Source organism: Gracilibacillus salinarum (assembly GCF_022919575.1).
GTDB classification, from domain to species: Bacteria; Bacillota; Bacilli; order Bacillales; family Amphibacillaceae; genus Gracilibacillus; species Gracilibacillus salinarum.
In genome coordinates this window covers 4382413-4497755 of sequence record NZ_CP095071.1, presented here as the reverse complement: position 1 = coordinate 4497755, position 115343 = coordinate 4382413, and the positions used below count along the sequence as shown (strand labels likewise).

Sequence of the window (115343 nt, the reverse complement as noted above, 5' to 3'; positions counted from 1 at the left end):
AGACAACACCTGTTTTATAAGAAAAAGTAGGTGATTGGAAAATATGTCGCGATAATGGTACCGTTTTTTCCAATAACTGATCATACTTTTGCATGTCTCCAGCATCTAATGCATGCATTGCTGCCGCAGCAGCTGGTGCGATCGCATCAAAGATACCCAACAAAGCATGACTGTAGCCCTTCTCATCACCTTTAATTAATTCTGGATAATTAAAGTCGTCTCCCGTATACATGCGAACACTATCAGGTAGTAATCTGCGCATTTGGATTTCTTTCTGATCATCTAATAATGAAATCTTAATACCATCCACTTTTGATTCATTATCGCGGATTATCTGTAAGCATACTTCCATCGCCTTGTCTACATCTTCATATCCCCAATAACCTTTCAGTGCGGGATCAAACATATCACCTAACCAATGCAAAATAACAGGCTCGGATACGTTTTGCAAGATTTTATTGTAGACACGCTGGTAATCCTCTGGTCCTTTTGCGCAAGCTGCAAGCGCACGGCTTGCCATTAAAATAATTTTTCCACCTTCACCTTCGACAAAAGATACCTGCTCTTCATACGCTCTCTCGACATCTTCTAAAGTGACAGATGGGGAAGGTTCTAAATGATCGGTCCCTACCCCACTCGCGATATTGCCTCCTACCGCTTTTGCTTCTTTTGTGGAGCGGGAAATTAATTCTTTCGCACCTTCCCAGCTTAGCCCCATGCCACGCTGTGCCGTATCCATTGCCTCTGCAACAGATAATCCAAGCGACCATAAATAGTGACGGTATTCCATTGTTTTGTCCCAATCGATTTGAGCATTTAAGGTAGGATCCGCATCCGCCAATGGATCAGCTACCACATGGGCAGCTGAAAATGCGGTTCTCTTCTCAAATGGTTTATCCTTTGGAATGTCAAAAGGTGTATAAGCACTTGCTTCATACGTATATATGCTTCGATCTTTATTTGGCAAAATTAACTTCGTCATTGTTGTACCTCCTTACAATTTAATATCCGGTACGTCTACCCAACGTCTTTCTTCCCATGATTTCAAACCAAGGTCAGACAGCTGTGTTCCTTTTGCCCCTTCTAATAGATCCCAAGGGAATGCTTCGCCTGTGAACACATGCTTTAAGAACAGTTCCCATTGCACTTTAAAGCCGTTATCAAATACATCATTTGCTGGTACTTCCTGCCATTGATCCTGGAAGTCAAATGGATTATCAATATCCGGATTCCAAGTTGGCTTCGGAGTATTGACACGGTGCTGTACTTTACAATCACGCAGACCTGCCACTGCACTACCTTCTGTACCATCAACCTGGATGGTTAATAAGTCATCGCGATTAACACGAACAGCCCATGAAGAGTTGGCTTGCACGATTACGCCATTATCCAGTTCAAATGTTCCATATGCAGCATCATCTGCGGTAGCCTTATAGGCTTCACCATTTTCATCGATACGCTCCGGAATGTGTGTGGCACCCAGACAGGAAACTGATTTTACATTACCGAACAGATTATCAATCACATAGCGCCAATGTGCAAACATATCAACGATAATTCCGCCGCCATCTTCTTTACGATAATTCCAGGATGGACGCTGTGCTTCTTGCCAATCCCCTTCAAATACCCAATAACCAAATTCCATTCTGACGGAAAGCATTTCTCCAAAGAAACCAGAATCAATCAGGCGCTTTAATTTCAGAAGACCTGGTAAGAACAATTTATCCTGGACAACACCATTTTTTACACCAGCTTCTCTTGCTAATCTGGCTAATTCTACAGAACCTTCTAAATTAGTTGCGGTTGGCTTCTCACAATAAATATGTTTACCAGCAGCAATTGCCTGTTTAATAGATTCTGCTCTTCTGACAGTAGTTTGTGAGTCAAAATAGATTTCGTTGTAATCGTCAGCTAATGCTGATTCAAGATCAGTAGAGTAACGTTCGATACCATGTTCTTCTGCCAACGCTTTCAATTTCTTCTCATTACGACCGACAAGAATCGGATCAGGCATTAATGTATCTTCATTTTTAAGCAGGACACCGCCTTGCTCTCTAATCGCTTTAATGGAACGAATCAAGTGCTGGTTCGTTCCCATTCTTCCCGTAACCCCATTCATAATAATTCCAATTTTATGTTGTGCCATTCCTTATTGCCCCTTTCAATTGCTAAGTTACCCCTATCTTAGCGTAATAAAAAAAATTCGTCTTATTAATCTAAGAACGAATTTCTTAATTTCGGAAATGAATTATGTCGAAAAACAAAAATTAGTCATGTGTCTCTGGTAACTGTTCCATATGGCGTTGTTTCGTCCGATATTTATGTGGCGATATATCGGTACTGTTTTTGAACGTCCGGTAAAAGGTAGAGATCGATTCAAAGCCTACCTCGAAACAGATCGAAGCGATATCTTTCTCGGTCTCTGCGAGCATTTTCTTTGCCAATCCGATCCGTACTTCCGTTAAATATTGTATAGGAGTAATTTGATAGGTTTCTTTGAAAATGGTATTCATGTGTCTCGTACTCATTCCCAGTCTCGCTGCCAAATCTTCAGCATGAATCCAATCAAAGTAATGACTGTCAATGTATTCTTTTAACCTTTCAGAACGTAAAGTATTAGCATCAACCGTCTCGGAGTGCTGCTCTCCACGTGCGATTAAAAGCAGCAGATGGGAGAGAAAGGTTTGCAACGCCGTTTCTTGATGTAAGCTTGGATTCGCCTGTTCATATAACATCGTCCTTAATAGCTGGCGGATTTCACTACTGTTAAATGGATTTAATCCGATGAATTTCGACTCGTATAACGTTTTATCGAACAAGGCTCGATTACTGCTATTGATGATACGTCCATCAAATGCTAATACCAGAACCGTTAATTTATGATTAGACACGATCGCATGAGAGGTTAACGGCGTAATAAAACTCAAATGATCTTGTTCGAATTGAAACTCTTTTCCGTCCAGTATGATCTTACCCGTTCCTTCGAGTGCATAAATCAGCTGGTACACCTGATGATGATGCTCTTCAATTCTGTCTCCGCCTGTATGTTTACTCTCGTATAATTGAATTCCGTATGGTTCCATTCTGACATCTTTTAACATGTAACCGCTCCACTTTTTTATAGAATTTAATTTGCTTTTACTGCGAAAAAAAAGAAGTTGTGATATATTGCTATTATATTATAAAGTGTTGAATAGAAAAAGTGAGGAGAATCCAATGATGAATCAAAAAATTTCTGTTGTATTAGTTGGTATAGGGGGATATGGAAACGTATATTTACGCAATTTATTTAGTGGTGAATTTGAAAGCGCATTCGTTGCAGGGGTTGTCGATGTTAGTCCCGAACGGTCTGATTACCATCAGGAAATTATCGATAAAAAGATACCAATCTATGATTCTTTGGAGCAATTCTATCAAGAGCATCAAGCAGATCTGGCTATCATTTCTACACCGATCCATTTACATAAACAGCAAGCTTGTTTAGCCATGGAAAAGGGCAGTCATGTTCTGTGTGAAAAACCAGCAACAGCTAATCCAGCACATTTGCAAGAAATGATTGATACAAGAGATCGAACAGGAAAGCGGTTGGCTATCGGTTTTAACTGGTGCTTTATTGAATCCATACAAAAGTTAAAACAAGCCATTTTGGACGGTGATTTCGGAAAACCGCTACGCATGAAAAGTGTAGTGCTGTGGCCTAGAAATGCTGATTATTTCAACCGTTCAAGCTGGGCTGGCAAAAAATATAGTCCAGATGGAGAAATGATTTTTGACAGTGTGGCTAATAATGCCACCGCTCATTTCCTTCTTCACCTCCTCTACTTAGCAGGAGATACTATCGAGACAAGCGCAGAAATCGAGCAATTATCAGCAGAGTTATATCGTGCTAACCCGATCGAAACATTTGATACATGTGCGGTTCATCTTTATACGAAAAACAATGTAGAAATGATTTACTTAGCCACCCATGCTGTGGAAGATGAACATGAGCCAAAATATCAGATGGAGTTTGAAAATGCGACGATTACGTATCACCCTGAAGAGAGCGAAAATGAAATAATTGTAAAATGGAAAGACGGCAGAGAAAAAATTTATCATGATGATCCCGAGAAGAAACATAATGCCAAACTGGGGGTTATGTTAGAAGCGATACAAAACGAGCAGCAAAGTATTTTATGTGGCCCAGAAGCAGCCCGTGCTCATGTGAACGCGATTTATGGCATGCATCAATCCGTAAAGGACATTCCTCATTTCCCTAAGGATGTGATTGAGTATCATGAAGATCGCAAATTAACAACCGTCGAAAATCTAGACAGCATTTTCACACAATGCTATGACCAATTCTGCCTGCCGAACGACCTTGGCGTGGAGTGGAGTCAAACGGGTGAAATTATCAAATTTTAATTGTATTAATGCGATCCGGAAAAGACTATTTTTCCGGATCCACTCATTTTGATACTTTGTCAATGAGCATTACTCCATTAATTCTCCCTATCACTTTACGAAATATAAAGAAAAAGTGAGCATAAACCATATTATAAGGTAAGCGCCCAATACTCAAGTATATAGAAAAATACCCAACACTGAGCTAAACTTAGACTTGAGATAGGTTAGCGAATGTGTTGGGTATGCTCCTGTTCATTTCGTTTCAGTTTCCTATTTTTTTGGCAGCGAGCTTGTACTGTCGGATGCCATGGCAAATAAGCTTCCAATTTCCCAGAATCGGCAAGGATCTCTAGGTTTGGTAGTTCTTCAAGTAAATATGTAATATAGGTTTCCGGAATCAGGTTGTTTTGTTTCGCTGTTTCGATGAGACTCATGATAACGGCTGCTGCCTTTGCTCCTTCAAAGGTAGCGCTGAACAACCAATTTTTCCGACCTGTCACGAAAGCTTTCATCGCACGTTCTGCTCGATTGTTATCAAGCACTAATCGATTATCTTTTAATACAGTGCGGAAAGTAGCTTCATATTTCAGTGCATACTCAATGGCCGTTCCTAATTTACTGCCAGAGAGGACGGGTTGTGCACGCAACCAACCGAAGAAGTTATCCATTTCTGGTTGAAGGACTTCTTCTCGCTTTTTCAGCCGATCGTTCGGTGATAGCGATTCCCACGATCGTTCATATCGAAAGAACCGATCACAAGCTTCTACCCCTTGTCGACTTACCGCATCGGCCGGACAATCTTTCGGCATCGCTTCCCAGAATTTACGGCGTACATGCGCCCAACAGCCAGCTAATTCTGCCTCCTCTAAGGCTTGATAAGCGGACCACATATCACAATGAACATATCCCTTATAATGGGAGAGGAAGTCTTTGGCGACATGCGATCCCCGACTTGCATCATGATGATAAAGGGTGATGGGGTGCTCGCTATGTTTACCACTTAAAAAGGTCCAGTAGTACGTCTTTTTTGTATCACTTTCCAATACGTGATAAGAGGTTTCATCCGCATGTAAGATATCTTGTTCCACCAGCTTTTCTTTCAATACCTGATAAAACGGTTCTAAATAATATTGAGAGACTTTGATATGCCAGTTGGTAATATGTTGTCGCGTAATCGGTAATCCCATCCGATGCCAATCCTCTTCCTGGCGGTACGCGGGTACTTTTAACGAAAATTTCTGATGAATCGTTTGAGCAATAATAGAGGCAGAACCCAAGCTATTATCCATCGGTGCTTTCGGAACAGGCGCTTTGACAATCTTATCTGTCATTCCTTTTTGAGAACAACCCTCACATTTATAGGCGTGTTGGTAGTGGACATGCCGGTTGAGCTGAGCTGGGATATAAACCAGTTCTTCTCGCACGGGATAACTTCCTATCTCTTTCATGGTTGTCTCACAAGTTGGGCATGCACAAGCATCCCCAACCAGTTCATGATGAACAGGATGTTCCGAAAATTGATGTAAAATAGCTTGTTTTCTGCCTTTAGACTTTTTTCGATGATATGTAATGGTTTCCTTTTCTTCTTCCAAGGGTACCGGTGCTTCCGGTGCGTCAAATAACGAAAGCTGGTTATCATCTGTGGGAATGGATTCTTTTGACTTTCCAAATAGCTTTTGCGTTAAGTACTCTGCTTGTTCACGCAACAATTTCAACTCATTCGCTTGATGAGCGAGTTGAGCCGTTAATTGGTCTATTTGTTTCGCTTGCGCTTGGATGACTTGCGTTAAAGCATCGACGGAACTCATACACGTTTCTCCCTCTTTCGATTAATACGTATAGTATATCAAAGGAAAGGGAACAAGGCGACCCAAACGTTAATAAAAGACACGGTGAGACGCCTCTTTTATCGGCGGATCTATAGCGAAACCACGCAGTAACCAATCCACTTGTTGGGCCGTCAATGATCTCGCTTCTCTTATGGTTCGAGGCCATTTTAATTGGCCGTTCTCAAACCGCTTATACAGTAACCAAAAACCCTCCCCATCCCAATAGAGTGCTTTAAAGCGATCTTGTTTGTTCCCACAAAAGAAAAACAAAGCATCCTGGAATGGATCTAAGTCAAACTGTGATTGGACGGTATAAGCTAATGAATCAATGCCATAGCGCATATCCGTTTTACCACATACGATATAACATCTTTTCGCATCCTCTACATTTACAATCAATCCAAAACCTCCTATACAATTGTCTTAAGATAAGTGTATAGGAGAATGATTGGTTCTTATAGATACTTCGTTATTGGGCGCTTACATTATAAGAACCTTTACTTTCATTTTCTAAACTAAAATATTGTAATTCCGCTTTCATGAGGTAATTATGCAGAGCAAAAGCCGGACTCGACACGTATGGTAGCTATCATAAATTCGTGTCATGTCCGGCTTTTATCACGGCGCTAACCGTCCGTAATACCCCCACTGATTGAAGTCTTACTTAGTTGTATTACATATCTTCTAACTCAAGCTTCGTTAGGCTCTTCATAATTTTCTCTAAAGAATAGCCCATATTAGCCTCGACTGCGGCAATGTATGCTCCTTCTACTAAAGGAACGTGATTTGCAAGTTTGATTTGGTCACGTTCGGAAAATTCGATGGCCATTTCCGCATTCATTTTTGCACTGCCCAAATCATAGAGAAGAATGACACCTTTCCCTTGATCCACATCCTCAATTGCCTTACCGATTAACTCCATACTTGTTCCAATTTCTCCATCGTCTGTTCCTGCAGCAATAGCAATGGGAACATCTGAGATGACTTGACTGATCAAGTCGCAGACACCCTCTCCTATCTTCTTACTGTGAGAAATGATAACAAGTCCTACTTTGTCCGCCATTTTTAGTCCTCCATTTCGATAACCGTTGCCAGTGCTTCAAAAATATAAAAAGATGACATAGAACCGGGATCTACGTGCCCACGGGAGCGCTCATTTAAATAAGAAGCCCTGCCTTTAGTCGCCTTCAGCTCACGTGTATCTTCAATCGTTGCCTGACATACCTCGAGCATTTCCTGCCAATCTTCTACTTTTTCGCTACCTAGGAATTCAGCCACCTGATACCATACATCATATAACGTTTTTTCTCCAAATTCGGCATTGCCACGCATTTTTATCCCCTCCAATGCCTGATCTGTTGCAGCTTTAAGATTTTGTTGATTTACTTCTTGCCCTTGCAATGCTGTTGCCATTTTCAAAAAAGCTGTGCCATAAAGTGGACCGGAGGCACCTCCAACTTTAGCTGTTAATGTCATCGCTGCAGATTTTAATACATCTGCGACTGAATCATATTCTGTACCATCAATTTTTGCCACTACTTCACCGAAGCCCCGTGCCATGTTAATTCCATGATCTCCATCACCGATTGCCTGATCTAAGGCGGTTAATTGTTCTTTGTTCGTTTCCATTCTTTTATGAATTTCTTTCATCCATTGTTTTGTCTTTTCCACCGTCAATATCATCATTACATTCTCCTTCTTGAAACATCATTTTAATCAAAAAGCTGGTGCATCTGTTTTTGCTGACAATGCGGATTTAATCTGATCGTCCACTTTTAAAACAGTAATAGAGAATCCAGCCATCTCTAGAGATGTCATGTATTCACCAACCCAGTTTGCATAAATCGTAATTCCTCTTTCCTTTAGTAATCCAGCAACTTGCCGATACACGATATAGAGCTCCATCTCAGGTGTAGCGCCCATTCCGTTGATCATAACAGCAACTTCACTATTATCATAATCATGATCTGCCAGAATTTTTTCCAAAAGCGTATGTGCAATACGATCTGCTGACTGGAGTGGTACACGTTCTATTCCTGGTTCTCCATGGATACCAGTACCTATTTCCATTTCATCTTCTTCCAGTGTAAAGCTTGGTTTTCCTGAAGCTGGGACGGTACATGGTGATAACGCAACACCCATGGAACGCACATTATTCTTTACATTTTCTGCAGCTGCTTTCACTTCCGATAATGGGGCATTTGTATCTGCAACTGCCCCAGCTACTTTATGAACAAAGACTGTTCCGGCAATTCCTCTTCTGCCAGAGGTAAACGTACTGTCCTCCACGGCTACATCATCATTTACGATTACTTTCTCAACTGTAATTCCTTCTGCCTCCGCCAATTCTGCCGCCATATCAAAGTTCATCACATCACCTGTATAGTTCTTAATAATGAGCAAGACGCCTTCTCCACTATCAACAGCCTTGATGGCTTCTAATACTTGATCTGGTGTCGGAGATGTAAAAACTTCTCCTGCAACAGCGGCATCGAGCATACCCTTACCTACATAACCAGCATGGGCTGGCTCATGCCCGCTTCCGCCACCACTGACAATGCCTACTTTTCCGGATACCGGAGCATCTTTCCTCACCACTACAGTTGTATCCGGTAATCGTTTCAAGGTGTTACTATGAGCTTTCACAAATCCATCAAGCATTTCTTCCACTACTGCATCCGTATGATTTATCACTTTCTTCAAAACAGATCACCTCTTCACATCGTATAGTTCTATCGTAAACAAAAATGAGCAAATATTCCAAATATATCATGTGCAATTCGATACAAAAGGAGAAAAAAGCCGCGAGACTAATGCCTCACGACGTTTTTGGATGTACGGCTTCATAGAGCAGTTGATCTAATTCCTTTGTATACTCTGTCGTTTGTAATGCTGTCCATCCTAATTGCTGTTCCATTTCTTTTATCACAGCATCCTTTTCTTGTTGTACCCAATTAATATCAAAGAACAACGCACCTGTTCTGCGAATGAAAAAGTCAACCGGTTTACATGCCGCTTCGTGTTCTAAACTGTAGGTAAGCATAGCACTTGTTAAGGCTCCCAGTTCACCAGGATTTTTCACTGCTTGCTGATAATAATCAAATACTGTCTCAACATTTGAACCATAGCGTTGGACGAGCATTTCCGCTTCTTCCGTCGTCAGGCCAAGTTCTACACCTTTTGGAATTTGTTCTTCCTTAAATTGTTTGAATCCTGCAGAGCCTCCAACATCACCGCCAGAGATCGGCAATTTTTTCGTATCACTTGGATAAAACACTTTACGTTCAGCTTCTACCATTTTATCATGAATAACATTCACAACATGTTCAGCCATTTTTCGGTACCCGGTTAACTTACCACCTGCAATAGAAATAAGGCCTGAATCTGATTCAAAAATCTCATCTTTACGTGAAATCTCAGACGGGTCTTTGCCCTCTTCATGAATCAATGGACGTAAACCAGACCAGCTTGATTCGACATCATCCGCCGTTATCTTCAAATCAGGGAACATGAAATCAATTGCATTTAAGACATAATCACGGTCTGCCTCCGTCATTGTTGGATGTGCAATATTACCTTCATACACCGTATCTGTCGTACCAACATAGGCTTTTCCATCACGTGGAATAGCAAACACCATCCGGCCATCAGGTGTATCGAAGTAGATCGCTTGTTCTAATGGAAAGCGTGAATGATCGAATACAAGGTGAATCCCTTTTGTTAATTGTAACGTTTTGCCCTTCTTAGACTGATCTTTCTCACGGATTGTATCTACCCATGGACCAGCGGCGTTCACGATATATTTTGCATCAAGTTCATGTGTCTCATCAGTCAATTGATCTGTTACTTCTACACCAGTAACCTTGCCGTGCTCATAAAGTAATTCCGTCACCTTGGTATAATTGATCGATAGAGCACCTTTCTCCACCGCTTTTTTCATGACTTCCATCGTTAAACGAGCATCATCTGTACGATACTCTACATAATAACCGGCACCTTTTAAGCCATTTTCTTTCAAGAGTGGTTCGCGTTTGATTGCTTCCTGACTGTTTAACATTTTGCGGCGCTCTGATTTCTTGACACCTGCGAGAAAATCATAAACCCGTAATCCGATATTAGTGGAAAACGGACCAAATGTTCCTTGATCATAAAATGGCAACATCATCCATTCAGGAACCGTAACATGTGGACCATTTTCGTATACAATTTCACGCTCTTTTCCAACTTCAGCTACCATCTTCACTTCAAATTGTTTTAAATAACGCAACCCACCATGTACTAGCTTAGTGGAGCGGCTCGAGGTACCTGCCGCAAAATCCTGCATTTCTACGACAGCTACTTTCAGCCCGCGCATGACTGCGTCCAATGCAATTCCTGCACCAGTGATACCTCCACCAATAACGACCATGTCCAATTGTTCTTTTTTCATCTCTTGGTACATTTCTGTTCGTTGTTTACTTGAAAAAGTCATAGATTTCGCCCCCAAAAAATTGAATTGATTAAGATTATTTGAATACTCTTGTTGCTTCTACTGCTTTTTTCCAGCCTGTATATAATTTTTCTCTTTCTTCGTTCTTCATATTCGGTTCGAACCGTTTATTTACATCCCATTGTGTTTTGATTGCTTCTCTGTCATCCCAGTAACCGACAGCTAGCCCTGCTAAGTAGGCTGCACCTAATGCAGTCGTTTCAATCACTTCTGGTCTTTCCACAGGTACGTCTAATATGTCACTTTGAAATTGCATAAGAAAATCATTGGCTACTGCACCACCATCTACACGTAATGATGTCACGTCTAGATCAGAATCTTCTATCATTGCTTTAAGAACGTCCTTTGTCTGATAAGCAATTGATTCTAATGTCGCACGAATAAAATGTTCTTTCTTCGTTCCACGTGTTAAGCCAAATGCCGCTCCACGCGCATCACTGTCCCAGTACGGAGTTCCAAGCCCTACGAAAGCTGGCACCATATATACCCCTTCTGCTGATTCCACTCGTGACGCATATTTTTCCGAGTCTTTGGATGAATGAAACATTCTTAAGCCATCACGTAACCATTGAACAGCTGAACCGGCAACAAAAATACTACCTTCAAGTGCATATTCTACTTTTCCATCTACTCCACATGCTAATGTGGTTAATAAACCATTGTTAGAGCGAACGGGCTCTTCACCGGTATGCATCAGCATAAAACACCCGGTTCCATAAGTATTTTTTACCATTCCTTTTTCAAAGATGGCCTGACCAAACAATGCTGCCTGCTGATCACCAGCTGCCCCAGCGATTGGTACGTTCTGACCAAAGAAATGATAATCCACTGTTTCCCCATACACCTCAGAAGAAGATTTCACCTCAGGAAGCATGCTCTTAGGTACACCGAGAATATCCAACAATTCATCATCCCATTTAAGGTCGTATATGTTATACATAAGCGTACGTGAAGCATTGGAATAATCCGTTACATGCTCGTTACCACCTGTTAATTTATAAATTAACCACGTGTCAATTGTTCCGAATAACAACTCTCCATTGTCTGCTTTTTCTCTGGCTCCATCCACGTTGTCTAAAATCCATTTCACTTTCGTACCGGAAAAATAAGCGTCTATTAGTAATCCGGTCTTTTGACGAAAAGTATCCTGGTGACCAGCTTCTCTTAATTCGCGGCAAATACCTTCCGTTTGTCGCGACTGCCATACAACTGCTTTATAGATAGGCTTCCCCGTTTTCTTATCCCAAACCACTGTTGTTTCGCGTTGATTGGTAATGCCAATACCTGCAATTTGTGATGCCTCAATATCAGCTTTTCTTAATGCTTCAGAAATACACGCCAATACAGAAGTCCAGATTTCATTTGCATCGTGCTCTACCCAGCCTGATTTCTGAAAAAATTGTTCAAACTCACGCTGTCCTACCTCTACAATTTCTCCTTCTTGATTAAAAATAATCGCTCTTGAACTAGTTGTTCCCTGATCAATTGATAAAATATATTTCTCCATCTTTATCCTCCTCTAAATTAATGATTTGTATAGCTTGTTTCTTGAGAAGACTGCTTAGATACTGCCAATTGCGTATGTTGTTTTTTTTGTTCGTCGGCTAATGCTACTCCTAGTAGTATTAGTACCACTAAAGACATTATCCAAAACAATGGTGTAAAATCGCCTTCAAAAAATGCTTTATAAAAAACAGCTCCATAGACACCACCAATGATTGGCCCTAGTACCGGTATTGCGGCATATTTCCAATTGGAATCTCCTTTTCCGATAATCGGTAAAAAAGCATGTGCAATTCTTGGTCCTAAATCACGAGCCGGATTAATGGCATAACCCGTCGGTCCACCTAGGGATAAACCGATTGCAACAATCAGCAGCCCGACAATTGCTGGATTTAGCCCTTCCGTAAAATCGTTTGCACCAATGAACAGCAAACCCATTACTAAGACAAATGTCCCGATCATTTCACTAACTAGGTTCGCAGGCGCACTTTTTATCGCAGGATCCGTTGCAAAAACGGATAATTTTGCTGCTGGATCATCCGTTTCTTTCCAATGTGGCAGGTATTGAAAGAAGACAATAACACCACCAATAATGGCACCAATCATTTGGGCTAAAATATACATCGGCACTTTTTCCCAAGGAAATTCTCCGATACTGGCAAATCCTAAAGTTACCGCCGGGTTAATGTGAGCATCGGATACGCTTCCAACTGCATACACCCCCATTGCTACACCAAGTCCCCATCCTAGTGTAACGACAATCCATCCGCCTCCTTCTGCTTTCGATTTCTTTAGCGACACACCGCCGACTACGCCACCACCTAGTATAATTAAGATCATGGTTCCGATTAATTCTGCTAGAAACTCAGACATTCTAACACTCCTTCACAGTATGTTAGTAATCTATACCCATATTTTGACGCATAGATGCACTTTTTGCCGAAAAATAAGAAAAGCGCAAGCGACCGTTTAGAAACGTAGCGACTGGACGGCATCAACTGAGATAAAGGAATCACGGTGAGCAAGTGATGCTGATGATGACTTTCGCCCAAGGGCATAAGGGCGATGCAGGAAGTCGCCTAGTTTCTTGGCGCTGCAGCTGGACATGGCTGTTCAGGTTAGAAAGCGATACGACAACTTATCATTTTATGCTTTCTTACCTAACAAAAAAATCCACACAGCGACTGACGTATCACGAGTAAACTCTTGATACGAATAAGTGCTGTGTGGACTCCAATTCTCCGACACGTTTTTTAACTTGTGTGTATAAGCATATCGAATCTTTTGACATACGTCAAACATTTTATGGAATGTACCTCACCATAAAGACCGGCGAGATGTCGTAACAGCGACCGCTCCACTTTGCATAGCGCTGGCAATCTCCTCTTCCGTTTTGATTAATCCTCCTGCTATAACTGGGATTTTTGTTTCCTCTGCTATTTCACTGATTACCGATGGGATTATACCTGGTAACACTTCGATATAATCAGGTTTCGACTTTGTTATTAACGCAATATTTTTAGTAACTGCAGAACTATCAATAGCAAACAATCTTTGAATGGCTACAATACCATTTTTCTTAGCCAAAGCAATCACGCTAGCTCTGGTGGAAACGATACCATCTACTTTGATCTGGCGCACAAGAAATTCCATGCCATATTGATCAACCTTCAATCCATTAATAAGATCAGCGTGGACCAAAACACGCTTTCCTCTCTTTTTAGCATAATGAACCAGTTGTGGTAATTGTGCTATTCTTGTTTCCAATAAGATAATTAAAGACTGCTCGTCATTTTTTAACAAAACTTCAAAATCTTTCATTTTTCGCACTGCTGGCAAAACCCCTTGCAGCTCCATGCCTTCCACCCCTGTCTACTGAACATTTGCGAATATCTATTATTTAGCATAAACTTAATAGAGAATGGTACACAACTATTCTACTTTTTTTAGTTTGATTTTCAGATAATTAAGATAATAAAGAAAAATTATTACTCATTTTCTGAAAAACATGTTATGATAATAGATGTGTCTATTTTATGTCGTATTTTCATTTATTTTGTAGTGCAATTATATGAATCGTGCATTTCATATGCTCAAATCAAGTCCTCTAACCAATTCCAGCCAATTTATCTACTGAAGACAATTCAGATGCACAACATTATGAACTTAATACTTAAAACGTAACATCATTGTTGAATGAAAACTTGAAAGGAAGTGGGATACAATGGCAACAAGCTTTGAGGAGAAATCTAATATTTCATTAATGAAAGACGCTGACTACTTATCGAAAATCCTGGACGATGTATTATTACACGAAGGTGGAGAGGCACTACTAAACACAGTAAAAGAGATACGTGTACTATCTACCGAATCTAGAGACAAACAAGATACGACAACACAAAACAAAATTAAAGAAAAAATCAGTGAATTAGAGCCTGAGTTACGAAAAATGGTTATTCGCGCATTTTCCATTCACTTACACTTACTTAATATCGCTGAGCAAAATTACAGATCAAGAAGACGTCGTGAATATCAGGCACAGGACACGAATATTATTCAACCTGGCTCGCTTGAAGCAGGGGTAAAGACTTTAATTGATAACAATGTAACTCCTGAACAAATTACCGACTTATTAGAGAAATTATCGCTAGAACTTATTATGACTGCCCACCCAACAGAGGCTACGAGACGAACTATTCTGCAAATTCACAAACGAATTGCTCGCCTGTTAACACAGTGGGACTATTCTTATACACGTTACGAAAAGAAAATGCTTCAGGAACGAATTGCAAATGAAATTACGTTCTTATGGCAAACGCAAGAAATCAGACAAAAGAAACCATCTGTCATGAAAGAAGTTTCGAATGGCCTCTACTATTTTGATAGGGTTCTTTTTGATGTTTTACCAAAAATTCATGACGATTTAGAGGATTTACTGTACGAACGCTATAAACATCGCTGGAAAATACCTTCTTTCCTTCGATTTGGTTCATGGATCGGCGGGGATCGTGATGGTAACCCGAATGTAAAAGCTACGACAACTTTTGAAACATTAAAAAACCATCGTGCATTAGTACTTAAAAAATATAAAGAGTCATTAGAAACATTAAAAGACAGACTCAGTCATTCTGTTTCTAAGATTGAAATCAGCGAAGATCTAAGAGAATCGATTTTAAAGGATCAGCAAGCTTTACAGTATAATGGCTGGCACAAAGAAGACGAAGTGTACCGGGTAAAATTATCATTAATGCTTAAGAAATTAGACTATACGGAACAAGATCATGACCTAGGTTATGCAAAATCAGAAGAGTTACTGGCAGATTTATACCTGATCCGTGAAAGCATGAAGGTTCACCATCCGACACATAACCCTGTTAAATTATTACGTAAAGTGATTCGTCAAGTTGATTTATTCGGTTTCCACCTTGCCTCACTTGATATACGTAATCACAGTGGCGAACATGAATCTGCGTTGACTGAAATTTTTGAAAAAGTAGACATTGTCAAAGAGTATAATTCTCTGGATGAAGAGGAAAAAGTAAATATATTAACATCAACTCTAGAGAATCCTCGTCCGATGATCTCTATTTATGATGAATTCACACCAGAAACGCTCGAAGTCATCGATACATTCCGTATGATTAACAGAGCACAGGAGACGTTCGGACTTCGTGCTATTGAAGTGTATTTAATTAGTATGACAGATAATGTGAGTGACTTATTAGAAGTATTAGTACTTGCTAAAGAAGCAGGACTATATCGTGTTCATCCTGATGGAAGAGTTGTCAGCAGAATTCATGTTGCTCCCCTTCTTGAAACAATCGATGATCTCAAGAACGGTCCGGAAATGATTAAAAAATTATTTAACATTCCGCTGTATCGCAAACACTTAGAAGCTCGTGGTGACTTGCAAGAGATCATGCTTGGTTATTCTGACAGCAGTAAAGACGGCGGAAATATTACGGCTAACTGGGAATTGTATCAAGCACAACAAGAAATTCATGATATTGCCTCAAGCTATGGGGTTAAATTAAAATACTTCCATGGACGTGGCGGATCACTCGGCCGTGGTGGTGGACCTCTTTACTCAAGTCTACTCTCACAACCAGCGGTTACGTTAGGTGATGGTGTAAAAATTACCGAGCAAGGTGAAGTATTGTCTTCCCGCTATTTATTAGAAGATATTGCTTACCGCAGTCTTGAGCAGGCTACATCTACTTTACTAACAGGTATTATGGGACTTAACGATGACCATGAAAATATGGTTCCGGTCCAAGAAGAAGTGGAAGCTATGAGTACTATCTCAGAATACGCACTGAAAAAGTATCAGTCCCTTGTATTTGAAGATCCAGGATTTATTCAGTACTTTAACGAAGCGACACCTTTACATGAACTTGGCGACTTAAATATCGGTTCTCGTCCAATGAAACGTAAAGGCAGCAATCGATTTGAAGACTTACGCGCCATTCCATGGGTATTCGCATGGACACAGAGCCGTCAATTATTGCCAGCTTGGTATGCAGCCGGTACAGGCTTCAAACAATATATTGATCAGACAGGAAACCTGGAATTACTGCAGAAGATGTATCAGCAATGGCCATTCTTCCATGCAACTATTAATAATCTGCAAATGGCACTAACTAAAGCAGATATTAATACAGCTCAGGGCTATGCGGATATGATGGAAGATAAAGAAATCAGCTCCCGCATTTTCGGTGCAATTAAAGAAGAATATCAAGTTACAAAAGACATTGTTCTTAAAATTACCGGACAAGATGAATTGTTGGATAATCGCTCTAACATTAAGGACTCGGTAAGACTACGTAATCCACTAGTAGATCCGTTAAACTTATTACAAGTGCAGCTTGTCTCACAATTACGTGCAGAAGGTGAAGAAAGTGAACATTATGACGAATTATTAATGGAAGCACTGCTTACCATAAACGGTGTAGCAGCAGGCCTTCGCAACACAGGCTGATCCATCCTGTATATTAAACAGCCAGTACTTTTTAACGTACTGGCTGTTTTTTTCTATGCAAAAAAAATGTTAGTACCCCATAAACATCCTTCTGGCTTGAATGCTTTCTCCATTTTCTAAAATTTTTTCGTGAATTCACTTTTATTTTTATTCAAATAAGGGAAACAATAACTATATCGTGAATTTTTTTTAACAAATTTGTGTCTAAATTTTGAATTAAATGTTACAACTTTATGAACAACTATGATATACTATTATTGTAAACACTTACAGATTTAAATTTTATTCATTGAGGTGATGATGATGGATATATTGTTAATCTTTTTATTAGTATTTAGTTGTACACCATTTATATTATGGGGAGATAATTGGAAAAAAACAGCCATCGGGCAAATTCCATTGGTCGTTGGTGCATGGTACACCTTCTATCAGCATATGACTGCAGGAATCGGGACTGGCGAAATGCTGCTGTGGGGTATCTTCTTTGCTAATATCGTATACGGCCATATCGCATTTACCATCGTATTGCTTGAAATGCGCAAAACAATTAAACAAAAACAAATCATAAAAAAATCAGTAGAGTTTTCCAAGTGATGTCAATGTACATCACTTTTTTTATTTATAAATTGTACTTCGACTTCGATTGTGTGAAAGCGATATCTTCGGTATAATTTAAACAAATCGTTTTAAATTATGGAGGGACAACTATGCAAATTGTTGTAGCACCAGATTCATACAAAGGGAGCCTGTCCGCAACAGATGTAGCCGAAACCATCAAACAGGCAATTGAAGCATTAGGTGATCACAACGTTATTACTAAACCTATGGCAGACGGTGGCGAAGGAACGATAGAAGCCATCTTATCCGCCTCATCAGGTGAAGAAATCCAACTGTCCACGTCAGGTCCGTTAGGTGAAACCATTCAGACAAGCTACGCTATTATCGATCAAAAAAACGCGATTATTGAAACAGCTATGCATGCAGGACTGTATCAAGTGACAGAAGATAAAAGAAACCCTGATTTAACTACTACATACGGAATGGGTCAAGCGATACTCGATGCACTTGATAAGGGCTGCAAGAAAATTATAGTTGGATTAGGCGGAAGTGCTACCAATGATGGCGGTCTCGGCTTATTACAGGCGCTTGGCCTAGAGGCCTATGACGAGGATGGAAATACAGTAGATATATTTGGAAAGGACTTATTGCGTATCACGTCTGTTAATCTGGAAAAACTAGATCCAAGATTAGCTAAGATCGATTTACGGATCGCTTGTGATGTAGACAACCCGTTGTGTGGTGAGCTTGGAGCAAGCAATGTATATGGTCCGCAAAAAGGTGCCACAACTGATCAAATACGTCAATATGATCAGGCATTAGATCAATTCGCAAAACTGATAGAGAACCAGATGGGTACTACTTTTAAAGACATTGCTGGTGCTGGAGCAGCCGGTGGTCTAGGCTTTGCATTCCTTACTCTTGGCGGCAGCTTGCAATCAGGGGCGAAGCTGATAGGAGAAGCAATTGCATTACCTGAGGCTATTAAACAGGCTGACTTGGTCATCACTGGTGAAGGACAGAGTGATGAACAAACGCTATACGGAAAAGCACCAGGATATGTAGCAGAACTTGCCAATAATTATCATGTTCCAGCTGTCCTGCTTTCTGGTAGCATTGGTGGAGATACAACAAAATTACGCAAACATTTTGCCGGCTGTTTCTCGATCGTAAATCGCCCTTTATCACTCGCAGAATGCATGTCGAACACATCTGCCCTCTTATCAGAGCAAGTCAAACAAATTATCTCACTTATACAAGCATATAAATAAGTCGTGATATTACGGACTAAGATGGATAACTTGTGACACAGTTGGCTTTTTGCGATAATATGGAATGGAAACAACAACAATGAGGAGGTCTTTTGCTTGAATGATACATACCATAATAGCAAATTAAAAGTATTTGCATTGAGTTCAAACCTTCCACTTGCTGAAGAAATTGTCGAACATATCGGAATTGATTTAGGAAAATCATCTGTTAAAACGTTCAGTGATGGGGAAATACAAATTAATATTGAAGAAAGTATCAGAGGCTGTGATGTATTTGTCATTCAGTCTACTTACGATCCAGTTGAGGATCATATTATGGAATTACTAATAATGATAGATGCATTGAAGCGAGCTTCTGCCCGATCCATTAATGTCGTCATGCCTTATTACGGCTATGCCCGCCAGGATCGCAAATCACGTGCAAGAGAGCCGATCACTGCCAAACTAATTGCAGATCTTATTCAAAAAGCTGGTGCACACCGGATGATATCGATTGACTTGCATGCCCCACAGGCACAAGGATTCTTTGATATTCCGGTCGACCCGATTACCGCTGTTCCAATTATCGGAAGTTATCTGGATGCAAAACAATTAGAAGATATCGTTGTGGTAGCACCAGATCATAGCAGTGTGTCACGTGCTAGACATTTAGCGGATCAGTTAAAAGCTCCAATCGCCATCGTCGATCGACGTGGCCCACGGGACAATGCATCTACTATTAGCATTGTCGGTGAGGTTGAAAATAAAACAGCGATCATCATTGACGATATTATAGATACCGGCCATCGAATCTCAACAACTGCAGAATCGTTACAAAATCATGGTACAAAACAAGTTTATGCTTGTACAACTCACCCTGTTCTTTCAGGATCTGCTGTAAATAAAATCCTGGATTCCGGTATTAAAGAATTGATCGTTACCAATACAATTCCGCTAAATGAAGAAAAACAGGTAAACAAAGTAACCCAGTTGACTGTTGCACCAGTAGTGGCAGAAGCCATTATCCGTTTATATGAACAACAATCCGTCAGTTCTTTATATAAGTAAAGATGAAAAGCAGTACGATGAAACATCGTACTGCTTTTTCTATCGATCAATAAAGTATATAAGTGCAGTCACAGCAGTAATGATATGGAGCATGAAGTTAAGTTCCTATAATATGGATTATGTAAACTAAGGCTGTATGGCAAAACGGTCATTTTGAAATATTTTATCTGCGTTGCAAAGCTCCGGAAATAGGCTCCGATTCCTGTGGGCACGGCTTCAGCTAGGCTACTACTTGAATAACATCTGTGCTGCCTTGTGCCGAGGAAGCTCACTTCGAAGCGTTACTTGCAGACACAGGCACAAATAAATGGATCTTCAGCTCGTGCTGAGGCATGAGGAGTCTCCGCCTATTTCCTACGCTTTAGGGAAGTGCTACAACGTATGGAACAGCTAAAAGCAGTGGTTCTATGCATTATGTTATTATTCATTCAATTCCTGTTATATATAGTGATGAGTGATCAATATGCTAACTCTTACAAACGTTGTGGAGTACCACTCCTAGCGTAGGCCAACCACGGAGACTCCCGCGGGTTTATGCAGGCGCTGAAGATCCACTTTGTGAAGCGATCTTCTTCACAAAGTTAGCTTCAGCCGTGCCCCACAGGATGCGGAGTGGTTGGCCGAAGCGGTATCCCAGCACATTAAATATCTCAATATGGATGCTTGGCAGCGATGGCTAGTTTACATAATCCATATTATAGGTAGTTATAAATCACTATCTCCCCCCCCTTCTTTGTAAGGTTTTTCAACATATTTTTTGGCACACCTTATGGGCGAATACATATGATAGGCATATAAAGAGAGGAAGAGGGATCATGCGTATAAAAATTTCTTTAGCACAGTTGATCACCATCTCCTCCCCATTGTGTTTACTAGTAATATGGGAATTTTGTTCCCAATTTTCCATACTGGATCCACGATTCTTTCCACCACCAACATTAATACTGAAAACACTTATACAAATGGGAGAGTCTGGTGAACTATTTCATCACATTTCGATCAGTTTAAGACGTATTGTACTAGGTTTCTTGCTTGGTGTGATACCAGCGATTTGCATAGGATTATTGATGGGAATGTACCGTTATTTCCGACAGTTCTTTTCACCAATTATTATGATTTTTATGCCAATCCCAACTATTGCAATGCTGCCAATTATTTTAATTCTTTTTGGTATCGGAGAATTTTCAAAAATGATCACTATTGCGATTAGTGTCTTTTTCCCGGTCGCGATTAACACTGCAGCTGGTGTCGCCAATATAGATAAGATCTATTTAGATGTTGCAAAAAATTATCAAGCTAGCGCAAAGGACTTCTTTTTCAAAATTGCTCTGCCGGGTTCACTTCCAGTAATGTTAGAAGGAATTCAGATGGGTCAGGCAATTGCTTTACTAACCATCGTTGCAGCAGAAATGATTGGGGCAACATCCGGGATTGGTTATTTGATCTGGATGAATTACAGAGCATTTTTATTACCAGAAATGTATGTCGGTTTAATTCTTATTTCGTTTTTTGGTTACTTTTTCTCCTTATTACTTAGAGGGCTCGAGCGGAAATTATTACCGTGGAAATAAAGCAGAAAAGAGGGATAAAGTATGTCAAAAATAGTGATCGATGATTTATCAAAGCAATTTATTAAACGGGATAAGTACATTCAGGCAGTTGAACAGATTACCTTAACGATTAATCAAGGGGAGTTCGTTTGTTTACTCGGACCGAGCGGCTGTGGAAAAACAACTTTACTGAGAATATTAGCTGATTTAGAAAAGCCAACTAACGGATCTGTCCACATTCAACAAAATGATAAAAAGAAGCCACTACAGTCCATGGTATTCCAAGAGAACGGTATTATTCCATGGCTCAGCGTTGAAGACAATGTAGCGTTTGGATTAAAAATGAGGCATTTACCGAAAAACTACATTCGAGAACGTACTGATTATTATTTAGAGAAGGTTGGCTTAACGCAATTTAAGCACCTTTATCCTAAAGAATTATCTGGCGGTATGAAGCAGCGAGTCAGCATTGCTCGCGCTTTTGCGAACGACCCTGAAATTCTGTTAATGGATGAACCTTTTGCTGCTTTAGATGAACAAAACAAATTTATACTTCAGGAAGAACTATTGTCCATTTGGCAAGAAACGAAAAAAACAGTTCTGTTTATCACCCACAGTATTGATGAAGCATTATTGCTCAGTGACAGAATTTTGTTAATGAGTGCGCAACCCGGCAGAATCATTCAAGATATTCACATTAATACAGAAAGGCCGAGATCTATCGAGCAAGTGCGATCCGATTCCACGATGACACAAACATTTTTAGATGTATGGGAGCATCTTCAAAATGAAGTCAAAAAAGCCAGGCTAAAGTGATTTAGTGAGACTAACGGGGGTCTTACGGACGGTTAGCTCCGTGATAAATTAGATGGAGGAATAAAAATGAAAAAATGGATTTTTCCAATGATGGCTATTGTTATGTTTGTATTGCTTAGTGCGTGTCAATCGTCAGAAACAACGGAAAAGGAAAAAACGGACAATGAAGATCCGTTAGCACCGTTAGAAGAGACGGCCAAAGTGGTAATTGCAGAAGACGGGTCTGCTTCAGGGGCTGGTTTTTATATCGCCAAGGATAAAGGTTATTTTGAAGAATACAATATTGAAGTGGAATTCGCTACATTCGGTAACAGTGACGAAATGTTACCTGCTGTCGCTTCAGGTGAAGTAGATGTCGCCGGTGGTATTTCCACGGCTTCTTTCTTCAACTCGATTGCACAAGGTATTGACGTTCGATTTATTGCGGATAAAGGGCATAATAATGAAGGTAGCTCATATTTCACATTCGTCGTGCGAGAAGATTTAAAGGATGAGATTACCGAATATGCCGATGTGAAAGGTAAGAAAATCGCGGTATCTTCAGAGAATTCAGTTGACGACTACATCTATCATGAAATGTTAAAGCATGCTGGCATTTCACCTGATGATGTGGAATTTGTATTAATGAGTGATTTTGGTAACATGATGGCAGCAATGGGAAATAAGCAGGTTGACCTTGCTTTACAAATTGAACCTTTAATCACACAGGGTTCAAATCAAGCCATTCATCAACGCTTTTTAGATGCCACTGATTATGCTCCTGAAGCTCAAATTGCGATGGTTCTCGGTTCTCCAAAGTTTTTAACGGAAAGACGCGATGTAGCACTTCGCTTTATGGCTGCTTATTTACGAGGAGTTCGTGATTATAACGACGTATTTGTTAAAGGGGAAGATGATGGTGGTGAAGTGATCTCGATCATGGCCAACCACACCGCCTTAAAAGATGAGGAACTTTGGAAAGAAGTTGGTGTAACTGGATTAAATCCAAATGGTTACATTTTTGAGGACAACGTCATCGACCAATACGAATTGTATAAAGAGAACGGTGCTATCCAAGGAGAATTAGATTTTGATAAAGTGATTGATATGTCACTCGTTGAAGAAGCCCTTGATCTTATCGGAAAATACGAAGAATAAAACTACAGCCTCCTTTCTTCACGCTTTAGTGTGAAGAGTAAGGAGGCTTTTATGTTGCTCCAATAAGACAAAACAAACATAACCCCGATCAGTTCAAATGATGTAATAATTTTATACTACTACCTATAATAGGGATTATGAAAAGTGGAACTGTATTGCAATGTGTCATTTTGATAATTATTATATGCTTAGCAAAGCTCCGGAAATAGGCTCCGCGTCCTGTAGGCACGGCTTCAGTTAGGCTACTACTTGAATTACTTCATCGCTGCCTTATGCCGACTTCGAAGCAATGCTAGCAGACACAGGCACAAATAAAGTGGATTTTTAACTCGCGCTGAGGTATGAGGAGTCTCCGCCTATTTTCTACGCTTAGAGGAAGTGCTGCAACGTATGGAACAGCTAAAAGCAGTGTTTCTAGGCATTATGTCATTCATTTAATTGCTGTTATATATGCAGTGATCAATATGCTAGCTCTTACAGAAGTTGTAGAGTCCCTAACCTAGCGCAGGCCAACCACGTAGACTCCCGCGGGACAGGCAGGCGCTGGAGATCCACAACGTCTGCACCTGCGTCTACTAGTAAAGCTTCGAAGTAGGCTTCCTCGGTGCAAGGCAGCAGAGAAGTATTTCGGGTAGTAGCCTAGCTTCAGCCGTGCCCCGCAGGACGTGGACCTCCCCCTGTCAAGTAAACAACTAAAATAATAAAAGACTAAGCTACTGTATTTTCAAAACATTCCATCGGGGTATAACCATTTAATGTTAGTTGTAAACGTTCATAATTGTAAAAGTGAATATACTCCGTAATGGCTTGTACTAATTGAGAAAAGGTTTGATATTCTTGTTGATGTAGATAATATTTTTCGCATTTTAATGAACTCCAAAAGCCCTCCATCGGTCCATTATCAATACATTTCCCTGGACGCGACATACTATGTTGTAGTCCTGCATTCTCCACGATTCGTTTAAATCCATACGAGGTATATTGTACGCCTCGATCCGTGTGAATGAGAGGGTGCTCGCCGTCTGATAACTCGTTTAAAGCCTCAATCAACGTATCAAATACCAATTCATTGTTATTCGCTCTTCTTATCTTAAATGCCACAATTCGGTTTTCGTTTAAATCTAATATGGCGCTTAAATAAGCTTTGTTCCCTTTTCCGTACTTAAATTCTGTCACATCTGTTAACCATTTCTCATTCGGCTTATCTGCGTGAAACTCGCGATTTAAGATATTCGCTGCTGTGTGCTCAGGTCTTGATGGTATATAGGATCTGGTTTTTCGTCGTATAACTGCTTTTATCCCTTCAATATCCATTAATCGATAGATACGCTTGTGATTGATCGGATGCTCAAATTTTCTTTTTAACTCGCTAGTCATTCGCAGATAACCAATTGCTTGATCCCATTCATCGTACAACTTACGTATCTCTTGTAACAATTCTCGATTAAACTGATCTTCCTCTGTATCTTCTCGGATTAGCCACCTGTGATAGGCACCACGATTAACCCCTGCCACCTCACACAATAGACAAATTGAAAAGGCCGTTTCTTTTTGTAGTTGTTGAATCACCTGATAGAGATGCTCATGACGTACTCTAGTTATCGTCGTGACCACCTCCTCTCCTAGCTCGTCCCACTTTTTTAAGAAAGCCACCTCTGCACGCAATCTTTCATTTTCCTTATCTTTTTCTCGATTTTCACGCTTTAGTTTCTCCTCTTTCGTTAAATCAGCCCATGGTTTTGGTTTTCCACGTCGATCCTGAAGTCCATCCCAGCCTTTAGCTTCATATTTCCGTATCCATTGATATACCTGTTGATAAGAAACACCATACATGTCAGCGGTGTATTGGTAATCCTTATCATGATATAACGCAAATTTCACGATTTCAATGCGTTCTGTCATCGCTGTTGGTCGTCTTTTAACCGTCATAGAGAATCCCCTTTCTTCAGCACGTGCTTGTCTCTTCCTATACCGATTATACTTTTTCAACCAATTCCTTAAAACCGATGCATCTGATATATCATGCATTTCTGTCACTTCTCGAACTGAATAGTTCCCAGATAAATAATCTCGGATGGCTTTACGTTTCCGTTCCTTCGAATAATATTGAATCTCACCTTGTTTATTTAAACCTTGTTTCCCTTCTTTTTCTACGATTTTGGCCCATTTCTTAACGGTAGAATGATGCACACCGTATTTTTTCGTCATCTTCTCCAACACACGGCCTTCATTTTTATATTCTTGAACCACTTTCCATTTGAATTCTGTTGAATAATATGGACGTCCCACAATTTGTTTCCTCCCTTTAACAGTTTATTTTTTTTATTTAAGCTGTCTACCCTAAAGGGAGGTTATCAACGCGGAGTGGTTGGCCGAAGCGGTATCCTAGCACATTAAATATCTCAATACGAATGCTCGGCTAGCAATGGCTGACATAACCCATATTATCAGAACCTACACTATTATTTCCTCAATCTTAAGCAAAAAGAATGAAATAATTGCTTTCTTAATCTTATAGAAAAAATCCTAAGATCATTCCCAGCAGGAAAAGGGCAAAAAACCCACCAAATAAGAGATAACCAATTATTTTAATCGGTTTCGGTAATCGCCCTCCTCTATTAACAGGAGCTCCTTCTGTTTGCTGCATATGATCTATTACATCATTAAACGGCTTATTCTGCTGATGATCATCATGATTTCGCATAAAAGCCTCCTTTGGTTAAAATAGTTGATTGATTTACTTTTATCAGTGCTATTCCAGCTTCAATATTTCAACCTGTCACCTCTTGCTTCTACCTTAACATAGCCTGCAGGAATACATCTTCCTGCAGGCAGCTTTTATTATTTCCCAACTAAATCCGCTAATGCTATTGTTTGTTGACCGATAGATACTATATTATTTTCCAGCGATGGTGGTGAAGACTGCTCTTCAGAAGCAGGAGAACCATAGAAGGCATGAACGAATAAATGGTTCCCTGCTTCTATCGACGCTTCAATCGTTGGAAGCACGGTTCGTTTCTCCATTATATTTGTATTGGCATTAGGAAAATAACATTTCGCTATTCCTTGTTTATCTAATGAAAGTGCAGATACTTTTCCATTGCCAGTTTCTGCGGATCCATACTCACATTTATTCTCCACATCTTGATCAGATAACCCTAACGAGAATCCACCATCCGCGATATCTAAAGGTCTTGCTGTTTCAATTTGATGAATCCTCACATGCCATGGTAATCCGGGTATCAGCCATGTTTTGATCGTAACATCATGCCAAGGATTCCATTTGATAAATATATGATCCTGCTCGATTCGTTTCTCCACGATTTTTTGCTTCACACGATACTGGTTATCCTGCTCACTTACTGCAAGCATGCTGTCAAAAGCACCTTGATCGAGTCCGAAATTGGCTCGTGGTACACTAAAACCGAAGTAATTAGAATAAACAAACTTCTCGTATTTGGCTGATGTGTGCGTGTGTCCATTCGTATGCTGATATCCTGTTGTAAATGCGGCAACATGATCTGCAGCTCCATCACGGACAAGCACCATACTGGCATTGGCCTGGATAACCTGTTCATCAGATAAAGATAATGCTTTTTCTTCCGCTTCCCAAAATGGGTGATCATCTGCTAACGCCAAAATCAAAAAAATTTTAAACCCCCAATACGGTGAACCTGGCGCATTATAATTTTCAGCCATATGTACATTAGGATATTGGTATCCAATGGACAACGTTCCATCTGGCAGAAAGATATCCTGTTTGCTCCAATAGCGCAAATGATTAAAAATAATCCCTTTAACAACACCAGATGGTACATTGGATAATCCTGCGAAAGCATATGCACTCCAAAAGGATGCTTGTGCAAAACGGTAAGTTAAACTTCGCCCATAAGGCAGTGCACGCCCATCAGCAGAGAACCAGTGAATGAAATCTTCTGCAAATCGTTCCGCTCGTTGTTTATATTTCTGTGAACGTTCAGGGTCATCCTTTTCCATGATTTTGGCATAGAACAATCCATAATAGTGAATCGCGAATGGTGTATAGTAATCGACGTGAGCGACTTCTCCATCCTGATACCAGCCATCGCCAATATAAAAATCATCAATTCTGTCCAAATGTTGATCGATCGTTTCCTGGCTATATGCTGCTCCCACTTTTTTTAAACCGATATTCACGATAACGGCAAAAAACAGCCAATTACAATCATGCGCTTTGTGCTGATTCACTTGACGCAACCATTGAACAAGATTTTCTTGCTGTGAACTTGTAAGCGGCTCCCAGACATATGCCGGTGCCAGACATAGCGCATATCCGAATGCTGCCATTTCCACAATTCGTTGATCATAATCGGCAATATCCCCCCAATAGCCATCACAACTAGGATCAGTGCCATTAATTATTCCTTCTAAATGTTTCGGCCATAAAGCTGCTTCTCCTTTTGCCTTTAATAGTGGAGCCGCTCCCCACAACACACGAGAAAAACATTCTAAACCAGCGACATGCTCTGGATATGCTGCTGCCGTCTGCCCTACTCGAATCCTTGAGTGATATGGATCATAATAAGGATCTAACGGCTGCCACATTGATTCTGCTAACTTGGCAATATCCTCTTTTGTATGTAATGAATGATGATGCAATACATCCATGTTCTCCCTCCTTAAATAAGTTTGAATCTGAATTCAGCCTCTATTACTGGCTGTATTGATTTACAAGTTAATAACATATGAATAAACCATTCTTTCTCTCCACTATGATTGATAAAATATTTCCGTTCCATTGCAGGCTGCCAAAAATCTGAATCATAATGGATTTCCATGCTTACCTCATCACCTACTAATATACATTTATCCTCATACCATTTGTAAGGTAAATCAGCCAGAATGAAAGATTCTACCAACGATTCAGGTGAATCAGTAAACTGATAAGTATCGATGAACTGAAGTTCGGACTGCTCCGTATGCATCCAGTTCAATTCTCGTAACAGTCGCATATCATTAGGATACGCTTGACTTAATTCGATAAGCACACGATCAGTTGCATCGGCTTGTTCCACCTTTAAGAATTCCCCTCGATACTCCTCTCCTTCCTGCTGATAAATCCCGTCGATCACAGGAACCGAATGCCCCTCTGCACTATTACAAATAAATTGATAACGATTGTGATTAAAATAATCTTTGTTATATTGGCCAGCACCTAAATCTCGTAGAAATAATTGATTTTTACCATAAAGAATCAATTGGCCGACATCATTATGATTATGAGGTTCCTGATTATGTCCTGCTTTTACAGCGAAACAGCTCTTCTTATTACGAGATAGAAAGATTGCGGACTCCTTTAAGTAATAGTTTTGTTCTGGCCAATCACTCCCTTTAAGGCTGGCATCGTACCATTGCAATTCCCGAATTGCCGGTGCCCATCTGCCACAATGATCCACAATATTAGTCTGAGCCAAATCCTCGTCAGGCAGATGAACCTCAAGAAATTGCTGATGGAGATAATGAGTAAAGCCAATCTGTGGTGCTGCTTGAGCAGGAGCATCAGAGAAATTAACGATATGATTCCCTGATAAAAAGATTTTCTCTTGAAATAACGCTATCTGTTTAACCTTCGGATCAAGAAACAAGTTGATCTGTTCAGCCTTTTTTAACAAATCGGCATAATAGCAAAAAAATCCAAAGCCGTACTGCCAGTATAAATAACCTTCTGTACATCCCCCATCCTGATAAAATCCGGACAGATAACTATTCATTGTTTGGTTGACACGAGTAAGGATGGTACGCCTTTCTTCTTTATTTTCTATTAAATAAATAGCTGCGGCACCAATTGATCCTCCACATACACTAGCCCAATTGTGGGTAGCCCTTTCCCAATGAAACGTTTCTTGCTTGAATGGAGTGAATACTCTTCTATCCACCTCAATCGCCACTTTCTCTTCAATAAAAGGATCAAGCTTTCCTTTGAACATGGTTATCATTTCTGCTAGCATAAAGGCTGTTTCAGCTGCAAAAAGGTCAACGGTGTATGCTAGATGCTTCATTTGCTGATACTTTTGATAGTTTTGTTCTTCCCTGTTTTGATCCATATGAGCTGGCAAACACCAGGTAAATTCATTGCAAATTTGCCAAATTTCATTTTCCAATAACGATGCGACATGCTTGTCATCCGGAAATTCATACAGCATTAAACCAAACGTTGTAGCCCGTTTTCTTCGGTAGAAATATTGCTTTTCATATGCTTCACGTTCTCCAGTCGTCATAAACTCCCGGTATGTTCGAAAATCAATCTCCGTTACTTTTTCCTGTTCGAACCTTACAGCGTCTGCTCGCAGCTTTTTGAGTACTTGCTTTCGCCAGCTCATTTAGCATTTACCCCATTCCATTTATTTCCTCTGAATTCCAGTGGCGTACAGCCTACCAGCTTCTTAAAGACTTTTATAAAATAGCTCTGATTGTCATAACCCAACTGATCACAAATATTACCGACGGAATCATCCGTTACTTCTAACAACTCTTTTGCCCGCTCTACCTTGCGCTGTTTGACATATTCAACAAAAGTTACTTGCATTTCTTTCTTGAATAACCTGCTGAAATAGCTTGAATTTAAATAAAGATGTTCTGCCACTTCATCCAATGAAAGCTTTTTGTGCAAATGATGAGACACATAATAGCAAGCTTCCAGCACATCTTTATGATAATTATTCTTCAATTGCTGCGCGGTTTCATCCAGGCATTTCTTGGCATAGTCTTGCAGCCACTCTTGTAATTCATAGATGGAATGAAGGACAAACACCTCCTCCTGTAAGGTTTCCACATGATAATTGGAAGGTAAATAAGGCATCGTTCGTAATCGCATATTGACATCCAGCACCATGCGTAAGAACCATTCCTTTACTACTTTAGGATGAAATTGCTTCTCCATACAAAACTGGATCCATTTCTCCAAATAGCGAGAAAAATCAGTCAGGCTTCTTTCAAACAAAGCTTGCTTCAATTGAGAAGTAACCTCTTGATAATAAGAGAACATTTCCTGGTTGAAAGCCTTCCTTTCCATCTGCTCATCAATGGTTAAAATGGCGCTTGATGTGGCATAGAACAATTGTGTTTCATTGCGCAATAAGGATAATATTTCTGGTCTCAGCGTCTCCGCTCCTGCTTCACGACCTATTAAAAAGGTAAGATCTATTTCCAAGAATTGTTTTAACGCTTCTTGTAATGATTTCAACAAATTCCGTAGTTCACCATAACTGTCGTGCTTAATGGTGACTTGATAGGGATAAAAAACAAAACCTTTGTTACCCTCATAATGGACACAAACCATCTCCTGACTTTGCTGCTGTTCTGTCATTTCCTGTAACACATTTAAAATCGCGAATTGCAAAGTATCTTCTGATATATAATTTTCTTTTACTTTGTAGAAATTCATGATCGAAAATTGAACTGGGATATAAGCGGTCTGTTTGTGTAAAACTTCTAAAAACCGTTTAGAAGATCCCTGAATTAATTGTCGTAGCAGCTTTTGATTTTCGATGTCCGAATTCATTTTCACTTTATGCTGTAACTGTTTTACTTCTACTAACTTCGTAATATCACGATCTAATTGTTGTTTACATTGTAATAAAATGTCTACCAAATCATCGGGGTTAAGCGATTCTTTTAATATATAATCTTGTACATCTAATTTTAATGCTTGCTGAGCATACGAAAATTCGTTATGACAGGAAATGATAGCAACTTGTAAGTTATCTTTCATTTGTTTCAACTTTTTCGTCAATTCGATGCCGTCCATCTTTGGCATTCCAATATCAGTAACTAATATATCTGGCATCTCTTCTTTGGCAGATTCATAGGCTTGAAGACCATTCTCATGTGTGCTTAGTAATTCCATTCCGAGTGCTTCCCAATCAATTGTTTCGGATAAAAATTCAATCGTTGGGTAATCATCATCAACTAACATTACCTTGTACATCCTCTTCACCACCTAACGGAATAATGATTTCAATGGTAGTTCCTACATATTCTTTGCTTTTCACTAGCATTTCAGGCTTTTTGCGATACGAAAGCTGCAATCGCTCATATACATTTGTCATACCGATACTGGAGAATCCAGAATGGCTTGCCGCTCGTGTCTTATTCGTTGCATTTCCAAATGTATTATTCACACGCGCTAATGCAGACTCACTCATTCCGGCACCATTATCACTAATCAATATAGTAAACTGATAGTCATTTACATCAGCTTCAATACGAATTTCGCCTTCTCCTTGATTCAAACCATGAATAATGGCATTTTCGATTAACGGTTGTAACAAAAAACGCGGAACCATTTGGTCGTTCGTTTGGTCCGTACATTCTATAAGTAATGTAACTTTATTTTTTTGGCGCATATTCATCAGTTTGACATAGTCCCGAATTAAACCTAGTTCATCACGGAAGCATATCTGATCATCCTGATTATCAATCGTCCATCGCAAAAGTTTAGATAATGATTGAATCATACCAGCACTTTCCTTATCGCCAAACCGGAATACTTTCATACGAATCGAATTTAAAACATTAAATAAGAAATGCGGATTGATTTGCGCCTGTAACATCGCTAATTCAGCTTTTCTTTTTCTTTTATGGGTATGGCTGACTTCTGTAATCATCATATTAACGCGATCCAACATATTATTTAATGACTGAGAAAACTCTCCGATTTCGTCTTTACTCTCTACTTGAGAACGAACAGACAAATCTCCCCCCTGAACTTTTCGTACTACACGTTCAAGGTAACGAAGCGGCTTCGTAATACGCCTCATTAGATAAGCCAGTATCACAAAGAACACGGCAAAAGAAACCGCTAACAAAATGAATACTTTTGAAAAAATAGAATTAATATTAGACGTCGCTTGTTTATAAGGAACCTTCGAAACCAGCTTCCAATCATTAAAGGTTAATTCCTTTTGTGTTATGACATATTTCTGACCTTGCAATTCTACTATTTGTGAGGACTGACGAGGATTCAATTGTGCAACGAATGCTGCTTTATTATTAATTTGTTGTGGATCTTGATGGGATAGAATCGTATTATTGCCGTCCATTAACATTAATTCTTCTGATTCATTCTTATTCATCAATACGGTTCTCACTTTTGTTTCTAAAAGGGTTACGATTACATAGCCATAAATTTCTTTATTGTTACTTCTTAACGTTTTTCCGACTGAAAGCTGATAAGGATTCTGGATTTTTTCGTATTGCAGCATCGTTGGCTCTACTCCGGACCAGTATGTTTCATAGCCGTTTACCTTCTCTAATTTGTTAAGCCATTCTTCATCATACAAAGAATATGGATCAAATTGTGCAGTCGTATAATTAGTATAATATTTACCGTTTTCCAGCAAAATCGTTACGAATGACTTTTCGCCAAGCAGTGTAATATCTTCGATCGTTTTTTGGATTTGACGATCTTCTAAAAAGCCCGTGTAATCCTGATTTTCCAAAGCAGATAAGGACATATTGGATTTGTTTTTTAGAATTGTGTTTAATTCGGAATCGATCTGAACAAAGTTGGAAACGTTCAACATATCATCTAAGATATGAGAAACATTTTCTTCTGTTAAATCCAATGCCTTCGTCGCGTTTTGCATGGCTTGCTCTTCCACCGCATCTCTCGTTAAGTAACTATAAATAGATAAGGACAGTATGACAGGAATACCGATACAGATAAAGGAAGCAAGGAATACTTTAGAACGAAAAGAAGGAGACGTTAATCTCCGTAACAATGCCCTCATTTACATCCTCCTAACGTAAAAAGAATGGTTGGGGACAACGGATTAACGTCCCTTACTTAATTGTAATCGTTTTATTAATAATGCTTCAAGTATTATTGATTATTTTCGATAATCTCGTTAGCCCGTTGATCCATCGCTTCTATCGTGGCATCAATATCTTGCTCTTCATAAATCAATTTTTCGTATTCTTCATTTACCATTTCATAGATCTCAGCCTGATATGGTGCAGGAGGAATAATTTCGGATGCTTTTGAATTTTTTAAAACGGAAATTAGTCCTTCTTTGTCTACTTTTTCTGGATTATTTGTATCCTCAAGAATTGTCGTCACAATACTTTCTAATTCGTCATCACCTACACCATTCCATGAAGGAATATTTTTACCTTGAACAATTTGACCTTCTGTCGTGTACCAGCGAATGAATTCATACGCTGCCTCTTTGTGTTCAGAGCTGGATGCTACCGCCATATAATCCGTTGTTACCGGTGTATAACCACCTTCATCCCCCTCATCATTTTTAGGGTATGGCGCAACACCTACATTAAAGTTTAACGGGAATTGATCCGTACCACCAAGTTCCGTATTCATCCAGCTTCCAATTGTGACGAGGCTGGCATCTTGATTAAAGAACTGATCACGATAATGCAGCTGCTGTGACATAATATCGGTATAAGGTGTTGCGGACTTATCTTCTTTCTCCATTTGCCAGCGAAGCTCTAATGATTTTTTTAACATAGGGTCAGTAAAGTTCGAGCTGCCATCCGCTCGTAAAAATTCCGTATTTTCAGCTTTACTTGCTAAGGCTAGTTTCATATATTCCATCCAGCCACCATTTTGCGGGCCATGGAAGTACGTACCATAATGGTCATCAGTCGTTAGCTGTTTTGCATATTCGGCAAATTCATCCCAAGTCCAGTCAGTTGGCATTTCAAGACCAGCTTCTTCTAAATGGTCTTTGTTTACCAGTACATACCATGGGTTAAACTTTCCAGGTAATGCGTAATAGCTGTCACCTAGCTTGGTGTTTACCTTATACTCTTCACTCACTTCAAATCCTTCTTCTTCAATAAATTCATCAATTGGTGCTACCATACCTAAATCTACTCGTTGTGCATATGATGCTGGATCACTAAACATTAACACATCAAGCTGCTCACCAGAGGACGCTGCAAGATCCAGCTTCTGCAGTGCTTCATTCGTGTCACCTTTCTCACTAAGAATGACTAGTTCCACATCAATATTAGGGTGGGCTTCTTCAAATGCCGGAATCGTTTCTGACCAATTGTAGGAAGCTTCATTACCATGCGTGTGAAACATAATTTTAACTGGCTCATCTGAATCATTTGTTTCAGAATTTGTATCTTCATTACTCGCATCATCAGAGCTTGCAGCCGGCTCATCCTCCCCCGTATTACAAGCAGTCATCAAGATAGCGATACATACCAAACCTAGTAACAACATCCATGCTTTGCTTTTTACATTCATTCAACAAACCCCCTGTTTTGTTTTTGTAAACCCTTACAAATTAAATGCTATCATATAGGAAAATGATCACATATCACTATTTTTACCTTTGACAGCACTTTTTTTACCTATCCTTTCACACCACCTAGAGCGATACCATCAATAACATGTTTTTGTCCAAGTATAAAGACGATTAGCAATGGCAGTATAGCGGATACAGCTGCTGCCATAATCAATGTGTAAAAACTTCCATTCAATGTCGTAAATTTCTGCATGGCAAGTTGAATCGTATATAATGCATCCGTTCTTAAGAAAATTAGCGGATTTTGATAGTCATTCCATGTCCAGATAAATCGTAAAATCGCATAGGTGGCAACTGCTGGTCTGACAATTGGCAAGGCAATACGCCAGAAGATCCGCCAGTGGCCGGCTCCATCAATTTTTGCTGCATCAATAAAATCATTATGAATCCCTATGAAAAATTGCCGAAGCATAAACGTACCCAGTACACTAAAACTTCCTAATAAAATCAAACCAATATGTGTATCAAACAATCCTAAATAACGATATAAAATGAATTGTGGTACCAGGCTTGCTTGTGGAGGAACCATGTATGTGGCTAATACCACCAAAAACAGCCAACTGCCTGCTGGAAATCGGACTTTAGAGAAACCATACGCAGCTAACGCAGAAACCGTTGCTGAAATAACCGTTGTTAACACAGCTACCTTGATTGAATTCCAATAATATAAATAAAATGGCTGTTCACCAAACCATACTTCCTGATAGTTCGCAATGCCATTCCATCTGGAAGGAATCCATTCAATCGGATATTTAAATACATCCGCCTCAATTTTTAAAGACGTTGATAACATCCAAATGAAGGGAAGTAAAAAGGCAATACTGCAAAAGAATAAAATAATCGTGCTCACCAGCTTCTTTACATCAAAGCGTCGTTCTTTCTTCAACCCAATCACACCTTTCCATTAATAATTGACCCATTTTTTCTGTCCGATCCATTGAATGATCGTAATCAGAAAGACAAATAGGAATAAGACTACAGCAATAGCTGACGCATAACCGACATCCAGTTCCAGAAATGCTCTTTCGTATAGATGCCAGACAAGCATGGTCGTAGAATTAAGCGGCCCACCTTGTGTCAGTACAGCAATTAAATCAAACACTTTAAACGATGCAATAATCCCGGTAATTAACAGAAAAAAAGATGTCGGTGAAATCATCGGAAACGTAATGCTTTTAAACTTATACCAGCTGTTAGCACCATCGATATCAGCCGCTTCATAGAGCTCTTTCGGTATCGATTGCAATCCGGCAATATAGACGATCAGACTAAAACCGATAGAAATCCAAATATGAATTGTCATTAATGAAATTAGTGCAAAATTAGGGTCTGAAATCCAGGTCGGCGGATTATCAATTCCCAATGACATTAGCACCTGATTAATCGGACCCTGTGAAGGATGAAAAAGCACTTGCCATACCACTGCGATCGCCACCACACTAGAAATATACGGCATAAAGAAAGCTACTTTAAAATAACTTTTTAAGTAAACATTTTTATCAATAATCACCGCTAATAATAAGGCAATGATCATTGTAATCGGCACAGTCAGAATAAAAACGGCATTGTTTATGATCGATTTAATAAACTTCTCATCGTCTAGCAGTGCACGGAAGTTATCAAAACCTACCCATTGTAACTGATCAATCCCTGTGACAAATTTCCAGTCGGCAAACGCTAGAATAAAAGTTGCTACAATCGGAAACAGAACGATAACGGAGATACCGATAAACATCGGTGAAATAAATAGCAGCCCTGCCAGGCTTTCATTTTTTTCGATTCTTGATTTTTTCGTATTCTTGGAAGTATCATGCTGTTGCCACTCCTCAACGGATGCTGCTTGTTTACTCGCCATGGATAACACCTCTCTCTTTCAAAATAGACGTACGTGCTGTTGGAATTTGTATCGATTGAATTCTGGTTAAAGCAAATCGACTAAAGTACATAGCTATACAAGCTAAGCCGCTGCCCATAAATAGAAAACCAATCCCTGGTATCACCCAGCAAATAAATAGAAAACTGATTAAAGATAACCCCATCCAAACCGTTTGTAATGGGAACAGCGTACTAATCTGGATCGCTCTTTTGATAAGGCCAATAAGCTTACTGTCTGGAAAGGTAATCATGAGACCAAACACATAGAGCAAGACGATTGAAGCCAAGACAAGAACGGTCGCACTGCTGCTAAGAATAAGGTAATAAAGGATACCTGAAAAATTTTGCACTAAAGCAAAATCGATATATAAGGCTGTTCCTGTTAGTAACACAGCCAGTCCAACTAGATTACTTTTCACAAAATGCTGCTTATACGCTTTCCAGAATGCTTTTGTGATTGCAAAATCCTCTTGCGCCAGCCATTTACCAGTTAACGCGAACATTGCTGTAATTGCTGGGAAAATCCCAAAAATAATCCCTCCAGCCAATGTAAAGATGATGGCGATCATTTGAAGTAACGCCAGGCGATAGAGCCACTCACAAATTTTGAATATTCCTCCAGATGTATCAAACTGCATATGGCTTCCCCCTTTCCTTACTCAAAATTATAAACGCTTTCATTTAATGAAAAATAGCACTATTTTTACTTTTATCGATAGAAATTTGACATCATTGTAGATGAAAATGAAGCTAGCTGAATAATGACTCAGCTAGCTTCATCTTTCTTTACTGCGAAATAACCTTTATTTCATTCGACTTCGTCTGTCTCTCCAGGCAAAGATCCCTATAACGAGCAAACATAAACCAGCAAATAATAAATTAAATTGGTTAGTCGCCGTATTTGGTAAGTTATTGTTACTCGCATTTTCTTCATTATCCATGTTTTCTTCCACTGATGTCTTTACCAATACCGCATAACTAGAAAAGTGAGAAACCATAACGGTCAATGTTTGTTCTGATTTATCAGCCTCTGCAGCTTGTGCTTTCCATTGATCGCTTTCTTTATTGTAATAATAAATGTCTTTATCCCCTTCAACTTTTTCATCATATTCAAGGGTTAACTGAAAATTTTTGTCTGGCGATTCGGCTCCTTCAGGATATTTAAAAGCAAACGTGTAACCATCCCCAGATTTTTGCAATCCAGCGTGATTGGTTTCCATGATATCTTTTTCATAAATCGCTAGTTTCGTTCCTGCTGGTAGATCGGATGGCATTTTTATTCTCGACTTTGAGCCTTGTATTTTATATGTTTGACCTGCTTCAACTTCTGTATAAATCAAATTCTCTTTTTCACTTAGATTTATTTCGTAATTTACAGTCTTTTCCTGATCAGAATCGTCAGTAGAGTCATCACCGTCTCCCTCTTCTGAATCATCTTCTGGATTCGTTGGTTCAGGTTCCTTTTCAGTTATATCGATTGTATATGTTGCAGTGTCTTCTCCATTCTCTGCTGTTACTATTATTTTTGCCTCCCCGGGTACTGACTCTGGCAATACCGTTTCATAAGTGGCTAACAAATCACTCGTTTCTACCTCAATAACAGGCATTTCTTCACCTTGTTCTAATTCCATTTCATAGTTGTAATTAGTAGATTCAAAGTTTTCAAGTGGTTGCTCATTTACCCATATATTATCTAAGGTGGTCTGATCACCAACAACTGGGATATCCCCTGTTCCGTACACTTCCATTTCCCTAATCGCAATACATGTATCAGCCATGGCCGTTAACTGTGCTCTTATCTTAGAAGTAGTGATTTCTTCAAAGTCAATAGTTATATCATTTTCTGCTTCCACATTGAGATCTGACCCATCTATTTTCGTCCATTCATTTCCATTCCAATATTCCAAATATAACGATTCTGGAGGTCTTGTACCGCCTTCATCATCATAAAAAGATAAGGTAACATGGGATAGTAATTTCTCATTTCCAAAATCTATTTCAACCCAATCCTTTTCTCGCCATTCGTTTGGGTCCCAATTTGTCCATCGTGCATCAGAGTAATCACCATCATTTAACTGATTAACATCATCCCATTGTCCAGTAAACGAGGCTGAAGCTTTTGGAAAAGGCTGGTCACTTTCATTTAATGCCACATTTTCGAGGCCACCTTTTACCACTTGTATATAGGCAATTGCTTGCATGTTTGATCCTTCAATAACACCTTTTACGGTGAATTTCCCGAATTCAGCATAAACATCAGAATCAACTTCATTCCAATTAACCGCTACATCCACTTTCTCGCCATTTGTTAGGGTTGCCGTTACTGTATCTGGTAAATTCGGCGCATTTCCTTTCACTGTTTTTTGTTTTAACACTTCTAATTCCTTTATATCACTAACATAAACTGTTGCAGTTGCTATGTTTGCAGAGTTTGAAATTTCTCCCTCTACTTTAAACATTCTTTCTGATTGATATTGGTAATCATCGATTGACTCCCAATTGACAGAGACATCATCTTCTGTTTCATCACTGTAATACACATGAACGGTTTCTGGAAGTGCAGGTTCTGTTCCAACTGATGTCCACACTTTAACATCCTCTACTTTTTCAATACCTGATTCTGTGATTGTCCACTGTTGATTAGCGCCAGAAGTTGCTTTCCACACCCCTACAGAAGCACCTTCATTCGTCGACTGATCACCTACCTCTAAAAGGGTGCCACTCTCTTTGTTAATAAAGGTATAAATATCGTTTCCTGAAGTCGATAGCATCCATTTCTGTGCATCTAAGTTCTGAAATGGAGCTAATGTTACAGTTCCATCATTATGGGTTAAGACCTGGTCACCGGCAAGATTCTTTATTCGATATAGCTCCTTAGAGGTATATCCATCTGTAACTTTTTGTAATTGCCATTGTTGGGTTGTTCTGTCACGATCTTTTGAAAATTGAACTACTGAACTATCACTCAGATCTAAAACTTTTTCACTGTTCACATTTTCTATATGGTATGATTGTTCAGGTTTAATATAATTTTCAGCTTGATCCACACCTGCTACACCATTGATCACAAAAGTGGTAACAGATTTTGGTTCAACTCTTGTCGTTAATTTCTCGTCTTCTATCTCAATTTCTTCCCCTTGTTGCAGATTTGCTGAGGCTGAAGTAACATGTGGCGTAGCAGTCGCTGATGGATCCACTTGTTTAAATCCTGATAAATCAATATCAATATTCTTTTCCGTATCGGATGTATTCGTATATACCACCACAGCTTGTTTTTTAGAAGCATTAATAGAAGCAAGGGTATTTTCATTATCATTATTAATCACATGATCACCAGGACGAATGAATTTTGTATAGTTTGCCATTGTGTAATATTTTTTATTTTTATGCCATTCAAGTGTGTCAAAATTATCCGGAGTGAAATCTGCGTGGATGAGACCCCAATTCATATTTTCGTTTTCGGCGTTCATATTTTCTTGGTCTTCAATGGCTTGCCAAAGTACCCAGGCTTTTGACTCCAAGTTGGTAATATCTGATGTAATCCTTTCCGACAATGCTAAGCCTGGTTCTATGTTGTCGAAGTCCTGAGGAATACCACTTGGTCCCAGATCCACCTCTGACATCCACAAGCGTTTGTCTGCACTCTTTGCGACATCTCTCGCTGCATTTCTTTCAGCAGGCCAATACGTATGTACATTAAGTTGATCAATATTATTTCTCGTTGTCTGGTCGTATTGATCCCAGTTTTGACGAAATTTCTGTGGGTTTGTTTCATCCATGGCAGCTACCTGTGTATTAAGATTTAAAGGTTCAAGCTGTTTACTCACTTCATTGATGATCTTGGCCTGTGATGCTGGGTCCCAATGTGAGCCTTCCTGTCTGTTTCCAGCACCCCAGTAGTCCGTATTAGGCTCATTAACAGGTGACAATGTCTGAAACTGAATATTTTTTTCTTCTGCAAAGTACTTCACCACTTTAGTTAAATACGTTGCAAAATTTTGATATTGGTCTTCTTGGAGGTTGTCTTCTGATGAATTTTCATTTCCTGAGGTATAACCACTTTTTGTCATAAAATACGGAGCGGAGTTGGAGAAGGCTTCAAATGTATCAGCACCGCGCTCTTGCGCTGCTTCAAGCCACCATTGTTGATTACTATCTTTATTCCAATCCCAGTGATTAGGGTTTTCCGGATCCCACCAATCTTCTTGTTCCTGCCAGTCCTCACCAGCATTTTCTGGTGGATCATATTCAGCGGGACGATTCCAATATCCAGGAACAGCACCACCTGGCCTCATATATTCCTCTGTTTCAGGTGAATCTTCTCCTCCGATATTATATCTGGCAATATTTAAATTTAAACCGCTTTCATCAAATAGCGCGTCAGCTAATTTATTACGAATTTGATCCGGCCATCCACCCGTCACATTCGCAAACCATACTAATGCTGTCCCCCATCCATCAAATGCATCGTGTTGATAACTAGGGTCCAATTTGATAGTAGTATCAACCGTATTTTGTTGTTTTTGTGCAGATTCTTTTGCAAGGGTTGAAACGGGACTGAATATACCCATCAAAATAAAAATGATTGTAACAACACTGAATGTACGAACATACCGTTTCATATTATCCATCCTTTCTAATTCTGATTATTAATCTGGCTAAGCGACAAACATCAAAAAGTTGTTAAAAGAAAGTTAACACCTCCTTTAAAGAAATGTTCAAGAAGTTGGTCCATAAACAACTTCTTGAACACAGTGTAATAAGATGGCTTTATTAATTTTTAAGACAATTTTGGCTCATCCACTAGTTGGATATAATCTTTGGATGCAGCTTCCAATTCCAAAATGACGATTTCGTTTTCTCCTTCGTTTAACAATGGACCTGGTACATACAATCTGCGCTGTGGTCCTGCTGTTACCCAATATCTCCCCAAGTTAAATCCGTTGATAATGACATTACCTTTCGTAAATCCTTCCAGGTCAACGTAGGTATCCGCTGTCTCAGATATGGTAAATTGACCTTTGAAAAATTTAGGGTAGCGACTTTCTGATCCGCTATAATTTTCAGGCAGTGTATCTAACTCAATAGCATACATGTCCCAATTAAACCAATATTGCTCGCCTAGCCAAATGTTTTTCACTAGTCCTTTTTGATCACTTAAGTGTTCTCCATAGTTTGCGTGCCCCATGTTTTCCACTAAAATCTCCAACACATTCTCTTGTTTCGGGAAATGCAGGGTTCGCTCCGTATCTTTATCATTTTTATATACGGTATCCACGTACTCGCCATTAATATAGACAAAACCACGGTCGTGAATGGCATCGATATGAAACTTTAAGTCACCTTGTCTGTTTACTGTTGTTTTGTAAAGTGTATAACCGTAAGATTGATCGATCTGCTCCATCGATAATGGTGTAATATGTTGTACTTTTCGGCTAATGTCAGTCAGTGTATCAAAGATACTGACTGATTCTGTTACTTGAACTTCTCCAAAAGATTTAGTTTGAATCTTGCTCTCGTAATCCTCCGGTACTTCTATATAATCTGCCAATACTTCTTTTGCTTTACGGTATTTCTCAGTTGGCTGACCACTTTCTGTTAGCAAACTGTCATAATCATAGCTTGTAATGGTCGGATAATAAATATCGTAATGATTGGCACCATTATAAAAGCCGAAATTTGTTCCGCCATGGAACATATAGAAATTCACGGAGCTTTTTCGTTCCATTAATTCACGAAAAACATCCGCTGCATCCTGCGCATCTCTCGTATGATGCTCACCGGACCAGTAATCAAACCAGCCAATCCAAAATTCTGCTACCATTTTTGGAGAGCCAGGTTTGAACTTATCTAATGCTGCAAACGCACTTTCCACTTTCGAACCAAAATTAAGTGTCGTCGTTACATCTGGCAGCGAACCTTGTTCAATAAACTCCGGCCCGTCTGATGTAAAATAGAAAGTATCCAGTCCATGCTGTTTGTACAATTTTTTAAGATAGGACAAATAATCCAAATCATTGCCATATGCACCATATTCATTTTCAATTTGCATGGCTATCACTGGCCCACCGTTTTGATACAGGTGTTTCTTAAATTTTGGCAATAATACATCATAATAGTCTGTAACGTGCTGCAGATATGTTGGTTCACTGCTTCTAAGCACCAATTTGTCTTCTTTTAACAGCCATGAAGGTAACCCACCCATGTCCCATTCTGCACAAATATATGGTGATGGCCTTAGAATCACGTATAAACCAACCTGATCAGCCAGTTCAATAAATTTCTCTACATCGCCAAGTCCCGTAAAATGAAACTCACTTTTTTTCGGTTCATGAAAGTTCCATGGAATATATGTTTCCACTGTATTCAGACCCATTGCCTTTAATTTTTGCAGACGGTCTTCCCAATGTTCCGGAACAATTCTGAAATAATGAATACCACCTGATAAGATTTGAAACGGCTTCCCATCTAAATAAAACTGACCATTTTTAGTTGTTAGCATGTTGTCTCCCCCTGTATAATTCAATGATATGAAACGGATTTCATTTTTTCTGTTTTATAGTTTGTCCATTCATTCAGCAATTATTATATTATTATCTGAAATGGGTTTCATAAAATGACAATGTAATCCTTTTCAACAGATTACATTTAAAGCTATTATTTGTCAACCTCTTCTCTTTTTACTAATTGACAAGAATTTCTTAACTGTAGCTTCGTTGGTACGATACTATGCTTTTGGGCGCTTTCGCCATTTATTAATTTCACTAATACATCAACTGCAGTCTTTCCCAGTTCCTGATAGTTCTGGCTGACAGATGTAATACCTGGTGGAAAATCCTTCGCTAAATAAATATCATCAAACCCTATTACAGATATATCATCAGGAACGCTTATACCAAATTTATTCAACGTTTTGATGACACCAATAGCTACAAAATCATTTACACATACAATCGCTGTTGGCTTCTCATTTAAATAAAGTAACTGGTTAGCAAGTTCTTCTCCTGATTCTATATCAAATCCCTCATTCATAATCCACTGTTCATGAACAGGTAAGTGATGTCGAGCAAGCGCTTCTTTAAAGGCGTTAACCTTCACTTCTCTTGACGTTACACCTTCTTCTCCCCCTAAAAAAGCAATTCGTTGATGATTAAAGTTGTGCAATAAATCAATGACATTAGTGATTCCTTCCTTTTCGTCTGTTTGAATCACATGAGCATCTACACCTGCCATTTCACCGTTAACAAATACGACTGGAACACGATCCATAATGCTATTCATCTCTTCTGCAAGTTTAGGATCTGTATCGACTTGATTAATACGGCCTCCCAAAAATAGAATTCCGTCCACTTGCTTGTCGATTAGGTTTTGCAAATAGGTAGATTCAACATTTGTGTCATTCATCGAATTGCACAAAAAGGAAGTATAGCCTAAAGACAAGGCATGAGCTTCACACTTTTGCACTAATGTAGAGAAAAAAGGGTGATTAATATCAGGTAAAATAATACCGATCATTTTCGATTGTTTATATAATAAACTTCTAGCCAGGCTGTTTGGACGGAAGTTATATTTCTCGATTATTGCTTCTACCTTCTGCTTGGTTACCGGTTTCACTCTTTCGTTACCCGTTAATACACGTGATACGGTAGAGGGAGAAACGTTTGCTTCCTTAGCAATATCATAGATAGTGATGTTTTTCTTCATTTTTGTCACCTAAATTAAAATTCAAATTTTATTCGAAACCGATTCCATTATACTATACTTTATAACTTATGATAACTGTTTATTATACATGGATAACATATATGTAATTGACTTTAAGACAGATTCTTATAGACAGTTTTTCTCTTTCTCAAGAATTCTGTCCATTAGAATTTAAGAAAAACCATGCATAACCTCCGGTCCTAATTGACATAAATTATATACAACTTCCTATAATATGGATTAAGTTATCAAAGGCTTTATTGCAAAATAGTCATTTTGATATTGATTATCTGCTTAGCAAAGCTCCGGAAATAGGCTCCGCGTCCTGTGGGGTCGGGTTCAGCCTCCTCGCGAGCATAAACCGCTCACTGCGGGGTCTTTCTTCACACACGACTGATCCCACGGGAGTCTCCGCCTATTTCCTACGCTTTAGGGAAGTTCTGCAACGGATGTAGCAGAAAAAAGCAGGCGTGCTAGGCATCGTATTTCATCAAATAAGGTGTAAATCTTGTTCATCCTAGCTGTCGCATAAATTGTGGAGCTATAAATTAGCGTAGGCCAACCACGGAGACTCCCGCGGGACAGGCAGGCGCTGAAAATCCACAACGTCTGCACCTGTGTCTACCAGTAATGCTTCGAAGCAGGCTTCCTCGGTGCAAGGCAGCATAGAAGTAGCTCAAGTAGTAACCTAGCTTCAGCCGTGCCCCGCAGGACGCGAAGTGGTTGGACGGAGCGGTATACCAGCACATGAATCATTTCAAAATAAACACTAAGCTGTTACATAATCCATATTATAGGAACAAACTTCATATCAATATGATTACTGCTGTGACTGAACTTATCTTGACTGAAAATAAAGAGATCGGGCTGGACGCCCGATCTTTAATATTTTACAGTTTTCCTTCTTATAACCATAATTACTACACCCATTAACAAGAGAATAATACTTGTTCCTAGGTAGTTAAATGTATTGGTTGCTGTATTTGGCAGTTGATTATTGGATTTATTTTCTTTTTCAGTTGAAGGCTGGTCATCATTTTGATCAGATCCACTCTCTTGATTATTCATATCAGCTGGCTCATCCGTTGATTGTTGATCATTAGCCTCATCGTCTTCAGCAGATTGATCTGTATGATCATTCGAACCTGCTTCATTGTCTGAGTTATCCTCATTACCAGTAGAATCCTCCTCAGCTTCTGCAAACACACCGTAGCTTGAGAAATGTGATACATCCAACGAAATAACTTGGTCTTCCCGATGCACCTTTCCACCAACACGTTTCCAGTTATCCTTTGATTCATTATAATAGTAGATTGCTATATCCTCTGTATTGGCTCCCGTTTGATAACCTAGATAGATTGTAAATTTACCTGTCGGCTCTGTTGCATGATCTGGATACGCCATTTCCACATTAAATGCTTCACCGGCTATCATTAAGTCCTCATAATTGGTATCCTTCACCTCAAACGGATTAACGGTGATCATCGTACCTGCTGGTAAATCTTCCGGCATCTTCATTTGAGCACTCATACCTTTAATCGTATAAGTCTCTCCGGCAAAAACTTCTTGAGATTGACCCAACGTTAATTCTGTATCTAGTACTGGTTGTTCCGGCTCTTCTTTCTCAGAAACGGTTACGCTGACAACTGCCGTATAGCCGCCATCAGCCGAAGTGACTGTCACCAGTGCCTCTCCTTCTTCAACTGCCTGCAGCATACCCTCTTCGGTCACGGATACAACTTCCGGATTATTGCTGCTGTACCAAACGTTTTGATTGGTCGCATCTGCTGGCTCTACCGTCACATTAATCAATGCTTCTTCTCCCGTTGTTAAAGCTACTTCAGACCGCTCTACGGATATTCCACTAACGGAGATCTTATCGTTTTCTATTTCGCTTGGAATATTCTCCATCAATGCATCATACTCTTCTTGCGTCACTGGCAAAACTGTACCATGACGAGGGCTGTCAGGTAACTCATAGTCTTCTGATACCGACCATTCGCCCGATGCCAAATCAGTCGTTTCAAATGGAACATATCCTCTTCCGCCGAATTCATCAATGAACAAGTACCATTTATCTTCCGTATTTGATTTGAAGATAGCAGGACCTTCCCCTTGGCTGATTGTTCCTTTTCCGATTCCTTCTTTTATTAATTCAAAATCCGGATCCAGTACAGAATCACCTGATTCTTGTAAAATAAATTTGCCATTCGGAGCGTTTTCCGGATCATTCCCTCGTTCATCTTTGGTAAAACGATAGATTTTTCCTTCATCTTCAATAATTGTTGTATCAATCACAGAATAACCATAATCCAGATAGATTTCTGGTTCACTAAAGGTATGGAAATCTCGAGTCGTCGTATACATCATTCGTTGATAACTATCCCCGGAGTTTCTGTTTTCTTCACTATCATACAATTTGGACGCCCAGAAAATAACATATTTCCCGATGGATTTATCATAGAAAATTTCTGGTGCCCATGTGTTTCCCGCTTCTTTTGGAGCTACTTCGACCATTCGTTGTTCAGACCAATTAATAAGGTCTGTGGATTCCCAGACCATGATTGATCTGCTACCTTCCGTCTGCGCTCTTCCCCAATCGCCATTTCCATGGATTTTCAAATCTGTTGCAATCATATAAAACTTATCACCTTCAGGGGATCGAATAATAAATGGATCCCGTAACCCTTTTTCACCCAAATCTGACGTAATAACCGGCTCTCCGTTATTTAACTCCTGCCAATGTAAAGGGTCATTCCCTTCACTTAAGGCATAATATATTTGCTCACCATTGGCAGTACCTTCTCCTGTAAAATAACTGAATAGATATCCTTTGTAATCTTTTTCTTCCGGTGCTTCCTTCACATTTGCGACAAAAGATTTCGTAAGGGTCTGACCATTTAACGTAATAGCAGCTTCAAGGTCAACCTTTGCATCCCCTTCTCCATTGGCAGGACGAGTGACCTCTCCAGTATTACTAATTATCGATTCCTCTTCTGACTTCCAGCTGATTATTGTCCCATTTTCACCCTCTGTTGGCAATGTGATATTACCTCGAACATCAGTAATGTTATATACTTTTAATGCCGCTGCAGCTTCTTTCAATAAGTCGATGTCTTGTGGCAAACGCTTGACCGTAATTTGGAATTCTTTTTCCGCAGTGCTTTCTCCTTTTGTTATTGTTGCTGTTAAAACCACTTCCTGATCCCCTTCATCATAAGTTGGACGAGTTACCGATCCCTCTTTTGACAGATAGGTTTCATTATTGGATTCCCAGCTGACATCCGCTGTTAATCCGTTAACTTTTACCTGATTTGGCAAAGATAGATCTTCTGTTACTTCACTTTCCAGATTCAATTCAGCTTTAGCCTGTTCCACAAGCTCCTGATCGCTATATCCAGTAATTTCTTGTTCATTCAACGTATAATTATATACTTTAAAATCCTTCAAAGTTCCTTCAAATGGCGGGTCCGGATTATAAAGTGATTTGCCAATATAGCCAATGAAATCCTCTCCATCTGTCACGCCATTGTTCAAGATATCTTGTACGGTGTAATCATGATGAATAGAACCAACTGGCACACTATTTAAATAGAGGGCAATGTTTCCTTCTTTAAATGCAGCTGTAAATGTATTATATTCTCCCGTATCGATGCTCGCATCCTGGAACAATAACTCTTTTTCTTCATCTTTTATACCAAAACGAACCGTGTTGTCCGCCTGATTTGGATTTAAGAATATATAATTGTTAACGTTTGGCCAGTCCCCTTGCTTCGTTCCTATGCTATATAGCCAGTGATTGGCACCTGTGCTTGTTTTAAAAGTTGTTTCAATCGTAAATGTTTCATCTGTAATTAACCCTTTTGGCAAGGTCACAAACTTCGATTCATCTCCAGTAAAAGGCAATACTTTGTCACCGTCTTCCTCTGTGACATCATTTGCTGTAAACCCTGCTAAAGTGGCATCTATTTCATTGCCGGTTATGTCTACTAATTGATTACCTGATACCGTCATATCATAATGGGCTAACAACTGGTCCTCTAACGGTTCCGTTGGTTCATCTGGGTCTGCAGAATCTGATGTACTGGCTTCACTAATTACATCTATACCATCTAATGTAAGACCCCCGCCTCTTACAACGATTTCAGCAGTGTGCTCTTCTACGTCCAAACCTCTAAGATGATAAAAAGTTTGTCGATCTCCTGTAGCATGAACTCGATATTCCTTTTCCATTTGTTCCCCATCAATATACACATCCACCAGGGCGTCAGGAGTTGCACCAAACAGATTAAAACCACTACCTTCAAAGTCGAAGATAAACTTATTATCACTTTGTTCAGGTGTAGAATAGATAGTTACGCCACGGTAATCCATATAGGTTTCTTTCACTTCATTATCTCCGAGTGAAACTTTTAATGTATGTTCCGTATCCTCCAAATCTCGAACTGAATAACGGATTCCATCTTCTCCGACATCATAATCACCTACAACTTCTCCGTCCAATTCAAACTGGTAGGTTGTATCATTTCCCATGCCAGCTAAATAATCGATTCCTGTGCCTGTAAAGTTAATATAAATATACGGATTATCGTTAAAATTAGCCCAGGCATTATTATTATTCGCTCCCCAAGTACTTCCATTTTCCCTGTAAGCATAAACGGTATTTTCTTCATTTTCGATCTCTGAATCAGCTGAAATAGAAGTGAAATCATTTGGTGCTAATGTCGTAACAGATTCTGCTTCTATTGGTTGATCTGTATCAATCTCTGCTTTAACAAAACTTGTGTATGATTCTTTCGAAACAACCTTAAGTGTATGCTCAGTTTCCTCGAGATCTTCAACAGACCATACTTCTTTTACTATCGAGCTGTTGTTTAAGTAATTTGCTTCACCAACAAGTTCTCCGTCTAAATAAACATCTGCCGTTCCATTGTTGGGATTCGTTTCTCCGTACAAGCGAATCGCATTTCCTTCAAATGTAATCTCAAATGAATCACCATCATTTCCCCAAGCATTGCTGCTGTTGGAGCCCCAATCTCCCGAATAGAATACTTTATGGAGTGCCCCTTGTTCCGAAGTGGTATCTGTATGTTCAACGAGATAACCGTTCCAAACTGGATAATCACTGGATGTTGTCATTTGTGTACGATTAAAATGGGCATATCCAGATTGTACAAACTCCCAATCTCCCACATAACCAATTGGATTCCATTCGTCTTCATTATTTAATGCAGCATCTTCTGATGGATAAATTTGTCCTTGCGCATTATCTACTTTCAAAGATTTATATGGATAACCCTCAATCGGTTCAATGCTCAAATTATCAATTAATGTTTCATAGTAACCTGTACCAAGCGTTACTCTCCCTGCCATTACAGTTGCATCCTCATCCGTGTACGATGCAACAGACTCACCATCTAAATAGAGCGTAAACACATTTTCTTTCGCTTCAAACGCTAATCGATGCCACACAGTATGATCAAAACCTTCGATTGATCCTTGTTTGACTACACTTCCCAGTTTTGTAATCTCGTATTTTCCATCTGCAAATATTTTGGCATTATAGGTTGCCTGAGAATCACTCCAGCCTGCTTTCACTTGTCGGACTCCGATAAGCGCATAGTTATCTCTGCCTTGTACTGTCTCCGTATGTGTATCTAATAGAAAGTCATAGGATGCTTTATAGTTCACCCAGCGAAAATCTCCTATATTGGTATTCGGATTAACGTCCGCTGCCGCACCGTCTGTTCCTCCCCAAACAGCCCAGTCCGCTCCAATGTTATCGGTGGTTATTTTTTGCTGAAGCATATTTCCGTGTGCTTCTGCCTCTGGAATATCAAGAGACTCTTTTTCAAAACTGCCTTCTTCTGCTTGTTTAGTTGCTTGTTTCACTACTTCAAAAGCTCCAATTTGATCCGTTGTATATCGGGGTGTTCCACCTCTTCTATCAACATAGTCACGATCCTGATCGTCAAGCGGATAATCATCATATTCGAAATCATCGCTATATGGTAATGACATAATGGTATCTTCTGTTAAGTCAACAGGATCTGACTGATATTCAAAACCATCGATTTCAGCTTCCTTATCCAACGTAGTGATTGTTACTATCGAATATGGCTTCACCTCTACTTGATAAACACCCTCTTCAGGCTCTATGACATTAACATTTTTGAACCAGTTCGCATCATAAGATTCTCCTTCTCCAGGCCCTTTCGTTTCCCAAACAAATACTTCGGCATTTTCTTTACCGCTCAAATTTTTTGCTTCAATTGTATAGGATCGAGTGTCGCTGGTGTTGTTTGCAAACACTGTTGTATAATCATCTGTTTCTGGGTCCTTCAATGTCATATAGTTATGTGTACTTGTATCGACATCAACACCGCCATCAAAGAAATCACCATCGCTATAGGTGGCATCTTCGATATATTGCCAGCGTTCATTCTTCTCAGTAGATAAATCATCATGTTCTGTAAAATTCATCACATGTCTGACTCCTTGGATACCACCATCTGTTTCAAAAAAACCGGACCAAGGATCAAATGCACTGATCAGTTGTTTTGGATTGTATTGTGCACCTTGATAAAAGGCTGCAACAGATGGCTGAAAATCAAACGAAACAGCATTTAGTGGCTGATTGTTGGCTCCTTCCCAGGAATAAACAGAAATAATTCGTGATGTTACATCGATAATGCCTGCACGACCACCTAAACCATTATAGTTTGGTTCCATGTTATCGCGATATCTGGCGTTGATCATTGGGGAAATCCCTTCCGAGACCCAGACTTCCTTCGGTTTTTTGCCGTCTTCTTTTAATTGCTCCTGTAACATGTTTAATTCAGTCGAACCAGTTAAACCATAATGAGAACTGATCACATCAATTTCATCTATTAGATCAGGATTATCCAATAATGTTCGACTAATGGTGGCAGTGTCCCGATAGCCATCCGCAGCTACCAGTTTTATATCTTGATAGTCTTCTTCATAATTCGTTTCTTCTTTAATGCGGGTTGTGAAATATTTGAGCCACTCCACTTCATTTCTGCCATTACCATTTTGTGCTCTTTCGTTTTGAGATATTCCAATATAATCCAAATCAAAGCCATACTCTTGAGATACCGCATCCATTGTTTGTTTATACCATTGATATCGGTCTTCATACTCATGATTTGCAGCTGATTCCCATGACCAACGTGGCTCACCCCAGCGTAAGATTTCTGTGGTAATATCAGGATTGATCGACTTTGCATCAGCAGCAAATTGGAACCCAGCTCCTCGCAATACATTAGCAGGCTCGTCCTCAAATCGCATCGTAGCTGGCTCCGTTCCTGATGATGAATTAATATCTGCACCTAACTCTACTTTTACATGGGTTAGCCCAGCACCCGTATCTGTATTAAATAATTGATTCATAATTTCCCAATATTCTTCTGGATGTTCTTCTTTATAATCTAATAATAATCGTGAAGTATTATTTCCTGAGACGGTACCAAATCCTTTAAATCGGTTATCTGGATCCACATTGTCTCCATCAATTGTTATGGTTTTGGTAACGACTTCTGCTTGTGATTGCTGCATTCCGATTATTGATCCTGTAACAGCAAGGAGGATCAGTAAAACGAAAAGAAGCCATGATTTCTTAATAAAACGCATTTTCATGATATTTCATCCCTTCCTCAAAGAATACACAAACAGCAGCAACAGCGATTCACATCCATCTTTTTACAGATTCCTATCGATACCTTTCACCTCCTACTCATTGGTTGCGCTTACATTATTTCATAACCATCCTACATTGTTTGCCACGATCTTTACTACTTTTATCATTTTTTTGACCTTTAGTAAGACTAAAAAATATACGAATACGAACAAAGGCGCAAGCGCCCGTATAGAGACGTAGCGAGTGGAGCGAATCAACTGAGATAAAGGAATCACGGTGAGCTTGCGAATCGATGATGACTTATCGTAGGGCGATTTCGCGAAGTCGCCTAGTCTCTGGGCGCTGGAGCCGGACGTGGCCGTTTCTGTCAGCGAACATCATATAGTCTAAAATTTATACTTTCTTGACTTATTAGAAAAACCGTGCCTAACCCCCCGGTGCTATTTGATTTGAAATTTATATAACTACTTATAATACGGATTATGTCAACAAAGGCTGTATTGCAAAAGGGTCATTTTGATATAGATTATCTGCTTAGCAAAGCTTCGGAAATAGGCCGAAGCGGTATCCCAGCACATTCAATAGCTCAATATGGCAGCTTGGTTAGCGATGGCTAGCATTACATAATCCATATCATAAGAACCCATCTTCCTATTCAGCATGATTACTACCATGCACTGTGTTTTTTACTCCCTCTTTCTTTGTAAATAAAACCCCCGCCCAATCAAATCAGGCGGGGGTTGCGATTAGCTTTCGAACCAGTTGTTTGCGATGGTTTGTTTGTACCAGTAGAAACTATCTTTTTTCGTGCGTTCCAACGTTCGGTAGTTGACGTGGACAATTCCGAAGCGCATGGTATAGCCTTCTGCCCACTCAAAGTTATCCATTAAAGACCATGTAATGTAGCCTTTAATGTTAACACCAGATGCAATGGCACGACTTAATGCTGTTAAATGCTGCTCCAGATAGCTGATACGACCAGTGTCATGGACACGGCCATTCTCAGGTTCGTCATTGTAGCAAGAACCATTTTCGGTAATATAAATGGGGACATCCCCGTAACTTTCTTTAATACGTGTCAGTACGTTATACAAACCGTCCGGGAAGATTGGCCAGCCAATATCAGTACGGTCATAATTCATTTCGACTAATTCCCAATCTAGCAATCCTTCATTTTCTTTGTATCGTGCAATATGTCCAGTGTAGTAATTGATCCCAAGAAAGTCTACTGGCTGCGAGATGATTTCCATATCGCCATCCTCGATTACTAATTCAACACCTTTTTTCTTGAACCAATCAACCATAAATGATGGATACGTTCCTTTAAACACCGGATCCATAAACCATTCAATATACCAGCCTATCTCTCGGTTACAAGCATCAATATCTTCCTGTCTGTTACTAAACGGTTCTAACCACGTGGTATTAGGTGCAAAGCCTATTTCTCCATCAATGTTAAGCTCACGGAATTTTTGAACACTTTTACCATGTGCCACTAATAAATGATGGGAAATTTGAGTTGCCAATTGCAAATCCTGATTCCCAGGAGCATGCACACCTATATAATTAGACAAAAAGGAAATACACCATGGCTCATTCAGTGTTAACCATTTATTAATTTTTCCAGAAAATTCGTTGAACATCAATGTCGCATATTCCACAAAGGCATCAATCGTTTCGCGATTATTCCAGCCACCTTTATCTTGCAATGCTTGTGGCAAATCCCAGTGATAAAGTGTACACATTGGTTCAATTCCATTAGCTAAAAGTTTATCGACTAAACGATGATAATAGTCCAAGCCTTCCTGATTCACTTTACCTGTGCCATCTGGAAAAATACGTGGCCAGGCAACGGAGAATCGGTAAACATCGATGCCAAGGTCTTTCATCATTTCTACATCTTCTTCATAACGGTGATAGCTGTCACAGGCAACATCTCCATTGTCACCATTCACGACTTTACCTGGCGTCTTCGAGAATGTATCCCATATGGATATTCCGCGGCCACCTTCTTTTGCTGCACCTTCAATTTGATATGATGCGGTTGCTGTTCCCCATTTCATATCTTTCGGAAACTGAATAATTGTCATGGTAAAACCCCTTTCTTCTTATAAAATTTTGATAAATTGCTGAAAAGCTTCATCTGCATGATTTGGTAAATGCTCATGTCCATATTCGTGATAGAGCATCATGTCTTTTTTCGAGCGAATTTTGTTATACGCTGCAAATTGCGTCGATGGTGGACAAATGGGATCGCGCATGGCTGTTATCCACTGCACACTCGCCTTAATTCGGTCGGCCAAATGCTGAATATCAATATAGCCCAGTCGCGAAAAGATTTCCTGGTGCCGATGGTGTGTCGGATCAAAGCAGCGGAAAAAGTAAGCGATTTCTTCATATGCCGAATGTTGCATATCCATTTCCCATGCTCTTTCATAATCAGATAAAAACGGATACACGGCAAATAGATGTTTGACCGTAGGCTCCAATGCAGCACAAGCTGTCGCAAGTGCCCCGCCCTGTGATTGACCGTAAACACCAATTCGTTCCGAATCCACCCCATCTATCGTCTTTAGAATTCTTACCGTTTGAACTGTGTCTAAAAACACTTGGCGATAGTACAAATGTTCAGGACTAGGATCATCTAATCCACGTATGACATGGCCTTTCAAAGTAGGTCCTTTCGTTACTAATAGATCCTCTGATCGTCCGCCTTGCCCGCGACAATCCATCGCTATCACTGTTACTCCTTCAGCGGCATACGCTAGCTTATCAAGCCAATCCCCACTATCGACTGAATAACCATGAAAAATCGCCATACCTTGGCCAGTAGCGATTTCTTTGTTAGGAACAATTAGTTTAGCATGAATGCGATTCTCTCCTACTCCACGGAAATACAGGTGGTGACATCTTGCAAATGAACAAGTAATAGCAGCATCCTCTAACTCATAAGATAAGGATTGTTGATCTAATTGCTGTAAGGCTTGCTCCCAATAAAGATCAAAGTCATCAGGTTTTGGATTTTTCCCTTGATATTTTTCTAATTCGTGTAATGGCATATCTAGATGCATCGTATTCCTCCTGTCAACGATTCATTTTTGATAATTCATGCGCTTTTTTAAAAATGTATATGTAGCCATACACACTTATCACCGATCAAGGAAACCGATTTCCTTATCTTCCAAAAAAATTTCGCTTACTCCAATATGGATATGTTCAGCTTCTCACCATCACATTCCTGTACACGATTCGCTGTCTATTCAGAAAGGATACCGGTTTCATTATATCATAATTTTTGTTAAATATACACACTTTTTCGAGCTCTATTAGAAAATAGAGCTCAAATTTATTAGCTGGTTTTGACAGCTTTCAGCCATTCGTGGGCCATCAATAAATTACCAGCACTATTCAGATGAACACCATCAACGGTAATATTATAGCCACTATTTTGTAACAAATATTGAATAAAGCGCTGGTGGATTGGCACTAGAATCGCATCGAATTCTTTTGCTAACGCTCGTACGATTTCGGCATAATGTTTTAATTTTTGATTGCCTGCAGAATCGACTTTTTCTTCAATTACAGTCGGTTCCATCATTACGATAGATGAAATCCCTATAGCTCGTACTCGCTGCAGTAAACGACGATATATTGCTTCAAATTTTTCTTCGTCGACTTGTTCTAATTCAGGATGATCGAGTTGGCGCCAGACATCATTGATACCTATGGAAATTGATATGGTATCTGGTTTCCAGCTGATCACATCTTCCTGCCAGCGTTCTTCCAAATCGGTAATACGATTCCCACCAATGCCTTTATTTAAAATTTCATAGTCCTTTTCAGGATGTAAAACTTTTAAATAATCATGAATCACACGTACATATCCTGTTCCTATGCCCTCTTGATCATCTTGCTTGCCCCATTGCGTAATACTGTCACCTATAAATATGATACGTTTTCCTAACTTGGTCAACATAACCTACTCCTTTATCCCGTTACTTAGCTAACGAATACCAATGTTTCACAATTTGTTCCGCTTTCTTTCCGTAAATATCAAAATCAAGATCATTGTCTGCTTCTTCGATTGGATAAAGCTTGGCTTTCCAATCCCACCAGAAAAAACCTGCGAACCATGGTTTATCCCAAAATACTTGAATGACAGACTGATAGAAATTCGCTTGTTCATCCTCACTAAATGGTAAATCTGTATGCTCAAAATCCCAAGGCATTGTCGCACACCCTAGCGCACTTCTACAGCCTATCTCCATGAATAGAATCGGTTTGTTATAAGTTTGATGTAATTTTTCCAGCTTGCAAGCTATTTTCTCCCACTCCTTGACCATATTACTCACTGAATCACCAGGCTCTTTTGCAACTGGATAGTATGCACTTGTCCCGATTATATCAACCGCATCGAACCACTCCACGCCTTCTTCCTTACCATGGTTCGCATTGTATATAATCGGACCGTCATAAATAGTTCGAACATCCTCTATAAGATTACGCCATGATGCTGTTTGTCCTTCAGTGTTAATCATTTCACAGCCTATACAGAACATTTCACAGTCTAATTCCTTTGCCAATTCTGCATAATGCATGATGAAATAAGTATACGAGCTAAACCATGCTTGCCATTTGTCTATTGCTTCCTCAGGAAAACCAATTCGTGCCCGCCAGATCCCATCTTTACAATTAACTACGGGTTTGAGGCAGACTTTTAATCCTAATTTCTTTGCTTCTGTAACAGCAAATTGAATATCCCTGTCTGTCATTGTATTACTGTAATCAAAATGTATATTGGTAGAACAATACGTATCCTGCAGAGCGAAAAATGACAGAGCGATCCATTCACTACCTGTTTCCTTTAATTTTTGTAATGAGTTAACCGCATCATCCGTCTGATAAGCTCCACGTTTCGTATTCCATCCATAGGTCATGCCTTTTACAAATAATTCCTTCATTTTATATCCCCCATCGTTTCTCTTATCAAGGTGAATCCCTTTATATATCTTCCATTTACTAAGTGCAAATAGCGAACTAAGAAAAACCGGCCCTAACCCGCCCGGTCCTAATTGACTTCATTAATAAACAACTTCCTATAATATGGATTATGTAAACTAACAGCTTAGTGTTTATTTTGAAATGATTCATGTGCTGGCATACCGCTCCGGCCAACCACTTCGCGTCCTGCGGGGAACGGCTGAAGCTAGGCTACTACACGAATCACTACTCTGCTGCCTTGCACCGAGGAAGCCTACCTCGAAGCGTTACTAGAAGACACAGGTGCAGACGTTGTGGATCTTCAGCGCCTGCCTGTCCCGCGGGAGTCTACGTGGTTGGTCTACGCTAAGATGTAGACTCTACAACTTTTGTAAGAGATAGCATGTTGATCGTATGCATATATAATAGCTATTGAAATATGCCTAGAACCACTGCTTTTTGCTGTTCCATACGTTGTAGCACTTCCCTAAAGCGTAGGAAATAGGCGGAGACTCCCGTGGAATCAGCGCGAGCTGAAGATCCATTTCATTTGTGCCTGTGTCTGCAAGTATCGCTTCGAAGTGAGCTTCCTCGGCACAAGGCAGCACAGATGTTATTCAAGTAGTAGCCTAGCTGAAGCTGTGCCCACAGGACGCGGAGCCTATTTCCGGAGCTTTGCAACGCAGATAAAATATTTCAAAATGACCGTTTTGCCATACAGCCTTAGTTTACATAATCCATATTATAGGAAACTATCTTCCTATTCAGCATGCTTACTTCTATGACTGTACTTTTATAGCTTTTTTCTTGTTAAAAAATACGGCTGATCAGTTCCTATCAGCAGGGACATCATCCCTGCTGATACGAACTCTTTATTTAGCTTGCGTAATATGATAAACACTGCGAACGTCAAGTCCTTGCTCCAACTGCTCTAGCGTTACAGTCTCTTCTAATTGCGACTTATTGATCGTAATAACCTTTGGCTCCTTTGCAGACAAATCAAAGTAATTTTCAGAAAGCACGGCATCAACTGTTAATTGTACTTCGACGTATTTCGTAAACGCAGCTGCTTGTACTTCAATCTGAAACTCCTGATCCGATTCGCTCACTTTGGTTGTCAATTGAGGATTTAAAAATTCGAAATGTTTGGCTTTGGTGAAGATCACCGTTGCATGACTGTAATAGTAATCATCCATATAAAGCGTTGCTTCTAAATAACAATTACGTTTCCGCTGCTCCGTTAATACTTCAGAAAAATCGAGCGACTGACACGATTGAGCGGTCGAGGCCGGCACAACCGTAGAGAAACGACCTTGCTCGATAATCTCAGATTGATTGTTTCGAAGTTTCCACTCAACCTTACAATCTATCGCTGTTAAACGATCATTCGTAATATATATATTAGCGTCCTTTTCCCCTTCCTCAATGGATAGCAATACAGGATCGTAAAATTTCTTAGCAAAATAATGCAATGCTTTCCATCTTCCGTAATAGTCAATACTGGACCACGAAGCTACTGGCCAGCAATCATTTAATTGCCAGTAAAGTGCTCCCATACAACGTCCCAAATTACGACGCCAATGTTCTACACCATATTTTATCGCTTCCGCTTGCAGGAGCTGGGATGTGTAAATCAATGCATCAAAGTCCTTTGGATAAAGAAAATTTTCTGATAAATAGTACAAAATCTTACCATTGGCAGCATCATTTTTTTGGTGCTTTTCCATCACTCTTGAGAAAATATTGCGATCTTCTGGCTCCGTGAAGGACTCAATGGTTTTCATAGACGGAAAGGACTGAAAGCCAAATTCAGAACAAAAACGGAAAAAGTAATGTCGATAATCCGTAAACGGCTTTTCGCCATGCCACACTTGCCAATAATGCATATCTCCAACATCAGGGTTACGTGGGTTATCAAAGCCACCAGCAGATGACGGAGAGGAAGACCAGTAAAACGTCTGTGGATCATACTGCTTCACTATGTCTGGCAGCATAATCTCGAATAATTTAATATAATCCCTACGCCAATCCGATCGTTTCGGCCATCCCCAATGCTCCATTGCTTCTTCCACTTCATTGTTTCCACACCAAATGCCGAGCGAAGCATGATGGCGGATCCGTTTGATTTGATCGACAGCTTCTTGACGAACATTCTCTTCAAATGAATCGGTTAGGCGATATACGCTGCATGCAAACATGAAATCTTGCCATACAACAAGCCCGTATCGATCACATAATTCATAGAAATAATCCTCAGGATAATGTCCACCACCCCAGACACGAATCATATTAAAATTAGCTGATACACTGTCTTTAATTAATCGTTCCGTTCTCTCTCTTGATGTTCTCGGCAACAGGTTGTCTTCTGGTATATAGTTAGCACCCTTCATAAAGATTGGCTGACCATTCACTACAAATTCAAAAGATTTACCCCACTGATCCGCTTCATGTTTGACTTCAATCGTTCGCAAGCCGATCGTATAGGTTTGTTGATCGATCACTTCATTTTCTCTCTTTAACATAACCTCCAGCTGATAAAGTGACTGCTCTCCAAAACCTGCCGGCCACCATAATACTGGATTCTCTACTGAAATTGCTATTGCTGTTTCTTGTTGCAGTTTATTTACTTCCTGTCCGCACATTGTTCCGTCCGGAGCTGTTAAATTCGCAGACAAATGGTAGTCATCTGAAACTAACTCTTCAAAAGATACCAGCACATCCAATTGGACATGATCTGTGTCATGCTGTTGGGAAATATACACATCACTGATGCGATTGTCATTCCACATCGCTAATTCAACATCACGCCAAATGCCCAAATCAGGAATTTTCGGTCCCCAATCCCAGCCAAACATACTGTGCGCCTTTCGCAAATGCTGATAGCCTTCCATCGCATGATCTACGCCAGCTAAAGGATCTTTTTGCTGCATTTCCGTTATATAGGATATGGGAGAATAGAGATAAACCTCGAGTACATTCTCACCTTCCTGAAGATAAGGTTTGATGTCTACTTCATATGTACGGTGCATATTATCGGTTTCTAGTAGTGTTTGCCCGTTCAGCATAATAGCAGCAATCGTATCAATCCCGTGAAACATGAAAGAAATATGTTGGAACGCTAATTGCTCGCGATCGATGTTAAATTCTTTTCGGAAAAGATAATCCTTACTCGCAATTTCCTTTGCCAAGTCCTCATTATCTCGATAAAACGGATCTTCTATTACATTTGCATCAAACAGTGTAGCCATAACAGATGCTGGAAGTGTTACAGCATACGTATCTTCATTATCTAGTGTTTTCATTTGCCAATTTTGATTGAAATTTTCTTTTTTCATATGTCAGTCACCTCATTCATGCTATTTGTAAAAGAAAGCCGCACTATCCTATTCAGATAGAACGACTTTCATTCATTAGTTAGATAGATAAAAGTTTTTTATTACATTTTCAGCTGGTTTACCATAAACGGCATAATCTCCATCTTTGTCTGCCTCAGACTCTGGATAAAGAAGGGCTTTCCAATCCCATAAACCGAACCCAAGCACCCAATCCCTCTTTGCTGTTTTGGCAAACATATCCTGATAAAACGCTCTCTGCTCTTCGAAATTAATCTCTCCATCCATGGACCAGTCATTTGGTACATTAGCAGAGCCAGTTCTGCTGGGACAACCTGCTTCAGCAAAAAAGAACGGTTTGTTAAAGGGTTTGATAATTTCTTCTATACGGTCCAATTGATTATCCCAGTCACCCAATGGATAATAGCCACTAGATGAAATCACATCTACTTCATCCCACCAGCTGACATTTGCTTCTTGGTATTTATCGGTATTATATGTGATCAATCCCTTATACGCTTGCCTAACCTCACGAATCAACTGACGCCACTCTTGTTCTTTTCTTTCTGTTTGGACCATTTCACAACCAACAATGAACATTTCCGCATTCTTCTTCGCTGCGATCTTGGCATAATGTAATTGATAATCGGTATAGCTTCTGAACCAGTCACGCCATTTCGGTTCACATGGGACATCTATATCAAAGAAATTAATATGTGCACGCCAGATACCGTCTGCTGGATTTACCGTTGGTTTAATCATAATCTTTAAATCTAGTGATCTTGCGTAATCGATCATTTCTTCCAGTTCATGATCTGTTACCATATGTTCTCCATCATAAATCACTTCTGTCGAAAAAGCAGTTTCTTGAGTAGCTGCTAATGCAAATATGACATATTCACTAGCAGTTCGTTCCTTCAATAATTTTAAAGATTCTTTTGCTTCTGCTTTTGAAAAGTCGCCACGCTTTGCCCCCCAGCCAAACGTAAAACCTTTGATGTATTCCATGTCTTTCTCTCCTTTTTCCTGTTGCCTTATAAATTGTTATTTAACCGATCCTGAAGTTAATCCGTTATAGATGTATTTCTGTAAGGAAATAAATGCTATAAATGTCGGAATAATAGCAAGCATAATGCCTGCACAAATAACTTCCCACTCAGAGCCATATGGACCTTTGAACTTAAACAATGCGGTCGAAATTACTTGCAGATCTGTTTTTGGCATGTATAGAAACGGTGTATAGAAATCGTTATACACGTTGATACCTTTTACAATAATGACCGTTACGATTGCTGGTGTTAATAACGGCAAAATGATTTTTCGGTAAATTGTAAAATAAGACGCTCCATCAAGCATTGCTGATTCATCCAGTGAAACGGAAATAGAACTCATAAACTGCAAGAAAATATAGATGGCAATAATATCTGTACCGAGATACAAAATAATTGCTGCCCATATCGTATTAAATAAACCTAATGAATTAACAATCTGGAATGTGGCAACCTGAGTTGTTACAGCTGGAATCAATGTCGCTAATAGAAAGGCACCTAATATTAATTTACTGCCTCTAAATTTAAACCGGTCTAATACAAAGGCAACCATAGAACCAACAAGTGTGGTACCAACAATCGAAACTAGTAAAATAATCAGTGTATTCTTAAAACCTGTCAGCATATTTCCTTCTGTAAAAGCTCGCTTAAAGTTCTCAAAGTTGGTCCAATTTTCTGGAGGAGTTAATGGTCCCGTACTTGTATATTCAGCTCCTGTTTTGAAAGATGCAAATAACACTATCAATATTGGTAAAATAGCAGCAAGTGCACCTACAATTAATGACGCATATTTGATGAAACTACCTGCGAAGTGTTTACCATTCATATTAATCGTCCTCCGAGAAGAATTTTCGTTGTACAGCTGTTACGATAATAACGATGAATAACAAAATAACAGCCATCGCCGATGCTAAACCAATTTTTCCATATTTAAATGCTGTATCTACTGTTTGAATAACAAATGTTGCACTTCCGTTGGAACCACCTGTCATAATATAAGGGATCTCGAAAGCACTTAAAGCACCGCTGATAGCCAAAATTAAGTTTAATGAAACAATAATTTTAATACTTGGTAAAATAATATAGCGGAATTGATGCCATCTGTTCGCACCGTCAATTTCAGAAGCTTCATAGACATCGTTTGGAATCGAAGAAATAGCTCCAAGGAATATAATGAAGTTGAAACCCATATATCTCCATACCGATGTACCTGCTAATGAAATATTAATAACATCCGGATTCCCTAACCAATGTGTGGTGAAATCTCCTAATCCAACCAATCCAAGAATGGTATCCAGTCCACCCTCAGGCTGGAAGAATAATAGAAACATAAACCCGATAGCAACCCCGTTTAATAAATACGGGAAAAAGATAACGCCTTTGAAAAAGTTTTTCATTCGTACTTTAAAACTTAGAATAGTAGCAAAATATAAGGCTAGACCCATCTGTAAAAAGGTCCCAAAGAAATAATACAGACTGACAGTAAATACTCGAAAATACTCCGGATCGGTAAATACTGTCCGATAATTTTCTAAACCGATAAATTCTTTATCACTAAATCCATTCCATTCTGTTAAACTGTACCAGAACATATTGGCCACCGGTAAAAAGCTGAATGTGCCTAACAAAGTTAATGGAACGATAAGAAAAGCAACAATAATAACGCTACGTTGTCTTTTATAACTTAATTTTGAGAACAAATCGTTGCACCTCCCGTTAAAAACTAAATGAAATCTGAAAGCATGCTTCCCATATTTCATTTAATTTTCACTTTTCTCTCTCTATTTTTTTATAGAAAGGGTAAGCAGTACTAACCATTACTGATTAAGCTGCTTACCACTTTATTTATTCACTTACTATTTCTTCATAGGCTGCTGACCAATCTTCGTTCCAGCTGTTCATAATATCATCATAAGACTCATCACGATTTCCAATGGCTGCCTCAATAATGATTTTTTTGTTCGGTTCTAACCAAAGTCCTACTTCTGATTCTTTATCTACTTCATCGAGCAGTCCTTGTTTATCGTCAGGCGCTGGTGTTAACATTTCAAATTGTGCACCTTCCTCTTGCGCTGCCGTTAATGCATCCGGTAAGGGAATATCCTTCGATGCACTGATTCCGCCTGCTTGCTCTACAGAATAACCTGAATCATGAATGAACCAGTCTACCCAAGCAAAAGCAGCATCTTTATTTTCACTGTTTTTATTAATAGAGATATTTAAATCTGCACCAAGAGAGAAGATAGTTTCTTCTGCATCTGTAGGGAATGCCATCATTCCGATATCATCTGCATTTTCTCCTGCACCCTGAATTTGTTCCAGTGCCCATGAACCTAATACCATGGTGGCAATTTCACCGTTATTCATTCTTACTTTAGAAGCTTCCCAATCAGTAGTTAGTGGATCTTCTTCAATAAGTTCTTTCTCCGCTACTTCATACATTAAACTGTAATGTTCATAATGCGGATCTCCTTGATCAAATGGTGTTGGGTCATCTAACATATCGACATTGTAATAATCAACGTTACCAGCAGTAGTGGTAACCGCACCCTCCCACTGGGTTAACGGCCAACCAGCTGCGTAATTTGTATATAACGGTACTGCATCGGTATTTTCTTTCACTTTTTCTAATGCAGCAATAAATTCATCTTGTGTTTTAGGAAGTTCTGTAACGCCTGCTTCTTCAAATACTGATTTATTATAAATAACACCTGTATACGTTAAAGCAATCGGAATCCCATAAACTTTTCCGTCAACTTGACGTTCTTCTACACCTAAGTACTTTTCTTGCATGTCTTCTAATGTACCCATTGGCTCAAAGAAATTCGGGATATCTTCGATAGGAACTTGTACAGGTATGTATTGCACATCCCCATAATCTTCCGTATTCATACGTGGCATAATTTCTCCACCGTAATCTGTTAATGCTTCAAAATTCACATTTACATTCGGATAAATTTCATTAAACTGTTTGGCATATTCTTGGTAAACAGTGTCCACTATATCCGTTCTGTGCGTGATTACAGTAAGATCTCCCTCTATTTCCTCTGGATCTTTCTCTTTCCATGTTTCGTATGTTGGCTGGTCAGATCCTTCTCCAGAGCTTTCTTCTGAATCAGAAGAACAACCAGCAATTACGACGATCGCTAACATTGATGCAAAAAACACTAATAACTTTTGATTAAGCTTAAGCATGTTTTTTGACCCCTTTCCTTTAATTCATAACTCTTAATTATTTAGGTTAACGTTAAAGTAACCTTAAATTAATAATAACCTGAAAACGTTTACTCGTCAATACTTTTTTTGCTTTTTACTCTCATAATATTTAAGGTTACTTAATAGTGAATTACTTAATATATACTTCTTCATCTGGTTATGAACCACCTCTATATATTCTGTATAGCAAAATACAGTAAACCAGAACAGAAAACTAATCGTTAAGTTAACAAATATAAATAAAGCGGATCCATATCCCATTCTACTCTGCAATTTGTATATTATAATTAGCCTACCTATTACATTCTTCTAAGAAAAAGTGAGGAAATTCAAGCGGTCCTAATTGACTTAATTAATAAACAACTTCCTATAATACGGATTATGTCAACAAAGGCTTTATTGCAAAATAGTCATTCTGATATAATTTATCTGCTCAGCAAAGCTCCGGAAATAGGCTCCGCGTCCTGTGGGCACGACTTCAGCTAATTTATGAAAGAAAATTCTTTTCTTTCATAAATGGATCTTCAGCTCGCGCTGATTCCACGGGAGTCTCCGCCTATTTCCTACGCTAATGGGAAGTACTACAACGATTGGAACAGCTAGAAGCAGTGGTGCTTAGCAATGTATTTCATCAATTAAGGTTTAAATCTTGTAAATAGTGCTTCATATCCTAGTTGTCGCATAAATTGTGGAGCTATACATCAGCGCAGGCCAACCACATAGACTGATATGAACGAAACTGTCAAGTCCCTCTCGCAAACAATGGAAAGTTTCTAATTTTGGGCAACCTTAAGCTAAGAGTCTATGTTGGCTCTTTTTTTAAATACTATTCAATAAGCAGAGATATGCAGAATATCTCCTTCTTCTTAGCTTACCAACTTCTCCTCTCCTATCAAAAGGATTGTCAAGTGTTCTCCTTGACGATCCTTTTGATAGGAGAGACACTTATGCAAAGCTAAGAAATAATGGGATTCACCCTTCCTTTTCAGTTATAAAGGAGGTGAACACACGGCATGAAGGCAAAAATTCTCTGCTCCGATTGGCATACTGATATCCGTGGGTTCTCACATTTTATCTTTCCGTTTCAGGATCTGTCACGAACTCCTGGCGTGCGTTCACTATTAAAACATAGCTAGCACAAGTCTACGTCGTGCGTTATCCTTTACGGTTTTTATCTTTGCCTTCAAGCCCTATATTCATTTCCTTTTATTACAGATCACTTCTTCCTTTTATTCGCGCATGCCTACTTTAATGATTACGTAAATTCATTAGTTGGTTCGTTGGCAATTGCCCATATGAAACCTGCCAACTCTCTCCCAATAGCTGTGATAACTTTACCACTTTCTTTTCCTCGTTGCATTAGTCGGAAATACTTCTTATGCAAGCGTTGTTGGGCATTCCACGAAATAGTTGTAACATTAGCTGGTTGTCCTTTTTGTCTCTTTGCCAACTCTCCTTTCACGGCAGGTGAATAACGATAACTCCATGCAGCCTCAATCAAAAGCCTTCGAACATGTCTATTTCCTGTTCTCGTTATATTACCTTGCTTCCGTATATACCCGCTGGAACTTTCCATCGGCACCAAACCTGTGTAGGCCATAAATTGGCTGGCTTTTTGAAAGCGTTCAAATGAACCGACTTCTGCCACTAAACTAGTTGCGGTGATTAAGGCTACACCTCGAAGTGACATAAGTTTTTGGATCATGGGGGCATGTACACCATTTTCGGCTTCTTCTTTAATAATCTTTTCTAATCGCTTTAATCGTTGTTGAGATTCCCTAAGTAGTTGCACATATTCTTGGAATATGCTCCTTGATGTTAATCGCTTAAATGTTAAGGTGTGAAGCCATTCCCAATATCTCACACTCCATTTTCTGACTCCCGGTTCTTTTCTTCCATTTCTAAGAAGAAAATGGTTTACTCTATGTTTGGCTCTTTTTTCATCTTCCTTCACATCTTCACGTCCCCGAACTAAATCACGTAAAGCCTCATCATCTTCTGTGGGGACAAAAATCGGTGTTAATTCCCCTGCGCGATAAAGGGTTGCCAGATTTAAAGCATCTCGCTTATCGGTCTTCACCTTATCACCAGGTTTCTGAGGGATTAAGGATGGCGCAATAACTTCGCAAGGGATATCCAAATGTGTAAGCAATCGATAGAGTCCATACCCAACAGCTCCGGCCTCATAACAAACTTGAAGCTCTGCGGATTCTCCTAATTTCTTCATTATCTTATCAATGGCTCCTACTGTATAGTCAATCATCCCAATATACCTTGGTTTAGAACGTCCTTCATCCGCAACGGCTACTGCAATTTTCTCTTTCGATACGTCTAATCCTACATATTTTGTGTTATACTTCATGGTACTAGCTCCTTTCGTATTTTAGCTCTGATTTGGGTTTTCATTTCATTTACGCTATACCCGGATTAACCTTCGATAATACGAAAAGGGGCTAGTTTCGTTCATAATAACTCCCGCGGGACAGGCAGGCGCTGAAGTGGTTGGCCGAAGCGGTATCCTAGCACATGAATCATTTCAAAATAAACGCTAAGCAGTTGACATAATCCATATTATAGGAACTCCATTTTATCTTCTTTATCGTAGTACGCTGCATGAAGTCGCCTAGTTTCTAAGCTCCCACGTGGAGTTGATTCCTGCCAGAAAGTGGACGAAGCCTTAACATTTTCTGTACTTATCAAAAAGATCTACACAAATTACTTAAACAAGCGTTACCAGATACTTTCTTGTACACAAAAACGGCCGGGCACATGCTGGCCGGCCATTTTTCTATACTTTTACAGACAGTTTATCTTAAAGATAAATCAAGAAGTAGCATCACGTTGAAGGGGATGCTTGAAATTTCGGAATAACAAAGACATGCTGATACTAAACAGACATGGTCCGAACGCAAGGAACGCTATAAGATTCCAGTATAAAAGCAAATACAATATAACGGTACAGAACAAAATAGCAATCGATAACAACGGTTTTTTGAACGACGTTACAAAAGCTAATGCAAAAGCATCTTTTGTACGATAATGATAGAAAATAAAGTAATAAAGTACAAATACGACAATTAAAATCAAAAGTGCAATCATATAGAACAATACAATCATGAAGGCTAAACGCATAGCCAGGTCTGAACGAGTTAGATAAAACAGCGTAACTTGCAGTAATACCAAGAGGATCGTAATTGCAAAAGATACACCACGATACGAACGGTATTTATTATAACACTCACGAAAAATCTCTTTTATCTCCTCATCTGATGGTTGAAATAAGACGATTTTAGTTGTTTCCCACAATGCCGCTGTCGCAGGAATGAAACTATACACAATGATCCCTCTCAACAAATAGATCCAATAATAAAAACTAATTCGGAACAGACTATAGATAAATTGAAATAATCGCTGAATCGACTCACTCATAACTTACACTTCTTTCTGTAACTGAATGGAATGCTGATATCTTCTCAATTAAGTTCATAAAGCAAAACCAAGACAAAAGGCGCCTTGGTTTACTTCCTTTCCTTTACGGAATCTCGATAAATGATTTTCCCTTTAACCGCCAGTCTTCCGAACGAGGCAGTTGGATTCTCCATTTTTTCGCAAATGAATTTCACTGCATTTTTTGCCATCTCTTCGACATCTACTTCTACTGTAGTTAAATTCGGCGTAGTTAACGTGGCATATATGTCATTATCAAATCCGACAACAGAGCAATCTTCCGGTACTTTGTATCCATCATCACGCAAGCGCTCCATCAACAAATGCGCAACCTGATCACAATTACAAACAAAAGCTGTCGGCATATCTTCGGGTAAATCAAACGTAATAAAGGCTCCTCTTTCATCACGATCACTGATAACGTAGTCCTGATCCAGCTGAATTCTATGCTCTAACAGCGACTTGTAATAGCCTAAAAACCGATCCTGTATGCTGCTAGTCGAAAAAAGATTTCCAACATACGCTATATCCCGGTGTCCTTGTTTGATTAAATAATTGGTTATTTCATACGCACCATTAAAGTTATCGGTAATTACAGCATCAACATTGCTATTTTCATCGTAGAAATCTAAAAATATCAATGGCATGCCTAACTTTTTCATATGATTAATATAATCCGACTTGGGCTGCCCTAATAAAACAAAACCGTCCACTCGCTGTTCATGATAAATACGAGGCAGCTTTAATTGTTCTTCATCTTCATCCGTCATAATATGGATAATCGCATAATACCCATATTCCTCAAGTTGCTGCGCAATGGATTGATATACTTTGAGATAGAAGGATTGTGACATACCGGTGTACCGCTCAGGAATAATCACGCATATATTATAGGATTTTCCATCCTTCATTGACTTGGCAACCGCATTGTAACGGTAACCCATCTCATCTGCTAATGATTTTATTTTCTCTTTTAATTCATCACTGACGCCTTCCTTATCATTTAGTGCTTTTGACACCGTAACACTACTTACATTTAAGCGTTCAGCAATGTCTTTCATCGTGACATTTACTTTCATTTTTTCACCCCAATTCATGCTTTTCACATATCTTTTTTCCTATCATATCACTTTTTTATATTAATTACTTTAATATTTTACTTTAGATTAAGTAAATATAGAATAAAGTAAGACTTTGATCAGCGGGGATTTTTGACCACCCACTGATCATTAGCGAAACTTATCAGGGTGGTAGCGTCTGTCCACTCCCACTTAGTTTCTTTGTGATACTCGAAGCGTGAAGCAGGAGTCTTACAGACGGTTAGCACCGTGATAAATAGAAAACCTACACCTATGACCCTTCATAAGTGCAGGCAAACGATATGGCCACAAAGGAAGTATTAGCCCTTTAACAATGCCTCATTCTGTACGATTAAATCCTTTCTTTGCTGTGCATTGTCTAATGAACGATATCGATCTTCCGGCGTATGGAATGTATAATCTATTAATTGCTCTACCGTCGTAGTTGCAACATGAACTCTTGTATCACTCGATGCATAATAAATAAATACATCATTATTTTCATCAACGATCACGCCGTTACAGAAGATAACATTGGATACATCGCCCACTCTCTCTTCGTCATAAGGCGCAATAAAATGCCCGCCAGGAAGAGCGATTAATTGGGTAGGATCTTCTAAACTTGTTGCAAAAGTATACAATACATAACGTAATCCAGCCGCTGTATTGCGTACTCCGTGAGCAATATGAATCCAGCCTTTCTCTGTTTTGACAGGAGCGGGTCCTTGGCCATTCTTCACTTCATAGATCGTATGATATTTCTTACCATGAATCACTTTCTCTTCCTTGATAACAGGATTGGTGATATCTTGGGTAAGACCAAATGCAATACCTCCACCAGAGCCTGTTGATATAAAACCATCTTGAGGTCGAGTATAAAAAGCATACTGCCCCTCTACAAACTCAGGATGTAACACGACATTACGCTGCTGAGGTGAAGGAGTCTGGATATTCGGAAGTCTTTCCCACTCCTTCAAATCTTTCGTTCTGACAAGTCCTGCCTGCGCTACTGCACTAGACGTATCAAACTCCCCAGCATTCGGATCTTTACTTTCCGAGCAATAGATGCCATATATCCAGCCATCCTCATGCTTCACTAATCTCATGTCATATACGTTCGTTTCCTTTGGATCGATATCTTGCCAAACAAGCGGACTATCAATAAACGAAAATTGATCAATACCATTATCACTAACTGCCAAGGCAAAAGTAGACTTACGATCTACTCCCTCAAGACGAACCACCATATAATACTTACCCTGATGATAAATCGCACCAGGATTAAACGTTGCATTGACACCTAATCGTTCCATAAAAAACGGGTTGGTTTCTTTGTTTAAATCAAATCGCCAATGTAATGGGACATGATGACGCGTCAATACGGGTTGTTGATATTTTGTATACACACCATTATAAAAAGTAGAATCTGGATGATTTTTTTGATTAATTAATTGTTGTTGTTCTTCCAGCAATGAATAATATTTCTCGTGGATCATTAGACCAACACCCTTTCAATAAATTCTAAACAAAATCTGCTATTATGGTACGATGTCTTCCAAGGTTCACCGACTGATCTTTCTGTCGGCTTTCCATTCGCTTCTATTGACCAATACCATTCACCATTCTCCCGGTTGTCGACAATATTTTGTTTAATATAGTCCCATAGCTTTATTATTAATTGCTCAAACTTCAGGTCATCCGTATGCTGATAAGCATTCAGGAAGCCAACCATCGCTTCAGCCTGCACCCACCAGATTCTGGTGTAATCGTACTCCCCATTGACCTGCTCATTAATTAGAGAGCCATCCTCCCGCATCGCATAATCAGCAATATTATAAGCAATATCCAAAATCATCTTGTCATAGTTAGGGTCATCTACATTAATTGTTTTCACTGTTTCATCCATCAGCCAACTCGCTTCTATATCGTGGCCGAATGACTTCATATCCACTAACGATCGCCACTCTTTATCAAAAAACACACCCAAAAATTTGGTTTGCTCATCATAGATTTTTTTATAATGCACCTGTAGCAGATCATGTAATCGTTGCTTCAGATCCTGATTGGGAGATGCTTTATAAAGATTTGTGTATGCTTCTAACACATGGATATGTGTATTCATGGTTATCTCCGCTATAACACCGTTTTCACTGAGCATTTCATTATCAACAGGATGCCAAGCGCGGTCAAACTCTTCCATATAGGCTTGATTTTCCTTATCATAGCCCTTTTCCTCAATTAGATGATAGATTTCCATAGCCAAGTCTAACGCTTCCTGCGATTGACTGACACGATAGTACTCACTCAAGGCATATATCGCAAACGATTGGGCATATACATGCTTTCTTGTATCCTTCGGTTCACCACGAAAATCTACTAACCAATAGATACCTTTATGTGTTCGATCATAAAGTTTATCACGTAAAAATGCATACAAATGATCGGCATATTCGAAATATTTTTCATTATTTGTTACACGATAAGCAGAAGAAAAAGTCCAGAGAAACCTTGCTGTTGCAATGCCTCCTTTATCTGCCTCCTTCTCTATTTGTAATGAATAATCTACCTCGCCATAGAAACCACCATTTTGTTCATCTTTTAAGTTCATCCAGAATGGGAGAATTTTATGCTCAAGATGGTCTTTGACCTCCATTGCTAATTGTTTCATAAGTCTCAACCCTTTCGTTGTTTATCGATAACTTAATAAATTAATACTAATTAACTTATCGATAATTGTCAATTACTTATTTGAACTTCCCTTCATTTTGAAAGAACATCCACCTCACCCGAAAGAAGACTGTGCCGCTTCAGATGCCATCTTTATTTGATAGAACTCTCCCTTGTTTGCAAGTAATTGATCATATCTTCCCGATTCTACGCATTGACCATTTTTCATCACAACAATACGATCGGCATCACGAATAGTTGACAATCGATGGGCTACAATAAAAGTGGTTTTCCCTTTTACTAATTCATGCATCGCATCCTGAATTAGTTTCTCCGATACATTATCAAGTGCTGACGTTGCTTCATCTAAGATAACCATTTGCGGATTTCGAATAAAGGCACGAGCAATCGCAATTCGTTGTCGCTGCCCACCAGATAATCGGTCACCATGCTCTCCGATCTTTGTATCCAAACCATCAGGTAACTCGTTGATAATATCTTGCAGGTTCGACATTTTGACCGCTGCCTGCACTTCCAGATCGCTGACCTCTGCTAATCCGTAGGTAATGTTATCCCTAATGGAGCCAGAAAATAAGATCGTATTCTGTGGCACAACCGCTATCTTTTTTCGAAAACTTCGCATGCTTACATCATCCATTGGAATGCCATCAATCAAAATGCTTCCTGAAGTCGGACGATAGAATCCAGTGACAAGATTTAAAATAGTAGATTTCCCTGCTCCTGATTCTCCGACAAAAGCAATCGTCTCCCCAGGTTTCACTGATAAGCGAAAGGATTCAAGCACATGTTTATCTGTATCTCGATATTTAAAATAAACATTATCAAATTCGACTGCACCATCTAAATGTTTCAGCTTCATTTTCCCTTGGTATTCCTGCGTTTCTTTAGCAAATAAAATCTCAGAAATGGAATGAACGGATTCGAAGCCTTTCGCCAATTGCGGATAAATATTGATCACACCAGAAATCGACATCAAAATTTGTGTAAAGTAAGTTTGATAGAGCACAACATCTCCGATTGGGATTCGTCCCTGATAGGCTAAATAAACGGTAAATAACAAACACATCACCTGAAACAATTGAAAGGCGACCCAGTTACTCGCTCCAAAGAACGCTTCCGTTATATCTAACTTGTATCCTTTTCCCCTTACATGGTGAAGCAGTGAGTCCATCTTGTTAATTTCTACTTTTTCCAGACCATGGGCTCTTGTTACTGGTATCATTTCTACTGTCTCCGCTACTTGCCCAGACATTTCTTCCACTTGTTCACGAAATTCACGATTTCTTCTATTTAATTTCCCACGAAAGAAATAGACAATGACTATCGAAATTGGAATAGCAATCAGGAAAAATGATGTAACTGACCAGCTTCGATTTGCAGTAACAGCTATAGCAACAATTACATTCATGAGAGCAGGCAACACACCTAACATTGTCTGTTTGGACATTATTTCGATCATTTCTACATCACGAAGAACTTTCGCTTGCAGTTTACCTGAACGTAACTCACCATGGTAAGAAATAGAAAGATGTTGCAACTTCCGAATTAAAGTACTTCTCAAACTTGCTTCAACATGTCGAATCGCTTTACTCATAAAGCTGATATGTAGAATCTGACTAGGTAAATTCTGAATAATTACAACCGTTAGTACGATAATATTGATCCATATCACTTGAATGTCCTGTTCACCAGGATTAGCCGCAAAATTAATTAAATTAGCTGTAACTATTGGCAATATCCATACCGGTGAATGTTTCAATAAAAAGAATAAAAAAGAAACAAATAGTTTCATATAATGACCACGGTACATAACATGCAACGTCTTGAACAGCCTCCCTTTTACATCCTGCTGTTCTTCAAACCTCTTTTCGAAATCCAGGGAGATCCCATTATCTTGAGGCATAATGCCACTCCTTTTTTAAATTACTTAATCCATTAGGTAATATATTAAAACGTAAACATCGGGTTTGTCTATCATTATTTATGTATTACATCATATTTTTTTGACAAGACATCGAAAGTTTACTATATTACAATAAGTAAACGTTAACTTAAAATGGAGGTTTTATCATGCCGATAGCTATTAATAGAGACCAAAAAGAATTTCACCTCTACAATGATCACATCAGTTATATTTTCCGTGTGTTAGAAAAAAGCGAACAATTGGAACATCTATATTTTGGTAAGCGAATACATCACAGGAAATCATTTGAGCATTTAATCGAGCGTGAAGTTCGTCCTTCCTGTAATATGTTCGAAGGAGATCATACGTCCTCGATGGAACATATCAAACAAGAATACCCAAGCTTTGGTTCAACTGATTTCCGCTTTCCTGCTCATTCGATCATTAGTGAAGATGACGGTCATATCACCAACTTTACTTATGATGAATGCCGCCTTTATCAAGGGAAAAAATCGCTGCACGCTTTACCAGCAACATATACAGAAACAGACTCAGAAGCAGATACGTTGGAGATAGATTTAGTTGATGACATCCTTCAGTGCCGATTAACTTTATCTTATACCGTCTATCAGAACAGGAACGTCATTACTCGTCATGCTACCTTTAGAAATGAAGGGAAACACAATTATGCCCTTGATCAGGCAATGAGTATGAGCCTTGACCTTCCAGATGATAAGTTTGACATGCTGCACTTACAAGGTGCTTGGGCAAGAGAGGCACACGTCGAAACAAAAAGACTATCAAAGGGCATTCAGTCAATCTACAGTAATCGCGGAGCAAGCAGTCACGTCTTTAACCCGTTCATCGCTTTAAAAAGATATAATGCCGATGAACAGAACGGTGAAGTTTACGGCTTTAGTCTTGTGTACAGTGGGAATTTTCTTGCGCAGGTAGAGGTTGACACATATCAGGTTAGTCGTGTCACGATGGGGATTAACCCGTATCGTTTCCGTTGGCAGTTACAACCCGGCGAGAGCTTCGAGACACCAGAATGTGTAATGGTTTACAGCGAGAATGGATTAAACGGAATGAGTCAAACCTATCATAACCTTTATCGAGAACGCCTTGTACGAGGATACTGGCGTGACAAAACCCGGCCAATTCTGATTAATAATTGGGAAGCGACCTATTTTGATTTTAACGAAGAGAAGGTAATCGAAATCGCAAGTACCGCCAAAGAATTAGGTATAGAATTATTTGTATTAGATGATGGTTGGTTCGGCAAAAGAGACGATGATTCCAGTTCACTCGGAGACTGGTTTGAATATGAAGAAAAGCTACCAAATGGAATTGATAGTTTATCAGAAAAAATAGAAGGTTTAGACATGCGGTTTGGACTTTGGTTTGAACCTGAAATGGTATGTAAGGATACAAAATTATATGAAGAGCATCCTGATTGGATTATTGCCACTCCAAACCGACGTGCTTCACATGGCAGAAATCAATTTGTGCTAGACTTCTCCCGGCCTGAAGTGGTTGATTATATTTATGACCTGATAGACCGAATGATCTCCAAAGCAAAAATTTCTTATATTAAGTGGGATATGAACCGCTATATTACCGAAGCTTACTCGCAAGTACTGCCAGCTGATCAACAAGGAGAAGTTTACCATCGCTATATTCTAGGAGTCTATGATTTATATGAGCGACTTATCAACAAACACCCTGAAATATTGTTCGAATCGTGTGCTGGCGGTGGTGCCCGCTTCGATCCAGGCATGCTGTATTATGCTCCACAGACATGGGCCAGCGATGATACGGATGCAGTTGAACGACTAAAGATCCAATATGGAACTTCAATGGTTTATCCATTAAGCGCAATCGGAAGTCATGTCTCAGCTGTCCCTAATCACCAGGTAGGACGACATACTCCTATGGATACACGAGCAGCAGTCGCTTATTTTGGGACATTCGGATATGAATTAGATATTACAACACTTGCAGATATGGACAAAGCAAAAGTAAAAGAGCAAGTAGCTTTCTTTAAAGAGCATCGCCAGTTAATAAGAGACGGAGAGTTCCATCGTCTGCTCAGTCCTTTCGAAGGAAATGAAACGTCTTGGATGGTAGTCAGCACAGATAAAGAGGAAGCAATTGTTGGCTATTATAAAACGTTAGCAACACCTAATGAAGCATATCAGCGAGTAAAATTAGCAGGACTAGATCCAAATAAGCTGTATCAAATAAACGATTCCACAACGCATTATGGCGATGAATTAATGAACGTAGGCATCATCCTCGCCGGTGATTACACCGATCGCGCCGGTGACTATTGGAGCCGTGAACACCCCGGAGATTACCAGGCAAAACTATTTGTCTTGAAAACTGTATAATAGTTTTCAAGACAGAAGAAAAATTGCAACTACCCATAATGCAGATTATGTCAAGTGCTTAGTGGTTATTTTGAAATGATTTGCTTTCCTGTCGTATACACAAAAAGGTTCCGGTTATCAGCGTGTGATAAGCGGAACCTTTTATTAATAAGTTATTTGGTAACTTCGTTTTTGATAACGTTTTTTAGCTCGGTGACATTTACTTTTGCGCTTTCTAATGGATCACCATCGAATTGTTCCTGTTCGATGACATACCAGTTCACACCAGTTTCTTCACCTTTTTGCCACAATGAAGCAATGTCTAATGTCCCTTTACCAATCTCGATGCTTCGCTTCTTTCCATCCTCCACTGTCATATCTTTAATATGCAGTGACACTACTTGGTCATGATAAGCATCAATCGTCTGAATCGGCTCATAACCTGCATGTGTAATCCAATAACAATCCAGCTCCATTTTCACGTACTCTTTATCTGTTTCTTCAAATAGAATATCAAAGCCTCTTTTACCATTCCCTAAATCAAAAAACTCCATATCATGATTATGATAAGCAAAGGTAAATCCCGCTTCTTTACATTTACGACCAATTTCGTTTAATTCTAGTGCAGCTCGGTAATAAGCAGATTCATCCGTTCTTAATTCATCTGGTAAAATCGGACAAATGATCAAATCATTGCCGATAGTACGATTGTAGTCTAAGGATGATTCTAATTGTTCTCCAGTTAAACTATCAAAAGGCATGTGACTGCCGGCTGCAACCAAGCCAGACTCATCCATTACTTTCTTTAATTCATCTGCAGGTGTGTCAAAGAACCCAGCAAATTGAACCGCCTCATAGCCCATGTCTCCAAGTTTTTTTAATGTTCCGAGAAAATCTTTGGATGTATGATCACGCACAGAATATAATTGAATTGCTATTTTCCCCATTTTTAACGCTCCTCTTCAATATGAATTATAGATTAATCGCTTTACCCGTTTCCGCTGATTGATATAACCCGTCGATTATTTTTTGAATATTTGTTCCTTGTTTGGCGAATTGATCCGTTACATTTCCATTGATACAATCTTTCACGAAGGCATGAATCTCCTGATGATGGGCATGCGCCTCAGGTAAATAAGCTGGCGTAATATCGATTAAGGTATCATGCTTTTCCTGGTACATTTTTAACGGAAAAATATCGGCACCGCCTTTATTCCCCATTAAAGATACCTGCATTGTGTCTCGTTTTTCTACATTAGCAGCAAAAGCTGATTCCAAGACTAATGATGCTCCGTTTTCAAACGTGATCATACCTACCGCCATATCCTCGACTGTATAGTTTTGATAGTCCCACTCCCCTAATAAACCGACACCTTTTTTGGTACCAATTTGCTGATGGGTTTTACCGAGTACGACGGCCGGTTCAGGGTATCCCATCAAATATAGGGCAGTATCGAGCATATGCACACCAATATCAATTAATGGACCTCCACCTTGTAACTCTTTATTGGTAAAGACACCCCAGCCTGGAATACCGCGTCGTCTGATTGCCTGCACACGTCCTGAATAAATCTCACCAAGCTCACCAGCATCAATAAAGCGTTTAGCTGCTTGCGTTTCTGCCTGAAAACGATAATGGAAACCATACATTAATAGTTTGCCAGATTCACTTGCTGCCTCTTCCATCTCTTTTGCTTCGATTTGGTTCATTGCAGGTGGTTTCTCACACAATACATGACACCCAGCTTGTAATGCAGCGATAGCGGCATCCTTATGAAATTTATTAGGTACACACACACTGACCGCGTCTAAATTCGCTTCAGCAAGCATTTGCTCATATTGCTCATAAGCGTGCTCGATTTGATGTGTTGCTGCTACTGCCTTTGCCTTGTCATACACCACATCTGCTACTGCAACGATTTCGACTTGATCCGCTATTTGACTGTATGCCGGAATGTGCACATCCGTTGCTATACCACCGGCACCGATTAATCCAATCCGTAATTTTCCCACCGTCATATTCCTCCTCTTATGCCCACCACATATCGGTCGGGCTTTCCTTAATATTTACCGCTTGTAAATTATCAACCGCTCGTTTGAATCCTTCATCTATCGACATAATCGGATCTTCGTGTTCGATACTGATAACGTAATCATAGCCGAACGTGCGAAGTGCGCTTATCATATTTGACCATTCCTCAAGACTGTGTCCACAGCCAACCGAACGGAAATTCCAAGCTCTTGTTTGAATATTGCCATAAGGCTGCATATCTGTCAGACCATACATGTTGACATTATCCTGATCAATGTATGTATCTTTTGCATGAAAATGATGAATGGCATTTTCTTTTGCCAAAATTTTGATTGCAGCTACCGGATCAATTCCTTGCCACCATAAATGACTCGGATCAAGGTTGGCCCCAATCGCAGGACTTGTTTGTTCTCGCAACTTTAACATCGTATAAGGCGTATGGACGAGAAAACCTGCATGGAGCTCAATTCCAATTTTTACACCATGTTTGTCTGCCAAAGCACCAATTTCCTTCCAATATGGAACTAATTTTTCTTCCCATTGCCACGTTAAAACGTCAGCATATTCATTCGGCCACGGTGCAACCGGCCAATTTGGCGCTTTTGCATTTTCGTGATCCCCTGGAGTTCCAGAAAAACAATTGACTACAGGTACACCTGTCAGACCAGCTAACTCAATCGTTTTTCTTAGCACCTCATCACTTTCCTTCGCGAAAGACTTATCAGGAGTAAGTGGATTGCCATGACAACTAAAAGCACTGATCGTCAATCCTCTTTCTTCAACCGCTTGCAAATATTGTGCTCGTTGATCTGGATCTGCTAACAATTCATCTATTTTACAATGTGCATCACCAGGATAACCTCCTGTGCCAATTTCAACAGCATCTAAGCCGCTTGCTTTTACATGGTCGAGCATTTCTTCAAATTTCTTCTCTGCAAATAAAACAGTAAATACACCTAGTTTCATTGTTAATCTCCTTTCTTTACAGACGAACCATTTGTTTTGACTGATTGGATTGTAAGGCACCAAGAATAATTTTTAGAGACCGCAAGCCCTCTTCTCCATCAATTAATGGTTGTTTATCCTGTAAGATACTATCGATGAAATGATCAACGACACCGGAAGAGGTTTGACCCCCGCTATCATTCGTCTGGATCTGTCCTAATTGATAATTCACCTTCGTACCATCGGTAAACGAAGCAATTAAACTGTAGTCAGGGTCGTCTTCTAAACGGAGCATACCTTTCTCCCCATGTATAACCGTGGCATTGTCCTCCCCAGCCTTATAAGCCCAACTGGCAGTCAGTGTACCAATAATTCCGTTCTCACTTCGCAGAATGGTTACCGCTTGGTCATCAACATCACTATTCTCTTTCGCTGAAGCTTCTACCATTGCTGCTACTTCGGTAAATTCTGTATTTAATACATAACGAATCACATCTGATTTATGGACACCCAGATCACCTAATGCACCAATGAATGCTTCTTCTTTTCGAAAAAACCAGCTGTCCTTACCATCGATACTCCACCCTTCAGGTCCACCATGACCGAAAGCCGTACGAAAGCTGTACACTTTGCCTAATTCCCCATTCGCAATCAGTTCTCGTGCCTTTTGGTGACTAGGGACAAATCGCTGGTTATGCGCAATCATCAGTTTTTTGCCCGCTGCTTTACTGGCTTCAATCATTTGCTTCGCTTCCTCTTCAGAAGTTGCCATTGGTTTCTCACATAACACGTGCTTACCATTTTCAGCGGCAAAGATTGAAACCGGTGCATGCAAATAATTAGGCAAACATACACTGACTACATCTGCACCGGATTCCGTTATTGCTTGTTTATAATCTGTATAAGCTGTAGCCTGATAGTCTGCCGCAGCTGATTGAGCACGCTCTTCTTTGGTATCACAAACTGCCACAATTTCCACTTGCTGATTTGCTTGATATTCTGGTAGATGACGGTGAATCGCAATACTTCCACAGCCTATCACCGCTACTTTTAATTTTGTCATTGCTTTACTCCCCTTTATCCTTTTGGTTTAATTTCTTCGATTGCTTTAGCATTTCCGTAAGTTGAGATATCACGCTGAACCGGTTGCGCCCAGCGGACAGCATTTTTTATCACACGTTGAACGCCCTCATGATAGTAGGTTGGATATGATTCATGACCCGGGCGGAAATAGAAAATTTTTCCGTGTCCGAGTTTATATGTACAACCTGAGCGGAATACTTCTCCACCTTCGAACCAGCTGACCAGTACCAATTCATCAGGAGCCGGTATATCAAAATGTTCTCCATACATTTCTTCTTTCTCAATTTCTATATATTCTCCTATTCCTTCAACAATTGGATGAGTTGGATCCACTACCCACATTCTTTCTTTTTCATCCGCTTCACGCCATTTTAAATCACAGCTTGTGCCCATCAACTTCTGAAATATTTTAGAAAAGTGGCCTGAGTGCAGCACAATTAAGCCCATTCCTTCCAGTACTCGCTGGTGAACTTTTTCAACAATATGATCTTCCACTTCATGATGGGCCATGTGTCCCCACCATAGCATTACGTCTGTGTTCACCAGACGTTCCTCTGTTATACCGTGATCGGGTTCATCTAATGTTGCCGTTTCAACCGAAATGTCATCGGTTTCAAGAAATGACTGAAGTGCACGGTGAATGCCTTCCGGATAAATATTTGCTACTTTCTCGTTATGCTGTTCATGGCGATATTCATTCCATATAAGAACTCTCATCGTTATACTCCTTTACTTATCCTATTTGCGCAATATTTGATAAAATAATAATACTAATGGTTAGTCACTTGTTATATTGTCACTTTTTGTTAACCCTTACATATGCGCAATGATTTGATTATTATAGTAAACGAAAATAGACTTCTTGAACATAAATGATATAATCATAACATGAACTATTTTGCTATAAATCAATAATTTTTTTAGGAGTAGATACAATGAAAATTGGATTTTGTGGATATTCGTATCATGATCAGCGCTTTTACACTTCCCATCATTCCCGCTATAACTCCTATTTGTTTCGATTGCAGACGGAAGGACAGGCGCAAGTACTTGTCCATCAACATACACAAAATGTTGAAAAAGGAGATTTATTAATTATTAAACCAGGGGAAGAATACCAGCTTCATGTCGAATCTGGTCAGCAAAGCGGGGACTTTAATTTATACTGTGAAGGTGAGTGGATAGATGCCCGTTTTAAGCAAGCACCTACTCTAACCAATATAATAGTAGATGATGCAGTGCTTGACCTTTGGCATCACCTGATTATTGAAGAAAGAAGGCCTGAAAAAGAAAGAAACAGCGAACTTACCAATTATTTGGTCAGTGCACTGTGTGTCGCCTTAGAAAGGGCAATAGATAAACGGTCTGATCCGTTATACCGGCCATATGTTGTAACGAGAATGATGCGTTTCATTGAAGAAAACGCAACTAAACAAGGATTAAAAGTAGAAGATATTGCTGATCATTGTAACTTGAGTATTTCAAGAAGTGTTCACCTATTCAAAGAACATATCGGAAAAACGATGATCGAATACGCACAATCGATTCGAGTGTCTGCGGCTATAAACCAGATGAAATACACGACAATGACCCTCGAAAACATTGCACAAAATTGTGGATTTGGCTCGTATTCTTATTTTCATCGAGTGTTTAAAAAGCATTACCAACTATCTCCACGTGCATATCGCGATAAAATGTAACAATTAACCGTCAATTAACCTGTCATATCAGAGAGCATTTGCAAGAGCTCCACTCGATTCTTAATATTTAATTTCTTATAAATAATGGACAAATAGTTTTTGACGGTCCCTTCACTAATACCCAGTTGATCCGCAATCATTCGGTTCGTCCAGCCTTTTTTCATTAATTGAATGATCTCTAGTTCTCGATTGTTCAAATCTTTATTATGACTGAAACGTTCTTTAATATAATGCAACGAACTTTCTCTCTCAATCTTTAATAAAGATTCCAACCGTTGTGAGAAATATTGCACCAGTTTTTGAGGAGCTACAAATTTACCATCGATTATGAATCGTAATGTATCCTTGAACTCATCCAGGCCGGAACTTTTTAATATATAGCCATCAGCTGATACAGCTAGGACTGTTTCAATCGATTCTTCGTCGTCATACGCCGATAACAACACTACTTTTATATTAGGATACAGTTCTTTTAATTTCTTTGCGCATTGCAAGCCATCCAGCACAGGCATGTGAATATCCAATAAGACTAAAAATGGACGAATTTCTTTTTCATCAATAAAATCAAGCACTTCCTGCCCGTTCTTTAACGTCCCGATTACCTGAAATTCATCCATGTCCTCTACAAAATTTGTGATCATATCACGAAAAAGCGTCTGAGATTCTGCGACCACTACCGTATGTTTTGTCATTAACTCACTCCTCCTAAACGTCTGGTAAGTATAATTTCTCACAAAAACATTACCTTTATTCCTATTCGTTACTTTATTATAACGTATATTTAATTCGTTTTAAAGAACAAATTAGTTTTATTTTACTATTTCTTCGTACTTTTCTATCATACCCAGCTTTCTTTTCAACCAAACCCATTTCTACTATACACTGTTTGACTTTCTTTCAGCCTGTCGAATGGCCTGGATCGCGTTTAGCCATTTTGTCATAGCACATGACTTCTCATAAAACATATTATCGTCCAGTTTTACAATAGGCTTTTGTAACAATTCTGCCTCATGTCTGATCGATAATGATTGATTCCATTCAATATACAGATCAGATAATTGTAAATAGGGGTAAATATTTGTTTTTTGACCGATAAAGATAAATGGATTACCGAGTTGATATATTGCTAATTGTTGACGAAGTAATGCTTCAAATTGGTTGTCCCCATATATATACCATATGAGCCCTTTTTGTATTTTAAACATTCTATAGCAAAAATAACTGAATTGTTTCACTTGCCAAATACTTTGGAAATTGTTTGGCGTCAATAGTTTTATACCTTTGCTCTGTACTGGCAGTATTTCAAGATTCGCAATCGCCGATAAAGTTTCTGGGTAATAGGAATCTTTGTAGTATCTGTAATGGTGTGATTCTTGCTCCTTTCGTTCTTGATAACAAGACAAGGATGATGTATACAGACGATCTTGTTCGCGAAGTTCAGGAAAAGAGTTCTGACTATAATCAAGCTTCCGGACAGGTGCATAGTATATTTTTTTCTTTGCGTTCACAAGCTGGGCGACATAGCATGCTGTAAGTCCATCTGACAGACTAATAGCTTCATCAAACGTTTCCTGTATTGGTGTAAGTTTATCCTTTACGTTTTGCCAATACAAAAGTGCTAATGATGGAAAATTATATTGTGCTTTTCGAATGTGAGCAGGGATGGATAGGCCTCTCGACCAAAAATACCAATCCTTCTCTTCAGCTGGCAATTGGACAGATTCGGTCAACGAATAATGTAGCGGTGTCAACAATTTTCCTAACTTCTGCAATGCAGCTTGCAAGTCTGGATGGTTTTCAAAAAGCTTAAAATAGATGTTCACTCCCGAACCAGTATGGCGACGAATTAAATGTAACTGATGGTCGATGGACAGTCCAGGATCGAATGGATCAATTATGATTAATATCCTTTTCATCTTCTCTCCCCCTTCTGCCATTCATTTTTTCTCTTTTTGGTCGTTTCTCCATTTGATAAATTCAAAAACAATTCGATATTCGTCTAAATCAGATGAAGTTATTCCTAATTCCTCTAATTTAGAAATAAAATGTTGCCACATAAGATCATCTTTCGTACGGGGCTTTTTCTCATCTAATAATGTAATGAGATCGACTTCTAATACATCTGCTAATTTCTCAATAATATGTATAGATGGGTTATCATTAAGGTTGCGTTCAATATTACTTAAGTATGATTTGGAAATATCAGCTCTTTCAGCCAATTCAGATAATGTTAAATTTTTCTTTTTTCTAATGCGGTTTATATTCTTCCCTATCATCTATCCAACCTCAACTCCTCTTAGATTCCTTGATCACGAAGCTCCAAGTAGGTATTCTCCGCCCTCTTGGCAACTGTGTGAATGTCGAGACCCTTCTTTTTCAGGATAGTTATTTCTGTGGGTTTTCGATATTGCTTTTCATGAATAGCATGGATTGACTCGATCCATCGAGCTTTATCATGTAATGGGATAAACTGAATTAATTTGTTACCTACATCTAATTCTCGGGACATACGATCACTTGCGAGGGTTGGTATTCCTGCATGTTGAGCCTTTACAACCGAAGTGGGAAACCCATCATGCAAGGAAGGATAAACGAAGACGTCAAATGCATGCATCCACTTGTCTGCATTCTCCCTCCAGTTGATCACTTCGACAAAATCCTGTAATCGGTATTGTTTTATTTTTTCTAATATCGCTCCCTTTACTGGACCATCCCCAACTAAAACCAGCTTAGTTTGCGGAATTTTGCGCCTAAATCCTACAAAAAGATCGATCAGAAAAGCATGATTTTTTTGCAGACTAAATGCTCCTGCATGACCGATAACAAAATCACTCTGTTTGACTTTTAATGCTTGACGAACTTGTTTTCTCGCTGAACCGGAAAAAGAGATTTGGTCTAAATCGAACGCATTGTGAATAACGCTTGCTTCTTTGGCCTTATGTTTAAATAACCATTTCGCTGCTTCCTTCGAACAGGCAAAATAATGGGTGGCAACGACTGGTACTAGTCGCCCACTCAAGGAATAAACCCATTTACGCTCGCCCTTCAGTTGCGCCCCTGTATCGTGACTGTGTGCTATTCGAACTGGAATACCGACTCGCATCGCTTCTATTAAAGGGAACGCATTTAATTGATCTAAATGACAGTGCGTTATAATATAAAAACGGTGCCCTTTAAAAAATTGCCGTAAGCTCTGCTTGTATTCTTTCCAGCCAACTTCCCTTAGTGACGATATTCGATAGAGATGCCCCCCTAATGTTCGGACTTCTTCATCCAATTCACCTTCTGTCGTAGTTAAAAAATCAAATTGTACTTTATTTCGATCAATGTTTCGATACACATCTAAAATCATCGTTGCTATTTCACCGTGATCAAGGCGATCAACCACGTGAAGAATTCGCAAAGCATTCTCCATCATTTTTTCTTTCTCCTCCATTCCGGCACTTATTGTTCATTTTAAAGAACAGTCAAACCAAAAAATATAGTGCTGACTATTGATCAACGTCTTTCGCAGCACTCGATAATAATTGTACGCTTTCAATATTTAATACCGTAGCAAGATCATTTTTTGCCAAGCGTGCTAATGTGTTAGCGATCAACTGTGACTGATTGCTTTTATTATCTATTACTGATATACGCAGTACTTGTGCATCAGCCACTATTTGAACAGATACCTTTTCTTCCAGCTCATGGACCGTGTATGGAAGTTGCAATTCTTTAACTAATTTGGCAAGCATAGCCTGACCAGACAGCATGACAGCAAGATTACTAATTGCTTGACTATCGTCTGATTCTACCAGTATTTTTGCTGTGGCCTGGTGTAACGGTGAGGTTGGTGCTTCACCCCAAGCAAGCCCAATCGACAGCAATAGAAATAATACCAAGGTAACTATCGTATATTGAAAACGTTTGTTATTATGTCGTATTCTTTTTTTGCTTCTCATTTTATATCCCTCATCAAATTCATTATAACGAACAAAACATGCAAATAAAAAAACATCCAACACATTATAACAAACCATTAATACTTTATAAAGAACGCAACATTATAATCTCATGATTCTATCAGATTGTCAACACCTATTTCTATTGATGAAACAGGCAAAACCCCTCCTCCCTCACTAGTCACCTCTCGTATATAACAATAAGCCGGCTATTATCATGAAGTGATCACTTTTGCTATTATAAAATTCAAATTCTAGCCGGACCTAACTGACAAACTAATATACAACTACCTATAATATGGATTATGTAAACTAGCCATCGCTAGCCAAGCATCCATATTGAGATATTTAATGTGTTGGGATACCGCTCCGTCCAACCACTCCGCGTCCTGCGGGGCACGGCTGAAGCTAACTTTGTGAAGAAGGGCACTTCACAAAGTGGATCTTCAGCGCCTGCCTGTCCCGCGGGAGTCTACGTGGTTGTCCTACGCTAGGATAGGGAATGTACAACTTTTGTAAGAGGTAGCATATTGATCACTGTATATATAACAGGAATGGAATGAATATCATAATGCTTAGAACCACTGCTTTTAGCTGTTCCATACGTTGTAGCACTTCCCTTAAGCGTAGGAAATAGGCGGAGACTCCTCATGCCTCAGCGCGAGCTGAAGATCCATTTAGTTTGTGCCTGCGTCTGAAAGTATCGCTTCGAAGAGAGCTTCCTCGGCACAAGGCAGCAAGGAAGTAATTCAAGTAGTAGCCTAGCTGGAGCCGTGCCCACAGGACGCGGAGCCTATTTCCGGAGCTTTGCTGAGCAAATAAATTATATCAAAATGGCTATTCTGCAATACAGCCTTTGTTTACATAATCCATATTATAGGAAGCCAATTTTTAAAATCTTGATTATCTTCTGTCATTCAACTTCATTATAATGAATATATACTGTCTGGTCTTATACTCGGTTCATCCTAAATTTTCACTACGTCGCACTTCTCCATTGCTAAAATTTTATGCTTTCCTACTGTATTATAAATGAAGCCCCACCTTAGTGGAGCTTCGCTTAAAATGCTTATTTATTTCTTTGCAGCTTTCTTCGATAAAGATAGATCATCAATAAACCTCCGGCTATCAATACAATACCTATTAGTAAAAAATTAAATAAATTTGTCGCTGTTTCTGGCAATGAGGATGATTCTCCCGTATCTTGATTACGACTATCTGTAGTTGTTCCCACTTGATTGTTTTCTGTATCGCCGTTGACTGCTTGCTCGGTTATCTCGAAGACACCATACATACTAAAATGCTCTACAGAACTCGTAAACTGATGATTGTCTGTATCATATTGACCTTTCAAATACTCCTCTTTCTTCCCATCGTTATTTAGATAAACTAAGCGTAATAATTCTTCTGAAGTAACACGCGCAGAGTCTATATCAAGGGAAACGATCACTGGAGTATTTCCGAAGTTCTCGATTTCTTCTCCATCTACTACTAATTTAAATGAAATCAAATCGGATAATGCATCTTTATGCTGCTCTTTCAAATTGGCATCTACCTCTTGAAAGAAAAACTCTACTTCACTTTCTGATAAAATAAGTTGCTTCGGGAGCAAAACACTTGCTTGTCCATTCGTAATTTGAAGGTACGTATCTTTCTCCATACTTTTTATAAAGCCCGATTTGATGTTAAAATAATCATTTGCTTTTGGATAGTCATAAATATAATCTTGTTTGTCTGTTTGATTAAGATCATTAATGACATAAGTTTCATTCTCCACCACTTCTAATTGATTAATCGCTTCTTTAAGCAACGTAACAGCTTGATCGATCTCTTGCTGTGTTTTGGCATCGTTTAGTAACTGCTCTACACCAGTAATTACCTCAGTTAATGAAGCAAAGGATGCATCAGTATACACTTCCTCCACATTCGTATACCCTTTTGCCGAATTCAGTAATTCTTGTAAAACGGATGCATCTATTTGTGAAGGAACCGTTTCTTCCAGACGATCGATTGCATCTTTCAAACTTGCTGATGCCTTGTCAATTTCTGTTTGATGGATAGCAGTTTCTAACGCCTTCTCTGCTTGTTCGATAGTAGCAGTGAGTAATGCAAAGCTGTCCTCCGTATATAATTGATCCACGTTATCGATCAATTGTGCTTCTGTTAGAAGAGCTTGTAATTCTTTTGTTTCTAATACTTGTGCTGGTTCTTTCAGATTTATTATTGCTTCTGATAATGCGGTGAGAGCAGCTTCCATTTCTTCCTGTTTGACTGCAGATTCTAACACCAATTCAGCATTCTCAATTGCCTGTTTTAAGACTATGAAACTCTCTCCACTGTAGGAATGATCGTCGTTGGAAATTTGCTTCGCTTCAGCTAACATCGATTCTAAGTCCGTTTTATCCAATAAAGGTCCGATATAATAGATTTCCAAGCCATTTATACGCTCTGCTATACCTAGATTCAACTGACCATCCTTTACATAGGCATATGTTTCAAACTCTGCAAATTCCCCTTGTCCTGAGGATACCGCGTCCTTAATTTCCGTTCCTTCTACCTTAAAACTAGTACGGTTTGATGCTATGTTGTCTCCAGTTATGGTTTTCAATCGGTATATTCCATTTCGGAGGTCAACCTTAAACTGATAATCCTCTCCGATCACAAAGTCCCTGCGAAGATGATCAGGCTCACCTCGATCTCTTTCATCTACCGTTTGATCTAAACCATATCCCAGCTCTTCTGTATAGATCAACGAGTTCGCTACTTGAATTTGTCCATACTGTACAGGGCTTGAATCAGAGCCAAAATCAAATTTGCGTTGATAATCATCTGTACTTACAATCTCTACCCCATTTACACGAGCCCATTCACCTTCAAAATAAATATTTAACTGGCCATCGGTTACTTCAACCGTTTCCTCATATGTGAGAAATTCTCCTGCTGCAGATCTCTCTCCACCTCGAATCTCTCCTTCTTCTAATGTAAAGCTGGTAGTATTCGAATCTAATTCTGCACCAGTAATAATTCGGACGTCATACATTCCATCTTCCAAGTCGGTGATAAATTCTTTTTGGTTGGTAAGAATGAAATCACGTAACAAATCATTTTTCTTTTCTTGATCACGAAAACCATCTGTACCCTCTTTAAAACCATATCCCAATTCATCACCGTATACTAATTGATCGGTAACACGTTTGTATCCATTTGCCAGTGGTGAACCTTCTGAACCAAAATCAAAATAATATCCTTCTCCCAATTCGACTAATTCTTCAAGCTGATCAATAGCTTCCTGGAGTTTCTGGACACTTGTATTCAGCTCAGATTCAGTCACGATTGTATCAAGGTCTTGCTCTGCTTGGTCAATTGCTTGCTGCAAAGCCTGATAAGAAGTTTTCGTATATGTCTGATACTCATTAGAAATAGCTTTCGCATCCTCTATTAAAGATGTTAATGCAGATAGATCAATAGCTGGTGCTTCTTCTTCAACATAAGCTAATTTCGATTTGTTTGGAACGTTTACTTTATCCCAATCAATATCAGATGCCAAATAGAAACTTGGATAAGCCGGCTGATTATATCCAACATTTTGCCAAGCAATACCTGTCCGATATTGGATGTCCTGCATTAATGTATACAATTTACGGTTCGTTTCTTCTGTGCTAACAAAAATCCGCAAAGCATTACTATCGGTTGTACGCAATACTAATTCCTCTCGCCAGTCACCAACGATGTCTGCAACAAGGGATGGATTTCCTTTCGTACCATTATTCGTCCGGGAATTGTCAGCAGTCAGTTGTGTGCCTTTCTCCACATCTTCTATTGTTACCACTCCATCACCAGATCCCTGAATGATCTGTGTAGCCATGTCTGCTGACCATTTAATATTCATGTTCGTACCTGAACCGCTTGCAGCTATTACTTCCCCATCCGCTGAACGTAAATCGGTAGCCCAAGTTTCCAGACCGCGTTTTCCACGGATAATATCACCTATCATGCCTCTGCCTGTATCACGGCCTGTATATTCACCATAAATAACCTCACCATTTGCAGCATCTCTTAATGCAAAGCCATATGGAGCAGAACTGCTTCCTTCAAAAACAGAATAGATTTCCAAACCGCTACGATCCGGGTTAATATCTGCAACATGCAAAGCATCTCCATGCCCCAGCCGTGCTTCTTCACCAGGGTTACTGCTTCCTTCCGGTAAGGTTTCAAATGAGCTGTATAATAAGGAACCATCATGATCAAGCGTGGCACCACCATAGACAATTTCCTGCTTACCATCGTCATCGACATCTGCAGTACTCAATTGGTGATTCCCTTGCGTTGTTAAAGTAGCAAATTCCTCATTTCTGCCTGACATCCCGTGAGGACTATCGTTAAATGGGTTAGACATCGTTGGAAATCCGCTGTCTGCCGTCCATTTTTCTTCTATTGATGTACCGTTAAAATCATACGCAACTACAGCAGCTCTCGTATAATAGCCACGTGCAAAAATGGCCGAAGGTGTTTTTCCATCCAGATAAGCAACTCCCGCTAAAAATCGATCGACACGATTTCCTGGTTCAATTCTGGAATAAGCATAATCCCCCCACATCAGACCATCATCATGACGGCCAGGCTTGTAATCTACCGTATCTAATTCCTTGCCTGATTCTCCATTAAAAACCGTCAAATATTCAGGACCTGTTAAGACAAAGCCTTCAAAATTACGAAGGTCATTGCGCTCACTTCTTGAAGGTGCATATTCGTCAAAAAAATAATCAGCTAACTCTCGTGCATCATGGTCTGACAATGGATACTGATATGCTTTTTCGTTTTCTATTCCAAATGCTTCTTCCAATGTTTTTGGCCAATTTTCGGCGACAACTTCTTCATGTTCATGCCACCCTTTAAACATGTTGACTATATATTCATAGTAATCCTCCGCATTCATACGATAATCATCATCATGATTGTAGCCCGCTTCAGTATCTTCTTCTGGCATCGTTATATATTCCTCACTTACCCGTTCATTGTTTTCATAATGAATTACTTTTGTTCCAGGTGCCGTTTTAAACATGAGTTCTGATTTGCCATTCCCGTCAAAATCATAAACAAGAAACTGGGTGTAGTGAGCCCCAGATCGAATATTGACACCTAAATCAATACGATACAATAATTCTCCTTGAAACGTATATGTATCAATATATGTGTTGCCGGTGTATCCCTTCTGTGAGACGTCCTTCGCATTGGACGGCTGCCATTTGACAACATATTCGTACTGTCCATCACCGTTCACATCGCCCACACTAATATCGTTGGCATGATAGGTATAGGATTCCCCTGCAGGTGTAGTTCCAGCTTCCGGCTTTTGCAGAGGAAGATCATAATGACCTTGCTCCCAAGCTATTACTTCTTTGCTCTTCTCTGACAATTCCTCTCCATCTTGCACCGGGACAACATAGTAACGATCTTCTTTATTGCCTTCTTTATCTGTGTAATTGGTACTTTTGGTTACCGCTGCGATTTTTTGATCATTTCGGTAAACGTGAAAATCTGTCCCACGTAAACCATAGTCAGAATAGGCACTCACTTCCTCTGCCAAAAGTCGCCAGCTTAAGAAAACACCTTCATCTACAGCAATTGCGACTAATCCCCTGTCCAATTTTTCCAATTGGATATTCTTTTCTTCAGCGTTAACTTCACCTGTATCATGTAGTTGGGATATAAAAAAAGTGGTTGGATGTAGTAAACTAAGAAGCATAATGAATACGAGAAAAACAGCTAATTTTTTCAACATATAATCCCTCCCTATTTAGATGACACGTCCATTCAAAACACTGCTCCTCTTTCTTAATTAGAAATATATAATAGGTACAGTGGTTAATAAAGTGAGACTTTGATCAGTGGGAGTTTTTTGCCCCCACTGATCATTAGCGAAACTTATCAAGGTGTTAACGTCTGTTTACACCAAATAAGAAAAACTGGAAATAACTCGTGGTCCTAATGGATGTAATTAATATACAACTTTTTATTCAGCATTAATTATTTCTATGACTGGACTTTTATACTTTTTACTTGTCAAAAAAACGCTTCCATTACATGGGGTTCAGCTCTGATTCAGAACTATCTTCTCGGGTGGGTAATCATTTATTTACAGGGGTTAACAAAATTAGTGCGGATTTAACAGTAATCGTAAAACGGATCTAAAAAAAAGTCAATACTATCACTGAAAAATGAACATTTTAGTCAGTGTTCTCCTATTCCAAACGAAGCTTTTCTAGGTAATTGTAACGAGGTAGCAACACAAGTAACTTTTGAGCTGAAACATACTCTGTTAGAAGAAGAAATTTCGGAGCATTACTACGCACTTCAAAATGTCAAAATCATTAAATGGAGACAGATGAAAAATTCCCAAGTAAAAGGTTACTTGGGAATGGCCATTTAATTATTGGCAGAGCGAATAATATTTTGCATAAATTCACTGTTTGGATAATCAGTTTCTTGATATTGCTGACACACTCTATCGATATCGTAAGGAACACGAACATTACTAGTCTGAACTTGCCCGTTCACGATATCAATAATCACATAAGATGCTTTTGTAATTTGATCAAATGGTAAGCCTACACTACCTATATTAATAATCGTTTTCCCTTGTGCGTTTCGCTGATACGGCGTATGAATATGACCATATAAATAAATGTCCGCATCTTCCCGTTCGGTTAATTTTTCTAATAGGTCCTGATCGGAAGCGTGTGGAGTCACTACATTAAATAAGCTATCCGGTGTTGCATGGAAGGCATGAAGTCGTATACCTTCTTCTTCTATTACTAACTCTGTAGGGAGATTGGATAAATAATCGATTTGTTCTTCCGACAACTGTTCGTATGTCCACTGCTGTTCCTGAATCATCGTTTCTCTTGCCTTTGAAGGGACTTCACCTTCACGGATTCCTCGCACAACCCATTCATCTGCATTGCCTTTAATAACGTCTGTATTTAGTGAACGGATTAATTCAATAGATTCAGCAGGCTGAGGTCCTCTATAGGCAATATCCCCCAAAACCGCGATGCGATCGACTTGCTTTGCTTCCATGTCATCGAGGACTGCTTTTAATGCTTCTGCATTTCCGTGAATATCTGAAATAAACGCTAATCTCATTCTATCGCCTCCTTTGTACATGATAAATCAATGATTGACAGAAAATCAAAGATTTGACGTTCATAACTGCCTCCACATATAATATAGTATAGAAAGACTTTATGTTTTATAGGTATTTCATGTCATGTAAAACTGGATCAAGGAGGTTTTCAACATGTTTTCGTTTTTTACAAAGGATGTACCGTCATTTATGAAGATAGAATTAGAGAAACTTTTTAATAAAATAGGTCCTTTAATGAAAAAGAATGCTAGATATATGATGTTTGCAATGCCTTTATTGTTGATCTCGATCTTGAATTTAATTTTCTTCTTATTCTTCGGTGGGTTTGACAACGGCATGGTAGCTATTGTCATCGTCTATGCTCTAATGGCTGCAGTAGGATTGGCTTTATATAAAGAATCAAAGCATATCAAGAAAAAAATTAGAGAATTAGAAATGGAGCATATCGTATCAAGGATTGAAAAGAGCAATCATGTAAATGACTACAAAAAGAAGGATTATATTTCACTGATCAAATCACACCCAAAAATGGGATTGCAGACTTTCCTGAATTTCTTAAATGAAGAGAATGAACGGAAAAAGATGATGGAAGATTAAGAAGTAAACAAATAAAGTGAGACTTTGATAAGTGGGGGTTTTTGACCCCCACTTATCTTCTTTGTGATATTCGAAGCGTGCAGCGGAAGTCTTACTGACGATTAGCACCGTGATAAACATCCAAAAAGCCCTGTCCTCTCGACACATGAGAGACAGGGTTTTTCGGATAGGAAAAAGGTTCTTATAATATGTTAGTTAGGGCCGGACGAGGTTATGTCCGGCTTTTCTTATAAGCAAAGAAAGTATATAAGTACAGTCGTAGAAGTAATCATGCTGAATAGGAAGATAGGTTCCTATAATATGGATTATGTAAACTAGCCATCTCTAGCCAAGCATCCATATTGAGATATTTAATGTGTTGGGATACCGCTCCGTCCAACCACTCCGCGTCCTGCGGGGCACGGCTGGAGCTAACTTTGTGAAGAAGAACGCTTCACAAAGTGGATCTCCAGCACCTGCACAATCCCGCGGGAGTCTCCGTAGTTGGCCTCCGCTGATGTATAGCTCCACAATTTATGCGACAGCTAGGATATGAAGCACTATCTGCAAGATTTACACCATAATTGATGTAATACATTGCTTAGCACCACTGCTTCTAGCTGTTCCAATCGTGTAGTACTTCCCATTAGCGGAGCCTATTTCCGGAGCTTTGCAACGCAGATAAAATATTTCAAAATGACCGTTTTGCCATATAGCCTTAGTTGACATAATCCATATTATAGGAAGTTGTTTATTAATGAAGTCAACTAGGACCGGGTGGTTTATGCCCGGTTTTTCTTATGGGTTTTTGTTGCTTTCCACGCCATTTGCCTCCATGATTTTTAAAGTGAGACTTTGATCAGCGGGGGTTTTTGATCCCCACTGATCATTAGCGAAACTTTTCAGAGTGTTAGCGTCTATTTACACCCACTTAGCTTCTTTGTGATACTCGAAGCTAGCAGTGAGAGTCTTACAGACGGTTAGCACCGTGATAAAATTTTCTCAAAATAGGCTTGCAATTCTTCCCTTTATGTTCTATAGTTAATTACATGACTAACGAACCCATGAGGTGGTGAACCAAACATTGACAGACCGATTGAAGGAAGACCAACCTATTTTTTTACAGATAGCAGAAATGATTGAAACCAGCATTATTGACGGAGAGTTAACTGCTCACACGAAGATACCCTCAACTAATGAATTCTCCAAACATTATCAGATCAACCCTGCCACAGCAGCTAAAGGTATTAATCTGTTAGTCGATCAATCGATCATCTACAAGAAACGAGGTGTCGGTATGTTCGTTTCAGAAGAAGCTACCCAAATTGTTCTTGCTAAACGTAAGCAACGATTTTATGAGCAATTTGTTAAGCCAATGCTGCAAGAAGCCAACAGAATAGAATTTAATTCAACACAATTAATTGCTTGGATTAAGGAGGAAATGGAAAATGATAATAAAAGCAACTAATTTGACTAAAAATTATCGGAGTGAGCATGCCCTTAGTCAATTAAATGTAACGATTGACGGACCGAAAATCATTGGACTTCTAGGAAATAATGGCGCAGGCAAAACTACTCTGCTTCGCTTATTAGCTGGTCATTTTCAACAGACCAGCGGAAAACTTACCATCAATGACATTACCCCATTTAATCAACACACCTTAACGAAAGAAATATGCCTGATTATGGAAAGTAATAATTTCCATGACAAATTTAAAGTCCGGGATATACTAAAAATTTCATCGATGTTTTATCCATATTGGGACCATGAATATGCCGAACGATTACGAAATTTATTTCGATTGAAACCTAATCAAAAAGTAAAAACCTTGTCAAAAGGAATGTATTCAGCTTTAGGCATCATTGTTGGATTAGCAAGCAATGCACCAATTACAATCTTCGATGAACCATATATTGGATTAGATGCCTCTTCTCGTTCTACTTTTTATGATTTATTATTGGAATCCTATCAAGAGAATCCTAGACTTATCATTCTTTCTACTCATCTAATCGACGAAGTAAGTAAATTATTCGAAGAAGTAGTCATCCTAAAACAAGGTAAATTATTATTACATGAAACCGCTGAAAGTCTGGAACAAAATCACACATTAGTTAGCGGACCTGCCAAAACGGTCGATCAAGTAACTATAGGAAAAAACATCATACACTCCACCACTTTATTAGGCAAGAAAACTGTTGTGCTATACCAGGATCAAATAAGGACCACTGCAGGGTTATCGTTCCAAAAAGTTTCATTACAGGAATTATTTGTTTACTTAACTAATGAAGGAGTGACAATAGATGCTTAATAAACTAAATCTGAATTTCTACTATTTTTGGAAAACATCCTGGACGACTATTTCTATCTTTTGGTGTATCTATTTCGGCTTTATTTGTCTAACGCTTATTATGGCTGTATCATTATCTAGCAGCATCACAATGTCAGGAATAAATGTTGTTCCTGCAACTATTTTTTGTCTAATCTATGGACTGAATTTCTTTAAAGACTCTTTCCCGCACATTATCAAGCTTGGATTAGACCGATATAGTTTTCTGCTATCGATATTAATATATATGATCGCTTTCGCATTGGCAATGACTGTCATCAGCCAGTTATCTTCCTGGATAATAAACGGGCTAACCACAGTTTTCCAACTGGAGAACTTTAGCTACATTAGCATGACGGATTTATTGATGAATGGTTTCAATAAAGGAGAGATCTTTCTTTATGAATTTTTTCTCTATCTGCTGTTCTTTGGATTAGCTATTTTAATAGGCAGTATCTTTTTTAGATTTGGTCAGAAGGTCGGATTTATACTATTGGCGATTATCCCTGCTCTCATGATAATCAAACCGGTTGGGGTACAATTAATTACATTTATACATTTTATCGCAGTTGATAATCCTCAGTACCGCTTTCCATCACTAATAGTACTTTTTGTCATCATTGGACTGTTTCTGTGGCTGACAGTCTCAAAAGCAAGTGTCATTGATAAAACGACTAGTAAATAAAAGCATGAACAAAGGCGCAAGCACCCGTTTAGAGACGTAGCGAGTGGAGCGAATCAACTGAGATAAAGGAATCACGGTGAACTTGCGAATCGATGATGACTTATCGTAGGGCGATTTCGCGAAGTCGCCTAGTCTCTGGGCGCTGGAGCCGGACGTGGCCGTTTCTGTCAGCGAACATCATATAGCCCAAAATTTATACTTTCTTGACTTATAAGAAAAACCGTCCATAACCCGCCCGGTCCTAATTGACTTCATTAATAAACAACTTCCTATAATATGGATTATGTCAACTAACAGCTTAGTGTTTATTTTGAAATGATTCATGTGCTGGCATACCGCTCCGGCCAACCACTCCGCGTCCTGCGGGGCACGGCTGAAGCTAACTTTGTGAAGTAGGGCGCTTCACAAAGTGGATCTTCAGCGCCTGCCTGTCCCGCGGGAGTCTACGTGGTTGGCCTACGCTAGAATTGGGACTCTACAATTTTTGTCAGAGCTAGCATATTGATTTCATGCATATATAATAGCTATTGAAAAATACCAAGAACCACTGCTTTTTGCTGTTACATCCGTTGTAGCACTTTTCTTAAGCGTAGGAAATAGGCGGAGACTCCCGTGGAATCAGCGCGAGCTGAAGATCCACTTAGTTTGTGCCTGTGTCTGCAAGTACCGCTTCGAAGTAAGCTTCCTCGGCACAAGGCAGCAAAGGAGTAGTTCAAAGTAGTAGCCTAGCTGAAGCCGTGCCCACAGGACGCGGAGCCTATTTCCGGAGCTTTGCTAAGCAGATAAACGATATCAAAATGACCAATCAGCCATACAGCCTTTGTGTTTACATAATCCATATTATAGGAACTAAAATTCATGTTCAAAGTGATTACTGCTATGACTACACTTATATACATTCTTTTTCTTATTTGCTGAAACCTTGAGAGATTGCTTTGACTATTGTAAAGAATTCAAGCTGGCAGGTCTTATATGTACTATACAGAACCCTTTTCTTTGTATAACGTTAAGTGTGTGGTTTGGTTATAATGATGAATGTGCCATGTTTCTTCTAACCGTTCCATCAGATTAAGCGAGCCATTAACAAGCTTGGTTTTTCCAGAACCGATGGCACCATTTGAAAAATGTGAGAGCAATGCATTAATGACTGCACCATGTGCAACGAGAATAATTCTCTTACCGGTATAGCGTTGATGAACTTCTTCCAATCCTGCAACAACTCGTTCCGTCAATTCTGGCATCTCTTCCGCATTAGGGTACACACCATCAGGAAATGCTTCCATACGCTCAAATACCGTCATTCCCTCAGCCGCACCAAACCTTCGTTCTTTAAACGCATCCATTTCTACATATGGAAGCTGGACATATTTATTAATGATCTGGGCCGTTTCACTAGCACGTTTCAAAGAACTGCTAATCAGCATATCCCATTCTAATGTTTGCAAATACCGGCCGCATTCATCGGCTTGTGACTTTCCATCATTATTTAATGGTATGTCTGTTTGTCCTTGAATCTTACCAAGCGCATTCCAATCGGTCTCACCATGTCTGACGAGATAAATATTTGTCATAATCAACGGCCCCTTTCCAGTTCTCCTATTTCTTCAAAAAAAGCATCTAAATATAATTCCATCAGTTGATGGCGCTTTTCTGCCATGCGATAACCTGATCTGGTATTCATAAGCTCTTTCAGTTTTAGCAACTTTTCATAGAAATGATGAATAGCACTTGATCGCCCATGACGATATTCAGAAACACTCATCTCCTGCCGCACTGCCAGATCTGGTTCATAAATTGGCTGTCCTTTCTTTCCAGCATAGGTAAAACACCTGGCAATCCCTACTGCACCAATTGCATCCAACCGATCGGCATCCTGTACGACTTGTCCCTCTATCGTTTCTAGTGACTTTCCATTTCCGCCTTTAAATGACATATGTAAAATGATCATTAAAATATGTTCTTGATCTTCTTGATTCACTTGATGATCTAATAACCAATTCTGGATGTTTCGCAGTCCTTCGTCTTCACTGTCTACTACTTTATCATCGGCCAGATCATGTAATAGTGCAGCTAAAGTAACAATAAAGAGATTTGCTCCTTCTTCTGCAGCTAGCTTTTTTGCAGTAGTTGTCACACGTTCAATATGATACCAGTCATGCCCGGATTCTTCGCCGAGTAATGTTTGTCTAACAAAATTTTCTGTTGCATCTATCACTTGTTCCTGTTCCAATCTGACACCTCCTATGAATGGGTACGTCTAGTATGGGAAAAAACCACAACAAAGCTGCTGTGGTTTACTCTAATCCTGGAAATCCTTGTTGCTTCATAACATCATAGACGATTATCGCTGCAGTATTGGATAAATTAAGTGAGCGAACCTTATCAGTCATTTGAATCCGCAGACAGCGATCTTCTTTTCCTGCTAATAATTCCTTTGGTATCCCGTTCGTTTCCCGGCCAAAGACAAAAAATAAATCCTGATCACTATTACTGAAATCAAAATCCGAATAATATTTGGTACCAAAGTTTTCTATATAATAAAATGCTCCTTGAGGAAATACTGCATATAATTCATCGAGTGAATCATAATAATGAACCTTCACATCGTGCCAATAATCCAAACCTGCTCGTCGTAACATTTTATCATCAGTCGAAAAACCAAGTGGACGAATTAAATGCAGATGAACATTCGTTGCAAGACAGGTTCTTGCAATATTCCCTGTATTTGCAGGAATTTCTGGTTGAAATAATACTACATGTACTGCCAATCTTTTCACCTCATATATGACTTACTAACCTAGTTATTATACCACAATTTTTGGTCATTGTACGATCCATTAACCTATCCGAAAAAAACGGTAATCACATTCAGGTGTCCATGCTGCAGAATCCTCATATGTCCAGTAACGATGACGGCTATTGTTAGTATGTGCGTTAACCAGGGGCATATTTTGACTATCTTTTGCTACGACAATTGTGTTATGATCCCACCTGCCATCACCTTCGAAATCATAGCAAATAACATCGCCAGGCAATAAATCTCTCGGGTCAGATACTTCTGTACCTTTTAAACCAGATGTAGCTCCGCTCAAATTCCACCGAAACGAATTAGCTACCGACCAGGAATAACTCCAATTATTTCCTTGATACCACCATCCTTTAGAGCGATTAGGTGCCCCTGTCATCGGTGCACCTCCTGCACGCATACATTGTGAAATATAATTGGTACAGTCATTTTCAGCAAAATATCGATAGGCTGGGTTTGCATCATTCCACCATCGTTCAGCATATTGAACAGCCGCTCGCCGATCATAGTCAAATCTGCTTCTCGTTTCATCTATTATAATTTTGGGACGATCTGTATTGTCTGCTACCTTCTTTTCCTGATCAGCAACAACTTGATCTCCCACCAATGCTGCTACACGTTCTTCGATCATTTCCTCATGATAATACTGTCCATGATCATCTATTAACATTCTATATAATAATCGATAGTGAAGTTTTTGCTGGTTTCTCTCGGTTACGATGTGTTGTTTATAACCAATCAGATCAAGGTGTTTCATTTTTTTACCGTTTTTTTGGTGTAACTCTTTTTTTCTAGTTAAGGGCTGTTGATAGTGCCATGACTTTTTCCAATATTGTTTTACTAAGTCCCACTCTGACATGACGATCCCCTCCTTGGTTCATATATATTCAAATTGAAGACTAAGTATTGCAAAAATCAGATATCGCCAGGTTACTGATTTTTACAGAACATTTCAATTTGGTTAACAAAACGTTAATTTCACCCTTTTTATGATTACTTACGTTTTATCCTGGGAATGTGTTTTGTGAACAAATGACAAGGAGGAAAATAAATATGAACTTGAAAAGAAAATGGTTTTCAATGATAGGTGTAGCCGTATTATCAACAGGAGTATTAGCAGCATGTGGATCAGGTGAATCAGATGAACCAGCGGATGACTCTTCAACAAATGAACAGGCACCAGCAGAGGATGGCGCTACTGAAGATGGCTCTATGAGCGAAGATGGGGCAACTGAAGAAGATGGTTCTTCGGCTGAAGATGGATCGATGAGTGAAGAAGGATCGACTGAGGATGATTCCATGAGTGAAGATGGCGCAACTGAAGAAGATGATGCGATGAGTGAAGACAGTACAACTGATGACAGTTCTATGAACGAGGATAGCCAATCAACAGATGAAGAAACCCAAACCGAATAATAGCTAGTTAGGACATCTTCAAGGTTCCGATCATCGCAGGTGAATCGGAACCTTTTATTGCGTATTGTAAATATAAATGTAATCTTTGAATGATGGGTGTTTTTTGATAAACCACTACACTATCTAGGGATGGAGGGAAGCGTGTTATATAAACAATTCTATCTTCAGACGACTGCTTTCTCTTCGACACGTCTTATCCTCAAAGTTCTCACATCTTCATGCATATGAATCCGATCGCTTTTTTCACTTACCCTATTTGATTTTATTAACCAACTGTAAAAATTGTTAAGTATTGTTAATATATGTATCAAAGCGGAATTTTATATCGTATATATAAGTAGACCGGAAAAAAGGAGGGGTGAAGATGAAAAAGAAATGGTTATCTATATTTGCGGTAGCAATGTTGTCTGCTAGCTTTCTGACTGCTTGTGCAGAAGAAGGTGAAGGAGATTCTGAAGAACCAGAAACTGAAGATGCTACAAACGATGAAAATGAAGAATCTACTGAAGAATCCACTGACGAAGCAACTGAATAATTAAAACGGCTGGACAAGCCTACATAACATGTGGGAGATCAGAGATCTCCCACATGTTTCACTTTTGTTCCAATGATAAGAGATATTCTTTTTTATCAAGACCGCCACCATATCCAACTAATTTTCCATTCTTGCCAATTACTCGATGGCAAGGAACGATGATTGAAATAGGATTTTTATTATTTGCACCGCCAACTGCTCTAACAGCCTTTGGTGACTCTATATAATTGGCGATATCCTGATACGAACATGTCTTTCCGTAATCTACTTTTGTCGCTAGTGCCTGCCACACTTTTTGTTGAAAAGACGTACCATAAAATTTATATGGAATCGTAAAAGTTGTACGCTTTTGCTGAAAATATTCTTCTAATTGGATAACAATGTCATCAAAACGCTCCGAAGATTCATGCCATTCCAATGGCAATCCGTGTTTTTGACACCACTTGCGAACATCAGCTTCTTTTTCTCGCAAACTGCCATATTTAATGTAGACAATCTGATCCCCTTGCTTCAGCAACAGAATTGGCCCTATTGGAGACTGGTATTCCATAAAGTATAATGCATCCATGTACAATCCTCCCAGTAAAACTATTGCTTTATCGTTTTAAATCGTAAACCTTTTTCCATTTCTACGATTACTTCTGGATCTGTTTCATACGTCATTGCCTGCTGAATCGCTCGGAACCCAGATTCCGTGTCCATTTTCCCTATCGACCATGCTGCGGTGCCTCTAATTACAGGCCTTGGATCATGGTTCATTAAATCGATAAGCTGATCAAGTGCCGATGTTTCCTTATAATGTCCTAGCGCGAGAATCGCATTTCGTTGCAACGGTTTTTTGCCACGCCAAGAGCCAGCCATTGCACCAAATTTTTCTTTAAATTCCCTGTTAGAGATGTTCAGTAAATCTGTTAAACGTGGTTTTACTAATTCCGGATCTGGTTCAAATTCAGAATGATGGTGAAAATCAACACCTCTATTGTACGGACATACCGCCTGGCACGTTTCAAATCCATAAATGAAATTTCCTAATTTATCACGGTGTTCATCTGGCATGAATCCCTTCGTCTGTGTTAAGAAAGCCAAACATTGTTGAGCATTCAGTCTGCCAGGCTCCACAAGCGCTCCGGTTGGACATGCATCAAGACACTTCGTACAAGTACCGCATCCCTCTTCAATCGGTTGATCTGGTGTAAATGGAATATTGGTTATCATCTCGCCCAAATAAATATACGATCCAAACTCAGGTGAAATAATCAGCGTATTTTTACCGCTAAATCCTACACCTGCCCGTTCTGCAACGGCACGATCAGATAATTCACCTGTATCTACCATTGATGTATGACAAAAGTCAGAAACTTGTTCTTCTAAAAAAGCAGCGAGCTTATTTAATTTATCTCGAAGTACCTCGTGATAATCGGTTCCCCAGGACGCTCTGCAAAACATACCACGACGGTCACCTTTGACACTTTTAGGAGCATCTTTTAGTTTCGTTGGATAAGCGAGCGCAATGGCAATGATTGATTCAGCTTCAGGCTGCAGCTTTCTCGGAGTGGTTCTCTCTTCAGGGGTCCCCTTTTCAAAACCCGATGCATAACCTAACGCTTGTTGTTCTTCTAATCTTGCTTTTAATTCTTTAAATGGTTCAACACTGGCAAACCCAATCTGATCAATGCCAATTTCTTTACTATAAGCAATAACTGCTTCTTTCAAGTCTTGATATGCCATTGCGCCACCCTCCTTTTTGTTCGTCGTCTATTTTATCTTTGCCGTTCTCATTCTATTTAAGCATGCTGCCATTTCAAACCGTCTCGGTCTTGCCAAGTCACCAGGGTGTTGTTCTGGAAATGGTGATAATGCCTGCAAGCCTTTATTGTCCAGTAATGCCTCGATATCATCGAGTAATGTTGCTAAGGTTCTATCTTGCTTCAACATTCCTTTAGCATCCAAATGACGTAACAACTCCGCTATCGCTCGTGTCTGAGAGTCATCCACCAATTGTTCTACATCCTGCAGAAGAATCGTTGACTGTCCCATCATAATAGTTGAACGACCTTTGGCCTGGACTTTTTTCTTTTTCCCTTTTTGCAACGCCAGGCTGTTTGGTAAGAAGACACGGTTATTCATGTTATTGTCGAGCTCATCTATTTGTTTTTTTCTTGAAACAGGATAATCAGCCACTATCTTTCTTGCCTGCTCCGTTACATTAATTGGCTGGTATTGATCCATCATAATGACATGATCTGCCACTTCAAAATAATCACCTGACCCTCCCATTACGAGAATAGTAGATAATCCTAGTTGATCATACAGCTGTTTAATCTTATCTATAAATGGGGTAATTGGTTCTTTATTCTGATGAACCAGCGCTTGCATTCTTGCATCACGGATCATGAAATTCGTAGCACTTGTATCTTCATCGATAAGTAATGTACTTGCTCCTGCTTCCATTGCTTCTACCACATTTGTCGCCTGTGACGTACTACCGCTGGCATTTTCCGTTGTAAACCGCTTGGTATCTTGTCCATGAGGTAAATCATTTATAAAGGCTGATATATTTACCGAAGTAACTTGTCTGCCATCTTCTGCTCTGATTTTGACAGCGGCTGGATCGGTTAAAACATACTCACGACCGTCTCCTGTAATATGATGGTATACGCCACGTTCCAAAGCCTCGAGCAATGTACTCTTACCATGATAGCCTCCACCGACAATTAAGCTGATGCCTTTCTCAATGGCCATACCTGTGAGTTGTTCTTCACGGTGTGGAATGGTAAAAGCAACCCGATTTTCTTCAGGGCTGTTAAATGGTACCGCCTGTTTTAACGGTTTATTACTAATACCACTTTGTCTCGGAAGAATAGCACCATCTTGAATGAAGGCAATCCAATTATTATCTTTCATTTTTTGTCGAATTGCAACATGTTGATCGGCAAGCTGGGCACTCTTTTCTAACGCTTCATCTGTTACTGAAAAAATAGAATTTCTTAAAATGGATGGGATCGTTGTTAAGAAGAGTGTTTCTGCTTGTTTCCCATTTATTTTTCGACCGTTCGCGGGAAGACCGATAGAGAGACAAATTACTGTTTTGTCGTCTTTTATTTGCACTGCTGTTCGTTCCAAAATTTCCTGACCAGGTTTATCGATATGAATTAACCCACTTTTTCCAGATCCTTTTGACTGATTGGAAGCTGTTGAAATCGCATCAGCCACCGTCCTGGCTAGATGGTCTGCTACATATATATTCCGCTGCTTATGCTCTTTCCACTCCTCTTTTATTTGGCGATATGCATTTGGAATAATGATTCTAATTTTGGAAGGTGAGGCAAATGGATCTCCTTGCACATAATCGACACAAATCTCATAACGATGAAAGGAATAACTGCCTTGTATCGATTTGTATGCTTTATAGCCTTTTCCGTCAATATCTTTTAAGAGTTGTTGTAATTTATTCATGCAATCAGAACTCCTCTAACTAATATGGTTTCACCATTAGAATACAATCTATGATCAAGAATAATCAAGTAATTCAAAGTATCGCATCTCTTCTGCATCCAATAAAAAAACGTAATGCTTCATTTAAAAACGAAACACTACGTTCACACCTATGTATGGAGCGGGTGAAGGGAATCGAACCCTCGACATCAGCTTGGAAGGCTGAGGTTTTACCACTAAACTACACCCGCATGTAAATCATTCATCTATTCAGTTGACTTTGTTACACTTTGTATCTTATGTAAAAATTAAATAAAATGTTAAGAAGCATTTACATTTCCTTAACGAAACTATGTTTAAAATTATAACAACCAATTGTCGATAATGCAAGATTTTTCGGGAAAAAGTTTTATTTTTATTCGTAATGGGTACCTTATACATATCATCAATAGAATTAAAGGAGAGATAGACATGCTTTGGACTATTATTGGTATATTATTAGTAGCTTGGCTGATCTTATTTTTATTTAAAGTGGCTGGTGGGCTCATTCATATTTTATTAGTCATCGCACTGGTAGTGTTTATTGCAAAAATGATACGAAAATGATAACGGGGAAATTCCCCGTTATTTTTATTTTACGTTGGAAAGTATAAAATGTTAGCAATGAAGAAGCACAACTCAGTGAAAATTTAGATGTATTTGAAAAACCGGGCATAACCCGCCCGGTCCTAATCTACTTAGTTAATAAACAACTACAACTTCCTATAATATGGATTATGTTAACTAAGGCTGTATGGCAAAACGGTCATTTTGAAATATTTTATCTGCGTTGCAAAGCTCCGGAAATAGGCTCCGCGTCCTGTGGGCACGGCTTCAGCTAGGCTACTACTTGAATAACATCTGTGCTGCCTTGTGCCGAGGAAGCTCACTTCGAAGCATTACTAGCAGACACAGGCACAAATAAATGGATCTTCAGCTCGCGCTGATTCCACGGGAGTCTCCGCCTATTTCCTACGCTTAAGGGAAGTGCTACAACGTATGGAACAGCTAAAAGTAGTGGTTCTAGGCATTATGTTAATCATTCAATTCCTGTTATAGGGATGATGCCTATATCTTACAAAGGTTGTAGAGTACCAATTTTAGCGGAGGCCAACCACGTAGACTCCCGCGGGACAGGCAGGCGCTGAAGATCCACTTTGTGAAGTGCCCTTCTTCACAAAGTTAGCTTCAGCCGTGCCCCGCAGGACGCGGAGTGGTTGGACGGAGCGGTATCCCAGCACATTAAATATCTCAATATGGCTGCTTGGCTAGCGATGGCTAGTTAACATAACCCATATTATAAGAAGCCAACTTATATTTACATGATTACCTCTATGACTGTACTTTTATACTTTCTCACTTGCTAAGCAAAACTGCGGCACTCGCTAAATGCCGCAGTTTTCTTAACATAAATATATTTCTTATATAAATAATAATAAACTAAGTGCCATTACCGCCATTCCGAGAATCAGACCATAAATCGAAGTATGCGCCTCATCGTATTTCTTGGCAGCAGGCAATAATTCATCTAATGAAATAAATACCATAATACCAGCAACAGCAGCAAATATTAGACCAAACATCACATCATTTAAATATGGCATTAAAAATAAATAGGCCGCCACAGCACCAACGGGCTCAGATAAGCCTGACAGAAAAGATAATCGAAAAGCCTTCTTCTTATCGTTAGTAGCAAAATAGACAGGAACGGATACAGCAATGCCTTCTGGAATATTATGAATAGCAATCGCTACAGCAATCGGAATACCTAACATCGGGTCCTGTAATGCAGCGGTAAATGTAGCAATCCCCTCCGGAAAGTTATGAATGGCGATAGCCAGTGCTGTAAAAGTACCCATCTTTAACAAATTAGCATCATGCTTCGGCTGTTTCTCCATGTCTTCTACTTTCTTCAGTTCGTGTGGATTCCCTTGTTTTGGTATCCAATTATCGATCAGCGCAATTAAAATCATACCACCAAAGAACCCTATAACAGTTAACCAATTACCGCTGGTTACACCTAATTCCCCAACGAGTGAATCCTTCGCTTTTACAAAAATTTCGATCATGGACACATAAATCATAACACCCGCTGAGAATCCAAGTGACCAGGATAAAAATTTCGTATTGGTATTTGATGTGAAGAACGCCAACAAACTGCCGACCCCAGTAGCAAGACCTGCCAATAACGTCAAACCAAAAGCGAATCCGACTCCTTCAAACCCCACTGACAACACCTCTTTATCTATAAAATAAGATCATCTTTATATATATGCCTATATTTTCAAAAAGTTTCTCATAGGAAAGATGTTACACTCAACGAAAAAATTCGTCAATATTTTTATTTTATACAGTGTTGATGTTGGGATTTAAATAGTCGTCCGAAACGGGATCCAAGTGCATGAAACATTTCAAAATGAATCATGACGCAATCCGGAATATAAGCCCCATTCACTCTCTTGCACTTCGCGTACTGCAATCCTTGTTTATAAAAGAAAGCCGAACATAACACAAATATTCCAAATGAAATACCGTGTTATGTTCGGCGTATAGTTACTAAACTGTTCTTGTCTCTGGCTATTCAGAAAATGGTTTGTTTTTTTGATACGAGTACCAATCTGCTAATAAGTCAAGATCCTGTTCTCGTAATTCTCTGAGGATAAAGTGACGCCCCATAAATTTACTGAGAATTGCTGTATCCATGGTGGCAAGATTTTGTTTTCGATGCAGTATATGTTGTTTTCTTTGAAAGCTTTGTAATTTTTTATGCTGAATGAGTACCGTGTCCTTGCTTGTCGTACGTTTTTGTACCAGCAGTTGTTCACCTTCGATTTTATACGCTGTGGAACGAAATTGGATATACCCTAATATACAAGCTGCTATTGTAATAATGAGCGGTATCCATGCAAACTCAAAGGAAAGAAAAGCAACCGTAATCGTGGCAATCAATGGAATAATAGCTGACCGAAACAAATAATAAGGTAATGCCTTATTTGGCAGCTTAGTCAGTTTATCCGGCTGATAGGTATACTCCGGTAATAATTCCTGCAAGAAAGCAGCTACATGTTTTTTTCGAATTAATGGAAAAATCAACGTATGCATTTCTTGGTTTTGCCCAATCTCTCCACTTGCAATCTCCACATACATAATCGCAAAACCAAGTGGCTGTCTGATAACGGATTGCTTAATCCCTACCGCCTGGATCCGTTTTAAAGGGATCGTCGATTGTTTTTTCTCTAACAATCCTCGTGTAATAAATAATTCTTTCTCATATCTAGTAATGGTGAAATTCCAATATTGAATTAACGTTTGTAAAATACCGAAGCACCATAACAAAATAAACGTTAATATTCCAAATGCAATCAATACTTGCACCGCTTGAGAGACTACCCAATCTGTTGCTTGATTGTAGAAACGGTCTGGTATGAGACTTTCTAAATCAGAAAATACTAAACCAAAGAGACCGAGAATAATACCAAAACTGGCTGAAGTTGATCCAGCAATCAGTAATTGTTTTACAGAGACTTTCCGTTGTGGATAGTGTTCTGGCACAACGACTTCTTCTTGTTCTGAGTCCTCATTAACTGGTTCACTTTGTTTGTTATATTTAAGTTGTTTGTGTAATAACTGTCCCTCTTCCATCGTTACAGCTGACAACGCAGCATCAATACGATGATCACTACCAGCTGTTTCAATTTGTACTTTCGTTAATCCAAAAATTCGATGAATAATGTTTTGGGATAAATCAATCGATTGTATCCGATGTTTTGAAATGGTCCGTTTCTTGCGAATAAAAATGCCTTGTTCAATTCGAATTTGGTCTTCTTCCAATTGATACGTATAGCGATACCATGCTAATACACTAAACACGATAAACAAAACAAGTAAAATCGCTGCTGCTAGCAGAACATACAGCCATTCACCATTTCCGACAGCGACAATAGCTATTGGTAGAAGACCGACAATGGACTGACGGATTCCTTGAAATAAATTAAAAATCATTCCGGCCGGATGGAGTCGTTTCGGTTCATACATCATCTTGTTCCACCCTCGCTAATTCGGAGATCTGATCGCGCAAATCAGCTGCGTCTTCTTCTAGTAATGCTGGAATTTCATGAGTAGTAGCAGCTGTCGATATTTCCAATGTTGACAACCCGTACTTTTTCAAGATTGGACCTTGCTGGGTATCAACATGCTGGACACGAATCATCGGCACAACCGTTCTAGTCACAATCAAAATACCATGCTGTATGTAAATTTCCTGATCATAAATTTGATAGCGCCACCTTTTCCAACGAAGCTTTGGAATAAAAAATGCAGTAACCCCCATTCCAACAACGTTACTGCTGCAAGTATCGTCCCAATCCAATAAGGAATAAAATCAACATAGTACGCGAGAATAAAAGCAGCTATCGTTACTAATAAAGGAATAATAGCAAATAAATGTGCAGATAATTGCCATGCACGAATAGCACTTTCGTTAATCCGTTCTTTCGGTTCTTTTCGCATAACCTTCCCTCCTCACTATGTAATACGTCAGTCAACAGCTGTAGGTTTCATTAAATCACGAAAATGAATAACATCGTCACATAGTTTTTCTAATAATAATTCGTCATGACAGATGATCATCAAACCTATTTGCTTGTTTCTGACATAGTGAATTAACCATTTCCAAATATCAGCTTGTGCCACAGGGTCCAGCATGGTCGTAATCTCATCAGCAATAATATAGGAAGGTTTTGTTACGAGGCAACGATAGATACATACACGTTGCAACTGCCCGCCTGATAACTGAGAAGGGTATCGATGGAGCCATTCAGTCGGTATATTGCAAGCAGCTAGCAGTGACTGGTCTAATTCACCTGCTTCCTTGATGATTTTTTCAATACGCCACCTTGGATTGACTGCCTGCTCTGGATGCTGCCAAATCAATTGCACCGGGCTGGGTTCATGTTTACGAATCTGCCAATTTATTTCTCCTTCCTCCGCTTGCAAATAGCCACTGATAATCTTAGCGAAAGTTGTTTTGCCTAAGCCACTATCACCACTAAGTCCGACAATATATCCTTGTTTCATCGTTAACGATACTTTTTCAAATAGCATGTGCTGATTAGGTAAGCGATAGCTTATATTTTTAACCTTTAGCATATGTTAACTCCTTGTAAAAAGGTTTTGGGGCAGCGATTGCCACATTTTCTTCGTGAAATGGTGCTGCAATCGCTCTCCTTCACCTGTAAATTCTGCTCGATTGACTACTTCTAATATACGGCCATCTTTGAGAACTGCTATTTGTTCTGCAAGTTGTAAAGCAGCTTCGAAATCATGTGTAATCAATAGAATGGTTTTTCCAGCCTGCTGTACTTCTTTTAGTAAAGCAATCATATCCTGCTTTGCTTTTTGGTCCAATCCTGGCGTTGGCTCGTCAGCGATGACAACATCAGCTGCACTTCCGATTGCAATTGCAACCAATACCCTTCTTGCCTGGCCACCCGATAATTGAAAAGGATATCGTTCAGCAATCTCCGCACCTAAGCCTAAGCGAGTTAATAAAGCCAGCATTTGCTGATGCCGACCTGCTTTCTTCATTAATCCTTCTATCTGTTTACCGATTTTCATTAAGGGATCGAGCGCATCAATTGATTGCGGTATTAAAATGACGTTTTTTCCTCGCTGGCTTTTTGAAAAAGGTTGATCTCGATAGTAAATCTCTCCTTTTTGCTCTAAGTTATCTGGGAGGAGATGTAATATAGCCTGAGCAAGCAGGCTTTTTCCTGATCCGCTTTCCCCCACTAATGCCAACACTTCCCCGCTTGTGAGTGACAAATTAATATCCTGGAGCAAATAATGTTGAGACTGTTGATGAAGAACATTCAACTTTTTTATCGTCAATAAGTTATTCATAGGTACGATCCCTTCCTATATGAGCTTGAAATTCATGGGCGAATCGTTGAAATAATACGACCATCACGACGAGGAGCAAACCAGGGAAAAAGGCTAACCACCACATACCGTTTGATAAGTACTGCATCGCTTCCGATAAAATAATACCAATTGCCGGTTCTTCAGCAGATAATCCAAATCCTAGGAAAGTGATAGCTGCTTCATGTAGAATCGCATGTGGAAATATTAGCGTGAACCCCACTACCAATTGCGGAATCAAGTGCGGTAGAAAATGATGTCTTGCTCTCCACCAAAACCCTCTCCCAAGATGTTTGGACATTTGCACATACGGCATATTGTTCAACTGCATTAATTCAGCCCTTAATACCCTGGCAATGCCTGTCCAATGTGTAAGCATTAAACCAATAATAATACCCTTCATTCCACCACCTAATACAAATGAAATTAATATTAACGTAACCAGATGGGGCAAGCTTAAAAACAAGTCAATCAGCCATCCCACCAACTGGTCCAGGCGATGATGTATCGTTGCGATCAGACTAAGGATTAAGCCAAGTACAGTTGATAAAAACGCAGTTAATAAACCCACAGAAATGCTAAGCTGAATGCCCTTTAATGTCCGAAGCAGCATATCTCTTCCTAGCCAATCCGTGCCAAATAAATGCTCAACACTTGGTGCTTGATTTTTGACAGCTAAATCTATTTGGATTGCATCTGTCCGTAGTAAAGCAGATATAAGATACAGCAGTATAAACAGCGAAAGCGGGAAAAATATTTTCTTCCTCATGACATGTTCCTCCCCTTTCGCATACGCGGGTCTAACAATACATACAGGAGGTCTGCTATCCAATTCCCAACAAAGACAAAACACGTACTAATCAATACAATCGCCAAAAATAAAGGCACATCTCCTTCTAAACCAGCATCTACCACAGCTTGTCCCAGACCAGGATAACTGAAGATCTGTTCTGCTAATATTGCTCCGCCAAACAATTCACCAAAGGATGCAAATTGAACAGATACTGCAGGTAGGAGCATATTACGAATGCCATGTCTCTTCAGCAACGTAAATCCATCATACCCGTTCGCTCTTGCTTGTGCGATGTAAGGTGTCATTAGCACCTCTACCAATTTCTCCCGTGTATGTAAACAAACATTCGCGATGCCGATAATACTTAAAGTAATCGCTGGTAAAATCGCATGATAAATCCGATCTGCGAATGTAATTTCATCACTGGTCACACCAATTGGTGCACTTAATCCGGTCGGAAAGATGCCCAGCCATACTGAGAATGTTAGTAGCAGCAACAGTCCTAGCCAAAATCCAGGAGTAGAAAGCAGGACCGAACAATATCCTCTGATCAATCGGTCGATCCACGTTCCTTTTTTCATAGCCGCCAGTGAGCCTAATATAAGTCCAATTACACCTGAACAAATCCATGCCATTGTCATTAATAAAATGGAAGAAAAAAAGCGGTCAGCAATCACTTCAGCGACTGGAATACGGTAGATCAACGATGTACCAAAGTCACCTGACAGAATACTTCCCAGCCATTTCGTATATTGAGTAACTAATGATTGATCCAGTCCCCAATAAGCTTCAATAGCTGCTCGCTGCTCGGGACTTATTAATAACATATCTGCTCCAATATAGGCACGTACAGGATCAATTGGTGAAAAACTAACCAGTAAAAAAGTGAGCAAACTGACAACAAACAGCAACGATACGAGCCTAGCTATCTTTATTAGAACATACCGCGCCATTTGTCTTTCGCTCCTTTCTCAATCAATCTTGCCATTGCCATTCTGTAATGAAATCTGTAATTGGCCAGCCATGACCATGTGGTTGTACTTTTTGGTCATCCATTTCTATATGGTCATTAATATAATAAATATGATTTAAATTTACCAGCCAAACCCATGGTGCATCACCAACAGCGCTAAGCCCCGTACTGCCATCCCATTGGGCGAGCTTCCAGTATTCATTCGCTTCGTTCTCTGTTTTCGCATTTAAGGCCTGGTCTAAATAGCTATCGACTTTCTCATTGTGGTAATAATTTGCATTATAATAGTCAATCCCCTGCATACTTGAGTGATATAACGAATATAACTCTATCGGGTTATGACTCCCCCAGCCCATCATAACTGGATTAGCATGCATTTGTGTTTCTATTTCATTCCAACTGCTGCTTTTTGTCGTAATTTCAATTCCGAAATCATTCATCTGATCAGCAAAAACCATTGATAACGATTGTCTCATCTGATCTCCAGATGGATAATAGAGCGGTAAACTTGCTCTTTGGCCATCTTTTTCAAATATATGATCGTCGCCTCGCTCCCAGCCTGCATCCTTCAGGATTTGTTCTGCTTTCGCCTGGTTGTTATCTTCAATTACGGCTTTATCACTTCCCCAAGGTAAACCATCTACACTTGAAAAAGCCACTGTGCCTTCACCATTTAACACTCCGTCAACCATTTCTTCTCTGTTTACTGCATAGTTCATTGCTTGACGAATTGCGAGACTGGATGTAACTGCATTTCCGACCTTTTCTTCTTCTTCATTTGTAGTTGGTTCAGGATAAGGAAGCATCACACCACGATTGTCGACACTTTCAAGCGATATTCGGTTCATTCCGTCAATCGATTGATCAGCAGAAGTAATTGGAACCGATAATACATCGACTTCCCCTGCCTTTGCAGCTGCAATCGCCTGGTCCTCTCCCATAAATAAGAAGGTCAGCTGTTCAAAAGCAGGCTGTTCCCCATAATAATGTGGATTTCTTTCGACAATCAACTGCTCTCCTTTTCGCCATTCTACTATTTTATACGGCCCGGACCCTACCGGTTTCTCCGCATAATTACTGTCATAAGCATGCTCAGGGACAATCCCCAATGTCTGTAAAGTATGTATAAAAGTTGACTGTGGCTCCTTCAAATAAAAACTTACTTCATGCTCACTGTTCTTTTCTACTTTTTCTAAATTTGCAACGTCAACAACCGATTGTGCCTGTTTAGCAGTTTCATAGGTAAAAACCACATCATCTGCTGTTAACGGTTCACCATCTGAAAAAACAGCATCATCCCGAAGCATTACCGTCCATTTCTTTCCATCAGTCGACACTTGATAATCAGTCGCTAAATCGAGGGTTACTTCAAGATCAGCATTTTCGGATAATAATGTACTTTGAAATAGTGGAGATCCATATCTTCCCCATCCTGTCGTAGGATCAAAACCTTGTTCTGGCTCTTCTCCAATCGCTAATGTAATTTGATTAGTTTCTTTTGCTTCTGTAGTGTTTGTGTCATCATTTGCAGCTGGCTCCGGCTTCTCTGAGCAAGCTGCCAACAATAAAACAAATACAATCACACTGTAAAATACTAGCTTTTTCATGATCTATTCTCCTTCATCTAAAACTCTGCAACAAGCAATATTGTACCATAATTTAACTCTATTACATTTACTAATCTATTGATTTCAACTCAAATTGCTATAATAAGTACGTGTCAATTCTAGATTAAGTAAGTTTGAATCTACCTATCAAATGGATTATGTCAGCTTCTTAATGGTGATTTTGAAAGGATTCATGTGCTAGGATACCGCTCCAGCCAACCACTTCGCGTCCTGCGGGGCACGGCTGAAGCTAGGCTACTACTTGCGTTACTTCTTAGCTGCCTTGCACCGAGGAAGCCTACTTCGAAGCATTACTATTAGACACAGGTGTAGACGTTGTGGAGCTTCAGCACCTGCATAATCCCGCGGGAGTCTACGTGGTTGGCCTACGCTAGGATGTTTGCTCTACAACTTTTGGAATTGCTAGCATATTGATCACACCATAAATATCAGCTTTTGAATAACATAATGCCTAGAACCACTGCTTTTAGCTGTTCTATACATTGTAGCACTTCCCTAAAGCGTAGGAAATAGGCGGAGACTCCTCATGCCTCAGCGCGAGCTGAAGATCCACTTATTTGTGCCTGTGTCTTCTAGTATCGCTTCGAGGTAAGCCTCCTCGGCACTAGGCAGCACAGATGTTATTTCAAGTAGTAGCCTTGCAGACCGCTGTGCCCACAGGACGCGGAGCCTATTTCCGGAGCTTTGCAACGCAGATAAAATATTTCAAAATGACCGTTTTGCCATACAGCCTTAGTTGACATAATCCATATCATAGGAACCTATCTTCCTATTCAGCATGATTACTACTACGACTGTACTTATATACTTTCTTTGCTTACAAAAAATGCATCACAGGTTATGTGATGCATTATGTAGAGCGGTTGGCGATTTGATGGATGAGGACGGCATTGTATCCGCCACCGAATCCGTTATCAATGTTTACTACACTAATACCGGATGCACATGAATTCAGCATTGTTAATAACGCGGACAATCCATTGAAATTTGCACCATAGCCGACACTTGTCGGTACGGCAATTATCGGGTGCGATACTAAGCCGCCAACAACGCTTGGTAAAGCTCCTTCCATACCTGCGATGACGACAGAAACCGTAGCTTCTCGGATTTCATCAATATGTGCGAATAAACGATGAATCCCTGCAACTCCTACATCATAGAATCGTCGGACTTCAA

85 protein-coding genes, 1 tRNA gene and 2 pseudogenes (2 of these 88 only partly in view) are annotated in these 115343 nt (G+C 39.4%); 17 read left to right on the top strand and 71 right to left on the bottom strand.

Annotated features, from left to right (window positions below):
* The 3 genes from MUN87_RS20945 to MUN87_RS20935 all read right to left on the bottom strand — a co-directional run.
* Positions 1-982, bottom strand: the 5' portion of a protein-coding gene (locus MUN87_RS20945) for a dihydrodipicolinate synthase family protein (protein ID WP_244743775.1). Its footprint begins 197 nt before the window's first position; the window shows 982 of its 1179 coding nt (coding positions 1-982); the start codon lies at positions 980-982; its stop codon lies beyond the left edge, outside the window.
* Positions 983-994: 12 nt separating this feature from the next.
* Positions 995-2146, bottom strand: coding sequence for a Gfo/Idh/MocA family protein (locus tag MUN87_RS20940; protein ID WP_244743773.1), 1152 nt, complete (start codon positions 2144-2146; stop codon positions 995-997).
* Positions 2147-2267: 121 nt separating this feature from the next.
* A complete protein-coding gene (locus tag MUN87_RS20935; RefSeq protein WP_244743771.1) occupies positions 2268-3101 on the bottom strand; it encodes a helix-turn-helix transcriptional regulator in 834 nt (277 codons plus the stop codon).
* 115 nt (positions 3102-3216) lie between these two features.
* On the opposite strand from MUN87_RS20935, the gene MUN87_RS20930 reads away from it, so the two are divergent.
* On the top strand, positions 3217-4404 hold the full coding sequence (locus MUN87_RS20930) for a Gfo/Idh/MocA family protein (protein WP_244743769.1): 1188 nt from the start codon (positions 3217-3219) through the stop codon (positions 4402-4404).
* A gap of 206 nt (positions 4405-4610) precedes the next feature.
* On the opposite strand, the gene tnpC is transcribed toward MUN87_RS20930, so the two are convergent.
* From tnpC to MUN87_RS20885, 9 genes are all read right to left on the bottom strand, one after another.
* Complete coding sequence (tnpC, locus tag MUN87_RS20925; RefSeq protein ID WP_244743768.1) at positions 4611-6194, bottom strand: IS66 family transposase; 1584 nt, start codon at positions 6192-6194, stop codon at positions 4611-4613.
* Positions 6195-6263: 69 nt separating this feature from the next.
* Positions 6264-6614, bottom strand: a complete 351-nt coding sequence (gene tnpB, locus MUN87_RS20920; RefSeq protein ID WP_244743766.1) for an IS66 family insertion sequence element accessory protein TnpB — start codon at positions 6612-6614, stop codon at positions 6264-6266.
* Positions 6615-6888: 274 nt separating this feature from the next.
* The gene (dhaM, locus tag MUN87_RS20915) at positions 6889-7278 is read right to left on the bottom strand and encodes a dihydroxyacetone kinase phosphoryl donor subunit DhaM (protein ID WP_244743765.1); all 390 of its coding nucleotides are present in this window, start codon (positions 7276-7278) and stop codon (positions 6889-6891) included.
* Positions 7279-7280: 2 nt separating this feature from the next.
* Positions 7281-7901, bottom strand: coding sequence for a dihydroxyacetone kinase subunit DhaL (dhaL, locus tag MUN87_RS20910; RefSeq protein WP_244743763.1), 621 nt, complete (start codon positions 7899-7901; stop codon positions 7281-7283).
* A gap of 30 nt (positions 7902-7931) precedes the next feature.
* On the bottom strand, positions 7932-8918 hold the full coding sequence (dhaK, locus tag MUN87_RS20905; RefSeq protein ID WP_244743761.1) for a dihydroxyacetone kinase subunit DhaK: 987 nt from the start codon (positions 8916-8918) through the stop codon (positions 7932-7934).
* A 115-nt stretch (positions 8919-9033) separates the two neighbouring features.
* Positions 9034-10686 (bottom strand): glycerol-3-phosphate dehydrogenase/oxidase, encoded by a 1653-nt coding sequence (locus MUN87_RS20900; RefSeq protein ID WP_244743759.1) that lies wholly within the window; start codon positions 10684-10686, stop codon positions 9034-9036.
* A gap of 34 nt (positions 10687-10720) precedes the next feature.
* On the bottom strand, positions 10721-12211 hold the full coding sequence (gene glpK, locus MUN87_RS20895; protein WP_244743757.1) for a glycerol kinase GlpK: 1491 nt from the start codon (positions 12209-12211) through the stop codon (positions 10721-10723).
* A gap of 17 nt (positions 12212-12228) precedes the next feature.
* On the bottom strand, positions 12229-13080 hold the full coding sequence (locus MUN87_RS20890) for an MIP/aquaporin family protein (protein ID WP_244743756.1): 852 nt from the start codon (positions 13078-13080) through the stop codon (positions 12229-12231).
* A gap of 444 nt (positions 13081-13524) precedes the next feature.
* Positions 13525-14064 carry a glycerol-3-phosphate responsive antiterminator gene (locus MUN87_RS20885; RefSeq protein ID WP_244743754.1) on the bottom strand — a complete coding sequence of 180 codons (540 nt, stop codon included), beginning with the start codon at positions 14062-14064 and terminating at the stop codon, positions 13525-13527.
* Between the two features lie 367 nt (positions 14065-14431).
* Between MUN87_RS20885 and ppc the strand changes: the two genes are divergently transcribed.
* The 7 genes from ppc (at position 14432) to MUN87_RS20850 (ending at position 23564) form a co-directional block, all read left to right on the top strand.
* Positions 14432-17185, top strand: a complete 2754-nt coding sequence (gene ppc, locus MUN87_RS20880) for a phosphoenolpyruvate carboxylase (protein WP_244743753.1) — start codon at positions 14432-14434, stop codon at positions 17183-17185.
* 297 nt (positions 17186-17482) lie between these two features.
* Positions 17483-17779 (top strand): spore morphogenesis/germination protein YwcE, encoded by a 297-nt coding sequence (locus tag MUN87_RS20875; protein ID WP_244743752.1) that lies wholly within the window; start codon positions 17483-17485, stop codon positions 17777-17779.
* Positions 17780-17892: 113 nt separating this feature from the next.
* Positions 17893-19014 carry a glycerate kinase gene (locus tag MUN87_RS20870; protein ID WP_244743750.1) on the top strand — a complete coding sequence of 374 codons (1122 nt, stop codon included), beginning with the start codon at positions 17893-17895 and terminating at the stop codon, positions 19012-19014.
* A gap of 96 nt (positions 19015-19110) precedes the next feature.
* Entirely contained in the window at positions 19111-20061 is a 951-nt protein-coding gene (locus MUN87_RS20865; protein ID WP_244743748.1) for a ribose-phosphate diphosphokinase, read from the top strand.
* A gap of 815 nt (positions 20062-20876) precedes the next feature.
* Entirely contained in the window at positions 20877-21632 is a 756-nt protein-coding gene (locus tag MUN87_RS20860) for an ABC transporter permease (protein WP_244743747.1), read from the top strand.
* Between the two features lie 21 nt (positions 21633-21653).
* Positions 21654-22427, top strand: a complete 774-nt coding sequence (locus tag MUN87_RS20855; protein WP_244743746.1) for an ABC transporter ATP-binding protein — start codon at positions 21654-21656, stop codon at positions 22425-22427.
* Between the two features lie 66 nt (positions 22428-22493).
* Positions 22494-23564 carry an ABC transporter substrate-binding protein gene (locus MUN87_RS20850; protein WP_244743744.1) on the top strand — a complete coding sequence of 357 codons (1071 nt, stop codon included), beginning with the start codon at positions 22494-22496 and terminating at the stop codon, positions 23562-23564.
* A gap of 708 nt (positions 23565-24272) precedes the next feature.
* Here the strand turns inward: MUN87_RS20850 and MUN87_RS20845 are convergent.
* The 29 genes from MUN87_RS20845 to MUN87_RS20705 all read right to left on the bottom strand — a co-directional run bounded on the left by MUN87_RS20845 (position 24273) and on the right by MUN87_RS20705 (position 73812).
* Positions 24273-25853 (bottom strand): IS3 family transposase, encoded by a 1581-nt coding sequence (locus tag MUN87_RS20845; protein WP_244743743.1) that lies wholly within the window; start codon positions 25851-25853, stop codon positions 24273-24275.
* A gap of 223 nt (positions 25854-26076) precedes the next feature.
* The gene (locus MUN87_RS20840) at positions 26077-26268 is read right to left on the bottom strand and encodes a hypothetical protein (RefSeq protein ID WP_244743741.1); all 192 of its coding nucleotides are present in this window, start codon (positions 26266-26268) and stop codon (positions 26077-26079) included.
* A 137-nt stretch (positions 26269-26405) separates the two neighbouring features.
* A complete protein-coding gene (locus MUN87_RS20835) occupies positions 26406-28211 on the bottom strand; it encodes a DUF2264 domain-containing protein (protein ID WP_244743739.1) in 1806 nt (601 codons plus the stop codon).
* A gap of 11 nt (positions 28212-28222) precedes the next feature.
* On the bottom strand, positions 28223-29923 hold the full coding sequence (locus tag MUN87_RS20830; RefSeq protein ID WP_244743737.1) for a heparinase II/III family protein: 1701 nt from the start codon (positions 29921-29923) through the stop codon (positions 28223-28225).
* Positions 29920-31530, bottom strand: a complete 1611-nt coding sequence (locus MUN87_RS20825) for a response regulator transcription factor (protein ID WP_244743735.1) — start codon at positions 31528-31530, stop codon at positions 29920-29922. Before MUN87_RS20825 ends, MUN87_RS20830 begins: the two co-directional genes overlap by 4 nt.
* The gene (locus MUN87_RS20820) at positions 31508-33334 is read right to left on the bottom strand and encodes a sensor histidine kinase (protein WP_244743733.1); all 1827 of its coding nucleotides are present in this window, start codon (positions 33332-33334) and stop codon (positions 31508-31510) included. Before MUN87_RS20820 ends, MUN87_RS20825 begins: the two co-directional genes overlap by 23 nt.
* Positions 33335-33426: 92 nt before the next feature.
* Positions 33427-34818 (bottom strand): ABC transporter substrate-binding protein, encoded by a 1392-nt coding sequence (locus MUN87_RS20815; RefSeq protein ID WP_244743731.1) that lies wholly within the window; start codon positions 34816-34818, stop codon positions 33427-33429.
* A gap of 107 nt (positions 34819-34925) precedes the next feature.
* On the bottom strand, positions 34926-35732 hold the full coding sequence (locus MUN87_RS20810) for a carbohydrate ABC transporter permease (protein ID WP_439649674.1): 807 nt from the start codon (positions 35730-35732) through the stop codon (positions 34926-34928).
* Positions 35733-35783: 51 nt separating this feature from the next.
* The gene (locus MUN87_RS20805) at positions 35784-36734 is read right to left on the bottom strand and encodes a carbohydrate ABC transporter permease (protein WP_244743725.1); all 951 of its coding nucleotides are present in this window, start codon (positions 36732-36734) and stop codon (positions 35784-35786) included.
* The gene (locus tag MUN87_RS20800) at positions 36724-37392 is read right to left on the bottom strand and encodes a YesL family protein (protein ID WP_244743722.1); all 669 of its coding nucleotides are present in this window, start codon (positions 37390-37392) and stop codon (positions 36724-36726) included. The genes MUN87_RS20805 and MUN87_RS20800 overlap by 11 nt, the downstream gene beginning before the upstream one ends.
* A 165-nt stretch (positions 37393-37557) precedes the next feature.
* Positions 37558-41376, bottom strand: coding sequence for a glycoside hydrolase (locus MUN87_RS20795; RefSeq protein ID WP_244743719.1), 3819 nt, complete (start codon positions 41374-41376; stop codon positions 37558-37560).
* A 158-nt stretch (positions 41377-41534) separates the two neighbouring features.
* Positions 41535-43256 carry a glycoside hydrolase family 35 protein gene (locus tag MUN87_RS20790; RefSeq protein WP_244743716.1) on the bottom strand — a complete coding sequence of 574 codons (1722 nt, stop codon included), beginning with the start codon at positions 43254-43256 and terminating at the stop codon, positions 41535-41537.
* Between the two features lie 155 nt (positions 43257-43411).
* A complete protein-coding gene (locus MUN87_RS20785; protein ID WP_244743714.1) occupies positions 43412-44458 on the bottom strand; it encodes a LacI family DNA-binding transcriptional regulator in 1047 nt (348 codons plus the stop codon).
* 882 nt (positions 44459-45340) lie between these two features.
* Positions 45341-52117, bottom strand: a complete 6777-nt coding sequence (locus MUN87_RS20780; protein WP_244743711.1) for an immunoglobulin-like domain-containing protein — start codon at positions 52115-52117, stop codon at positions 45341-45343.
* A gap of 747 nt (positions 52118-52864) precedes the next feature.
* Entirely contained in the window at positions 52865-54208 is a 1344-nt protein-coding gene (locus tag MUN87_RS20775) for a GH1 family beta-glucosidase (protein ID WP_244743708.1), read from the bottom strand.
* 18 nt (positions 54209-54226) lie between these two features.
* Positions 54227-55189 (bottom strand): acetylxylan esterase, encoded by a 963-nt coding sequence (locus tag MUN87_RS20770; protein WP_244743705.1) that lies wholly within the window; start codon positions 55187-55189, stop codon positions 54227-54229.
* 278 nt (positions 55190-55467) lie between these two features.
* The gene (locus MUN87_RS20765) at positions 55468-56094 is read right to left on the bottom strand and encodes an SGNH/GDSL hydrolase family protein (RefSeq protein ID WP_244743702.1); all 627 of its coding nucleotides are present in this window, start codon (positions 56092-56094) and stop codon (positions 55468-55470) included.
* 19 nt (positions 56095-56113) lie between these two features.
* Positions 56114-57079: a glycoside hydrolase family 113 gene (locus tag MUN87_RS20760; protein ID WP_244743699.1), complete on the bottom strand. Its 966-nt coding sequence runs from the start codon at positions 57077-57079 to the stop codon at positions 56114-56116.
* A gap of 891 nt (positions 57080-57970) precedes the next feature.
* Entirely contained in the window at positions 57971-60433 is a 2463-nt protein-coding gene (locus MUN87_RS20755; protein WP_244743697.1) for a beta-mannosidase, read from the bottom strand.
* Positions 60434-60508: 75 nt separating this feature from the next.
* Positions 60509-61438: a glycoside hydrolase family 113 gene (locus tag MUN87_RS20750; protein ID WP_244743695.1), complete on the bottom strand. Its 930-nt coding sequence runs from the start codon at positions 61436-61438 to the stop codon at positions 60509-60511.
* Positions 61439-61474: 36 nt separating this feature from the next.
* Positions 61475-62305 carry a carbohydrate ABC transporter permease gene (locus MUN87_RS20745; RefSeq protein ID WP_244743691.1) on the bottom strand — a complete coding sequence of 277 codons (831 nt, stop codon included), beginning with the start codon at positions 62303-62305 and terminating at the stop codon, positions 61475-61477.
* 1 nt (position 62306) lies between these two features.
* Positions 62307-63179 carry a carbohydrate ABC transporter permease gene (locus MUN87_RS20740; RefSeq protein WP_244743689.1) on the bottom strand — a complete coding sequence of 291 codons (873 nt, stop codon included), beginning with the start codon at positions 63177-63179 and terminating at the stop codon, positions 62307-62309.
* 145 nt (positions 63180-63324) lie between these two features.
* Positions 63325-64674, bottom strand: a complete 1350-nt coding sequence (locus tag MUN87_RS20735) for an ABC transporter substrate-binding protein (protein WP_244743686.1) — start codon at positions 64672-64674, stop codon at positions 63325-63327.
* Positions 64675-65950: 1276 nt separating this feature from the next.
* Positions 65951-67057 (bottom strand): IS110 family RNA-guided transposase, encoded by a 1107-nt coding sequence (locus MUN87_RS20730; RefSeq protein WP_244743682.1) that lies wholly within the window; start codon positions 67055-67057, stop codon positions 65951-65953.
* A gap of 461 nt (positions 67058-67518) precedes the next feature.
* Positions 67519-68124, bottom strand: coding sequence for a YesL family protein (locus tag MUN87_RS20725; RefSeq protein WP_244743679.1), 606 nt, complete (start codon positions 68122-68124; stop codon positions 67519-67521).
* Between the two features lie 89 nt (positions 68125-68213).
* Positions 68214-69221: a substrate-binding domain-containing protein gene (locus tag MUN87_RS20720; RefSeq protein WP_244748037.1), complete on the bottom strand. Its 1008-nt coding sequence runs from the start codon at positions 69219-69221 to the stop codon at positions 68214-68216.
* A gap of 320 nt (positions 69222-69541) precedes the next feature.
* Positions 69542-70717, bottom strand: coding sequence for a glycoside hydrolase family 130 protein (locus tag MUN87_RS20715; RefSeq protein ID WP_244743677.1), 1176 nt, complete (start codon positions 70715-70717; stop codon positions 69542-69544).
* On the bottom strand, positions 70717-71889 hold the full coding sequence (locus MUN87_RS20710; RefSeq protein WP_244743675.1) for an AGE family epimerase/isomerase: 1173 nt from the start codon (positions 71887-71889) through the stop codon (positions 70717-70719). Before MUN87_RS20710 ends, MUN87_RS20715 begins: the two co-directional genes overlap by 1 nt.
* Before the next feature lie 114 nt (positions 71890-72003).
* A complete protein-coding gene (locus MUN87_RS20705) occupies positions 72004-73812 on the bottom strand; it encodes an ABC transporter ATP-binding protein (RefSeq protein ID WP_244743672.1) in 1809 nt (602 codons plus the stop codon).
* Positions 73813-73979: 167 nt separating this feature from the next.
* Here MUN87_RS20705 and MUN87_RS20700 point away from each other — a divergent pair, with 167 nt between their 5' ends.
* A complete protein-coding gene (locus MUN87_RS20700) occupies positions 73980-76205 on the top strand; it encodes an alpha-galactosidase (protein WP_244743669.1) in 2226 nt (741 codons plus the stop codon).
* Positions 76206-76357: 152 nt separating this feature from the next.
* Here MUN87_RS20700 and MUN87_RS20695 read toward each other — a convergent pair whose 3' ends face one another.
* Genes MUN87_RS20695 through MUN87_RS20675 form a run of 5 tightly spaced genes read right to left on the bottom strand, consistent with a single transcriptional unit; the run spans position 76358 to position 80961 of the window.
* Complete coding sequence (locus MUN87_RS20695; RefSeq protein WP_244743667.1) at positions 76358-77131, bottom strand: sugar phosphate isomerase/epimerase family protein; 774 nt, start codon at positions 77129-77131, stop codon at positions 76358-76360.
* 25 nt (positions 77132-77156) lie between these two features.
* Positions 77157-78203: a Gfo/Idh/MocA family protein gene (locus MUN87_RS20690; RefSeq protein WP_244743664.1), complete on the bottom strand. Its 1047-nt coding sequence runs from the start codon at positions 78201-78203 to the stop codon at positions 77157-77159.
* 10 nt (positions 78204-78213) lie between these two features.
* Positions 78214-79182 (bottom strand): sugar phosphate isomerase/epimerase family protein, encoded by a 969-nt coding sequence (locus MUN87_RS20685; RefSeq protein WP_244743662.1) that lies wholly within the window; start codon positions 79180-79182, stop codon positions 78214-78216.
* 16 nt (positions 79183-79198) lie between these two features.
* A complete protein-coding gene (locus MUN87_RS20680; protein WP_244743659.1) occupies positions 79199-80224 on the bottom strand; it encodes a Gfo/Idh/MocA family protein in 1026 nt (341 codons plus the stop codon).
* Positions 80225-80238: 14 nt separating this feature from the next.
* Entirely contained in the window at positions 80239-80961 is a 723-nt protein-coding gene (locus MUN87_RS20675; protein WP_244743656.1) for a ThuA domain-containing protein, read from the bottom strand.
* A gap of 218 nt (positions 80962-81179) precedes the next feature.
* On the opposite strand from MUN87_RS20675, the gene MUN87_RS20670 reads away from it, so the two are divergent.
* Positions 81180-81944 (top strand): helix-turn-helix domain-containing protein, encoded by a 765-nt coding sequence (locus MUN87_RS20670; RefSeq protein WP_244743653.1) that lies wholly within the window; start codon positions 81180-81182, stop codon positions 81942-81944.
* Positions 81945-81958: 14 nt separating this feature from the next.
* On the opposite strand, the gene MUN87_RS20665 is transcribed toward MUN87_RS20670, so the two are convergent.
* The 8 genes and pseudogenes from MUN87_RS20665 to MUN87_RS20635 all read right to left on the bottom strand — a co-directional run bounded on the left by MUN87_RS20665 (position 81959) and on the right by MUN87_RS20635 (position 93034).
* Complete coding sequence (locus MUN87_RS20665) at positions 81959-82636, bottom strand: response regulator (RefSeq protein WP_244743651.1); 678 nt, start codon at positions 82634-82636, stop codon at positions 81959-81961.
* 183 nt (positions 82637-82819) lie between these two features.
* Positions 82820-83860, bottom strand: coding sequence for a hypothetical protein (locus MUN87_RS20660; RefSeq protein ID WP_244743650.1), 1041 nt, complete (start codon positions 83858-83860; stop codon positions 82820-82822).
* A gap of 21 nt (positions 83861-83881) precedes the next feature.
* Positions 83882-84220: a helix-turn-helix domain-containing protein gene (locus MUN87_RS20655; protein WP_244743647.1), complete on the bottom strand. Its 339-nt coding sequence runs from the start codon at positions 84218-84220 to the stop codon at positions 83882-83884.
* A 20-nt stretch (positions 84221-84240) separates the two neighbouring features.
* On the bottom strand, positions 84241-85362 hold the full coding sequence (locus MUN87_RS20650; RefSeq protein ID WP_244743644.1) for a glycosyltransferase: 1122 nt from the start codon (positions 85360-85362) through the stop codon (positions 84241-84243).
* Between the two features lie 73 nt (positions 85363-85435).
* A complete protein-coding gene (locus MUN87_RS20645) occupies positions 85436-85888 on the bottom strand; it encodes a YveK family protein (RefSeq protein ID WP_244743641.1) in 453 nt (150 codons plus the stop codon).
* A gap of 1069 nt (positions 85889-86957) precedes the next feature.
* On the bottom strand, positions 86958-87182 hold the full coding sequence (locus MUN87_RS22570) for an LPxTATN C-terminal sorting signal domain (RefSeq protein ID WP_500796466.1): 225 nt from the start codon (positions 87180-87182) through the stop codon (positions 86958-86960).
* Between the two features lie 2025 nt (positions 87183-89207).
* Positions 89208-91670, bottom strand: a pseudogene (locus tag MUN87_RS20640) (rhamnogalacturonan lyase); the annotation flags it as partial.
* 644 nt (positions 91671-92314) lie between these two features.
* Positions 92315-93034, bottom strand: coding sequence for a metallophosphoesterase family protein (locus MUN87_RS20635; RefSeq protein ID WP_244743639.1), 720 nt, complete (start codon positions 93032-93034; stop codon positions 92315-92317).
* Positions 93035-93188: 154 nt separating this feature from the next.
* Between MUN87_RS20635 and MUN87_RS20630 the strand changes: the two genes are divergently transcribed.
* From MUN87_RS20630 to MUN87_RS20615, 4 genes are all read left to right on the top strand, one after another.
* Positions 93189-93632, top strand: a complete 444-nt coding sequence (locus MUN87_RS20630) for a DUF5392 family protein (RefSeq protein ID WP_244743637.1) — start codon at positions 93189-93191, stop codon at positions 93630-93632.
* A gap of 1063 nt (positions 93633-94695) precedes the next feature.
* Complete coding sequence (locus MUN87_RS20625; RefSeq protein WP_244743635.1) at positions 94696-95079, top strand: GntR family transcriptional regulator; 384 nt, start codon at positions 94696-94698, stop codon at positions 95077-95079.
* Positions 95060-95920, top strand: a complete 861-nt coding sequence (locus MUN87_RS20620; RefSeq protein ID WP_244743633.1) for an ATP-binding cassette domain-containing protein — start codon at positions 95060-95062, stop codon at positions 95918-95920. The genes MUN87_RS20625 and MUN87_RS20620 overlap by 20 nt, the downstream gene beginning before the upstream one ends.
* A complete protein-coding gene (locus tag MUN87_RS20615) occupies positions 95913-96623 on the top strand; it encodes a hypothetical protein (RefSeq protein ID WP_244743631.1) in 711 nt (236 codons plus the stop codon). The genes MUN87_RS20620 and MUN87_RS20615 overlap by 8 nt, the downstream gene beginning before the upstream one ends.
* A gap of 977 nt (positions 96624-97600) precedes the next feature.
* On the opposite strand, the gene MUN87_RS20610 is transcribed toward MUN87_RS20615, so the two are convergent.
* From MUN87_RS20610 to MUN87_RS20595, 4 genes are all read right to left on the bottom strand, one after another.
* Positions 97601-98194: a histidine phosphatase family protein gene (locus tag MUN87_RS20610; protein ID WP_244743629.1), complete on the bottom strand. Its 594-nt coding sequence runs from the start codon at positions 98192-98194 to the stop codon at positions 97601-97603.
* Between the two features lie 2 nt (positions 98195-98196).
* The gene (locus MUN87_RS20605) at positions 98197-98853 is read right to left on the bottom strand and encodes an HD domain-containing protein (RefSeq protein ID WP_244743627.1); all 657 of its coding nucleotides are present in this window, start codon (positions 98851-98853) and stop codon (positions 98197-98199) included.
* Positions 98854-98917: 64 nt separating this feature from the next.
* Positions 98918-99391, bottom strand: a complete 474-nt coding sequence (gene trmL / locus MUN87_RS20600) for a tRNA (uridine(34)/cytosine(34)/5-carboxymethylaminomethyluridine(34)-2'-O)-methyltransferase TrmL (RefSeq protein WP_244743625.1) — start codon at positions 99389-99391, stop codon at positions 98918-98920.
* A 69-nt stretch (positions 99392-99460) separates the two neighbouring features.
* The gene (locus MUN87_RS20595) at positions 99461-100288 is read right to left on the bottom strand and encodes an amidase domain-containing protein (RefSeq protein ID WP_244743622.1); all 828 of its coding nucleotides are present in this window, start codon (positions 100286-100288) and stop codon (positions 99461-99463) included.
* Between the two features lie 194 nt (positions 100289-100482).
* On the opposite strand from MUN87_RS20595, the gene MUN87_RS20590 reads away from it, so the two are divergent.
* Entirely contained in the window at positions 100483-100845 is a 363-nt protein-coding gene (locus MUN87_RS20590) for a hypothetical protein (RefSeq protein WP_244743620.1), read from the top strand.
* A gap of 364 nt (positions 100846-101209) precedes the next feature.
* A complete protein-coding gene (locus tag MUN87_RS20585; protein WP_244743618.1) occupies positions 101210-101380 on the top strand; it encodes a hypothetical protein in 171 nt (56 codons plus the stop codon).
* Positions 101381-101438: 58 nt separating this feature from the next.
* Here the strand turns inward: MUN87_RS20585 and MUN87_RS22390 are convergent, their stop codons facing one another.
* The 4 genes from MUN87_RS22390 to MUN87_RS20565 all read right to left on the bottom strand — a co-directional run bounded on the left by MUN87_RS22390 (position 101439) and on the right by MUN87_RS20565 (position 105066).
* Positions 101439-101948 (bottom strand): methylated-DNA--[protein]-cysteine S-methyltransferase, encoded by a 510-nt coding sequence (locus MUN87_RS22390; RefSeq protein WP_305037415.1) that lies wholly within the window; start codon positions 101946-101948, stop codon positions 101439-101441.
* 20 nt (positions 101949-101968) lie between these two features.
* Positions 101969-103108, bottom strand: a complete 1140-nt coding sequence (gene queG / locus MUN87_RS20575; protein WP_244743616.1) for a tRNA epoxyqueuosine(34) reductase QueG — start codon at positions 103106-103108, stop codon at positions 101969-101971.
* A 27-nt stretch (positions 103109-103135) separates the two neighbouring features.
* Positions 103136-104836, bottom strand: coding sequence for an ABC-ATPase domain-containing protein (locus MUN87_RS20570; protein ID WP_244743613.1), 1701 nt, complete (start codon positions 104834-104836; stop codon positions 103136-103138).
* Positions 104837-104992: 156 nt separating this feature from the next.
* Positions 104993-105066, bottom strand: a tRNA-Gly gene (locus MUN87_RS20565).
* Between the two features lie 220 nt (positions 105067-105286).
* Here MUN87_RS20565 and MUN87_RS20560 point away from each other — a divergent pair.
* Positions 105287-105421: a lmo0937 family membrane protein gene (locus tag MUN87_RS20560; RefSeq protein WP_244743611.1), complete on the top strand. Its 135-nt coding sequence runs from the start codon at positions 105287-105289 to the stop codon at positions 105419-105421.
* An 854-nt stretch (positions 105422-106275) separates the two neighbouring features.
* On the opposite strand, the gene zupT is transcribed toward MUN87_RS20560, so the two are convergent.
* The 9 genes and pseudogenes from zupT to larB form a co-directional block, all read right to left on the bottom strand.
* Positions 106276-107082: a zinc transporter ZupT gene (zupT, locus tag MUN87_RS20555; RefSeq protein ID WP_244743609.1), complete on the bottom strand. Its 807-nt coding sequence runs from the start codon at positions 107080-107082 to the stop codon at positions 106276-106278.
* A gap of 349 nt (positions 107083-107431) precedes the next feature.
* The gene (locus MUN87_RS20550; protein ID WP_244743607.1) at positions 107432-108892 is read right to left on the bottom strand and encodes a PH domain-containing protein; all 1461 of its coding nucleotides are present in this window, start codon (positions 108890-108892) and stop codon (positions 107432-107434) included.
* A pseudogene (locus MUN87_RS20545) lies at positions 108882-109363 on the bottom strand (PH domain-containing protein). The gene MUN87_RS20550 and the pseudogene MUN87_RS20545 overlap by 11 nt, the downstream one beginning before the upstream one ends.
* Before the next feature lie 27 nt (positions 109364-109390).
* Positions 109391-110002, bottom strand: coding sequence for an ABC transporter ATP-binding protein (locus MUN87_RS20540; protein WP_244743604.1), 612 nt, complete (start codon positions 110000-110002; stop codon positions 109391-109393).
* Positions 110003-110005: 3 nt separating this feature from the next.
* Positions 110006-110755 carry an ATP-binding cassette domain-containing protein gene (locus MUN87_RS20535; protein ID WP_244743602.1) on the bottom strand — a complete coding sequence of 250 codons (750 nt, stop codon included), beginning with the start codon at positions 110753-110755 and terminating at the stop codon, positions 110006-110008.
* Positions 110748-111542 (bottom strand): ABC transporter permease, encoded by a 795-nt coding sequence (locus MUN87_RS20530; protein WP_244743600.1) that lies wholly within the window; start codon positions 111540-111542, stop codon positions 110748-110750. The genes MUN87_RS20535 and MUN87_RS20530 overlap by 8 nt, the downstream gene beginning before the upstream one ends.
* Entirely contained in the window at positions 111539-112519 is a 981-nt protein-coding gene (locus MUN87_RS20525; RefSeq protein WP_244743598.1) for an ABC transporter permease, read from the bottom strand. Before MUN87_RS20525 ends, MUN87_RS20530 begins: the two co-directional genes overlap by 4 nt.
* Positions 112520-112541: 22 nt before the next feature.
* Positions 112542-114146 carry an ABC transporter substrate-binding protein gene (locus MUN87_RS20520; protein WP_244743596.1) on the bottom strand — a complete coding sequence of 535 codons (1605 nt, stop codon included), beginning with the start codon at positions 114144-114146 and terminating at the stop codon, positions 112542-112544.
* A gap of 871 nt (positions 114147-115017) precedes the next feature.
* On the bottom strand, positions 115018-115343 hold the final stretch of the coding sequence (gene larB / locus MUN87_RS20515) for a nickel pincer cofactor biosynthesis protein LarB (RefSeq protein ID WP_244743594.1). It continues 421 nt past the right edge of the window; 326 of the gene's 747 nt are visible here — the last part of the coding sequence; its start codon lies beyond the right edge, outside the window; the stop codon is at positions 115018-115020.

Excerpts from the sequence above, each read along its gene's own strand:
- MUN87_RS20825 (WP_244743735.1), bottom strand. The coding sequence starts at position 31,530 with ATGTACAAGGTAATGTTAGTTGATGATGATTACCCAACGATTGAATTT.
- MUN87_RS20695 (WP_244743667.1), bottom strand. The coding sequence starts at position 77,131 with ATGGGGAAAATAGCAATTCAATTATATTCTGTGCGTGATCATACATCC.
- MUN87_RS20795 (WP_244743719.1), bottom strand. The coding sequence starts at position 41,376 with ATGAAACGGTATGTTCGTACATTCAGTGTTGTTACAATCATTTTTATT.
- MUN87_RS20775 (WP_244743708.1), bottom strand. The coding sequence starts at position 54,208 with ATGACAATTATTCAGTTTCCGAAAGATATGAAATGGGGAACAGCAACC.
- MUN87_RS20635 (WP_244743639.1), bottom strand. The coding sequence starts at position 93,034 with ATGAGATTAGCGTTTATTTCAGATATTCACGGAAATGCAGAAGCATTA.
- MUN87_RS20935 (WP_244743771.1), bottom strand. The coding sequence starts at position 3,101 with ATGTTAAAAGATGTCAGAATGGAACCATACGGAATTCAATTATACGAG.
- MUN87_RS20790 (WP_244743716.1), bottom strand. The coding sequence starts at position 43,256 with ATGCTAACAACTAAAAATGGTCAGTTTTATTTAGATGGGAAGCCGTTT.
- MUN87_RS20860 (WP_244743747.1), top strand. The coding sequence starts at position 20,877 with ATGCGTATAAAAATTTCTTTAGCACAGTTGATCACCATCTCCTCCCCA.
- MUN87_RS20535 (WP_244743602.1), bottom strand. The coding sequence starts at position 110,755 with ATGAATAACTTATTGACGATAAAAAAGTTGAATGTTCTTCATCAACAG.
- MUN87_RS20755 (WP_244743697.1), bottom strand. The coding sequence starts at position 60,433 with ATGAAAAAAGAAAATTTCAATCAAAATTGGCAAATGAAAACACTAGAT.
- dhaL (WP_244743763.1), bottom strand. The coding sequence starts at position 7,901 with ATGATGATATTGACGGTGGAAAAGACAAAACAATGGATGAAAGAAATT.
- tnpC (WP_244743768.1), bottom strand. The coding sequence starts at position 6,194 with ATGAGTTCCGTCGATGCTTTAACGCAAGTCATCCAAGCGCAAGCGAAA.
- MUN87_RS20770 (WP_244743705.1), bottom strand. The coding sequence starts at position 55,189 with ATGCATCTAGATATGCCATTACACGAATTAGAAAAATATCAAGGGAAA.
- MUN87_RS20780 (WP_244743711.1), bottom strand. The coding sequence starts at position 52,117 with ATGAAAATGCGTTTTATTAAGAAATCATGGCTTCTTTTCGTTTTACTG.
- MUN87_RS20735 (WP_244743686.1), bottom strand. The coding sequence starts at position 64,674 with ATGCTTAAGCTTAATCAAAAGTTATTAGTGTTTTTTGCATCAATGTTA.
- MUN87_RS20900 (WP_244743759.1), bottom strand. The coding sequence starts at position 10,686 with ATGACTTTTTCAAGTAAACAACGAACAGAAATGTACCAAGAGATGAAA.
- MUN87_RS20870 (WP_244743750.1), top strand. The coding sequence starts at position 17,893 with ATGCAAATTGTTGTAGCACCAGATTCATACAAAGGGAGCCTGTCCGCA.
- MUN87_RS20890 (WP_244743756.1), bottom strand. The coding sequence starts at position 13,080 with ATGTCTGAGTTTCTAGCAGAATTAATCGGAACCATGATCTTAATTATA.
- MUN87_RS20835 (WP_244743739.1), bottom strand. The coding sequence starts at position 28,211 with ATGGATGTATTGCATCATCATTCATTACATACAAAAGAGGATATTGCC.
- MUN87_RS20550 (WP_244743607.1), bottom strand. The coding sequence starts at position 108,892 with ATGATGTATGAACCGAAACGACTCCATCCGGCCGGAATGATTTTTAAT.
- MUN87_RS20840 (WP_244743741.1), bottom strand. The coding sequence starts at position 26,268 with ATGCGAAATCATGATGATCATCAGCAGAATAAGCCGTTTAATGATGTA.
- MUN87_RS20815 (WP_244743731.1), bottom strand. The coding sequence starts at position 34,818 with ATGAATGTAAAAAGCAAAGCATGGATGTTGTTACTAGGTTTGGTATGT.
- MUN87_RS20570 (WP_244743613.1), bottom strand. The coding sequence starts at position 104,836 with ATGAATAAATTACAACAACTCTTAAAAGATATTGACGGAAAAGGCTAT.
- MUN87_RS20850 (WP_244743744.1), top strand. The coding sequence starts at position 22,494 with ATGAAAAAATGGATTTTTCCAATGATGGCTATTGTTATGTTTGTATTG.
- MUN87_RS20705 (WP_244743672.1), bottom strand. The coding sequence starts at position 73,812 with ATGCCTCAAGATAATGGGATCTCCCTGGATTTCGAAAAGAGGTTTGAA.
- MUN87_RS20690 (WP_244743664.1), bottom strand. The coding sequence starts at position 78,203 with ATGACGGTGGGAAAATTACGGATTGGATTAATCGGTGCCGGTGGTATA.
- glpK (WP_244743757.1), bottom strand. The coding sequence starts at position 12,211 with ATGGAGAAATATATTTTATCAATTGATCAGGGAACAACTAGTTCAAGA.
- MUN87_RS20615 (WP_244743631.1), top strand. The coding sequence starts at position 95,913 with ATGCTTAATAAACTAAATCTGAATTTCTACTATTTTTGGAAAACATCC.
- MUN87_RS20720 (WP_244748037.1), bottom strand. The coding sequence starts at position 69,221 with ATGAAAGTAAATGTCACGATGAAAGACATTGCTGAACGCTTAAATGTA.
- MUN87_RS20715 (WP_244743677.1), bottom strand. The coding sequence starts at position 70,717 with ATGATCCACGAGAAATATTATTCATTGCTGGAAGAACAACAACAATTA.
- MUN87_RS20940 (WP_244743773.1), bottom strand. The coding sequence starts at position 2,146 with ATGGCACAACATAAAATTGGAATTATTATGAATGGGGTTACGGGAAGA.
- MUN87_RS20830 (WP_244743737.1), bottom strand. The coding sequence starts at position 29,923 with ATGAGCTGGCGAAAGCAAGTACTCAAAAAGCTGCGAGCAGACGCTGTA.
- MUN87_RS20530 (WP_244743600.1), bottom strand. The coding sequence starts at position 111,542 with ATGAGGAAGAAAATATTTTTCCCGCTTTCGCTGTTTATACTGCTGTAT.
- MUN87_RS20520 (WP_244743596.1), bottom strand. The coding sequence starts at position 114,146 with ATGAAAAAGCTAGTATTTTACAGTGTGATTGTATTTGTTTTATTGTTG.
- MUN87_RS20610 (WP_244743629.1), bottom strand. The coding sequence starts at position 98,194 with ATGACAAATATTTATCTCGTCAGACATGGTGAGACCGATTGGAATGCG.
- MUN87_RS20800 (WP_244743722.1), bottom strand. The coding sequence starts at position 37,392 with ATGCAGTTTGATACATCTGGAGGAATATTCAAAATTTGTGAGTGGCTC.
- dhaM (WP_244743765.1), bottom strand. The coding sequence starts at position 7,278 with ATGGCGGACAAAGTAGGACTTGTTATCATTTCTCACAGTAAGAAGATA.
- MUN87_RS20540 (WP_244743604.1), bottom strand. The coding sequence starts at position 110,002 with ATGCTAAAGGTTAAAAATATAAGCTATCGCTTACCTAATCAGCACATG.
- MUN87_RS20670 (WP_244743653.1), top strand. The coding sequence starts at position 81,180 with ATGAAAATTGGATTTTGTGGATATTCGTATCATGATCAGCGCTTTTAC.
- MUN87_RS20820 (WP_244743733.1), bottom strand. The coding sequence starts at position 33,334 with ATGAGGGCATTGTTACGGAGATTAACGTCTCCTTCTTTTCGTTCTAAA.
- MUN87_RS20525 (WP_244743598.1), bottom strand. The coding sequence starts at position 112,519 with ATGGCGCGGTATGTTCTAATAAAGATAGCTAGGCTCGTATCGTTGCTG.
- MUN87_RS20650 (WP_244743644.1), bottom strand. The coding sequence starts at position 85,362 with ATGATGGAGAATGCTTTGCGAATTCTTCACGTGGTTGATCGCCTTGAT.
- MUN87_RS20595 (WP_244743622.1), bottom strand. The coding sequence starts at position 100,288 with ATGTCAGAGTGGGACTTAGTAAAACAATATTGGAAAAAGTCATGGCAC.
- MUN87_RS20750 (WP_244743695.1), bottom strand. The coding sequence starts at position 61,438 with ATGGAATACATCAAAGGTTTTACGTTTGGCTGGGGGGCAAAGCGTGGC.
- MUN87_RS20585 (WP_244743618.1), top strand. The coding sequence starts at position 101,210 with ATGAAAAAGAAATGGTTATCTATATTTGCGGTAGCAATGTTGTCTGCT.
- MUN87_RS20745 (WP_244743691.1), bottom strand. The coding sequence starts at position 62,305 with ATGAATGGTAAACACTTCGCAGGTAGTTTCATCAAATATGCGTCATTA.
- MUN87_RS20645 (WP_244743641.1), bottom strand. The coding sequence starts at position 85,888 with ATGAGAAGCAAAAAAAGAATACGACATAATAACAAACGTTTTCAATAT.
- MUN87_RS20620 (WP_244743633.1), top strand. The coding sequence starts at position 95,060 with ATGATAATAAAAGCAACTAATTTGACTAAAAATTATCGGAGTGAGCAT.
- MUN87_RS20590 (WP_244743620.1), top strand. The coding sequence starts at position 100,483 with ATGAACTTGAAAAGAAAATGGTTTTCAATGATAGGTGTAGCCGTATTA.
- MUN87_RS20630 (WP_244743637.1), top strand. The coding sequence starts at position 93,189 with ATGTTTTCGTTTTTTACAAAGGATGTACCGTCATTTATGAAGATAGAA.
- MUN87_RS20680 (WP_244743659.1), bottom strand. The coding sequence starts at position 80,224 with ATGACAAAATTAAAAGTAGCGGTGATAGGCTGTGGAAGTATTGCGATT.
- MUN87_RS20730 (WP_244743682.1), bottom strand. The coding sequence starts at position 67,057 with ATGAAGTATAACACAAAATATGTAGGATTAGACGTATCGAAAGAGAAA.
- MUN87_RS20560 (WP_244743611.1), top strand. The coding sequence starts at position 105,287 with ATGCTTTGGACTATTATTGGTATATTATTAGTAGCTTGGCTGATCTTA.
- MUN87_RS20700 (WP_244743669.1), top strand. The coding sequence starts at position 73,980 with ATGCCGATAGCTATTAATAGAGACCAAAAAGAATTTCACCTCTACAAT.
- MUN87_RS20725 (WP_244743679.1), bottom strand. The coding sequence starts at position 68,124 with ATGAGTGAGTCGATTCAGCGATTATTTCAATTTATCTATAGTCTGTTC.
- MUN87_RS20885 (WP_244743754.1), bottom strand. The coding sequence starts at position 14,064 with ATGGAGCTGCAAGGGGTTTTGCCAGCAGTGCGAAAAATGAAAGATTTT.
- MUN87_RS20930 (WP_244743769.1), top strand. The coding sequence starts at position 3,217 with ATGATGAATCAAAAAATTTCTGTTGTATTAGTTGGTATAGGGGGATAT.
- MUN87_RS20855 (WP_244743746.1), top strand. The coding sequence starts at position 21,654 with ATGTCAAAAATAGTGATCGATGATTTATCAAAGCAATTTATTAAACGG.
- MUN87_RS20765 (WP_244743702.1), bottom strand. The coding sequence starts at position 56,094 with ATGTTGACCAAGTTAGGAAAACGTATCATATTTATAGGTGACAGTATT.
- MUN87_RS22570 (WP_500796466.1), bottom strand. The coding sequence starts at position 87,182 with ATGTATGGTGTCTTCGAGATAACCGAGCAAGCAGTCAACGGCGATACA.
- queG (WP_244743616.1), bottom strand. The coding sequence starts at position 103,108 with ATGGCATATCAAGACTTGAAAGAAGCAGTTATTGCTTATAGTAAAGAA.
- MUN87_RS20760 (WP_244743699.1), bottom strand. The coding sequence starts at position 57,079 with ATGAAGGAATTATTTGTAAAAGGCATGACCTATGGATGGAATACGAAA.
- ppc (WP_244743753.1), top strand. The coding sequence starts at position 14,432 with ATGGCAACAAGCTTTGAGGAGAAATCTAATATTTCATTAATGAAAGAC.
- MUN87_RS22390 (WP_305037415.1), bottom strand. The coding sequence starts at position 101,948 with ATGGATGCATTATACTTTATGGAATACCAGTCTCCAATAGGGCCAATT.
- MUN87_RS20660 (WP_244743650.1), bottom strand. The coding sequence starts at position 83,860 with ATGAAAAGGATATTAATCATAATTGATCCATTCGATCCTGGACTGTCC.
- MUN87_RS20675 (WP_244743656.1), bottom strand. The coding sequence starts at position 80,961 with ATGAGAGTTCTTATATGGAATGAATATCGCCATGAACAGCATAACGAG.
- MUN87_RS20875 (WP_244743752.1), top strand. The coding sequence starts at position 17,483 with ATGATGATGGATATATTGTTAATCTTTTTATTAGTATTTAGTTGTACA.
- MUN87_RS20710 (WP_244743675.1), bottom strand. The coding sequence starts at position 71,889 with ATGAAACAATTAGCAATGGAGGTCAAAGACCATCTTGAGCATAAAATT.
- MUN87_RS20785 (WP_244743714.1), bottom strand. The coding sequence starts at position 44,458 with ATGAAGAAAAACATCACTATCTATGATATTGCTAAGGAAGCAAACGTT.
- MUN87_RS20685 (WP_244743662.1), bottom strand. The coding sequence starts at position 79,182 with ATGAAACTAGGTGTATTTACTGTTTTATTTGCAGAGAAGAAATTTGAA.
- MUN87_RS20655 (WP_244743647.1), bottom strand. The coding sequence starts at position 84,220 with ATGATAGGGAAGAATATAAACCGCATTAGAAAAAAGAAAAATTTAACA.
- MUN87_RS20665 (WP_244743651.1), bottom strand. The coding sequence starts at position 82,636 with ATGACAAAACATACGGTAGTGGTCGCAGAATCTCAGACGCTTTTTCGT.
- MUN87_RS20805 (WP_244743725.1), bottom strand. The coding sequence starts at position 36,734 with ATGGCGAGTAAACAAGCAGCATCCGTTGAGGAGTGGCAACAGCATGAT.